At 63.9% G+C, this 115,343-nt stretch carries 88 protein-coding genes, 1 tRNA gene and 2 pseudogenes (2 of these 91 cut by a window edge); 39 read left to right on the top strand and 52 right to left on the bottom strand.

Features of this window, described 5'->3' with window-relative positions:
- Positions 1–178 carry the beginning of a DNA-3-methyladenine glycosylase gene (locus ABIA45_RS09065; RefSeq protein WP_271542187.1) on the bottom strand. The gene continues 425 nt to the left of window position 1, outside the view, so only the first 178 of its 603 coding nucleotides appear in the window; its start codon is at positions 176–178; its stop codon lies beyond the left edge, outside the window.
- A 130-nt stretch (positions 179–308) separates the two neighbouring features.
- Between ABIA45_RS09065 and lipA the strand changes: the two genes are divergently transcribed.
- From lipA to ABIA45_RS09050, 3 genes are all read left to right on the top strand, one after another.
- On the top strand, positions 309–1,265 hold the full coding sequence (gene lipA, locus ABIA45_RS09060) for a lipoyl synthase (protein ID WP_157284378.1): 957 nt from the start codon (positions 309–311) through the stop codon (positions 1,263–1,265).
- 6 nt (positions 1,266–1,271) lie between these two features.
- Positions 1,272–1,742, top strand: coding sequence for a type II toxin-antitoxin system RatA family toxin (locus tag ABIA45_RS09055; protein ID WP_157284379.1), 471 nt, complete (start codon positions 1,272–1,274; stop codon positions 1,740–1,742).
- Positions 1,743–2,029: 287 nt separating this feature from the next.
- Positions 2,030–2,812 carry a mechanosensitive ion channel family protein gene (locus tag ABIA45_RS09050; protein ID WP_225112864.1) on the top strand — a complete coding sequence of 261 codons (783 nt, stop codon included), beginning with the start codon at positions 2,030–2,032 and terminating at the stop codon, positions 2,810–2,812.
- Between the two features lie 6 nt (positions 2,813–2,818).
- On the opposite strand, the gene ABIA45_RS09045 is transcribed toward ABIA45_RS09050, so the two are convergent.
- Complete coding sequence (locus tag ABIA45_RS09045; protein ID WP_271542188.1) at positions 2,819–3,427, bottom strand: CinA family protein; 609 nt, start codon at positions 3,425–3,427, stop codon at positions 2,819–2,821.
- Positions 3,428–3,430: 3 nt separating this feature from the next.
- The gene (locus ABIA45_RS09040) at positions 3,431–4,612 is read right to left on the bottom strand and encodes a bifunctional 2-C-methyl-D-erythritol 4-phosphate cytidylyltransferase/2-C-methyl-D-erythritol 2,4-cyclodiphosphate synthase (RefSeq protein ID WP_404651767.1); all 1,182 of its coding nucleotides are present in this window, start codon (positions 4,610–4,612) and stop codon (positions 3,431–3,433) included.
- Positions 4,613–4,886: 274 nt separating this feature from the next.
- On the opposite strand from ABIA45_RS09040, the gene dusB reads away from it, so the two are divergent.
- The 3 genes from dusB to ntrC are packed head-to-tail and all read left to right on the top strand — an operon-like array spanning position 4,887 to position 8,512.
- Complete coding sequence (dusB, locus tag ABIA45_RS09035; RefSeq protein ID WP_271542190.1) at positions 4,887–5,888, top strand: tRNA dihydrouridine synthase DusB; 1,002 nt, start codon at positions 4,887–4,889, stop codon at positions 5,886–5,888.
- Positions 5,885–7,060 carry a nitrogen regulation protein NR(II) gene (locus tag ABIA45_RS09030; protein ID WP_404651765.1) on the top strand — a complete coding sequence of 392 codons (1,176 nt, stop codon included), beginning with the start codon at positions 5,885–5,887 and terminating at the stop codon, positions 7,058–7,060. The genes dusB and ABIA45_RS09030 overlap by 4 nt, the downstream gene beginning before the upstream one ends.
- Before the next feature lie 9 nt (positions 7,061–7,069).
- Positions 7,070–8,512: a nitrogen regulation protein NR(I) gene (gene ntrC, locus ABIA45_RS09025; protein ID WP_404651763.1), complete on the top strand. Its 1,443-nt coding sequence runs from the start codon at positions 7,070–7,072 to the stop codon at positions 8,510–8,512.
- A gap of 166 nt (positions 8,513–8,678) precedes the next feature.
- Here the strand turns inward: ntrC and ABIA45_RS09020 are convergent, their stop codons facing one another.
- On the bottom strand, positions 8,679–8,825 hold the full coding sequence (locus ABIA45_RS09020) for a hypothetical protein (protein WP_167361662.1): 147 nt from the start codon (positions 8,823–8,825) through the stop codon (positions 8,679–8,681).
- Positions 8,826–8,998: 173 nt separating this feature from the next.
- Between ABIA45_RS09020 and ABIA45_RS09015 the strand changes: the two genes are divergently transcribed.
- The 4 genes from ABIA45_RS09015 to hflX all read left to right on the top strand — a co-directional run bounded on the left by ABIA45_RS09015 (position 8,999) and on the right by hflX (position 14,687).
- On the top strand, positions 8,999–11,407 hold the full coding sequence (locus ABIA45_RS09015; protein ID WP_271542191.1) for a PAS domain-containing sensor histidine kinase: 2,409 nt from the start codon (positions 8,999–9,001) through the stop codon (positions 11,405–11,407).
- A 17-nt stretch (positions 11,408–11,424) separates the two neighbouring features.
- Complete coding sequence (locus ABIA45_RS09010; RefSeq protein ID WP_036039494.1) at positions 11,425–12,795, top strand: sigma-54 dependent transcriptional regulator; 1,371 nt, start codon at positions 11,425–11,427, stop codon at positions 12,793–12,795.
- A 249-nt stretch (positions 12,796–13,044) separates the two neighbouring features.
- Positions 13,045–13,293: an RNA chaperone Hfq gene (gene hfq, locus ABIA45_RS09005; RefSeq protein WP_007591126.1), complete on the top strand. Its 249-nt coding sequence runs from the start codon at positions 13,045–13,047 to the stop codon at positions 13,291–13,293.
- An 11-nt stretch (positions 13,294–13,304) separates the two neighbouring features.
- Positions 13,305–14,687 carry a GTPase HflX gene (gene hflX / locus ABIA45_RS09000; protein ID WP_404651762.1) on the top strand — a complete coding sequence of 461 codons (1,383 nt, stop codon included), beginning with the start codon at positions 13,305–13,307 and terminating at the stop codon, positions 14,685–14,687.
- Positions 14,688–14,779: 92 nt separating this feature from the next.
- Here the strand turns inward: hflX and mazG are convergent, their stop codons facing one another.
- Positions 14,780–15,625 carry a nucleoside triphosphate pyrophosphohydrolase gene (gene mazG / locus ABIA45_RS08995; protein WP_275501992.1) on the bottom strand — a complete coding sequence of 282 codons (846 nt, stop codon included), beginning with the start codon at positions 15,623–15,625 and terminating at the stop codon, positions 14,780–14,782.
- A 127-nt stretch (positions 15,626–15,752) separates the two neighbouring features.
- On the opposite strand from mazG, the gene queC reads away from it, so the two are divergent.
- A complete protein-coding gene (gene queC, locus ABIA45_RS08990) occupies positions 15,753–16,466 on the top strand; it encodes a 7-cyano-7-deazaguanine synthase QueC (protein ID WP_404541134.1) in 714 nt (237 codons plus the stop codon).
- Positions 16,467–16,577: 111 nt separating this feature from the next.
- Here queC and ABIA45_RS08985 read toward each other — a convergent pair whose 3' ends face one another.
- Genes ABIA45_RS08985 through nthA form a run of 3 tightly spaced genes read right to left on the bottom strand, consistent with a single transcriptional unit; the run spans position 16,578 to position 18,243 of the window.
- Positions 16,578–16,955, bottom strand: coding sequence for a nitrile hydratase accessory protein (locus tag ABIA45_RS08985; RefSeq protein WP_036028031.1), 378 nt, complete (start codon positions 16,953–16,955; stop codon positions 16,578–16,580).
- Positions 16,955–17,614: a nitrile hydratase subunit beta gene (gene nthB / locus ABIA45_RS08980; RefSeq protein ID WP_275509875.1), complete on the bottom strand. Its 660-nt coding sequence runs from the start codon at positions 17,612–17,614 to the stop codon at positions 16,955–16,957. Before nthB ends, ABIA45_RS08985 begins: the two co-directional genes overlap by 1 nt.
- On the bottom strand, positions 17,611–18,243 hold the full coding sequence (nthA, locus tag ABIA45_RS08975) for a nitrile hydratase subunit alpha (RefSeq protein WP_404651760.1): 633 nt from the start codon (positions 18,241–18,243) through the stop codon (positions 17,611–17,613). Before nthA ends, nthB begins: the two co-directional genes overlap by 4 nt.
- A 118-nt stretch (positions 18,244–18,361) precedes the next feature.
- Here nthA and ABIA45_RS08970 point away from each other — a divergent pair, with 118 nt between their 5' ends.
- The 3 genes from ABIA45_RS08970 (at position 18,362) to ABIA45_RS08960 (ending at position 21,188) form a co-directional block, all read left to right on the top strand.
- Positions 18,362–19,168: an enoyl-CoA hydratase/isomerase family protein gene (locus tag ABIA45_RS08970; protein ID WP_271542196.1), complete on the top strand. Its 807-nt coding sequence runs from the start codon at positions 18,362–18,364 to the stop codon at positions 19,166–19,168.
- Between the two features lie 228 nt (positions 19,169–19,396).
- The gene (locus tag ABIA45_RS08965) at positions 19,397–20,530 is read left to right on the top strand and encodes a methionine ABC transporter ATP-binding protein (protein ID WP_404541128.1); all 1,134 of its coding nucleotides are present in this window, start codon (positions 19,397–19,399) and stop codon (positions 20,528–20,530) included.
- Complete coding sequence (locus ABIA45_RS08960; protein ID WP_404651757.1) at positions 20,520–21,188, top strand: methionine ABC transporter permease; 669 nt, start codon at positions 20,520–20,522, stop codon at positions 21,186–21,188. Before ABIA45_RS08965 ends, ABIA45_RS08960 begins: the two co-directional genes overlap by 11 nt.
- A gap of 6 nt (positions 21,189–21,194) precedes the next feature.
- Here ABIA45_RS08960 and ABIA45_RS08955 read toward each other — a convergent pair whose 3' ends face one another.
- Positions 21,195–22,184: a helix-turn-helix domain-containing protein gene (locus ABIA45_RS08955; RefSeq protein ID WP_404541126.1), complete on the bottom strand. Its 990-nt coding sequence runs from the start codon at positions 22,182–22,184 to the stop codon at positions 21,195–21,197.
- Positions 22,185–22,366: 182 nt separating this feature from the next.
- Here ABIA45_RS08955 and ABIA45_RS08950 point away from each other — a divergent pair, with 182 nt between their 5' ends.
- The 3 genes from ABIA45_RS08950 (at position 22,367) to ABIA45_RS08940 (ending at position 28,130) form a co-directional block, all read left to right on the top strand.
- Complete coding sequence (locus ABIA45_RS08950; RefSeq protein WP_404651755.1) at positions 22,367–23,557, top strand: serine hydrolase domain-containing protein; 1,191 nt, start codon at positions 22,367–22,369, stop codon at positions 23,555–23,557.
- 15 nt (positions 23,558–23,572) lie between these two features.
- The gene (locus ABIA45_RS08945; protein ID WP_404651753.1) at positions 23,573–25,561 is read left to right on the top strand and encodes a primary-amine oxidase; all 1,989 of its coding nucleotides are present in this window, start codon (positions 23,573–23,575) and stop codon (positions 25,559–25,561) included.
- A 328-nt stretch (positions 25,562–25,889) separates the two neighbouring features.
- Complete coding sequence (locus tag ABIA45_RS08940; protein WP_404651751.1) at positions 25,890–28,130, top strand: TonB-dependent siderophore receptor; 2,241 nt, start codon at positions 25,890–25,892, stop codon at positions 28,128–28,130.
- A 51-nt stretch (positions 28,131–28,181) separates the two neighbouring features.
- Here ABIA45_RS08940 and ABIA45_RS08935 read toward each other — a convergent pair whose 3' ends face one another.
- From ABIA45_RS08935 to ABIA45_RS08915, 5 genes are all read right to left on the bottom strand, one after another.
- Positions 28,182–29,633, bottom strand: a complete 1,452-nt coding sequence (locus ABIA45_RS08935) for an aldehyde dehydrogenase (RefSeq protein WP_404651749.1) — start codon at positions 29,631–29,633, stop codon at positions 28,182–28,184.
- Positions 29,634–29,668: 35 nt separating this feature from the next.
- Entirely contained in the window at positions 29,669–30,400 is a 732-nt protein-coding gene (locus tag ABIA45_RS08930) for an ABC transporter ATP-binding protein (protein WP_404651748.1), read from the bottom strand.
- A complete protein-coding gene (locus ABIA45_RS08925) occupies positions 30,393–32,063 on the bottom strand; it encodes an ATP-binding cassette domain-containing protein (RefSeq protein WP_404651746.1) in 1,671 nt (556 codons plus the stop codon). The genes ABIA45_RS08930 and ABIA45_RS08925 overlap by 8 nt, the downstream gene beginning before the upstream one ends.
- Positions 32,060–32,935, bottom strand: coding sequence for a branched-chain amino acid ABC transporter permease (locus ABIA45_RS08920; protein WP_404651744.1), 876 nt, complete (start codon positions 32,933–32,935; stop codon positions 32,060–32,062). Before ABIA45_RS08920 ends, ABIA45_RS08925 begins: the two co-directional genes overlap by 4 nt.
- A 63-nt stretch (positions 32,936–32,998) precedes the next feature.
- Entirely contained in the window at positions 32,999–34,213 is a 1,215-nt protein-coding gene (locus ABIA45_RS08915) for an amino acid ABC transporter substrate-binding protein (RefSeq protein WP_404651742.1), read from the bottom strand.
- A 255-nt stretch (positions 34,214–34,468) separates the two neighbouring features.
- Between ABIA45_RS08915 and ABIA45_RS08910 the strand changes: the two genes are divergently transcribed.
- The 4 genes from ABIA45_RS08910 to ABIA45_RS08895 all read left to right on the top strand — a co-directional run bounded on the left by ABIA45_RS08910 (position 34,469) and on the right by ABIA45_RS08895 (position 41,124).
- Positions 34,469–35,344 (top strand): helix-turn-helix domain-containing protein, encoded by an 876-nt coding sequence (locus ABIA45_RS08910; protein WP_404651741.1) that lies wholly within the window; start codon positions 34,469–34,471, stop codon positions 35,342–35,344.
- 212 nt (positions 35,345–35,556) lie between these two features.
- Positions 35,557–36,849, top strand: a complete 1,293-nt coding sequence (fsrB, locus tag ABIA45_RS08905; RefSeq protein WP_157284415.1) for a siderophore utilization protein FsrB — start codon at positions 35,557–35,559, stop codon at positions 36,847–36,849.
- A gap of 88 nt (positions 36,850–36,937) precedes the next feature.
- Positions 36,938–37,765 carry a hypothetical protein gene (locus ABIA45_RS08900; RefSeq protein ID WP_404651739.1) on the top strand — a complete coding sequence of 276 codons (828 nt, stop codon included), beginning with the start codon at positions 36,938–36,940 and terminating at the stop codon, positions 37,763–37,765.
- A gap of 269 nt (positions 37,766–38,034) precedes the next feature.
- Positions 38,035–41,124: an ATP-binding protein gene (locus ABIA45_RS08895; protein WP_404655633.1), complete on the top strand. Its 3,090-nt coding sequence runs from the start codon at positions 38,035–38,037 to the stop codon at positions 41,122–41,124.
- 23 nt (positions 41,125–41,147) lie between these two features.
- Here ABIA45_RS08895 and ABIA45_RS08890 read toward each other — a convergent pair whose 3' ends face one another.
- The gene (locus tag ABIA45_RS08890; RefSeq protein ID WP_404651738.1) at positions 41,148–43,466 is read right to left on the bottom strand and encodes a hypothetical protein; all 2,319 of its coding nucleotides are present in this window, start codon (positions 43,464–43,466) and stop codon (positions 41,148–41,150) included.
- On the opposite strand from ABIA45_RS08890, the gene ABIA45_RS08885 reads away from it, so the two are divergent.
- Entirely contained in the window at positions 43,422–43,955 is a 534-nt protein-coding gene (locus ABIA45_RS08885; protein ID WP_404651736.1) for a hypothetical protein, read from the top strand. The genes ABIA45_RS08890 and ABIA45_RS08885 overlap by 45 nt on opposite strands.
- Before the next feature lie 133 nt (positions 43,956–44,088).
- On the opposite strand, the gene ABIA45_RS08880 is transcribed toward ABIA45_RS08885, so the two are convergent.
- Complete coding sequence (locus ABIA45_RS08880; protein WP_404651735.1) at positions 44,089–45,000, bottom strand: hypothetical protein; 912 nt, start codon at positions 44,998–45,000, stop codon at positions 44,089–44,091.
- A gap of 563 nt (positions 45,001–45,563) precedes the next feature.
- Between ABIA45_RS08880 and ABIA45_RS08875 the strand changes: the two genes are divergently transcribed.
- From ABIA45_RS08875 to ABIA45_RS08855, 5 genes are all read left to right on the top strand, one after another.
- Positions 45,564–48,755: an efflux RND transporter permease subunit gene (locus ABIA45_RS08875; protein ID WP_404651734.1), complete on the top strand. Its 3,192-nt coding sequence runs from the start codon at positions 45,564–45,566 to the stop codon at positions 48,753–48,755.
- Positions 48,752–50,008 carry an efflux RND transporter periplasmic adaptor subunit gene (locus tag ABIA45_RS08870; RefSeq protein ID WP_271542211.1) on the top strand — a complete coding sequence of 419 codons (1,257 nt, stop codon included), beginning with the start codon at positions 48,752–48,754 and terminating at the stop codon, positions 50,006–50,008. The genes ABIA45_RS08875 and ABIA45_RS08870 overlap by 4 nt, the downstream gene beginning before the upstream one ends.
- Before the next feature lie 409 nt (positions 50,009–50,417).
- Positions 50,418–51,449 carry a TRAP transporter substrate-binding protein gene (locus tag ABIA45_RS08865; RefSeq protein ID WP_404651733.1) on the top strand — a complete coding sequence of 344 codons (1,032 nt, stop codon included), beginning with the start codon at positions 50,418–50,420 and terminating at the stop codon, positions 51,447–51,449.
- Between the two features lie 30 nt (positions 51,450–51,479).
- Positions 51,480–53,369 carry a TRAP transporter large permease subunit gene (locus ABIA45_RS08860; protein ID WP_404651731.1) on the top strand — a complete coding sequence of 630 codons (1,890 nt, stop codon included), beginning with the start codon at positions 51,480–51,482 and terminating at the stop codon, positions 53,367–53,369.
- 21 nt (positions 53,370–53,390) lie between these two features.
- Positions 53,391–55,040, top strand: coding sequence for an acyl-CoA synthetase (locus ABIA45_RS08855; protein ID WP_404651730.1), 1,650 nt, complete (start codon positions 53,391–53,393; stop codon positions 55,038–55,040).
- 54 nt (positions 55,041–55,094) lie between these two features.
- Here ABIA45_RS08855 and ABIA45_RS08850 read toward each other — a convergent pair whose 3' ends face one another.
- The 9 genes from ABIA45_RS08850 to ABIA45_RS08810 all read right to left on the bottom strand — a co-directional run bounded on the left by ABIA45_RS08850 (position 55,095) and on the right by ABIA45_RS08810 (position 64,831).
- Complete coding sequence (locus ABIA45_RS08850; RefSeq protein WP_404541101.1) at positions 55,095–56,072, bottom strand: TRAP transporter substrate-binding protein; 978 nt, start codon at positions 56,070–56,072, stop codon at positions 55,095–55,097.
- Between the two features lie 39 nt (positions 56,073–56,111).
- Positions 56,112–57,425 carry a TRAP transporter large permease gene (locus ABIA45_RS08845; protein WP_157284434.1) on the bottom strand — a complete coding sequence of 438 codons (1,314 nt, stop codon included), beginning with the start codon at positions 57,423–57,425 and terminating at the stop codon, positions 56,112–56,114.
- A gap of 2 nt (positions 57,426–57,427) precedes the next feature.
- Positions 57,428–58,021, bottom strand: coding sequence for a TRAP transporter small permease (locus ABIA45_RS08840; RefSeq protein ID WP_271542215.1), 594 nt, complete (start codon positions 58,019–58,021; stop codon positions 57,428–57,430).
- Between the two features lie 161 nt (positions 58,022–58,182).
- Positions 58,183–58,980: an MBL fold metallo-hydrolase gene (locus tag ABIA45_RS08835; protein ID WP_157284438.1), complete on the bottom strand. Its 798-nt coding sequence runs from the start codon at positions 58,978–58,980 to the stop codon at positions 58,183–58,185.
- A 13-nt stretch (positions 58,981–58,993) separates the two neighbouring features.
- Positions 58,994–59,770, bottom strand: a complete 777-nt coding sequence (locus tag ABIA45_RS08830) for a TatD family hydrolase (RefSeq protein WP_271542216.1) — start codon at positions 59,768–59,770, stop codon at positions 58,994–58,996.
- Positions 59,771–59,783: 13 nt separating this feature from the next.
- Complete coding sequence (gene metG / locus ABIA45_RS08825; protein WP_271542217.1) at positions 59,784–61,727, bottom strand: methionine--tRNA ligase; 1,944 nt, start codon at positions 61,725–61,727, stop codon at positions 59,784–59,786.
- Between the two features lie 109 nt (positions 61,728–61,836).
- On the bottom strand, positions 61,837–62,883 hold the full coding sequence (locus tag ABIA45_RS08820) for a DNA polymerase III subunit delta' (RefSeq protein WP_404651729.1): 1,047 nt from the start codon (positions 62,881–62,883) through the stop codon (positions 61,837–61,839).
- A complete protein-coding gene (tmk, locus tag ABIA45_RS08815) occupies positions 62,880–63,566 on the bottom strand; it encodes a dTMP kinase (RefSeq protein WP_271542218.1) in 687 nt (228 codons plus the stop codon). Before tmk ends, ABIA45_RS08820 begins: the two co-directional genes overlap by 4 nt.
- 2 nt (positions 63,567–63,568) lie before the next feature.
- Positions 63,569–64,831 (bottom strand): D-alanyl-D-alanine carboxypeptidase family protein, encoded by a 1,263-nt coding sequence (locus ABIA45_RS08810; RefSeq protein WP_271542219.1) that lies wholly within the window; start codon positions 64,829–64,831, stop codon positions 63,569–63,571.
- A 154-nt stretch (positions 64,832–64,985) separates the two neighbouring features.
- On the opposite strand from ABIA45_RS08810, the gene ABIA45_RS08805 reads away from it, so the two are divergent.
- Positions 64,986–65,939 carry an alpha/beta fold hydrolase gene (locus ABIA45_RS08805; RefSeq protein WP_271542220.1) on the top strand — a complete coding sequence of 318 codons (954 nt, stop codon included), beginning with the start codon at positions 64,986–64,988 and terminating at the stop codon, positions 65,937–65,939.
- On the opposite strand, the gene ABIA45_RS08800 is transcribed toward ABIA45_RS08805, so the two are convergent.
- Positions 65,936–66,871 carry a septal ring lytic transglycosylase RlpA family protein gene (locus ABIA45_RS08800; protein WP_271542221.1) on the bottom strand — a complete coding sequence of 312 codons (936 nt, stop codon included), beginning with the start codon at positions 66,869–66,871 and terminating at the stop codon, positions 65,936–65,938. The genes ABIA45_RS08805 and ABIA45_RS08800 overlap by 4 nt on opposite strands.
- 792 nt (positions 66,872–67,663) lie before the next feature.
- Here ABIA45_RS08800 and ABIA45_RS08795 point away from each other — a divergent pair.
- Positions 67,664–67,792, top strand: coding sequence for a hypothetical protein (locus tag ABIA45_RS08795; RefSeq protein ID WP_260347296.1), 129 nt, complete (start codon positions 67,664–67,666; stop codon positions 67,790–67,792).
- Positions 67,793–67,825: 33 nt separating this feature from the next.
- Here ABIA45_RS08795 and ABIA45_RS08790 read toward each other — a convergent pair whose 3' ends face one another.
- The 7 genes from ABIA45_RS08790 to ABIA45_RS08760 form a co-directional block, all read right to left on the bottom strand.
- Positions 67,826–68,116, bottom strand: a complete 291-nt coding sequence (locus ABIA45_RS08790; protein WP_036031443.1) for a hypothetical protein — start codon at positions 68,114–68,116, stop codon at positions 67,826–67,828.
- Positions 68,117–68,222: 106 nt separating this feature from the next.
- A complete protein-coding gene (locus tag ABIA45_RS08785; protein WP_198399782.1) occupies positions 68,223–68,543 on the bottom strand; it encodes a DUF1476 domain-containing protein in 321 nt (106 codons plus the stop codon).
- A gap of 224 nt (positions 68,544–68,767) precedes the next feature.
- Positions 68,768–68,959 (bottom strand): hypothetical protein, encoded by a 192-nt coding sequence (locus ABIA45_RS08780; RefSeq protein WP_025036310.1) that lies wholly within the window; start codon positions 68,957–68,959, stop codon positions 68,768–68,770.
- Positions 68,960–69,192: 233 nt separating this feature from the next.
- Complete coding sequence (locus ABIA45_RS08775; protein WP_128261649.1) at positions 69,193–69,879, bottom strand: endonuclease/exonuclease/phosphatase family protein; 687 nt, start codon at positions 69,877–69,879, stop codon at positions 69,193–69,195.
- Positions 69,879–70,103: a hypothetical protein gene (locus ABIA45_RS08770; RefSeq protein WP_404651728.1), complete on the bottom strand. Its 225-nt coding sequence runs from the start codon at positions 70,101–70,103 to the stop codon at positions 69,879–69,881. Before ABIA45_RS08770 ends, ABIA45_RS08775 begins: the two co-directional genes overlap by 1 nt.
- Entirely contained in the window at positions 70,072–71,913 is a 1,842-nt protein-coding gene (locus tag ABIA45_RS08765) for a phospholipase D-like domain-containing protein (RefSeq protein ID WP_404651727.1), read from the bottom strand. The genes ABIA45_RS08770 and ABIA45_RS08765 overlap by 32 nt, the downstream gene beginning before the upstream one ends.
- 192 nt (positions 71,914–72,105) lie before the next feature.
- Positions 72,106–72,402 carry a hypothetical protein gene (locus tag ABIA45_RS08760; protein WP_035999192.1) on the bottom strand — a complete coding sequence of 99 codons (297 nt, stop codon included), beginning with the start codon at positions 72,400–72,402 and terminating at the stop codon, positions 72,106–72,108.
- Between the two features lie 397 nt (positions 72,403–72,799).
- Here ABIA45_RS08760 and ABIA45_RS08755 point away from each other — a divergent pair, with 397 nt between their 5' ends.
- A complete protein-coding gene (locus ABIA45_RS08755) occupies positions 72,800–73,408 on the top strand; it encodes a hypothetical protein (protein WP_404651726.1) in 609 nt (202 codons plus the stop codon).
- A 2,762-nt stretch (positions 73,409–76,170) separates the two neighbouring features.
- On the opposite strand, the gene ABIA45_RS08750 is transcribed toward ABIA45_RS08755, so the two are convergent.
- The 8 genes and pseudogenes from ABIA45_RS08750 to ABIA45_RS08715 all read right to left on the bottom strand — a co-directional run bounded on the left by ABIA45_RS08750 (position 76,171) and on the right by ABIA45_RS08715 (position 94,273).
- Complete coding sequence (locus ABIA45_RS08750; protein WP_370157857.1) at positions 76,171–77,496, bottom strand: HlyD family type I secretion periplasmic adaptor subunit; 1,326 nt, start codon at positions 77,494–77,496, stop codon at positions 76,171–76,173.
- Between the two features lie 37 nt (positions 77,497–77,533).
- Positions 77,534–79,993: a calcium-binding protein gene (locus ABIA45_RS08745; protein WP_404651725.1), complete on the bottom strand. Its 2,460-nt coding sequence runs from the start codon at positions 79,991–79,993 to the stop codon at positions 77,534–77,536.
- A pseudogene (locus tag ABIA45_RS08740) lies at positions 79,990–81,757 on the bottom strand (type I secretion system permease/ATPase). The gene ABIA45_RS08745 and the pseudogene ABIA45_RS08740 overlap by 4 nt, the downstream one beginning before the upstream one ends.
- An 82-nt stretch (positions 81,758–81,839) precedes the next feature.
- Positions 81,840–90,161, bottom strand: coding sequence for a peroxidase family protein (locus ABIA45_RS08735; RefSeq protein WP_404651724.1), 8,322 nt, complete (start codon positions 90,159–90,161; stop codon positions 81,840–81,842).
- A 521-nt stretch (positions 90,162–90,682) separates the two neighbouring features.
- The gene (locus tag ABIA45_RS08730; protein ID WP_370157853.1) at positions 90,683–90,997 is read right to left on the bottom strand and encodes a hypothetical protein; all 315 of its coding nucleotides are present in this window, start codon (positions 90,995–90,997) and stop codon (positions 90,683–90,685) included.
- 14 nt (positions 90,998–91,011) lie between these two features.
- A complete protein-coding gene (locus ABIA45_RS08725) occupies positions 91,012–91,677 on the bottom strand; it encodes a response regulator transcription factor (RefSeq protein WP_271542231.1) in 666 nt (221 codons plus the stop codon).
- An 825-nt stretch (positions 91,678–92,502) separates the two neighbouring features.
- The gene (locus ABIA45_RS08720) at positions 92,503–93,402 is read right to left on the bottom strand and encodes a tetratricopeptide repeat protein (RefSeq protein WP_271542232.1); all 900 of its coding nucleotides are present in this window, start codon (positions 93,400–93,402) and stop codon (positions 92,503–92,505) included.
- A gap of 721 nt (positions 93,403–94,123) precedes the next feature.
- Positions 94,124–94,273 (bottom strand): hypothetical protein, encoded by a 150-nt coding sequence (locus tag ABIA45_RS08715; protein WP_333919497.1) that lies wholly within the window; start codon positions 94,271–94,273, stop codon positions 94,124–94,126.
- Between the two features lie 202 nt (positions 94,274–94,475).
- Here ABIA45_RS08715 and ABIA45_RS08710 point away from each other — a divergent pair, with 202 nt between their 5' ends.
- The 7 genes from ABIA45_RS08710 (at position 94,476) to ABIA45_RS08680 (ending at position 99,937) form a co-directional block, all read left to right on the top strand.
- On the top strand, positions 94,476–94,838 hold the full coding sequence (locus ABIA45_RS08710) for a hypothetical protein (RefSeq protein WP_271542233.1): 363 nt from the start codon (positions 94,476–94,478) through the stop codon (positions 94,836–94,838).
- Between the two features lie 402 nt (positions 94,839–95,240).
- Positions 95,241–95,582 (top strand): helix-turn-helix transcriptional regulator, encoded by a 342-nt coding sequence (locus tag ABIA45_RS08705; RefSeq protein WP_404651722.1) that lies wholly within the window; start codon positions 95,241–95,243, stop codon positions 95,580–95,582.
- Positions 95,583–96,101: 519 nt separating this feature from the next.
- Positions 96,102–96,677 (top strand): DUF1376 domain-containing protein, encoded by a 576-nt coding sequence (locus ABIA45_RS08700; RefSeq protein ID WP_404651720.1) that lies wholly within the window; start codon positions 96,102–96,104, stop codon positions 96,675–96,677.
- A gap of 11 nt (positions 96,678–96,688) precedes the next feature.
- Entirely contained in the window at positions 96,689–97,051 is a 363-nt protein-coding gene (locus ABIA45_RS08695) for a hypothetical protein (RefSeq protein ID WP_404651718.1), read from the top strand.
- Positions 97,052–97,193: 142 nt separating this feature from the next.
- Positions 97,194–97,814: a hypothetical protein gene (locus tag ABIA45_RS08690; RefSeq protein ID WP_271542235.1), complete on the top strand. Its 621-nt coding sequence runs from the start codon at positions 97,194–97,196 to the stop codon at positions 97,812–97,814.
- A gap of 134 nt (positions 97,815–97,948) precedes the next feature.
- Positions 97,949–98,707, top strand: a complete 759-nt coding sequence (locus ABIA45_RS08685) for a hypothetical protein (RefSeq protein WP_404651716.1) — start codon at positions 97,949–97,951, stop codon at positions 98,705–98,707.
- A 729-nt stretch (positions 98,708–99,436) separates the two neighbouring features.
- Entirely contained in the window at positions 99,437–99,937 is a 501-nt protein-coding gene (locus ABIA45_RS08680; protein WP_271542237.1) for a GrpB family protein, read from the top strand.
- A gap of 189 nt (positions 99,938–100,126) precedes the next feature.
- Here ABIA45_RS08680 and ABIA45_RS08675 read toward each other — a convergent pair whose 3' ends face one another.
- Together ABIA45_RS08675 and ABIA45_RS08670 are read right to left on the bottom strand one after the other, a co-directional pair.
- Positions 100,127–100,606: a GNAT family N-acetyltransferase gene (locus ABIA45_RS08675; RefSeq protein ID WP_271542238.1), complete on the bottom strand. Its 480-nt coding sequence runs from the start codon at positions 100,604–100,606 to the stop codon at positions 100,127–100,129.
- A 381-nt stretch (positions 100,607–100,987) separates the two neighbouring features.
- Complete coding sequence (locus ABIA45_RS08670; RefSeq protein WP_404651715.1) at positions 100,988–102,364, bottom strand: FAD-dependent oxidoreductase; 1,377 nt, start codon at positions 102,362–102,364, stop codon at positions 100,988–100,990.
- Between the two features lie 1,031 nt (positions 102,365–103,395).
- Here ABIA45_RS08670 and ABIA45_RS08665 point away from each other — a divergent pair.
- Entirely contained in the window at positions 103,396–103,575 is a 180-nt protein-coding gene (locus tag ABIA45_RS08665; RefSeq protein WP_404651713.1) for a hypothetical protein, read from the top strand.
- Between the two features lie 193 nt (positions 103,576–103,768).
- The gene (locus ABIA45_RS08660) at positions 103,769–103,936 is read left to right on the top strand and encodes a hypothetical protein (RefSeq protein ID WP_404651712.1); all 168 of its coding nucleotides are present in this window, start codon (positions 103,769–103,771) and stop codon (positions 103,934–103,936) included.
- A 376-nt stretch (positions 103,937–104,312) separates the two neighbouring features.
- Here ABIA45_RS08660 and ABIA45_RS08655 read toward each other — a convergent pair whose 3' ends face one another.
- The 9 genes and pseudogenes from ABIA45_RS08655 to ABIA45_RS08615 all read right to left on the bottom strand — a co-directional run.
- Positions 104,313–107,528: an alpha/beta fold hydrolase gene (locus ABIA45_RS08655; RefSeq protein ID WP_271542242.1), complete on the bottom strand. Its 3,216-nt coding sequence runs from the start codon at positions 107,526–107,528 to the stop codon at positions 104,313–104,315.
- A 316-nt stretch (positions 107,529–107,844) separates the two neighbouring features.
- Positions 107,845–109,074, bottom strand: a complete 1,230-nt coding sequence (locus ABIA45_RS08650; RefSeq protein WP_370157850.1) for a tyrosine-type recombinase/integrase — start codon at positions 109,072–109,074, stop codon at positions 107,845–107,847.
- Between the two features lie 161 nt (positions 109,075–109,235).
- Positions 109,236–109,325, bottom strand: a tRNA-Ser gene (locus ABIA45_RS08645).
- A 256-nt stretch (positions 109,326–109,581) separates the two neighbouring features.
- The gene (locus ABIA45_RS08640; protein WP_036028057.1) at positions 109,582–109,905 is read right to left on the bottom strand and encodes a hypothetical protein; all 324 of its coding nucleotides are present in this window, start codon (positions 109,903–109,905) and stop codon (positions 109,582–109,584) included.
- 313 nt (positions 109,906–110,218) lie between these two features.
- Complete coding sequence (locus ABIA45_RS08635; RefSeq protein ID WP_036028058.1) at positions 110,219–110,536, bottom strand: hypothetical protein; 318 nt, start codon at positions 110,534–110,536, stop codon at positions 110,219–110,221.
- Positions 110,537–110,928: 392 nt separating this feature from the next.
- Positions 110,929–112,779 carry a dihydroxy-acid dehydratase gene (gene ilvD, locus ABIA45_RS08630; RefSeq protein WP_404651710.1) on the bottom strand — a complete coding sequence of 617 codons (1,851 nt, stop codon included), beginning with the start codon at positions 112,777–112,779 and terminating at the stop codon, positions 110,929–110,931.
- Between the two features lie 253 nt (positions 112,780–113,032).
- A pseudogene (locus tag ABIA45_RS08625) lies at positions 113,033–113,896 on the bottom strand (ABC transporter permease).
- Positions 113,893–114,822 (bottom strand): ABC transporter permease, encoded by a 930-nt coding sequence (locus ABIA45_RS08620; RefSeq protein ID WP_271542252.1) that lies wholly within the window; start codon positions 114,820–114,822, stop codon positions 113,893–113,895. The pseudogene ABIA45_RS08625 and the gene ABIA45_RS08620 overlap by 4 nt, the downstream one beginning before the upstream one ends.
- Positions 114,822–115,343: the 3' portion of an ABC transporter ATP-binding protein gene (locus ABIA45_RS08615; protein WP_271542254.1), read on the bottom strand. It continues 465 nt past the right edge of the window; 522 of the gene's 987 nt are visible here — the last part of the coding sequence; its start codon lies beyond the right edge, outside the window — the gene reads right to left on this strand; it ends in the stop codon at positions 114,822–114,824. The genes ABIA45_RS08620 and ABIA45_RS08615 overlap by 1 nt, the downstream gene beginning before the upstream one ends.

Below are 115,343 nucleotides of genomic sequence, written 5' to 3'. Positions count from 1 at the left end.
GCGCCGCCGGGTCGGTATGGTGATAGGCCTCGACCTCGACGATGATCCCGCCGACGCCGTCGACGAGCATGGTGGCGCCGATCAGGTCGGGCGCGACCTCATGGACGCTGCGGCCGAAAAAGGTCCGCTTCAGCTGCTTGCCGAGCCGTGGTGTGGAAGGTTTCGAGATTGGAGCCATTCGAGGAGAGAATCATCTGAGATCAGAGCAGGATATTGCCCATATCTGCCATGTTCCCTGAAGCGGGGCGAGCCGGGTTGCGATGCCAGGCCAGACCGACTAGGTAGGACCTGAACAGACCGGACACCCCATGGTCGTTATTGTCGATACCATCTCGAACCCGCTGCGCCCGCGCCACCCCGAAAAGGTGAACCGGCCCGATTCCGCCTCGCCGCCGAAGCCGGACTGGATCCGCGTGCGCGCGCCGAACACCCGCGGCTATGCCGACACCCGCAACATCGTGCGCGCCAACGGCCTGCACACGGTGTGCGAGGAGGCGGGCTGCCCGAACATCGGCGAGTGCTGGGACAAGAAGCACGCGACCTTCATGATCATGGGTGACACCTGCACCCGGGCCTGCGCCTTCTGCAACGTCAAGACCGGCCTGCCGAATGCACTGGATGCGGCCGAGCCGCAGAACGTCGCCGAGGCCGTGGCGAAGCTGGGCCTCGCCCACGTCGTCATCACCTCGGTCGATCGCGACGACCTCACTGACGGCGGCGCCGAGCATTTCGCAGAGACCATCCGCGCCATCAGGGCCGCGTGCCCCTCGACCACGATCGAGATCCTGACGCCCGACTTCCTGCGCAAGGAGGGGGCGCTGGAAATCGTCGTCGCGGCCAAGCCCGACGTGTTCAACCACAATCTGGAGACGGTGCCGTCGCGCTATCTCACGGTGCGGCCCGGCGCGCGCTACTTCCATTCGATCCGGCTGCTGCAGCGGGTTAAGGAGCTCGACCCCACCATCTTCACCAAGTCCGGCATCATGGTCGGCCTCGGCGAGGAGCGCCACGAGGTGCTCCAGGTGATGGACGATCTGCGCTCGGCCGACGTCGACTTCCTGACCATCGGGCAATACCTGCAGCCGACCCGCAAGCATCACGCGGTGATGCGCTACGTGCCGCCGGACGAGTTCGGTTCCTACGAGAAGGTCGCCTACACCAAGGGCTTTCTGATGGTGTCGGCGAGCCCGCTCACCCGTTCCTCGCATCATGCCGGCGAGGACTTTGCGAGACTGCAGGCCGCGCGGGCCGCGATTGCCCGTTGAACCGATATGCCCCGTTTTTCGAGCAAGCGCCGTGTCAATCACAGCGCATCCGAGATGTTCGATCTGGTCGCCGACGTCGAGCGCTACCCGGAATTCGTGCCGCTGTGCAGCGCGCTGAAGGTGCGGCAGCGGATGGCCAAGCCCGACGGCACCGAGGTGCTGGTTGCCGACATGACGGTGTCGTTCAAGCTGATCAAGGAAACCTTCACCAGCCGGGTGACGCTCGACCGCGCCAATCTGAAGATCCTGGTCGAATATCTGCAAGGTCCGTTCAGCAATCTGGAAAACCGCTGGACGTTCGAGCCTAAAGGCGAGGGCGTCTGCGACGTCGGTTTCTTCCTGTCTTACGAATTCAAGAGCCGCATGCTGGCGATGCTGATGGGCTCGATGTTCGACGCCGCCTTCGCGCGGTTCTCCGCCGCGTTCGAGAAACGGGCGGACGCGATCTACGGGCGGCCGAAGCTGGCCTCGACGTAGGTAACTCTCATGTCCCGGACGCGTTGCAACGCCCTTAGCGTTGCTGCGCAGAGCCGGGACCCACAGCGACAGACTCTCACTCGATAGATGGGCCCCGGCTCTGCAGCGCACCGCTGAAGGAGCGCTGCGCTGCGTCCGGGGCACGAGATCTTTCTCAATCCACTGACGGTGATCCTGGGGTGTCGCTTCGCTCACCCGGGCTAGGCGACTGCGTTCCGCCTCCGCCGTCGCGGGGATCATTTCGCATCGCGGCGCGTTCTCAACCGACTGACCGGGTTGGAGCCGCCATGACCATCAACTTCGACACGTTGAAAGCATCGCTCGTCCTGTACGGCCTGAACGCGATCTACGCGGTCCTGCTGCTCGCGGTCGGCTGGTATCTGTCCGGCGCGATGCAACGCTTCGTCACGCGCGTCCTCAGCGTCACGCATCGCGTCGACCCGCTGGTGACGCTGTTCGTAGGCAGCCTTGCGCGTTATGGCGTGCTCGCGGTCGTCGGCATCGCCGTGCTGCAGCTGTTCGGCATCCAGACGGCGAGCCTCGTTGCCGTGCTGGGTGCGACCTCGCTCGCCATTGGTCTTGCCTTGCAGGGCACGCTGTCCAATCTCGCCGCCGGCGTGATGCTGCTCTTGTTCCGGCCATTTCATATCGGCGACGATGTCGAGGTCGCCGGCAAGGCGGGCAAGGTGAGGTCGCTGTCGCTATTCATGACCGAGCTGGTCGCGCCCGACAATACGCAGATCCTGCTGCCGAACGGACAGGTCTGGGGCGCGGCCATCATCAACCACAGCGCCTATCCTGGCACGGGCGAGATCAAGGTGACGTTTCCGGTCCCCGCCGGCGCCGCTCCGGCGCTGGCCGATCGCATCCTGAAGGAGCTTCGCAAGGATTCCCGCATCGACGATCAGGCGCAACCTGCCGTCTCCGTCAGCAAGGTCCTCGATGTCGCCAATCCCGCCGCGCCGATCCTGGAATTGACGGTTAGCGCCAAGGCGAAACCGTCTGAAGCTGGCGCGGTCAAGCAGTGCGTGCTCGATCATGCGAGCGCGCTGCTTGCCACGGCCGCCTGAGACGATTTATCCCCGCGGCGGACGCGGCGGCCTGCGTTTCACCACATGCCGGCGCGGCGAGCGGGTCACACGCGGGCGAAGGCGGCTTGCGGCGGCACGCTGCGGCTTGGCCGCGACTTGCGGGCCGCGGGCCAGATCCATCAGCATGCGCAAAGCCTCGACCACGGAACGGGCGCGCACCGCGCTGCGGCCGATGGCGCCGAAACGGTGCTCGCGGTGGATGATGCGGCCGTCGCGCGCGGCGGCGGCGAAGTGCACGAGACCGACCGGCTTGCCGGGCGTGGCGCCGCCCGGGCCGGCGATGCCGGTGATGGCGACGGCGAGATCGACATCGGCGCGCTCAAGCGCACCGATTGCCATTGCGGTCGCGGTCTCCTTGCTCACGGCACCGAAATTGGCCAGCGTGCTCGCCTCGACGCCAAGCATCGCGCGCTTGGCCTCGTTGGAATAGGTGACGAAGCCTCGGTCAATGACGTCGGACGAGCCGGGAATGTCGGTCAGTGCGCCCGCAACCAGGCCGCCGGTGCAGGATTCAGCGGTCGCGATCGTCAGCTTGCGCATCCGGCACAGATCGAGCAGCGAGCGGGAGAGGGCGCGTGCGTCGCTGCCGCCCATGGCCTAGACGCCCCAGGGAAGGCGGATGGTGGCGCTCGCGGTCGCCGCGATGCCTTCCTCGCGGCCGGTGAAGCCGAGCCGCTCGCTGGTGGTCGCCTTCACTGCGATGCGCGAGATGTCGACGCCGGAGATCTCGGCGATGCGCGCGCGCATGGTGTCGCGCAACGGGCCGATCTTCGGCCGCTCGCAGATCAGCGTCACCTCGAGGTTGGCGACGCGGCCGCCGCGCGCTGCGACGCGCTCGATGGCATATTTCAGGAACTGGTCGGAGGAGGCGCCCTTCCACTTCGCATCGCTCGGCGGGAAGTGCGAGCCGATGTCGCCGTCGGCGAGAGCGCCGAGAATGGCGTCGACCAGCGCATGCAGGCCGACATCGCCGTCGGAATGAGCCAGGAAACCCTTGGTGTGCGGCACGCGCAAGCCGCAGATCATGACATGGTCGCCTTCGCCGAAGGCGTGCACGTCGTAGCCGGTGCCGCTCCTGATGTCGCCGAGCTGGGCGGCCAGACGCGCTTCCTCGCGCACGAAATCCTCGGGAGTTGTGAGCTTCATGTTGGCAACATCGCCTTCAAAGGTTGCAACCGTCAATCCCGACCATTCGGCAATCGCGGCATCGTCGGTGAAATCCGAGCGTCCATCCCTTGCCGCGCGACGATGCGCCTCGAGGATGACGTCGAAACGAAAGGATTGCGGCGTCTGTGCGATCCGCAAGGAAGCGCGGTCCGGCGTGGCCTCGACGTTGCCGCTTTCGCCGGTGACCTTGATGGTGTCGGTGACGGCGACGGTGGGGATCGCAGCGCCGGCGCGGCTCGCCGCCTCGATCGCGCGCGAGATCACGCCTTCCGAGACGAAGGGGCGCGCGGCGTCGTGGATCAGCACGATGTCCGGATTGTGCTTGGCCAGCGCTTCGAGGCCGGCGAGCACCGAAGCCTGCCGCGTCGCGCCGCCATTGGTCGGTGGCTCGTGCCTGAGCCCTGCGACCGCTGCGGTGAACATGGCGCTGTCGTCGGGGTTCACCACCGGCTGCACCGCGAACACCTCAGCGTGACGGCTGAAGGCTTCCATGGCGCGGCGGATCACGGGCACGCCACCGATCTCGCGATATTGCTTCGGCCCACCGGCGCCGGCACGCAGTCCACGCCCGGCTGCGACGAGGACGACCGCGGTGCGCTGTGATTTCGCCATAGGACTCAAATACTCAGTTGCCAATAAGAGCAGGGGTGATTTGCCGGCATGCCTCTAGCACGGCAGGCCCGCAAAAAAAGGGGGTTTCCCCGGATTGTGGGAAACAGCATTTTGCTGCACTGCACTTGAAAGATCTACAGAACTGTCTAAACTGTAGGCATGACGCTTGACTGCACAAGAATTGTGCGCAAGATAGATCATGGCAGGCGCGATGAGGCCCTGCCCAGTCAACGGGACCCCTGTGACCGGCTCGGCAGTATCAGGCTCTAAGCCGTTGAAAATAGGCGATATTGAAGTCGCCACCCCGGTCTTCCTGGCGCCGATGTCGGGTGTGACTGACTCGCCCGTCCGCCGGCTGGCCGCCGAGCTTGGGGCTGGTCTCGTCGTGTCCGAAATGACCGCGAGCGATGAGCTCGTCAATGGACACCGGATGTCCCGGTTGCGCTGCGAAGCCACCGGCATCGGCCCGCATGTGGTCCAACTCGCCGGCTGCGAGACGCATTGGATGGCCGAAGGCGCCCGGATCGCCGAAGCGGAAGGCGCCGATATCATCGACATCAACATGGGCTGTCCCGCCCGCCACGTCACCGGCGGCCAGTCCGGCTCGGCCTTGATGCGCGACCTCGACCATGCCGTCAGCCTGATCGAAGCGACGATCGCGGCGGTGAAGGTGCCGGTGACGCTGAAGATGCGCCTCGGCTGGGACGACCGCAGCCGCAACGCGCCCGAGCTGGCGCGGCGCGCGGAGGCCGCCGGGGTCAAGCTCGTCACCGTGCACGGCCGCACCCGCTGCCAGTTCTACAAGGGGGAGGCCGATTGGGATGCGATCCGCGCCGTGCGCGAGGCCATCTCGATTCCGCTCGTCGTCAACGGCGACATCACCTCCTACGAGAAGGCGCTGGCGGCATTGGACGCCTCGGGCGCCGACGCCGTGATGATCGGCCGCGGCGCGCAGGGCCAGCCCTGGCTGCCGGGCCAGATCGGCCGCCGCCTGCAGGGCGGAGCCGAGGAAGCCGTACCCTCGCTCCAGACGCAGCTGCATTATGTCCGCACACTCTATGACGGCGTTTGTGCGCTCTATGGCCTGCGCATCGGGCTGAGGCACGCCCGCAAGCATCTGGGTTGGGCGCTCGACGTCGCAGCGCAGGCGAGCCGTGCGCCGGCCGAGAAGCTGAAATCCTGGCGGCAGAAGATCCTGGTCTCGGAGGATCCGCGCCTCGTTCACGTTTCACTGCAAGACGCCTTCGACGACTTCGCATGGAGCGCTGCTGCATGAGTTCAGCCGCTGAACATCGTCGGCCGCTTCAGTCCGACAGCGACGCAATCCTGGATGCCTTGCCCAACCCCGTGCTCATGATCGGGCCCGACGGCAAGATCGTCGCCGCCAACATCGCCACCGAAGCCTTCTTCGAGATCTCGACGCAATTCCTGAAGCGGCAGTCGCTGAAGGAGCTGGTGCCGTTTGGAAGCCCTCTGGTGGCGCTGATCGACCAGGTGCGTTCCTCGAACGCGCCGGTCAACGAATACAAGGTCGATCTCGGCACGCCACGCATGGGCGGCGACCGCCAGGTCGACCTGCACGTGGCTCCACTCACCGAGCGGCCCGGCCATATCGTCGTGATGCTGCAGGAGCGCACCATCGCGGACAAGATGGATCGGCAGCTCACCCATCGCAGCGCCGCGCGCTCGGTGATAGCGCTAGCAGCAATGCTCGCTCATGAAATCAAGAATCCGCTTTCGGGCATTCGCGGCGCAGCGCAGCTGCTCGAGCAGCAGGCCTCGTCCGAGGACCGCATGCTGACGCGGCTGATCTGCGACGAGGCCGATCGCATCGTGACGCTGGTCGACCGCATGGAGGTGTTCGGCGACGAGCGCCCCGTGGTGCGCGGTCCCGTCAACATCCATTCGGTGCTCGACCACGTGAAGCGGCTGGCGCAGTCGGGCTTTGCCCGCAACATCCGTTTCATCGAGGACTACGACCCCTCGCTGCCGCCGGTCCTGGCGAACCAGGACCAGCTGATCCAGGTGTTCCTCAATCTCGTGAAGAACGCTGCCGAAGCGCTGATCGACGTGCCCGACGCCGAGATCCAGCTCACCACCGCGTTCCGCCCCGGCGTGCGCCTGTCAGTCCCCGGTCAAAAATCCCGGGTATCCCTTCCGCTCGAATTCTGCGTGAAGGACAACGGACCCGGCGTGCCCGACGATCTTCTGCCCAACCTGTTCGATCCCTTCGTGACCACCAAGCAGACCGGCTCGGGTCTCGGCCTTGCGCTGGTCGCCAAGATCGTCGGCGATCACGGGGGCATCATCGAATGCGAATCTCAGCCGCGCAAGACCACCTTCCGCGTGCTGATGCCGATGTATTCCACATCGGTCAAACACGCCGATCAAAGCAGTCGCGACGGCTCTGCCGGGAAGTCGTCGCCTGCGTCACAGGGGGCAAAATGAGGATCAACAATGCCCGCAGGTAGCATTCTCGTAGCCGATGACGATACCGCCATCCGCACCGTTCTCAATCAGGCACTTTCCCGCGCCGGGTACGAAGTACGGCTGACCGGCAATGCCGCAACGCTATGGCGCTGGGTCAGCCAGGGCGAGGGCGATCTCGTCATCACCGACGTGGTGATGCCCGACGAAAACGCGTTCGACCTGTTGCCGCGGATCAAGAAGATGCGGCCGAACCTGCCCGTCATCGTCATGAGCGCGCAGAACACTTTCATGACGGCGATCCGTGCCTCCGAGCGTGGGGCCTACGAATATCTGCCGAAGCCGTTCGACCTCAAGGAGCTGATCGCGATCGTCGGCCGCGCGCTCGCCGAGCCGAAGGAGCGGACCTCGACGCCGGATGAGGACGCCGAGATGGAGGCGATCCCGCTGGTCGGCCGCTCGCCGGCGATGCAGGAAATCTACCGCGTGCTGGCGCGCCTGATGCAGACCGACCTCACCGTGATGATCACGGGCGAGTCCGGAACCGGCAAGGAGCTGGTGGCGCGCGCGCTGCACGATTACGGCAAGCGCCGCAACGGCCCCTTCGTCGCGGTCAACATGGCGGCGATCCCGCGCGATCTCATCGAGTCCGAATTGTTCGGCCACGAGCGCGGTGCCTTCACCGGCGCCAACACCCGCGCCTCCGGCCGGTTCGAGCAGGCCGAAGGCGGCACGCTGTTCCTGGATGAGATCGGCGACATGCCGATGGAGGCGCAGACCCGCCTGCTGCGTGTGTTGCAGCAGGGCGAATACACCACGGTTGGCGGCCGCACCCCGATCAAGACCGACGTGCGCATCGTCGCGGCCTCCAACAAGGACCTGCGCGTGCTGATTCAGCAGGGCCTGTTCCGCGAAGACCTGTTCTTCCGCCTCAACGTCGTTCCGCTGCGGCTGCCGCCGTTGCGCGAGCGCATCGAGGACCTGCCGGATCTCGTGCGGCACTTCTTCACGTTGGCCGAGAAGGACGGCTTGCCGCCCAAGAAGCTCGACACGCTGGCGCTGGATCGGCTGAAGCAGCACCGCTGGCCCGGCAACGTGCGCGAGCTCGAGAACCTCGCCCGGCGCCTCGCCGCCCTCTATCCGCAGGACGTGATCACGTCGTCCGTCATCGACGGCGAGCTCGCACCGCCCTCGGTCAGCCCGGGGGCTGCGGTCCAGCAGGGCGTCGACAATCTCGGCGGCGCCGTGGAGGCGTATCTGTCCTCGCACTTCCAGGGCTTTCCGAACGGCGTGCCGCCGCCCGGCCTCTATCACCGTATCCTCAAGGAGATCGAGGTGCCGCTGCTCACGGCCGCGCTCGCCGCCACCCGTGGCAACCAGATCCGCGCCGCGGACCTGCTCGGCCTCAACCGCAACACGCTGCGGAAGAAGATCCGGGATCTCGACATCCAGGTGTATCGGAGCGGGGGCTAGTCTCTCGACGCGGCCGGTGGCTCAGCTCCCCCTACCAAGGCAGAGCTGAGCCTGTCCGGATCGCGCTGGCCGTTGTGGCTGACGCGGTGAGCACAAGTCCTGACGGGACTCTAATGTTCCGCCCGCACATTCAAATTGGTCGTCGGCCGCAGCGCGGCCATTGCGCCTATCTGACCAGTCCGCCGGATGCTGGCACCACGCTCGCGACATTCAGCGGCGGCTGCTGAAGGCCGAGGCCGTTGACCAGGAGGTCGGCGGCCACGATCAGCAGCAGAACGGCCGAAACCATCGTCGCGAGAAAGATCCTATCCATGCGGATTAAGCCGGGACGGCGGGAATCCGTTCCGCCCAGGCGGCATGTGCCTGTGGATTGCGCGGGTCCTCCAGGGCGATCACGCCGCGGAATTGTCGCAATTCGGCAACAATGTGGTACGAATACATCAGTATCCGCCCGTCCGCGGACCCGTTTTCAGCATCATTGCCGGAATGACCAGCGCAGATACCTCGGCCGCACACTTTGACACGGCCACAGCGGAAGAGCCCCGGCGTTGGTCGGTGCGACGCTGGCTGGCACCCTTTGCCGTCGCGCTGGCGCTGTTGTCGGCCTTCCTGACCTTCCTGGTCCTGACGGGTCTGAGCACGATCGAGCCGACGCCCGCGGTGGTCCGCACATTCTATCTGATCAATGCCGCCACGATCCTGCTGCTGGTCGGGATCATCATCCGGGAACTCTGGCAGCTGATCCTGGCGCGGCGGCGGGGCAGGGCGGCGGCGCGTCTCCACGTCCAGATCGTCAGCCTGTTCTCGATCGTGGCGGTGCTGCCGGCGGTGCTGGTCGCCGTCGTCGCCAACGTCACCATCGAGCGCGGCCTCGACCGGCTGTTCTCCGGGCCGACCAAGGAGGTGATCCAGAACTCGCTGACGATCGCGCGGGCCTATATGCAGGACCATGCCCAGCTGATCCGCGGCGACATTCTCGGCATGGCCAACGACATCGCCCATGCCCGGCCGCTCTATGACCAGGACCGCCGCTCGTTCCGCGAGATGCTGACGGCGAGCGCCGCGTCGCGCAACCTGCCGGGCGCGATGATCATCGACAAGAACACCAACATCCTGGAATCCGCCGACACCGGCATGCGGCTCGCTTATTCGCCGCCCGCGCCGGACTTTCTCAGCAACGTCAACGAGAACGAGCCCGAGATCGCGGTCCTTCCCGATGCGAGCTTCGTTGCCGCGGTGATCCGCCTGCGCGCCTTCAACGACACCTTCCTCTATGTCGCCAGGCCGCTTGATCCGAATGTCGTCAATCAGCTCAAGCAGACCGAGGTCAGCGTCGCCGAATACGCCCAGATCGAGTCGCGCAGGCTCGGTATCCAGGTCGCCTTCGCGCTGATGTTCGCGGTGATCGCGCTGACCATCCTCATGGCTTCGGTGCTGATCGGTCTCAACTTCGCCAACTCGCTGGTCTCGCCGATCCGGCGGCTGATGAACGCGGCACATACAGTTTCGACCGGCGACCTGCACGTCCAGGTGCCCGTGCACCAGTCGGAGGGCGATCTCGCCCAGCTGGGCGAGACCTTCAACAAGATGACGCAGGAATTGCGCAGCCAGCGCGACGAGCTGGTCAATGCCAGCGACCTCATCGACAGCCGCCGCCGCTTCATCGAGGCGGTGCTGTCGTCCGCGAGCGCCGGCATCATCGGCGTCGATGCGTCCGGCAGCGTCGGCATCCTCAACCGCTCCGCAGAGAAACTGATCGGGCACTCCGAAGCCGAGACGCTCGGCCATCCGCTCTCCGACGTGCTGCCCGAGCTCGACGAGATGATGAAGACGGCGCGGGAAGGAACCCAGCGGCTGGTGCAGGGCCAGATCACGATCACCCGCGACGGCACCGAGCGCAACCTGTCGGTCCGCGTCAGCGCCGAGAAGAACCAGCCGCATGACAGCTACATCATCACGCTCGACGACATCACCGAGCTGGTCTCGGCGCAGCGTACCTCGGCCTGGGGCGACGTGGCGCGCCGCATCGCGCATGAGATCAAGAACCCGCTGACGCCGATCCAGCTCTCGGCCGAGCGCATCCGCCGCAAGTTCGGCAAGGACATCACCGAGACCAAGGACAAGCAGATCTTCGACCAGTGCACCGACACCATCGTCCGCCAGGTCGACGATATCAGGCGCATGGTCGACGAGTTCTCGCGCTTTGCGCGGATGCCGAAGCCCGTGATGGAAGGCGAGGACGTCGCCGACACGGTGCGCCAGGCCGTGTTCCTGATGAAGGTCGCCCATCCCGAAATCGACATCGAGGCCGAGTTCAAGCAGGATCCGCTGCGCGCCCAGTTCGACCGGCGCCTGATCTCGCAGGCTGTCACCAACATCGTCAAGAACGCCACCGAGGCGATCGAGCAGGTCCCGCCCGAGGAGCTCGGCAAGGGGCGTATCGACGTCGTGGTGTCGCGCGAGGGCGACGACGTGCTGATCGACGTCATCGACAACGGCATCGGCCTGCCCAAGGTCGCGCGCTCGCGTCTGCTCGAGCCCTACGTTACCACGCGTGCCAAGGGCACCGGGCTGGGGCTTGCGATCGTCGGGCGCGTGCTGGAAGACCATGGCGGGCGGATCGAGCTGAAGGACGCCTCGGACTTCCGTGCCGGCCAGCGCGGCGCCTGGATGCGCATGCGCTTTGCCGTGTCGGGGCAACCCGCGAAGTCCGCGAGAACGGAGCAAGTGCCGGCGGTCAACGGCGCGACCGGGACAACCTCCAAGCCCGACATCACGCAAACGGCGACGGAATCCATCGAGACCCAGGCAACAAAAGAGCCGGCCGCCGGAACCAAAGAGCCGGCTGAAAAGACCAATGATTCAACCAAAATCGAAGCCTCAACAGGCAGCTGACAAGACAGGCGCGATCCATGGCAAGTGAAATTCTGATTGTCGATGACGAGGCCGATATTCGCGATCTCGTTGCGGGCATTCTCGAAGACGAGGGGTTCGTCACCAGGACCGCACGTGACAGCGACACGGCGCTCGCCGAGATTGCCAATCGTCGGCCGCATCTGGTGTTTCTCGACATCTGGCTGCAAGGCTCCAAGCTCGACGGCCTGCAGCTCCTGGAGCAGGTCAAGAAGGACAATGCCGATCTGCCCGTCGTGATGATCTCCGGCCACGGCAACATCGAGACCGCGGTCGCCGCGATCAAGCGCGGCGCCTATGACTTCATCGAGAAGCCGTTCAAGGCCGACCGCCTCATCCTGGTCGCGACCAGAGCGCTGGAGAACTCGCGGCTCAAGCGCGAGGTCAAGGAGCTGAAGCAGCTCGCCCCGAGCGCCAGCCAGCTCGTCGGCCGCTCGCCCAGCATGAACCAGCTGCGCCAGACCATCGAGCGGGCGGCCAAGGCCAACAGCCGTATTCTGATCGTCGGCCCCGCCGGCGCCGGCAAGGAGCTGACCGCGCGCACGCTGCATACCGCTTCGGGCCGCGCCGACGGTCCGTTCGTCGTCATCAACGCCGCCGCGATCACGCCCGAGCGAATGGAGCATGAGCTGTTCGGCGTCGAGCAGTCCAACGGCGAGCAGCCGCGAAAGCCCGGCGCGCTCGAAGAGGCGCATGGCGGCACGCTGTTCATCGACGAGATCGCGGACATGCCGCGCGAGACCCAGAACAAGATCCTGCGCGTGCTGGTGGAGCAGTCGTTCCAGCGCGTCGGCGGCACCGCCAAGGTGCAGGTCGACGTGCGCATCATCTCATCGACCGCACGCAATCTCGAAGAGGAGATCGCGGCCGGCCGTTTCCGCGAGGACCTCTACCACCGGCTCTCGGTGGTGCCGATCCGCGTGCCCGCACTGTCGGAGCGGCGCGAGGACATTCCGGAACTGATCGACTATTTCATGGAGCAGATCTCGGCCGGCAGCGGCCTGCCCAAGCGCCAGATCGGTCAGGACGCGATGGCGGTGCTGCAATCGCATGTCTGGCCCGGCAATGTGCGCCAGCTCCGCAACAACGTCGAAAGAGTCATGATTCTGGCGGCCGGAGGGCCGGAGGTCATCATCACGGCCGACATGCTGCCGCAGGATGTCGGCTCGATGGTGCCGGCGATGCCGACCAGCAACAATGGCGAGCACATCATGGGCCTGCCGCTGCGCGAAGCCCGCGAGGTGTTCGAGCGCGACTATTTGATTGCACAGATCAGCCGTTTCTCAGGAAATATTTCTCGAACGGCCGAGTTCGTTGGCATGGAACGCTCGGCCTTGCACCGGAAGTTGAAAGCACTCGGCGTCGGCTAATGCTGCGACGCTGCGGCGGCATCTCGGGAATAGGCAAAGAAAATCATCGATTTCCGTAGTTTTTCGGGGCAATAGGGCCACGCCTGCCGCTTGAAGCGGCTTGCCTAATATCCCGACCTGTCCTCTAATCCAACCGCTGTTCCTTCCGAGGGGGATCTCATGAAGGACGGCAACCGGAGGAGGCCCCGAACTCCACAAAGAGGGCCGCATCCGGCGCAATAAAAAGAAACTCAAAGCGAGAAAAAAACAATGGCGGCAGACCGCGCACAAAACCTACAGGACACCTTCCTTAATCACGTTCGCAAAACCAAGACGCCACTGACGATCTTTCTGGTCAACGGAGTGAAGCTCCAGGGCATCGTGACCTGGTTCGACAATTTCTGTTTGCTGCTTCGGCGCGACGGTCATTCGCAGCTGGTCTACAAGCATGCGATCTCGACCATCATGCCGGGCGCTCCGATTCAGTTGTTCGAAGGCGGCGAGGACCAGCCGGCTTGAGAGTGACCTGATTGGAACCCCGGAATTTCGACGGGGATGCCGACCGTCCGCGGTCGGCAGGGGCTACGCAGACGGGGCGGGTGCTTGTCATCGGCCCCTACTTGCGCGTGCGCGCGGGCAGCGCCGACGTGCAATCGGTGACTCATGCTCTGCGAGATACCGAGGCCCGGCTCGATGAAGCCGCGGGCCTCGCGCGGGCGATCGATCTCGTCATTGCCGACGCCATCGTCGCGCCGGTCAGCCAGATCCGCCCCGCGACCTATATCGGCAAGGGCAAGGTCGAGGAGATCGCCGGGCTGATCAAGACCCTCGAGGTCGAGCTCGTGGTGATGGATTGCGCATTGTCGCCGATCCAGCAGCGCAATCTCGAAAAGGAATGGCACGCCAAGGTGCTCGACCGCACCGGGCTCATTGTCGAAATCTTCGGCCGCCGCGCTAAGACCCGGGAAGGCTCGCTGCAGGTCGAGCTTGCGCATCTCAACTACCAGCGCTCGCGCCTGGTGCGCTCCTGGACCCATCTCGAACGCCAGCGCGGTGGTTTCGGCTTCATGGGCGGTCCCGGCGAGACCCAGATCGAGGCCGACCGCCGCCTGATCCAGGAGCGCATCTCCAAGCTGGAGAGCGAGCTGAAAAAGGTGCAGGCGACGCGGCGTCTGCATCGCGCCGGCCGTCAACGCGTGCCGTATCGTGTCGTCGCGCTGGTCGGCTACACCAATGCCGGCAAGTCGACGCTGTTCAATCGCCTGACCCGCGCCGACGTGCAGGCGGCCGACATGCTGTTCGCAACGCTCGATCCGACCTTGCGGGCGCTCAACCTGCCGCATGGCGGCAAGGCGATGCTCTCGGACACCGTCGGCTTCATCTCCAACCTGCCGACGCAGCTCGTCGCCGCCTTCCGCGCCACGCTGGAAGAGGTGCTGGAAGCGGACGTCATCCTGCATGTTCGCGACATCTCGCATGAAGACGCCGAGGCGCAGCAGAGCGACGTCGACGCGGTGCTGCGCCAGCTCGGCATCAACCCGGATGATAGCGGCCGCATCATCGAGGTCTGGAACAAGATCGACCGTTTCGACCCCGAGCAACGCGAAGAGCTGCTCAACATCGCGGCGCGCAGGCCGGAGGATCATCCGGCAATGCTGGTCTCGGCCGTGTCGGGCGAGGGCGTCGATGCTCTGCTCGCCGCGATCGAGCAGCGGCTCGCCGCCAAGCGCACCACGCTCGATCTCTCCATCGACGCCGCCGACGGCGCCGGCATCAGCTGGCTGCACCGCAATGCCGAGGTGCTGTCGAAGGAGTTGCACGACGGCCGCTTCGACATGACCGTGCGGGTGGACGAGACCAAGCGGGATATCGTGGTGAACAGGTTCGACGCGGTGCCGCATCTGCCGGCGTAACCGAGCCTCACTTCGTAGCCCGGATGGAGCGTTAGCGAAATCCGGGATGTCACAGCGCAAAGCGATCCGGATTACGCTTCGCACCATCCGGGCTACGAGCTTCGCGCTTGTGACACCGGCTTCTCATCGCCCTTCGCCGCATTCCACAGCGCGTCCATCTCCGCCAGCGACGCCTGCTCCAGCGTCCGGCCCTGCGCCTCTAGTGCCCGCTCGATATAGGCAAAGCGCCGCTCGAATTTTGCATTCGTCGCGCGGAGCGCAGCCTCCGGATCAGCATCGACATGGCGGGCGAGGTTGACGAGGGCGAACATCAGGTCGCCGGTCTCTTCCGCAATCTCCTGCTTGTCGTTGCGGTCCAATGCTGCCTCGATCTCGTCGACCTCCTCGCGTATCTTGTGCAGGACCGCGCGCGGGTCGTTCCAGTCGAAGCCGACGGTGGAGGCCTTGCGCTGCAGCTCCATCGCGCGGGTCAAAGCGGGCTGGCCGGCCTTCACGCCCGACAGCAGCGACTTGTGCGTCGGCGCCTGTTCCGGCGGCCGGCGCGCGGCGCGCTCGGCCTTTTCCTCGGCCTTGATGCGGTCCCAGACTTCCTTGACATGGGAGGAGGCGAGATTGCCGTCCTTGTCGGCGAAGACGTGGGGATGGCGGCGGATCATCTTGCGGGTGATGGCCAGGACCACATCACCAAAATTGAACGCGTTCTGCTCGGAAGCCATCTGGGCGTGGAACACCACCTGGAGCAGGAGATCGCCAAGCTCCTCTCTGAGATCGTCGAGATCGCCGCGGGTGATGGCGTCGACCACCTCATAGGCTTCCTCGATCGTGTACGGCGCGATCGTCGAAAAATCCTGCTCGAGGTCCCAGGGGCAGCCGGTCACCGGCGTGCGCAGCGCCGCCATGATCTCGATCAGGCGGGAAATGTCGCGGGAAGGGGTCATTGCCGGGCAGTCTCCTGGGATCCAGAGCCTTATGCCAAAAGCGGGCCCCCGATCCCAGCGCAAGGCGGCGGAACTGGCCGATTTCCACCGATTGGCGGGCAAGTCGCGCGATGCTAAAGCGCGGGCCATGAGTGATGCATTTTCCTCACAAACCGCGCTGGTGCTGTTCTCCGGCGGCCAGGATTCCACCACCTGCCTCGCCTGGGCGCTGAGCCGCTTCGCGCGCGTGGAGACGCTGGGGTTCGACTACGGCCAGCGCCACGCCATCGAGCTTGCCTGCCGCGACCGCCTGCTCGACGGCATCAAGGCCCTGCGCGCCGATTGGGCTGCAAGGCTCGGCGAGAGCCACACGCTGTCGATCCCGACGCTGGCGGCGGTGTCCGAGACGGCGCTGACCCGCGACGTCGCGATCGCGATGGGCGCGGACGGCCTGCCGAACACCTTCGTGCCGGGCCGCAACCTCGTGTTCCTGACCTTCGCCGCGGCGCTGGCCTACCGGCGCGGCATCAGCCACATCGTCGGCGGCATGTGCGAGACCGATTATTCCGGCTATCCCGATTGCCGTGACGAGACCGTCCGCGCCATGCAGGCCGCGCTCTCGCTCGGCATGGCCAAGCAGTTCGAGCTGCACACGCCCTTGATGTGGATCGACAAGGCCGCGACCTGGAAGCTGGCGCACGACCTTGGCGGCGACGGGCTGGTCGATTTGATCCGCGAGCAGTCGCACACCTGCTATCTCGGCGAACGCGGCGCGCTGCACGAATGGGGTCATGGCTGCGGCGAGTGCCCCGCGTGCAGTTTGCGGGCGAAGGGGTGGAACGAGTACGTGGCGGGACGGTAGGCTCGCTCTGTCGTTATTGCGAGGAGCCCTTGCGACGAAGCAATCCAGACTGTCACCGCGGAGGGATTCTGGATTGCTTCGCTGCGCTCGCAATGACGACGGAGCGATCAGCTAGCCAAAATCCTCTGGCCTGAGCTCGATCGGCTTGCCGTGTGGCGTGCGATCCGCGGCGTGGTCCCACGCATTCCGATAGCGGTGCAGCGTCTCCATCGACGCGACGCCCTTGCGGGCGACGAGGCCCTCCAGCGTGGCGAGCCAGTGCAGATAGTAGGTCTCGCCGGTATCGGGGTCGCCGGCGGCCTGGGCGCGCTTGATCTCGTCGGCGAGTGCTGCGGCCCATTCCGGCCAGGTGAATACGCCGCGCTCGTGCAGGCTCAAGGCCATCGCGAAGGCATGCGCCTCCCAGGGCGCACGGAACACCGGGCCGTCGTCGTCGCACGGAATGCTCGGGATCGCCGCCGTCGCGGCGGCCGCAAGCGCGCTGCTCATCACGCCGGCTCCAGATAGGGCTCGAACGCGTCGATCGAGACCTTCAGCGTGGGATCGCCGTCCTCGCCCCAGAGATCGCGGCCCTCGAACACCACGGTATAGAGCCATTGCGGGTTCTCGCCGCGCTCCATCGCCGCCGTATCCGGAAAGACGTGGCAGCCGTGGTTCAGCTCGACCACGCCGATATGGCCGCGCACATAGCGCGGCAGCCGCGTGTGCGTGGCAGGGTGAATATTCCTGGCGCGGACGCGATCGCCGATGTTGAATTTCGCCGGAGCCGGGGCAGGGCGGCCGAACTTGCCGCGCACCATCACGCGCTCGACATTGGCGCGGTCGAACTTGCCGTGCTTGAGCGCCTTTGCAGGCTGCATCGCATGGCCGGCGGCGACCTCCTCGCGGGTGAGATAGCCTTTGTCGATCAGCATCTCCTCGAGCCCGAGAAACCATTTCTTGTAATAGGAGCTCGACAGGTAAACATGCGGCGGCAAGGTCTCGCGATAGAAGCGCGAGGTGTCGATGTTGAAGGCGCCGGCCGCGCCCATCGCGCGCACCATGGCCAGCACGCGCGACTCCCATTCCTCGTGAAACATCGGCTCGTTCGGCTCGGGCTCGACCTTGCCGAACCCGTCCATGCCGCCCATGTCGTGCACGCCGTTCACGACGGTGCTCCCGGCGTCCTGGGGAAACCGGTGCCGATCATGGAATCGCGCGTCACGAGGTCGGCGAGCTGCTCCTCGCTCCAGCCTTCCGTGCCCGCGGGGCGCATCGGCAGCACCAGGAAGCGCGTCTCGGCCGTGGAATCCCACACCCGGATCTCGATGTCCTTGGGCAGCGCGACCCCGAAATCGGCGAGCACGCCGCGCGGATCCTTTACCGCGCGCGAGCGGTAGGGCGCGGCCTTGTACCAGACCGGCGGCAGCCCGAGCATTTCCCAGGGGTAACAAGAGCACAGTGTGCACACGACCATGTTGTGCCGCTCGGGCGTGTTCTCGACCACGACGAGATGATCGCCGACGCGGCTGACATGGCCGAGCGTGCCGATGGCCTTGGAGCCGTCCTGCAGCAGCGCCGTCTTGAACGCCGGATCGGTCCAGGCCTTTGCAACGACGCGCGCGCCATTGTGCGGGCCGATCTTGGTCTCATAGGCCTGGATGATGGCATCGAGCGCGGCCGGCTCGACATAGCCTTTTTCGGTCAGGATCGTCTCGAGCGCGCGCACGCGCAGCTCGGTCTCGGACAGCTCGGAATGATCGTGATCGTGGTGATGATGGTCGTGTTCTTGGCTCATGCCGCGGAAGATAGGCGCAATGGCTAGGGGCTGTCGAGGGCTCGTTGCAGCGCAGTCCTGGCACGTATGCGTGAGGGCACTTGTACGCTAGCATCCCGCAAACAGCGTGGAGATGATGGTGACCGATTACGTGAAGATCGAGAAGGGTCTCGGACCGGAGGGCCGGATCGCGGTCGTGCGCTTCGACCGTGGCGACGGCATCAACGCGCTCTCGCCGGAGGCGCTGCGCCAACTCACGGCGGCCGCGCGCAGCTTCGAGGACGATGCAGCGACCTCGGTCGTCGTGCTGACCGGCAGCTCGGGCGCCTTCAGCGCCGGCTTCGATCTCAAGGACGCCGAGGGACGCTCGCGCAAGGAGATGGACCTCGGCGCGCTGCGGCGGCACCTCAAGCTCGGGCCGCGCCTCACCCAAGCCTGGCAGGACATGGAGCAGATCACGATCGCCGCGATCGAAGGCTTTTGCGTCGGCGGCGGCGTCGCCCTCGCGGTGGCGCTCGATTTCCGGGTGATGGGGCGCGATGCGCATCTGCGCGTGCCCGAGATCGGGCTCGGCATGAATATGAGCTGGCAGGGCATCCCGCGCATGCTGCATCTGATCGGGCCGGCCCGCACCAAGCAGGCAGTGATCCTGGCCGACCAGCGCATCAGCGCGGACGAGGCCTATGAATGGGGGCTCGTCGAGCAGGTGGCGGATCCCGGCCATGCCTTCGATGCCGCCATGGAGCTTGCCCGCAAGGTTGCCGCGCAACCGCCGCTGTCCGTCGCCATGACCAAGCTGACCGTCAACCGGCTCGCGCATGCGCTGGACGATCTTGCAAGCCACATGGATGTCGATCAGTTCGCGCTCGCCAGCCTCAGCGAAGACCACAAGGAAGGCGTGGAGGCGTTCCTGACGCGCCGCAAGCCGCGGTTCCGGGGTCGGTGATCACAGCGCCGATATTCGGCGGATAAATCTTCCTCGTCAGGAGACGATCGGGAGAATTTCGTCCACGTCCTTCCAAATATCTGAGATTGCAAGGAAGGCCAGAAAGAGCGAAGGTGCGTGCTGCGGTGCAGCGCGCTCGATTGAGCCCTCGTCGCCATTTTCACCACGTCGCAGAGACGCGACCGGTTCCCATGTGCCCTGGGCATGCGGGTGACCGAGCTATCGTGCATGAAGGCCGTCTCCATGAATGCCCACCAATCGCTCGCGATCGGACGACCGATCGAAACGCTCGAAGCGATTTCACCCGCGCCCGCCGAGCCGGACGCGATGGTCCGTTTCGCCGGCATCTCCAAGACCTATCCGGCCTATCGCGGCAAGCCCGGCGTCAACGCGCTGCAAGACATCGACTTCGCCATTCCGCGCGGCTCCATCACCGGCGTGATCGGCCGCTCTGGCGCCGGCAAGTCGAGCCTGGTCCGGCTGATCAACGGCCTGGAGAAACCGACCACGGGCCGTGTGATCGTCGACGGCCGCGATATCTCGGCGCTGACCGGCCGCGAGCTTCGATTGGCGCAGCGCTCGATCGGCATGATCTTCCAGCACTTCAATCTGCTGTCCTCGCGAACCGCCGCCGACAACATCGCGCTGCCGCTCGAGATCGCCGGCTGGACCAAGACCGACATCAAGGCCCGCGTCGCCGAGCTGCTCGCGCTGGTCGGCATCGCCGACAAGCACGACCGCTATCCTTCCGAACTGTCCGGCGGCCAGAAGCAGCGCGTCGGCATCGCCCGCGCGCTGGCGACGCGGCCAAGCGTGCTGCTGTCGGACGAGGCGACCTCGGCACTCGATCCGCAGACCACGCGCGCGATCCTCGATCTGCTTGCGAACATCAACCGCGAGCTCGGCGTGACCATCGTGCTGATTACCCACGAGATGTCCGTGGTGCGCCAGCTCGCCAAGGAGGTGGTGGTGCTGGACGCCGGCCGCGTGGTCGAGAGTGGCCATGTCGCCGATATCTTCACGCAGCCAAGACATCCGATCACGCAGTCCTTCCTGGCGGAGGTGATCGGCGACAGCCTGCCGGTGTCGCTGGCGAGCCGGATCGTTTCGGAGCGGCCTGCCGGCGGGCAGGCCGTGATCCGGATCCAGGTGCGCGGGGCAGGGGCCGGCGACACCGTGGTGGCGCGGCTCGCGCGTGAGCTAGCGCTCGACGTGTCGCTGCTGTCGGCGCGCATCGACGAGATCGGCGGCCAGCACGTGGGCTCGCTGACGCTCGGCATTCCCGTCGGCGAGGACGCGGTGACGCTCGCCTGGCTCTCTCAATATCAACTCTCGGCGGAGCGTCTCGGCTATGTCGCCTGAACTCATCAACCTGATCGTCCAGGCTACCTTCGAAAGCCTGTACATGGTCGGCATCGCGGCGCTGCTCGGCACCGCCTTCGGCCTGCCGCTCGGCGTGTTCCTGGCCACCAGCCGCAAAGGCGAGCTGTTCGCGGCGCCCATCGTCAATCGCGTGCTCGGCATCGTCGTCAATGCGACACGCTCGACGCCCTTCATCATCCTCGTCGTCGCCATCATCCCGTTCACGCGCCTCGTTGCCGGCACCTCGATCGGCTCGACGGCCGCTATCGTGCCGCTAACGATCGCTTCGACGCCGTTCATCGCGCGGCTCGTCGAGGCTGCGATCCGCGAGGTCGACGGCGGCCTGATCGAGACCGCGTCCTCGTTCGGCGCTTCACCGCTCCAGATCGTGCTCAAGGTCCTGATCCCGGAGGCGCTGCCGGGACTGCTGCTGGCGCTGACGCTCGCGGTGGTCAGCCTACTCGGCTATTCCGCCATGGTCGGCGCAGTCGGCGGCGGCGGCCTTGGCGATCTCGGCATCCGCTACGGCTACCAGCGCTTCATGCCGGAGATGATGCTGGCCGTCGTGGTCGTGCTGATCGCACTGGTGCAGATCGTCGTCCAGAGCGCCGGCGATTACCTGGCGCGCCGGGTCAATCGCCGGTTGCGGCATCGCTGAATCCGATCAGGCGGCACACCTCGCGCGACGCAGCGTCTGCGAGGGCAGCTCGCCGAAGTGGCGCTTGTAGTCGAGCGAGAACTGGCTGAAGTGCCAGAAGCCGTGCTGCACCGCGACGTCGTAGACCGAGGTCTCGTTGCCGCCGGCGCCCTTGAGATCGCGCCGCACACGGTTCAGCCGCATCGCGCGCCAATAGTGCATCGGGCTCGTACCCAAAACCTCCTGGAAGCAATAGCCGAGCTTGCGCGGGCTGGCGCCGACGGCCTTGCAGACCTCCAGCAGCGAGAGCGAGCGATCGCCCCTGCCATGCATCAGCTCGCGGGCACGATCCACGGTTCGCTTCCGAGCCGCCGCGCTGCGGCCGGGATCGCTCGGGCGTGCGGTCGGCAGCATGTCCATGATCTCGACGAGGAGGGCGTCTTCCAGGGCCAGCCGCGCCGCCGGATCGTTGAACGTTGCCGGAGCGGTCGTGATCGTCGCTTGAATGGCGGCCAGATGCGCCCGCAGCCGCGCGACCGGCGCTTCCGCCATTTCGATCATCTGCAGCCGGTGCCAGGCGGTGCGCGGCAGCTCGATGTCGAGCCGGGCGGCGAGCTCTGCGATCAACACCGTGCTGGCAACGACGCCGCGCAGCTCGAAGGCTTTCGGCGTACACATGTCGATCTCGGCGTCGATGCTGGCGAGGACGCGGGCGCCGCTGGCACCGGTCCCGTTGAAGCTGAGCTCGCTGTCGCCGTGCCATGGCAGGCCGATGCCAAAACTGTCGGCGCCAAGCTGGCCATATTGACGGACCTGCTGGCTGGTGATCTCGCGGAACACCTCCAGCCGGGGCAAGGAGAGTTGCGTGAAGCTGCCCCGGAACGCGCCGGCGCTGATCTGGTCGTAGCTCAGCCGCCAGCGGCCGAGGCTTGCGCAATGCTCATCGACATCCGTGCTGTTCGCCTGGAGCAGGCTGGCAGCCGAGTCCTGAATCGGAAGAGTTGCCCTTAAGGCCATGGCAATACGTCGAAATCCTTGAGCCCAGCACTGAGCAGGAACCGCGCCAGACTGGCACGGCCATAGACGCTGTCCAGCAAAATATTGCCGGATCTCGATAACGCCTGAGAGCGCCGCGGTGCAGGCTTACGTCCTGCCGTTCCGACATCGCAGCCGGAACGGCGCTTCGCGGAGAGATCGAGATGCGACCGACCGATGTCATGCGCGGCATCCCGCCCGCACCCGAGGCTCAGGTGACGCGCGCCAATTGGCGCAGCTTTCCCGCGATCCGCTGGGGTTTTACCCACACCCGCGAAGTGCTGCCGACCGCAGAGATCCGCCGCTCCGCCCGGCCGACGCCGATGAGAAGCGCCCCGCGCGAACTGGCAAAGCTCGGCTTCACCGGGCCTGATGGCAAAGCGACCACGATCGAATGTGCGCTGCGCGAAACGTTTGCCGACACGCTCCTCGTGATGCATCAGGGCACGCTGATCCATGAATGGTACGGTGACGGCATGAGCGCGACCACGCCGCATCTGATCTGCTCGATCAGCAAGGCGATCGCTGGCACGCTCGGCGGCGTGCTGGCCGCGCGCGGCCTGGTCGATCCAGAGGCGAGGGTGCTGCGCTACGTGCCGGAGCTGGAGACATCGGTCTACGCCGGCTGCACCGTCCGCAACCTGCTCGACATGGCCGTCGCTATCAAGTTCGAGGAGGATTACGAGGACCCCGCCGGCGACCTCGCGCGCTATCGGTTCTCCTCGGGTTGGGACGTGCCGCCGCCGGGCGTCGAGCCCAGCCATCAGCGCGCTTATCTGACGACGCTGCGCGGCAGCGGCAAACCGCACGGCAAGGTGTTCCACTACGTCTCGCCCAATACCGAGGTGCTCGGCTGGGTGTATGAACGCGCCTGCGGGATGCCCTACCATCTCATTCTCTCCGAGTTTCTCTGGCAGCCCCTGGGCGCGGAGGAGGACGGCTCTCTCACACTCGATAGCCACGGCATGGGCCGCATTGCCGGCGGCATCTCGGTCACGGCGCGCGATCTCGTCCGCTTCGGCGAGATGATCCGCTGCCGCGGCGTCGTCGAGGGCCGGCAGGTGGTGCCGGGCTGGTGGATCGACGACATCCGCGAGAACGGTGATCCCAAGGCGTGGGCCGATGGCGACCTCGCCGAGTTCTTCCCGGGTGCGCGCTACCGCAGCAAATGGTTCACCATCGATCCTTCGCGCAACGCGCTCACCGCGATCGGCATTCACGGCCAGCACCTCTATGTCGACCTCGACTCCGACACCGTCATCGTCAAGCTCGCAACACAGCCCAAGGCAATGGACGTGCCGATCGACCAGCGCTGGTTTGCTGCCTTCCGCGCCATCACCGCACATCTCGCCTGATATTTGGACGTCCTCATGCTTGAAACCGCCAAAGCCCAACCGCGAGCGCAGACCGCGACACCGCATCCGCTCGATCCGCTGACGGCCGACGAGATCACCGCGGCTTGCGCTTTGGTGCGGGCGGCGGCCACCTCGGCGGCGAACTGCCGTTTCCCGACGGTGCGGCTGGAGGAGCCCACGAAGCAGGAGTTGGCCGCAGGCGAGGTGGAGCGCCGCGCCTTCGCGTTGACGCTCGACGTCGCCACGGGCGAGGCGATCGAGCATATCGTTGACCTCGGCCGCGGCGAGATCGTCGGCCGCAAGGTCGTGCCGAACCGCGAGGCGCCCTATGGGCAGCCGCCGGTGATGCTGGAAGAGTTCTTCAAGTGCGATGCCGTGGTGAAGGCCGATCCCGCTTGGCGGGCGGCGATGGTTCGGCGCGGGCTGACCGACAACGACATCGAGCTGGTCCAGGTCGATCCGTTCTCCTCCGGATTCTTCGACAAGGAGTTCGAGCGCGGCGCCCGCATTGTGCGGGCCGTCAGCTATTTTCGCGAGCATCTCCAGGACAACGGCTACGCCCATCCGATCGAGGGCGTGGTCGCAGTGGTCGACCTCATCGGGGGCAAGGTCATCGAGCTCACGGATGAAGATCCCATCGTGCCGATTCCGCGCAAGAAGCGGAACTACGGCGCACATGAGGTGCCAAACGCGCGCACCGACATCAAGCCGCTGCATATCGAGCAGCCGGAAGGGCCGAGCTTCAAGGTCGACGGCTGGAAAGTCGACTGGCAGAAATGGAGCTTCCGCGTCGGCTTCACGCCGCGCGAGGGCCTCGTGCTGCATCAGCTCGCCTACCAGGACGGCGCGCGCAAGCGGTCGCTGATCCACCGCGCCAGCGTCACCGAGATGGTGGTGCCTTATGCCGATCCGACCGCGAACCATTTCTGGAAGTCGGCCTTCGATGCCGGCGAATACGGGCTCGGCATGCTCGCCAACGCGCTGGAGCTGGGCTGCGACTGTCTCGGCAACATCCATTATTTCGACGTGCCCGCAGCCGACAGCAAGGGCGAGCCCTTCGTCATGCAGAACGCGATCTGCATGCATGAGGAGGATTACGGGATTGCCTGGAAGCACTACGAGTTCCGCAACGGCCTGTTCGAGGTGCGGAGATCCCGGCGGCTCGTGATCTCGTTCTTCGCCACCGTCGGCAATTACGATTACGGCTTCTACTGGTATCTCTATCAGGACGGCACGATTCAGCTGGAGACGAAACTCACTGGCATCATCCAGACCGCCGCGGTCCAGTTGGGCGAAAAGTACCGATGGGGTGGCATGGTCGACGATAATCTCGGCGGCCCCACGCACCAGCACTTCTTCAACGTCCGCCTGCATATGGATCTCGACGGCGGCGGTAACACGGTGACGGAGCACGAGTTCGTGCCGCGGCCCTGGGGCGATGACAATCCGCACGGCAACGTGTTCGACACCACCACGCGCGTGCTGTCGCGCGAGCGCGACGCCGCGGCGGTCGCCAATGGCGAGACCGGCCGGTTCTGGAAGATCAGTAATCCGAACGAGACCAACTCGGTCGGCGGTGCACCGGCCTACAAGCTCGTCATCAATCCGAGCCCCTTGATGCTGGCGCAGGAGGGCAGCTATGTGCGCAAGCGCGGCGGCTTTGCCACCAAGCATGTCTGGGTGACTGCATTCGATCCGGCCGAGAAATACGCCAGCGGCGACTATCCCAACGTTCACGCCGGCGGTGACGGCCTGCCGCGCTATGCCGCGCAGAATCGCAACATCGAGAATGCCGACATCGTGGTGTGGCACTCTTTCGGCCACACCCATGTCTGCAAGCCCGAAGACTTTCCGATCATGCCGGTGGAATATGCCGGCTTCGTGTTGAAGCCAACCGGATTCTTTTCGGCGAATGCGGCTGGCGACCTCCCGCCGGACCGCAACAGCCGCAGCGTGCTGGCTGGCGAGAAGAGCACGACCTGTTGTCACGCGGACCGGACGTGACCTTCATCCGCTCGCACCCCTGGCTTTGGTCGCAACGCTGATTGCGCGACGCGCGCCGTCGCATCCGGTCGGGCTCCTAGCACACTGACAGAATCATTTTAGAGGGATTCCAATCCCAAAGAAGCAGCGCGCATGAGCGCATGCCTCGCAGGTGCTGTGCACACGTCTGGAGAAATTCTAACGCTGTTCCTATCGCACTCCGAAACCGCCCGAGTTAGGGCGGGTCATCAAGAACGATACCGGCAAAGCCGGCAGTGCGTGGGGCTCAACAGACGTGACCGATTTCCAACCTTCTTCGCGTAAGAACACGCGCCGCCGACAGATTCAGATGCTCTTCCTTGGCGCGGCCAGCACATTCGCCCTCGCCGCGCCCTTCGGCTCTGCCCAGGCCCAGACGCAGATTCCTCCGGTCACCGTCGAAGCGCCGGCGCAGCGCGCTCGTCCGGCGGCAATTGCGTCGTCGCGAAGGGCGGCGGCGACACGTACTGCACGCGCCAACCGCAGCGCCCCGGTGCAGCAGGCTGCGCCACCTCAGTCGGCAGCATCGAACGGTGCAACGGGCGAGCGCGCCAATGGCCCGGTACGCGGCTTCGTCGCGACGCGCAGCGGCACCGCCACCAAGACCGATACGCCCTTGATCGAAACGCCGCAGTCGGTGTCGGTCATCACCACCGATCAGATCAGAAACCAGGGCGCGGTCTCGATCGGCGAAGCCTTGCGCTACACCGCCGGCGTCAGCGGCGACGTCAATGGCGGCTCGGACACGCGCTTCGGCGGCCTCCAGATCCGCGGCTTCGACATGACGATGCCGGGCCTCTTCGTCGACGGCCTGCGCATTCCCTCCAGCAACTACGTACACTTCAATGGCCTCGAGCCCTATGGGGCCGAGCGCATCGAGGTGCTCAAGGGTCCGTCCTCCGCGATGTATGGCGGCAGCGGCACCGGCGGCGTTCTCAACTACGTGACCAAGCTGCCGACGGCGCAGCAGTTCGGCGAGGTCTCGATCTCCGGCGGCAGCTTCAACCGCTATCAGGGCCAGTTCGACATCGGCGGCCCCGCCAACAAGGAAGGGACGGTGCTGTGGCGCCTGACCGGCGTCGTGCGTGACGGACAGACCCAGGTGGACTTCAGCAAGGACAACCGAGTCTTCATCGCGCCCGCGGTGACGTTCAAGCCGAACGAGGACACCACCATCACCCTGCTCGCCAACTATCAGCGGGACCGGGCAGGGTGGGGCCTTCAGTTCCTGCCGGCGTCGGGCACGGTGTGGCAGAACAACGGCCGCACCATCCCGGTCTCGTTCTTCGCGGGCGTGCCGGGCTTCGACGCGTTCAACACCGAGATCGCAACCGTCGGCTACCAGCTCGCGCACAATTTCACCGACAACATCACGTTCCGGCAAAATCTGCGCTACGCCTATCAGCACAACGAGGAGAAGGTGTTTTACGGCGGCGGCTATACCAACGAAGCCGCAGGGCAGCTCGCGCGCTATGGCAGCTACAGCAACACCTACATCAACTCATTCGCCGTGGACAACCAGCTCCAGGGCAAGTTCACCACCGGCATTTTCAGCCACACCACGTTGGTCGGCGTCGACTACCGCAACACGTCCTTCCGCGACACCGCCTTCAGCGTCACGACCTCATCCGCCGAGATCAACGTCTTCAGCCCGAACTACAGCTACGACTACGCCATTGGCGCCATCTACGACAACACGGGGGTCAAGCAGTCTCAGGTCGGCGTCTATGCGCAGGATCAGATCAAGCTCGGCCGGCTCTCGTTCCAGCTCGGCGGCCGCCAGGATTTCGTGACGACGCAGGTCGACAACGGTATCGCCAACACGACGGCCGCGAAGGACGCCTCGGCCTTCACCGGCCGAGCCGCCGTGATGTACAATTTCGACAACGGCATCGCGCCTTATTTCAGCTACTCGGAATCGTTCCTGCCGCTGCTCGCGACCGGCTTTGGCGGACAGATGCTCAATCCCGAGACCGGCGTCCAATACGAGGTCGGCGTCAAGTACCAGCCGGTCGGCTGGAACGCGCTGTTCACCTTCGCCGCCTTCGACCTGACGCGCGACAACGTCGCCGTGTACGTGCCCGCGGCCACCTTTTACGAACAGATCGGGCAGGTGAAGTCGCGCGGCATCGAGCTCGAAGGCACGATGTCGCTCGCCGATGGCTGGAACCTGCGCGCCGCCTATGCCTATGTCGACGCCATGGTCACGCAGGATCCGGTGAATGTCGGCAAGGCGCCAACTACGGTGCCGCTCAACCGCGCTTCGCTGTGGAGCGACTATACGCTGCAGAACGGGCCGCTCGCGGGCCTGCAATTCGGCGGCGGCATCCGCTATGTCGGCGCGACCTGGGGCGACGAGGCCAACACGTTCAAGGTGGGATCGTCGACCGTTCTCGACGCGCTGCTGGCCTACAACAGGGACAATTGGCGCCTGGCACTGAACGTCACCAATCTCGCCGACACCCGCTATGTCGCCGCATGCTACAGCATGTCGGGCTGCTTCTACGCGGAAGGGCGGAAAGCCATCGCCAGGCTGACCTACCGCTGGTGAGCACAATCCGAGGGACGGTCCGGCCTTGGAGGCCGGACCTGCATCCGCCGATCAGAACGGATAGTGCCGGGGCCCGGTCTGCAGGGTGATCCAGCGCAACTCGGTGAACTCGTCGATTGCGGCCTTGCCGCCGAAGCGGCCATAGCCTGACGCCTTGGTGCCGCCGAACGGCATCTGGGGCTCGTCATGCACGGTCGGGGCGTTGACGTGGCAGATGCCGGCCTCGATCCGCCTGGCAACGCCGAGCGCACGGGCGATGTCGCGGCCGAACACGGCCGAGGAGAGGCCGTATTCGGTGTCGTTGGCCACGCGCACGGCTTCGTCGATCCCGCTCACGCGCACCACGGTCACGACCGGACCAAAGCTCTCCTCGCCATAGATACGCATCGCCGGCGTGATATGATCGACGATGGTGGCGGGCATGATGGTGCCGCTGCCGTGGCCGCCGGCAGCAAGCACGGCGCCCTTGGCGACGGCATCGTCGATCAGGCCCCGGACGCGCTCGCAGGCGGCGTCACTGACCAGCGAGCCGAGCACGACATTGCCCTTGCGGGGATCGCCGAAGGGAAGGCTCCTGGCCTTGGCGGCGAACTTGGCGATGAAGGCGTCCGCCACCTTGTCGTCGACCACGATCCGCTCGGTCGACATGCAGATCTGCCCCTGGTTCATGAAGGCTCCGAACGCTGCCGCATTCACGGCAGCGTCGAGATCGGCATCGTCGAGGATCACGAGCGGGGCCTTGCCGCCAAGCTCCAGCAGCGCGCGCTTTAGGTGCTTTGCGCATGCGAGTGCGATGAGGCGGCCGACGCGGGTCGAGCCGGTGAAATTGACGCGGCGGATCGCAGGATGGGCGATCAGCGCCTCGACCACCGCCTGCGCATCCTCGGGCGCGTTGGTCACGACATTGACGACGCCGTCACCGAGGCCGGCCTCCGCCAGGCAGCTTCCGATCAGACGATGCACGCCCGGGCTCATCTCGGACGCCTTCAGCACCACGGTATTGCCGCAGGCGAGCGGCATCGCGACCGATCGCACGCCGAGGATCACGGGAGCGTTCCAGGGCGCGATGCCGAGCACCACGCCGACCGGCTGGCGAAACGCCATGGCGAGGTTGTCGGGCTTGTCGGTCGGAATGACTTCGCCGGATATCTGCGTCGTCATCGCCGCGGCTTCGCGCAGCATGCCTTCGGCCAGGTGCACGTTGAATCCGGCCCAGCCCGCGGTGGCGCCGGTTTCGGCGACCATCAGCGCGGTGAATTCCGCGGCCCGGCGTGCGAGGATGTCGGCGGCCGCATTGAGCCGCTTGCGGCGCTCGGACGGACCGAGCTGTGACCAGGCCGGGAAGGCGGCGGCCGCAGCGTCCGCGGCCCGCATCGCGTCGTCGATCGAGGCCGCCGCCACGATGGTCGCGACGTCGCCGGAGATCGGGTTGTGGCGCTGGAAGGTGCGTTGATTACTTGCCGACTGGTCCTTGCCGCCGATGAGAAGGTCGATCGCGTTCATGAAGCACTCCAAAGGTTGCAGGCGGGGTTGAGTGATTATCTTGGGGACGGGGCCACGCGCGCCTTGCCGAGATAGGCGCGCTGGACCTCCGGATCGTTCTTCATCGCACTGGCCGGCCCGCTGCCGGCGTTGCGGCCGGACTCGATCAGGTAGACGCGATCGGCGATGTCGAGGCTTGCCCGCGCATTCTGCTCGACCAGCAGCACGCTGAGGCCGCTGCTACGGATCTCCGCCAACGCGCGGAAGACCTCGCGGCTGAGCAGGGGCGACAGGCCGAGCGAGGGCTCATCGAGCAGGAGCAGCAGCGGGTTCGACATCAGCGCCCGGCCGATCGCCACCATCTGCTGCTCGCCGCCGCTCATGGTGCGAACGGCCTGGGCCATGCGCTCGGCAAGGCGCGGGAACAGTCGCTGGATCCTCGCGAGCCGGTCTGCCTCGCCTGCGCGGGCGCGGGCGGGGTAGGCGCCGAGCTGCAGATTCTCGGCAACCGTCAGATCGCCGAACACGCCACGGCCTTCGGGCACCAGCGCGATGCCGCGCTCCACGATCAGATGGGCGGGCAGTTCGCCAATGTGATGTCCCTCGAACCGGATCGTTGCGCCCGGCGCGGGCTTGACCAGACCGGCGATGCTCTTGAGCAAGGTGGACTTGCCGGCGCCGTTGGCGCCGAGGATCGCGACGATCTCGCCTTGCCCGATAGCAAGCGCAATGTCGGCGAGAGCCTGGTGCTTGCCATAGAAGTGGGAGAGGGCGGCGACCTCAAGCATCGTCGCCTCCGAGATAGGCGGCAACGACTTTTGGATCGGACAACACGGCCTCCGGCGCGCCGCGCGCGATCACGCTGCCGGCATTCATGACGATGCAATGGCTGCACAGCGCTCGGATCGCATCCATGACATGCTCGACCATGATGATGGTGAGGCCGCGATCGCGCAATTTCGCGATCAGCGCGATGCCGGTCTCGAGCTCGCTCGGATTGAGACCCGCCAGCCATTCGTCGAGCAGCACAAGGCGCGGCTGCAGCGCCAGCGCGCGGGCAAGCTCGAGCCGCTTCTGGTCGATATAGGTCAGCTCGCTCGCGGGCGCTTCCTGCAGCTTGCCGAGCCCGACGAGATCCAGCAGCTCGCTTGCCGTTGCGCCCGAGCCGTTCGAGGTCGAGAACAGCCGCGCCGCCGCAACGTTTTCGGCCACCGTCAGGTCCGGCATCACGCGCACCAGCTGGAACGTGCGCGCAAGGCCAAGGCGCGCGATCTGGTGCGCGCGCATACCGTTGAGGACGATGCCGCCCAGCCGGATCGTGCCCGAGGAGGGCCGCAGCGCCCCGGACAGCGTATTCAGCAGCGTCGTCTTGCCGGATCCGTTCGGGCCGATGATGCCGATGATCTCGCCCGTGGTGACCGTGAAGCTGACACCGTCGACGGCGCGCAATCCGCTGAACGATTTGCTGACGCCGTCGACCGCGAGCAGCGGTGCATCGCCCGCGCGGGCGGGCGCGGTGGCAGGACCGCCGGCCGGAACGCGCCAGCGGCTCACCCCGAACAGGCCGACCACGCCGTTCGGCAACACCATCACGATGAACACGAAGATGACGCCGAGCACGATGCTAAAATGGTTGGGCAGCGTCGCGGTCAGCACCTCGAACAGCAGGACCAGGGGAATGACGCCCAGCACAGGCCCGAACAGCGAGCCCGCGCCGCCCAGCAGGGCCATGATCACGACCTGGAACGAGATGGTTGGATTGAACGCAATGGCCGGATCGATATAGGTCCAGCGTGGCGCCATGACCGCGCCGGTCACCGCCATGAAGGTCGCGCTCAGAATGAAGACGCCGAGCTTGATCCGCGTGGCATCGATGCCGGAATGGCTCGCCGCGGTCTCGTCGGCGCCGATGGCGCGCAGGGCCAGCCCATAGCGCGAGCACCCGAGCATCCAGCCCACCAGGAAGACGACCGCGGTCAAGCCCAGCAGCTGCCAGTAGAGAACGTCCTGCGTCACAGCGCTGAAGAGATAGCGGCCGACCGACTTGTGGATGTTGACCTCGTACCAGATCACGAGCTGCCGGATCAGCTCGGCCAGGCCGAAGGAGAAAATCACGAAATAGATTCCGGACAGCCGCAGCGTCGAAAGCCCGGTGATTGCGGCGGTGAGTGCGCCCACGCCGGCTGCGGCCAGCAGCACGACCGGCCAGGGCATGGTCTCGCCGAGCACCGCAGCCGTGTAAGCGCCGAGCCCGAAGAACGCGACCGTGGCAAGCGAGATGTAGCGCGTCGGGCCCGAGAACATCGCCCACGCGGTCGCCAGGATCGTGAAATAGAGCACGCTGATGCCGAGCGCGAGATAATAGCCGTTGGCATAGAGCGGATAGGTGACGAGGCAGGCGGCGAGGGCGAGGCCGGCGCACCACAGCAGAATCCGGACGGGCCCCGTCATGACGCCGCCCTGCCGAACAGGCCGGTCGGCTTGATCACGAGCACGCCGAGAAACAGGGCGTAAGTAGCAGCCAGCGTCAGGCCGGGATCGACCAGCCGCGCCACCGCGGTCTCGACCACACCAAGCAGCAGTCCGGCGACCAGCGCACCGATGACGTTGCCGACACCGCCCATGATGACGACGACCAGTGCCTTCATCGTGAAGACCACGCCCATCGCGGGATTGAAGGTGAGGAACATGCTGATCAGCACGCCGCCGACGGCGACGAGGCCGCCGCCAAAGGCAAACGCCAGCCCCGACAGGGCCGCGACGTCGATGCCGACGAGACGCGCGGCGTTGGCATCGACTGCGATGGCGCGTACCGCAGTGCCGATCCTGGTGCGGGTGAGGGCGAGATAGACGGCGCCGCCGACCAGCGCCGCGAACAGCAGCGCGACAAGCCGATTGACGGCAAGCGTCGAGCCCATGATCGTCAGCGGAATGGAGAGATAGCTATAGCTGTAGTACTGGCCGCCAAAGGCGACCAGCATGGCGCCCTGGATCACGAACAGCACGCCGAAGGTGACGAGGATGCTGTCGATCTCCTGCGCGCCCCGGTCCTTGCCGCGCCGCATCAGCCGTTCCAGCAGGAAGCGATACAGCAGCCAGTTCAGCACCATCGCGACCGGGACCGCCAGCAGCAGCGCCGCGAGCGGGCTCAGCCCAAGGCCGCTATAGAGCGAGAACGCGCCGAAGGCGGCCGCGACCAGCGACTCTCCATAGGAGAGGTTCATGATCCGCGCCACGCCATATTGCAGCGTCAGCCCGAGCGCGATCAGCGCGTACATGCCGCCGAGCACGAGGCCCGGCAGGATGATGTCGACAAGCAACATGAAGCGGCGCCCCCTTGAGCGGACGGCAGGCAGGCCTCGCCGACGCAAGGCCTGCCAACCAGCCTACTGCCACTGCGGCTTGGGCACGACCGCGGCACGCGCGCCCGGCAGCGAGGTCGGTGCGAGGGCGTAGAACTCGCCGTTCTGCCACTGCCCGACGCTCCAGACCTCCTGAAGCAGCCCGTCCTTCAGCTTGACCTTGCCGATGATGGTCTCGAACGTGCCCGCACGGATTTCCGCCGCGACAGCGGCGCGATCGAGCTTGCCGACCTTTTCGATGGCCTGCTGGAGCACCTGCAGGCTCGCATAGGTGATCGAGCTCGCCCAACGATCCGGTTCCTTGCCGGTGGCGGCCTTGTGGCGCGCCAGATACTCCTTCAGCTGCGGAGACTCGGCATTCCAACCGCCGATGCCCATCACGCCGTCGCTGTTGGCGGCAAACTTGCCCTTGTAAAGCGGGAACGCGGTGCCGACGCCGACGTAGAAAACCTTCGGGTTGAACTTCAACAGCTGCGCCTGCTCGGTCAGCGCGATCGTATCCGGCGGATAGCTGAAGGCGACGAACGCATCCGGGTTCGACGCGATCGCATCCTTCAACAGAGGCTGGAGATCCTGCGTGCCCATCGGATAGGTCTTGTCATAGCCGAGCTTGAAGCCGTGCTTCTTGAAGGCCTCGCGGCCCGCGGCGGACAGCTCGATGCCGAACTGGTCGGCGATGCTGACCATCGCGATGTTCGCCCCGATCTTGCCTTCGCTCTTCAGCTTGCCGAGCAGATCGGCGAGCCCCTCGGATATCTGGGCCGACGTCCCGAGCCAGAACGTCGCGTTCGACCAGCGCTTGGCAAGCTCCGGCGCCTTGTCGGTCACCGACGTGACCGCGAGGTGAGGGTAGCCCAGACGGTTCAGAGTCGGGCCGACCGCGAGATTGAGACCCGTGCCCCACGGCGAAAGAATGAAATCGACCTTGTCCTGGTTGGCGAGGCGCTCGATCGCCTTGACGGCTTCTTCCGAGCTGCTGCGGTCGTCATATTCGACCACCTCGATCGGCAGCTTCTTGTCGCCGAGCTTGATGCCGCCGGCGGCATTCACGTCCTTCACCCACAGCTCATAATTGGGCAGGGTGGTGATGCCGGCGCCGCCGGCATAAGGACCGGTCTTGGAAATGGCGTAGCCGATCCGGATCTTCTCCTGCGCGTCGGCCGAGGACGTCCCCAGCGTTCCGGCCAGAGCCGCAAGGCCAGCGACGCGCAGCAACGTTCGACGGTTCGCTGAAAACATATCGTGTCTCCCTCCTGTTGCACTCAAGCGATGGTCGGCATCGCAGTGAGTGGTCGTTTCCTCTTGATCCCGACTTTCTCTAGGGCGGCATCATTGAGCCGGCCGCCACCGGGACTTGACCTAGCAAGCATCCCAAGCTTTGCTCGCACAATGGACAAATCCGGTGAAAGATTGGACGTTTCTGGCCTTGATGGCCAAGTGCGTCGAGGCGTCGCGGGCTCAGATCCGGCAACGGCAACCGTCCCGAGTGGGGCTGTGCCTGTGGGCGCCGAGCTGATCGCGGCGCATTACGTCGCGCGGCGATGGACGCTGATCTCGAAAGCGGCCCGTCCGTTCATTCATCTGCTCTGCCTTCCCGGCGGCGGGACCGCTGAGATCGGTCAGGCCGGCAGCACCATGCGGACGGTCGGACCCGCGCTGGTCTGGCTCCCGGCAGGATCCGCCGACTATCTGGAGGTGTCGGCAGGCACGACGGCGCAGCTGCTGCAATTGCGCGCCGGTATCTGGCATCGCTATCTCCCGCCGTCGGCGGAGGCGGCCTATCTCGCGCTCGAAGGCGCAGGCGGCATCCTGGCGTTGCAGGTCGAGGCCGATCTCGCGGCCACGATCGCGCGTTCGATCGCGGCGATCGCCGCCGAGATCGCCTCGCCCGCACGCAGCGGTGCAGCATCGATCATGTCGGCGGAGCTGACGCTGTGCGTGCTGCGATTCTGGCGCCTGTTCGCTGGCGACGGCAACCGCAACGAGGAGAGCAGCAGCACCGAGATCCTGAGCCGGTTCCGCAGGTTGCTCGAGGAGCGCTATCAACAGCACCTGCGCGTCAGCGATTACGCGAGGCTACTCGGCACCACGCCGGATCGCCTGCACGCACTCTGCAGCCGCGAGCTGAAGCGCTCGCCGAGCGAGCTGATTCAGCAGCGCCTGGTCAGGGAAGCGGCGGCGCGGCTGGAGGCGGGAACCATCGCCGTCAAGCAGATCGCATTCGCGCTGGGCTTCACGGACACCGCCTATTTCAGCCGCTTTTTCCGCAAGCACACCGGCGAGGCACCGGGCGTATGGCGTCGGCGCGTTGCGGCACGCGCGAGAGCGGGGCGATCGAGACCGACGCTGAATTTTGCCGATTGGCCGTAACGCACGCGGCTGCGCGAACAGCCGATCACGCATGGACGCTTTGTCGCGCAGCTTATTGGCCAGTCTCGACAAATTCTAATGTCGGACCTCTCGCACTGCAACGGTCGGTGCGTTAGGCCGAAGGCCCACCGGCTGAACAGCCGGCGGCGAGTCCAATCGAAAAGCGGTCCGGCAAATGAGGGGCCGGGTCCAGTGGGAATGAGATCTGAGCGATGAGAGCGATATTCGGCAAACTGCATCGCTGGGCGGGACTGCTGACGGCCGCCTTCCTGTTCTTCTCCGGCATCACCGGCGCGATCATCTCCTGGGATCACGAGCTCGACGACGTCCTCAACAGCCACCTGTTCGACGTCTCGACGAAGGGCCCGGCCATTCCCTCGCTCGAGCTTGCCAAGATGATCGAGCAGCGCGATCCGCGTGCGCGCGTCGTCTATCTCTTCATGACGCCGGAGGAGGGGCACTCGCTGTGGTTCTTCGTCATGCCGCGGATCGACCCCGCGACCGGCAAGCGTTACCCGCTCGACTACAATCAGGTCTTCCTCGATCCCAACACCGGTGCGGAGCTCGGCCGGCGCTATTGGGGCGCGGTGTGGCCCGTCACGCGCGAAAACTTCGTCTCGTTTCTCTACAAGCTGCACTACACGATGCACATCCCGGAATTCTGGGGCAGCGACCGCTGGGGCATGCGCGTGCTCGGCATCATTGCTATCATCTGGACCATCGATTGCTTCGTCGGCTTCTACCTGACGCTGCCCTCGCGCCGGCGCGCCAAGGCCGCGCGGGCGCCCGAAGTCGCGCGCCAGCTCGAGCGCGGCTTCTGGGCGCGCTGGGCGCCGGCCTGGACTATCAAGACCTCGGGCAGCGCCTACCGGATCAATTTCGACATCCACCGCGCCTTCAGCCTGTGGACCTGGGGCGTGCTGTTCATCATCGCCTTCACCGCGTTTTCGCTGAACCTCTATTTCGAGGTGTTCTCGCCGCTGATGAAGATGGTGTCGAACTACACCCCGACACCCTATGAGCAGCGGCCCTATCGCGATCTCGATAATCCGATCGAGCCCAAAATGACGTTCGCCGAGATTGCTGCCCGCGCGGCCGCCGACGGCAAGGCGCGAGGCTGGACCACCCCGGTCGGCGCGCTCAGCTACGGCCCGGCCCATGGCGTCTATGCCGCCGCCTTCTTCCATCCCGGCGACGATCACGGCGCCGGCGGCGTGGGCCCGGCGCAGCTCTATTACGACAGCGAGGACGGCCGCCCCATTGGCGAGCGGCTGCCCTGGGTCGGTACCGCCGCCGACATCTTCGTGCAGGCCCAGTTTCCGCTGCATTCGGGCCGCATCGTCGGACTGTTCGGGCGCATCCTGATCTCGGTGATGGGCCTCGTGGTCGCCGCGCTCTCTGTCACCGGCGTCGTGATCTGGTGGCGCAAGCGCCGCGCCCGCGTTCGCGTGCGCGAGACGGCAGCCCTGCGGCTGAACCGGGAGCAACTGACGCCGGCAGAGTAGGGCACCCGCGTTCCGCCAATGGATGAACCTTGGCACGCGGCGTCGGCACAAAGATGGGAGATCGCTCTCCAGTCTTCCCGGAATCGCAATGAGATTGCCTGCCTTGCTCTGCCTGCTCGTCCTGGCCGCGCCCGCCGGGGCGGCCGCGCCCGAGCAGCATTATCTCGACCTGCGCGACCGCTACATCGCAAAATTCTCGAACGCCAAGGAGAGCGACGAGATCTACAAGCAGCACGATGCGGCCCTGAAGGAGCTGGCCGGCGTGCTGCGCGGCCTGGTCGGTCCGGTCGCGATCAAGGGACTCCGGGCCGAGGGCAAGTCGAACGTCGATACGCTGTTCAAGGACGACATCGGCTTCGGCCATCTCGACGGGCTGAGCTTCGCATCCGAAGGCGACAAGATGCAGGCTGTTGTGACCACGACCGGGCTGCTCAAGCACTGGCTTGGCGAGCATCGCGAGGACGGCATGCCTCAGGACAGTGGCGCCGCGTTGAAATCCGACCGCTTCTATTATTACGCCATCCAGGACGCCGCCTTCGCGATCTACGCGGAGCTGCCGATCACCAAGCCGGCCAAGGCGAGCGTCGCAGCCGCTGTGCTCGGCGTGCGCGGCAATGGCGGCCTCAAGGGCCCGCCGGACGAAATCGACGTCGTCGCGATCCAGGGCGACAAGGTCTATTTCCTCGCGGCAAGGGAGGCCGTGAAGACCGCCCCGATCGCGACCTGCGAGAAGGTCTGGAAGCAGATGATGGCCAAGCCCATCGACAAGAAAGACCCGCGCGGCGAGATGGCCCGCGAGGACAAGGCAATGACCGCCTTCACGGCGTGCTTCGCCAAGGAAGCCCCGAGCGAGAGCTGGTATGCGGCCGCCGTCAAAAAGGCGCAGAGCCAGCTGGAGCGGCTGCCGCTTCCCTAGGAACGGCAGCTCGATATCCTCCGGCTTGATTCTCCGCCTCGGCCTGCGCAGGCGATGCGCCGTCCGGCAACCAGCAAGACATGAGCTTTTTGAATAGGTTAGGCCAATGCGGTTGTCCTGATCGTCATATTCGGCGGATGCAATCCCCGCGAGCTTCCACTTGCGGGTTGGGCGAGTTACTATGGCCTTTTGCGATACTTGCTGCATCCGGTCTGGCACCCGCTGGAGACCGTTCTTGCGGTTCGTCAACGAGTTGGCTGCGATTGACGATGATTACGCAGACCCGCGACCCCAGAGGCGAACGTCATCGATTGACGGTGCTGTTCTCCGACCTTGTCGGATCAACCGCCCTGGGCCGGGATGTCGAGTCCGAGCACCTTTCCGAACTCCTCAGCCAGTTGCGGCAGATCTGGCATCGCGCGGTGGCGAAGCACGGTGGTCGTATCATCCGCACGCAGGGAGACGGTGCCCTCGCCATTTTCGGCTATCCCCAATCCGGCGAAGACGACGGCCGTCGTGCTGCGGAAGCAGCGCTCGATATTCACGAATGGGTTGGAGAGCTGCGCCACGATGGCGTATCGCCGGCGCTGATGCCGCTTCGAATGCATTCGGGTATCCATGCCGGCACCGTGCTCCTGACCCAAGGCGACATCGAGTCCGGCCGGTATGACCTGATCGGCGATGTCGTGAACACGGCAGCGCACCTGTCGCGCCACGCCGGTCCGGATCAGATCCTGGCCAGCCTCGATGCCCTTGGGCCGCATGCCAACTTCTTCGAGCTCGCCGCCCACCTCCCGGCGGCTTCGGGAATGCCGCCGGCGAGGCTGGTGTTGGGTCGAAGCACGGCGACCCGGCGCTTCGAGGCAACCTCGCGCCGCGGCCTGACGCCCTTCATCGGCCGCAACGAGATATTCGGCTTCCTGACACGCTTTCTGAGCGAAGCACCTGCGCAGGCGCAACGCTGCGCGGTGGTCGTCGGCGGACCCGGACTCGGCAAGACGCGCCTTCTGGAAGAAGTGCTGGGGCACGTCGGCACCGAGCGCATCAGGCTGCTGCGAGGCAGTTGCGAGAGTTACGTCGGTGCAGAGGTCCTGCAACCATTCCTGCAGATGCTGCGCGCTGCACTGGGAATTCGAGCGGACGCCTCCCTCGTCGAGGCAAAGGAGACGGCGCGCGCGGCTCTGGAGCCCTGGGCGGCCCAACTCGGTCCGAACGCAGAATCGATTCTCGCACTGGCGTCGGCCGGCGCCGATGCGCGCGGCGGCCGCATCACCGTCGATGGCGTCGTCGGCGATCTGCTCGGGTTCTTCACCGGACTGTCGGCACATGGCCCGCTGGTGCTGGTGATCGACGACTGGCAATGGTCTGATGACGCGAGCCGCCAATTGCTGCAGGCTTTGCTGGAATTGCCCAACGGACCTCGCGTCATCCTCGCCAGCCGGCCGCGCGAGGACGGCACCGAATGGATTTCCGGCGCGCCGCACCTGTTTCTCGAACCGTTTCAGGGGCCGGAAACCGACTTTGCCGTACGACGCTGGGTCCCGCAGGCCGACCCCTTCCTGGTAGCCCGCATCCATGCCTATGCGGGCGGGGTGCCGTTGTTCATCGAAGAGCTCTGCCATTCCATCGCCGCCAACGATCCGGCCTCGTTCGAAGCGCGCAGCAAACAGGGCTGGATCGCAACCCTGGTCGCTTCGCGCCTGGCACGTCTGCCGCCCGATGAGGCGAAGGTGGTGCGCGCCGCGGCCGTCATCGGCAACACCGTGCCGCACGGGCTGCTGGTTTCGGCCTGCGGCACCGAACCCGACCCGGCCATCGTGCGGGCATTGGCGGATGCGGACTTTCTCTTTGCCGATCCAGCGGGCGGCGTCCTTCGCTTCAAGCACGGCATCACGCGCGATGCGGTCTACGACACCATTGGCCTGCACGAGCGTCAGGCATTGCACAAGCGGATCGAAGACACCCTGCTGGCGCGGTCCGAGCAGGCTGATCGCGAAGATGCGATGGAAGCTCTGGCCTACCATTCGCAAGGCGCAGGTCATTGGGAAAGCGCAGCCCATTATGCCGAACGTGCCGGCGACAAGGCCATGGCTGCATTTGCGCTCGATCGTGCCAGCGCGCAGTACCAGGTTGCGATGCAGGCGCTGGATCGCGTGCCCAATCGCTCGCGCGAGCAATCGCTGCGCTGGTGCTTGCTGGCCAACAAGCTGGGTATGGCCAACATCTTCGACCCGCTGTCGCTGACCGACGACACCTCTGTGTTCGAACGCGCGGTTGCGATCGCGTCCTCCCTCGGCGAGACCGCCGCGATGGCCAGCGCCTATGAATGGCTCGGCTGGATGTGCTACGGGTTCGGCCGCTTCCGCGAAGCCGTGACGCACACGCGGACGGCACTGGAATTGGCGCGCAAGCTCGAAGATCGTCGCCTGATCGCTCAGATCGAAGCGACGCTCGGTCAGATTCTTGCTGCAAGCTGTCAGTACGACGAAGCCATCGCCCTGATCGACGCCGCCATTTCGACCAAGCAGCAACGCAGCCGGCGGCATGGTGCGATATCCTTCGGAGCCGCCTATGCGCTATCGTGCAAGGGCGGTGTCCTTGCGGATCGCGGCGATTTCGAGGACGCCCACGCCTGTTTCGGCGAAGCCATGGCTCTGGTCGGAGGCTCGACCCATCCGGTCGTCAATTCCGTGCGCAACTGGATCGCAGTCGCGCTGATCTGGCAGGGTCGCTGGCAGGAGGCGGAGCAGCTTGCCGTGGAAGGGGCGCGCATCGCCGAGAACACGCGCAGCCTGCTGCTTCTGGCGGATTGCCGGGCCGCCTCGGGATTTGCCCGCTGGTCGGCAACCGGCGACGCCGAGGGCCTGCTGCAGTTGCGCAACGCCGCCGAATGGATGGAGCGGCGCAACTTTCAATTCTACACGTCGGTTCAATACAGCTGGCTCGTCGAGGCGGCGACGGCCGAAGGCGATGTCGAGACGGCGCGACGGTATGCCGCCCATGTCCTGCGGCGCGCACGCGAAAGCGAGCGACTGGGCGAAGCGGCGGCGTGCCGCGCGCTGGCGAAGCTCGCAGCTTTGCGCCAGGATCTTCGCCTCAGCGAGCGCTGGTTGCGCCGGGCCGAAACCTCCGCAGGGTGGCGCGGGTCGCTGCGCGATGCGGCCCTGAATCTTTTCCTGCGGGGCGAGCTCCTCGCAGGGCAGGGCCGGGGGGAGGCGGCTCGCCAGACCATGATGGAAGCCGCGGAGAAACTGCGCGCCCTCGGCATGCACTGGCATGCGGAGCAGACGATCAGGCGCATCGCCGGCATACCCGTCATCCACGCCAACGATCAGCTCGCTCGGCATTGTGCCGTCTGATCGCTGCGCACCTGCCCACGGCTCTAGGGTAGCGGTGGGCTCGGCGCCGGGACTCTTCCGTCCATCGTCAGGCTCATTGGAATGGGGCCGGTCCGCAAGGGTAGCTCCGTCTCCACCAGTGCGCTGAAGAAACCCAGCATCACCGCCAGTGCCGGGTCTGCTCCGGGACATGAATGCGTGGGATGCCCCGCGACCCTGCGGTTGCCGCCGAAAGCGTGGTAGATGTCCTGACGGCCTTCGGCGAGACTTTGCTGGGTGGCGGAGACCGCGCCGGCGACGATGACGTCTCCGGGCCTGACCTCGACACCTCCGATGGTCTGCGAAACGACGGCCGTCCGCCAGATCAGTTCGGGCACCGCGCGAAGTTGCATCGCGGGGATGAAGTCGTCTCTCAGCCGGTTGAGAGCGTCCATATAGTTCTTTGCCTTCGTGCCGGCATAGCGAGCGCGCAACGCCCATAGCGTTCCTTCGCGCAGCCATTCGTTCAATATTCGTCGCAGGTTGCCGTCAACGGTCGGAATGAATCCCATCATGGCGCCGGCGACCGTGCGCGCCACGAACGGAATGTCGCCGGTGCCCCGCGGCGAGTTATAGACTGCCTTCGTCACTGGCGCGTTTGTCGGCCCGAACTGCGTCAGGAAATTTTCCATGGCACGGCGTGCAGCGTCGCCATGTGCCGCGCCGATCGCCTCCACTGTCGCGTTCGGGTGCGGCTGGAAGATGTAGCGCGAAGGCGACAGGAAATGCCCGGGATAGCCGGGCGGCTCGCCCGGCGTCCAATCCCAGCGATAGCCGACGCGGCGGAAATGGCCCCCGTCTTCGCTCAACCCGAACCACGCTTCGCAGAAGGCGGCGAGCAGCGGATCCACCAATTCGTGCACGTCGACGGTCAGCTCCCAGCTCGCTTCGCCGTCGCTGGCGGCATAGTCGATCGTCTGCTTGACCATGAAGCCCAGCACCTTCTGTGTGACCGCGCGCGCCAGCTCGAATGCGGCGGGTTGGTCGAGGGCCATGATCGCGGCATTGCAGGCCTCGGATTCCTGCTCGTAGACTTGGTCTGGCTGCCCGGCGTCGCGGCCAAGATAGAGGATGCCGAACGACCGCAGCATGCGGGGAAGATAGCCCGTGATGGTCAGCTTGGTGTCGGAGTCGGCGAACACCTTGTAGACCATGTCGCGGTCGGCCACCAAGACCCCGAAGGGCGTGCGAAGCGCGCCGCCGTGGCGCTCGCGGATCGCAGCCCAGATCGAGGCGTTGACGAAATGCGAGGCTGAATCCGGATCTTCGAGCGCTGTCTTCCACGCGGCCATCGCCGCGGCTTCGCCCTGCTGGCGCTCGATCAGGCGCAGACGCGCGATCTCTTTTTCCCCCTGATCCGCGCACCACGTCACCGCCGGTTGGTACCCCTGGCTCGCCGCCCATTGCTTTAGATCGGCAAGCGCCTTCTTCGATGGCGCAAAGAAATATGCTCCCCATTCCAGACGGACGAACGGACGAGGTTCGTCGTGGAGCCGGTCCGAGCCGTCCAGTGCCACACGAATGGTTTGGCCTCCATGCTCGAAACGGAAATGCCGGAGCCGGCCAGGCTCGGCGACGCCGAGGAAGGGATCGCTGACCCCCGAGGACGCACCCGAGCTGTTGCCGCCAGAGAGCCAGCTCTGCACCACCTCGAACTGCTCGCCGAGGCTGGCATTGTAGGCCATGAAAACCAGACCGCGCTCTGGCTGCTGGCCGGATTTGGCGGCTTGCGGGTCGACGGGCGGACCGTAGGACATGCCGCGCCTGACGATCCGTGGGGGCCGGGCGCCGGCATCCGCCTTGGTGATCGACACGCGCGGATTGGCGCGCCGTATGTGCGCGTGAAACGGACACGATTGGGCCTGCGGGTCGGCGTCGTAGTTGAAGTCGTTGCTCTGCGCGCATGGCGGCGGAGTTGGGGTGAGGGGCTGGCCGGCCTGGGGATGGCCCGTCGGCCAGCGTCCCATCATCTTGGCCATCAGAGTCTCGCGCGTCAGGGCAGGTGCGTCCGGTGCGGCCGTCTCGGCTGCCTGTCGCGTCGCGCGGGCGAGGACTTCGTCGAGCTGCTCGACGTCCTGTCGCAGCTTACGCAGTGCCATAAAGCTGCCGTCGCGGAGCATTGCGTGAGCACGGTTGGTCGCGTTGCCGAACGGTGCCGTCTCGTCGGCGAGGTTCGGGTAGCCGCACAGAATTTCGCCGAGATGCACCTGATTGGAGTAGTATCTGCCGGCCTGGCACTCACGCAGCACCGGGTCTGAACCGCCGTCGGCGAACCCGAAATGGTCCTGCATGTCACCGGATCGTTTATCGCGCTGGCGCTGCATCCACTGGATCGAAAGGGGCTTGATGCCTGCATCGACCTCGACCAGACGCTTCATTTCGGCCATCAACGCCTGTCTCGCATCCGCCGTCGGCTGCGCGTCCTTGGACAGCAACAGGCGGAGCTGGAGGACGGCATGGACCGAGCTCATGCTGATCCGCGGCGCCGGGTCGCCGTCGGGCAGGTCCGGCGCGTCGATCCCGAGCGCCCAATTGCTGGCGGGAAGGCGCCAACGGTTCGGATGATTCCAGCGCACATCGCCGAGCAGGCCGGCGCGCCTTTCCATGCCTTGCACGAACTCTTCCGGCAGACTGCGCACCTCTTTGTCGGACAGGCCAGCCTGACGCAGTCCCTCGACCGTGAATGCGATGTTGGTGACGATCTGCCCCGGCGTCAGAACGTCGGCTTCGGAAGTCACCTGGAGGACGTCGAGAAACGCGGCAAGTGCGGCCGGATTGGCGAACTGCAACAGCAGCAGGCAGCCGTGATCTGAATTGTAGGCGGTCAGAATTCCGCCTTGCACGTTGCCGGGATCCTGCAACGGCGGTTCGGCCGGCGGGGCGAGGGGCAGGTTGCGCCGTACCGGCGCCACATCGGGCGGGGTCATCAACCAGCGCAGGGCCTCTTCATAGCGCCGGCGAGCGCGCTTGACGCCTTCCGCGTAGGTGTGGGTCGTTGATCATGGTGACGAATTCGGGCAGCAGCTCGTGGCCGGCCCGATGCAGAAGCACCCCGTCATGCGTGCCCGGCGGATAGAAGTCGGCCAGACGGTAGAGTCCCGCCAGTGCGCGGATGCCGTGGCGAAACGGAGGCCGGGCGGCAGCTTCGATGCTGAGCGGTTTGCTGAAGCCGGCATTGGTCGGATCGACGCCGACCTGGCCGTCGACCTCGAATATCGAGTGTCGCGCGATGTCTTCCGGCGAGGGAATCCTGATCCGCGTGACGATCTTGTCGGCGCCGGCGCCAGAGGCGCGCCGATAGACTCGCTCCTCCATCCGGAGGAAGCGCGTGTCATCCACGGTCAGGTCGGGGGTGGCATAGAGGAAATAGGCTTCGGTCTGCTTGCTCTTGAGCCAGATACCCCAGTTTTCGTACGTGTTCTCGTATCCGAGCACATAACCATCGGTATTGCAGAAGATGAGGTCGAGCAGCCGGGCGGCCTTCTGCCATATGACACGGACATAGGCTTCCCAGGACCCGTCGAACGTCGCGGTCAGAAGCACATAGTCCACGCCGTCAACGGATTCGTCCTCGGGTTCGAGCACGGCGATGCCCACCGAGTGGATCCGCCCGACGCGGTCAACGGAATCGGTCAGCACGCGGGCGAGCTCGTATTCATACGCGTTGGCGCGTCCGCCATTCAGCGCCCGCAGCACGTATTTGACGCGGGTCTTGTACGTGGTTGCATCGAGGGACGGCACGAACCCCTTCTTGATCGGAGCCATCACCCTGAAATCGGACGTGCCGGCCATGCTGCCGGTCTTGATGGTCAAATCACGACGCATGTTTTTGGCTCCCCCGGGTCGCACGCGGCTCAAAGCGCCTTCGCGCCAGGACCGGCCGGCACCCAAAACGTGTTTCGTTATGCAACTTATTTGGGGAATAGTGCGGCTCGCGGCCGCTCGATTGTATGAACTGGCACACACTTTCCGAACTTTCCACTGCGGCATGCGGGCGGAAGATGCGCCGGAGCACGCAATCAGCCAGGACTGAGCTACCACGGCTTTGAGCTCGGGCAGGGGCGATATCGGCTTCGGCCATCTCGACGGACTGAGCTGGGCCTCGCGACATAGCTCGCATGGTCTTGAGATTCAAAACGAGGGCGCTCACCGATTTGTGGTCGAATCCCGCCGATCATTGCCGTGAATTAACACCACACCGCATTCACTTCTGATCTGCTGTTGCCATGTTTGCTCACGACTGCAATTCCGGACGCCCGAAGCCGGGAGTGTGAGCGGGGTTCATCGTTGACCCTCGAGACCAAGAACCATCCAGGAGCGCACGAGGTGGCCGCACCGGCAACACGCCGCGTGCCACGCGTCAACGCTGATCTGGACAGCCGTGGTGGCCGCAACAGGCTGCGACGCGCGAGGAGTGCTCGATGGGTATCGTTCGTTTCGCCTTGCGATTTCCCCACACCTTCTACGTGGTCGCCGCGCTGATCCTGTTCCTCGGCGCAGTCACCCTATTCGCGATGCCGACCGACATCTTTCCGGATATCGACATCCCGGTCGTGACCGTGATCTGGAGTTATACCGGCCTCAGTACGCCGGAAATGGAGCAACGCGTCACCACCTACAGCCAGTACTCGATCAGTTCGAACGTCAACGGTATCAGGAACATCGAGGCACAGACCATGGCTGGCCTGTCGGTGCAGAAGATCTACTTCCAACCCGACGTCAATCTCGACCTCGCGATTTCGCAGATCGTCTCCGCCACCAACGCCATCCGCGCGCTGATGCCGCCCGGCATCCAGGCGCCGGTCGTCGTTCAGTTCAACGCCTCGAGCGTGCCCGTGCTCCAGGTCAGTCTGAGCTCCGATACGCTCAGCGAGCAGCAGCTCTACGACTACGGCATCTATCGCATACGTCAGCAACTGGCGCCCATTCCGGGCATCACGCTGCCGACGCCATCGGGCGGAAAATACCGCCAGATCATGGTCGATCTCGATCCAGCCAAGCTGGTCGCCAAGGGGCTGACGCCCCTCGACGTCGTCAATGCGGTCAACGCCCAGAACCTGACGTTGCCGGCTGGAACGGCAAAGATGGGGGACAAGCAATATGTCGTCCGGACGAACGCGACGCCTCCATCGATCAAGGACCTGAACAACATCCCGATCAAAGTCGTCAACGGCGCCACAATCTTTGTCAGGGACGTCGGGCAGGTTCACGACGGCTGGCTAGTGCAGCAGAATGTCGTGCGCCAGAACGGCCGCCGTTCCGTGCTGCTCAGCATCATCAAGAACGGCAACGCCTCGACGCTCAGCGTGGTCAACGCGGTTCACAAGGCGCTCGAAGCCGCGCGCGCCGCCGCGCCTCCGGGCATGCGTATCGACGAGCTGTTCGATCAGTCGGTGTTCGTCAAGCAATCGGTGGAAGGCGTGCTGCGCGAGGGCGCTATCGCAGCCGCGCTGACAGCACTGATGATCCTGCTGTTCCTTGGATCATGGCGATCGACGCTCGTGGTGATGATCTCGATTCCGCTATCGATCCTCACATCGCTGATCGTGCTCCACTTCCTCGGGGAGACCTTGAACACGATGACGCTGGGAGGACTGGCGCTCGCCGTCGGTATCCTGGTCGACGATTCCACGGTCACGATCGAGAATACCCATCGCCTGCTCACGGAGGAGGGACAGCCTCTGTCGCAGGCCACGCTGCACGGCGCGGCCGGCATCGCCATACCCACGCTCGTCTCGACCCTGGCGATCAGCTGCGTCTTCACGTCGGTCGTCTTCCTGGAAGGACCGGCCAAATATCTGTTCACGCCGCTGGGCCTTGCGGTGGTCTTCGCGATGCTGGCGTCATACGGGTTGTCGCGGACATTGACGCCGATCATCATCGGTCTCCTGCTCAAGGGCGAGCGCCACGGCGAAACCGGCGCTGAACCACGCGGTCCCTTCGCGCGCTTTCATGCGGCCTTCGAGCGACATTTCGAGGCGATGCGCCATGCCTATTCGCATATCCTGACCGGATTGATCGAGCATCGCTTCATCATTCCTGCGGGCATGGTCGCCGTTCTGGCACTGGGCCTCGTGCTGTTCCCCATGGTCGGCCGCGATTTCTTCCCGGTCATCGACGGGGGACAGATCCAGCTCCATGTGCGCGCGCCGGCCGGAAGCCGGATCGAGAATACCGAGGCGATCTTTCAACGGGTCGAGGACAAGATCCGCGAGATCGTTCCGGAGAGGGATCGCGCGCTGATCGTGGACAATATCGGCCTGCCGGCGCGCTCCTATAATCTGGCGTTCAGCGACGGTTCGACTATCGGCGTCAATGATGGTGTCATCCTGGTTTCGCTGAGGGAAGGCCACCGGCCAACGGCCGACTACGTGCGCAAGCTGCGCGAAGTCCTGCCGGCTGCATTTCCGGAAGACACTTTTTACTTCCAGGCAGCCGACATCGTCACCCAGATCCTCAATTTCGGGCTGCCGGCCCAGATCGACGTGCGAACCGTGGGCTACGACAAGGCAAACAACCTGAAGGTCGCCACCGAGCTGCGCCGGCGTCTCGCCGCGATCCCGGGAATCGCCGACGTCCATCTCCAGCAGGAGGTCAACGCACCGGCCTTTTACGCGAATATCGACCGCACCCGCGCTGCGCAGCTGGGGCTCAATGCCGACACGATCGCAAGCAACCTCAACGTCAGCCTGAGCTCTTCGGAGCAGGTCATGCCGAATTTCTGGACCGACCCTACCTCCGGCATTCCCTATTACTTGGCCGTGCAGACGCCCGAGCGGCAGATCGCATCGCTCAACGATCTCGCCAACACGCCGGTATCGACCTCGCTGGCGTCACTGCAGACTGACACGCCCATTCCCGGCTTGCTTGGCAACGTCGCCACATTCCAGCGCGGCACGATCCCGACCAACGCCAACCAGGCCAATGTGCAGCCGGTCTACGAGGTCTATGCCAGTGTCCAGGACCGCGATCTCGGCAGCGTGGCGAGCGACATCGCCAAGGTAACGGCCGATCTTCAGAAGCAGCTCAAGCCCGGCAACACGATCCAGGTCACCGGCCAGATCCAGAGCATGAACAGTGCCTTCATCAACCTCGGCACAGGACTGCTGTTCGCCGCCGTGCTCGTCTACCTGCTCATGGTCGTGAATTACCAGAATTTCGGCGATCCCTTGGTCGTCATTCTGGCCTTGCCGGCCACGCTCTGCGGCATCCTGACCATGCTGTTCATGACCAGCACGACACTCAATGTGCCCTCGCTGATGGGAGCGATCATGGCGGTCGGCGTCGCCTCGGCGAACTCGATCCTGCTCGTGACCTTTGCCCGCGAGCAGCAGCTCGCAGGCAAGACCGCCTTTGAAGCCGCGGTCGAGGCCGGCCATACCCGAATCCGGCCGGTTCTGATGACCGCGGCCGCGATGATCGTCGGCATGATCCCGATGGCGATCGGCGCCGCCGGCGAGGAACAGAACGCCGCGCTGGCCCGCGCCGTCATCGGGGGGCTGCTGTTCGCAACGCCGACCACGCTGCTGGTCGTGCCTTACCTCTTCGCGGTTCTTCGCAAGGGCAATGACGGGAAGACACACCACGGGGTATTCGACGAGGTGCTGGAATGAACTTCAACAGACCAATCGAACCCGAGCGCCTGGCCGAACCTGGTCAGAACCAGGACGTCACACCTCGAGGGCAGACTCGTCGGGGAGGGCGCCTCGCCGGCTTTAGCCTGATCCTCATTTCCGGCGCGCTGCTGGCGGCGGGGGCCTGGCGCCAATATGCCGAGCACCGCCAGGTCCTAGCGACAGCCGAGCAGCAACGAGATTTTGTTCCGCAAGTCCGTGTGGCCGCCGTCGAGCCCGCCGATCAAGTCGAGGTCGTCGAGCTGCCGGCCACGACCTCCGCATTTGCGAGTGCCAACATCTTCGCCCGCGCCAGCGGTTATATCGCCATTCGCGCCGTCGATATCGGCGACCACGTCAAGGCAGGGCAGCTGCTCGCCGAGATCAATGCCCCCGAGCTCGATCACCAGATCGCCCAAGCGGAGGCGACACTCGCCCAGCTCAATTGGTCGTACCAGCAGGCGCAGGCCAACCGGGAACTCGCCAAGGTGACCTGGGACCGCGATCGGCCGCTGGTCGACAAGGGATGGGTGACCGCGCAGCAGGGCACTATCGACGAGCAGACACTGAAGGCCCAGGAGGCGGCGGTATCGGTGGCGCAGGCGAACATCACGGCCGAGCAGGCGCAGTTGCAGGTGCTCCGCCAGCAGAAGCTGTATCAGCGCGTAGTGGCTCCGTTCGACGGCGTCATCACCCAGCGCAATGTCGACGTCGGCAGCCTGGTCCAGGCCGATGCCACCTCGGGCACGTTCATGTTCACGCTCCAGCAGGGCAGCGTCATCCGTACCCAGGTGTTCGTGCCGCAGGACGCCGCATTCAACCTCAGGCCTGGCATTGCCGCGATCGTCCACGTACCCGAGATCCCGGACCGGACCTTTCCCGGGACGGTGACCCGGATAGCGGATGCACTCCAGCCCGGCTCGCGGACGCTGCTGACGGAGGTCGATATCCCGAATCCCGATGCGGCGCTCACGTCGGGGATCTACTGCACCGTGGAACTTCGTATCCCACGCCGGACGCCAAGCTTCCAAATTTCGGCTGACGCGGTGATCTTCAATGCCAAAGGAATGCAAGTCGCCGTGGTCGCGAATGGAATCGTGCATTTCAGGACGATCCACGTGCTGCGCGATCTCGGCCGTCAGCTCGAAGTCGACAGCGGGGTCGAGCGCGGGGATCACATCATTCTCAATCCGTCGGTGGACCTTGCCGACGGAGCCAAGGTGCAAATCCGGACGACGAGCGCCGCTTCATAGGTCGGCTAGGCCGGATCGACCGGCAGAAGGTGAGTAGTGGTTCGAGGCACGGCGCGGCCGGACCAGTCTGGACCCGCGTATCCGTGATTCGCATAAGGTATATTATGGAATATCTTTATGTACAATCAGATCAGTTATTTAGGCGCAATTGCTGACATCCGACCTTCGCCAAAACCTGTACCTCCGTCTGCGCGTCGGCCGTCGTCTTAGCTCTTGACGTCTACTGTGCATGGGGTTGTTTTTCAGGTTTTGAATCGGGGTCGAGGTCTGCGAAAGCCGATATTGTCGTGACCTTGTCCGGCTGCAATAAGCGAGGCATCCGTGAGATCGCAGATGACCTTAAGGCCGACCGTCCGTATAGGTTTGCATCTCAGAACAACAACAACAAACCTTCCGAGGAAGCAGACTCATGGTCCTGTCCACGCGCTTTTCCCGACGCACGCTTCTCAAGGCCTCCGCCGCGACCGCAGTCCTGGGCGGCCTCGGTGCGCCCCATGTGGCGCGCGCCCAGAGCGCCGAGTTCACTTACAAGTACGCCAATAACTTGCCCGACACACATCCGCTCAACGTCCGTGCCAAGGAGATGGCGGCGGCGATCAAGACCGAGACCGGCGGCAAGTTCGACCTGCAGATCTTCCCGAACAACCAGCTCGGCTCAGACACCGACATGCTGAGCCAGATCCGCTCCGGCGGCGTCGAGTTCTTCACGCTGTCCGGCCTGATCCTGTCGACCCTGGTGCCAGCGGCGTCCATCAACGGCATCGGCTTCGCGTTCCCGGACTATGACACGGTCTGGAAGGCCATGGACGGCGATCTCGGTGCGCATGTCCGCGCCGAGATCAAGAAGGCCGGGCTCGAGGTCATGGAGAAGATCTGGGACAACGGCTTCCGCCAGACCACGTCGTCGAGCAAGCCGATCACCGGGCCTGACGACCTCAAGGGCTTCAAGATCCGCGTGCCGGTGTCGCCGCTGTGGACCTCGATGTTCAAGGCGTTCGATGCCGCGCCGGCCTCGATCAATTTCAGCGAGGTTTATTCCGCACTCCAGACCAGGATCGTCGAGGGTCAGGAGAACCCGCTGGCCATCATCTCGACCGGCAAGCTCTACGAGGTGCAGAAGTACTGCTCGCTGACCAACCACATGTGGGACGGGTTCTGGTTCCTGGCCAACCGCAGAGCCTGGGAAAAGCTGCCGCAGGACGTGCGCACCATCGTCGCCAAGAACATCAATGCCGCCGCCGTCAAGGAGCGTGAGGATACCGCCAAGCTGAACGCCAACCTGCAGCAGGAGCTCGCGGGCAAGGGCCTGGCCTTCAACCAGCCGGCCATCGCGCCGTTCCGCGACAAGCTGCGCTCCGCCGGCTTCTATGCCGAATGGAAGGGCAAATATGGCGATCAGGCCTGGGAGCTTCTGGAGAAGGCCGTCGGCAAGCTGTCGTAGCGCGTTGGGGCCGTCGAGGTCGGTATCAGGATGGCTCACGTCGAGATCGAGGTGACCGAAGTGGTGGGCGAGGTGACGTTGCAGTCCCCTCGCCGACCTTCGCTGCTGGCCTCAGTCGAGCGCGTGCTCGGCCTCATGGTCGAAATCCCCACGGCGATCCTGGTGGTCGCCGAGATCGTGATCCTGTTTGCCGGCGTGGTTGCACGCTATGGCCTGCACCGGCCGCTGATCTGGTCGGACGAACTCGCCTCGATCCTGTTCCTGTGGCTCGCCATGCTGGGCGCGGCGGTTGCGTTCCGCCGCTCCGAGCACATGCGCATGACGGCGATCGTCGCGAGCGCCAGGCCGGCTATGCGGGCCTATCTCGATCTGGTCGCGACCTCCGCGGCCCTGGCGTTCCTGATCCTGATCGTCTGGCCGGCCTGCGACTACGCCTATGAAGAAAGCTACATCACGACGCCGGCGCTGCAGATCTCCAATATGTGGCGCGCCGCCGCGCTGCCGGCCGGCATTGGCCTGATGGCGGCCTTTGCCCTGCTGCGACTCGTGCGCGCCGCCGACCACCGAATGGTTGCGGCTGCCGTGCTCTCGGTTGCGTTCGTGATCGGCCTGTTCTGGCTGGCCGAGCCATTGCTGCGGCCGCTCGGCAATCTCAACCTCATCATCTTCTTCGTCGGCGTCGCCGGCTTCTGCGTGTTTGCCGGGGTTCCCATTGCGTTCGGCTTTGGTCTTGCGATCTACGGCTATCTCGCGCTGACCACGCGCACGCCGGTCATGGTGCTGATCGGGCGGATGGACGAGGGCATGAGCCACCTCATCCTGCTTTCCGTGCCGCTGTTCGTGTTCTTGGGGTTGCTGATCGAGATGACCGGCATGGCGCGGGCCATGGTGGCGTTCCTGGCAAGCCTGCTCGGCCACATCAGGGGCGGCCTGCATTACGTGCTGGTCGGCGCCATGTACCTCGTCTCCGGCATCTCCGGCGCCAAGGCGGCCGACATGGCGGCAGTCGCGCCCGTGCTGTTCCCGGAGATGAAAGAGCGCGGCGCCAAGCCCGGCGATCTCGTCGCGCTGCTTGCTGCCACCGGCGCCCAGACCGAGACCATCCCGCCCAGCCTTGTGCTGATCACGATCGGCTCGGTCACGGGCGTCTCGATCGCCGCCCTCTTCACCGGCGGCCTCCTGCCCGGCGTCGTGCTCGCCGTCACGCTCTGCATGCTGGTGTGGTGGCGCTACCGCCACGAGGACATGAGCCACGTCCGCCGCGCGACGGCATCCGAGATCGGCAAGACCTTCGTCGTCGCCCTGCCCGCGCTCGCGCTGCCCTTCGTGATCCGCTATGCCGTTGTCGAGGGCATCGCGACCGCCACCGAAGTCTCCACCATCGGCATCGTCTATGGCGCCCTCGTCGGCCTCCTGATCTACCGCCGCTTCGACTGGCGGCGGCTGTTTCCGATGCTGGTCGAGACCGCCGCGCTGTCGGGTGCGATCCTCCTGATCATCGGCACGGCGACCGGCATGGCCTGGGGCCTGACCCAATCCGGCTTCTCGCGCTCGCTGGCTGCGGCCATGACGGGATTGCCGGGCGGCGCTGCGACCTTCATCGCCGTATCGATCCTGGCCTTCGTCGTTCTCGGCAGCGTGCTGGAGGGCATCCCGGCGATCGTGCTGTTCGGACCGCTGCTGTTTCCGATCGCCCGCGCCGTCGGCGTGCACGAGGTGCACTACGCCATGGTGATCATTCTCGCCATGGGTATCGGGCTATTCGCCCCGCCCTTCGGCGTCGGTTATTATGCCGCCTGCGCCATCGGGCGCGTCGATCCGGCCGAAGGCATCAGGCCGATCTGGGGCTATCTGCTGGCGCTGCTGGTGGGATTGATCATCGTCGCGATCTTCCCCTGGATTTCGATTGGATTTCTTTGATGCGGTTTAAGGAGGGTGTCGATGAGTGAGCGACAGAATCCGTACAATATCGGCCTCGACAAGACGCAAGCCAATTATGTCCCGCTGAGCCCGCTGAGCTTCCTCGCGCGCAGCGCCGCGGTCTATCCCGATCACGTCAGCACGGTCTATGAAGGCCGCAGCTTCACCTGGGCGCAGACCTATGAGCGCTGCAAGCGCTTTGCCTCCTGGCTTTCGAGCAAGGGCATCGGTGTCGGCGACACCGTCGCGGCGATGCTGCCCAACATTCCCGCGATGAACGAGGCGCACTTCGCGGTGCCCATGACCGGCGCCGTGCTCAACGCGCTCAACATCCGTCTCGATGCGCCTTCGATCGCGTTCCAGCTCGATCATGGCGGCGCGAAAATCATCCTGGTCGATCCGGAGTTTTCAGGCGTCATCACTGCGGCCCTGGCGCAGATGACCGGCCCCAAGCCGCTGGTGGTCGACGTCGACGATGCATCGTTCAAGGGCGGCACGCGCATCGGCGAGATCGAATACGAGACAGCCGTCGCCGAAGGCGATCCAGGCTTCGCGCCGATCACGCCGAGCGATGAATGGAACGCGATTGCGCTGAGCTACACCTCGGGCACGACGGGCAATCCCAAGGGCGTCGTCACCCATCATCGCGGCGCCTATCTGAACGCCGTCAGCAACATCCTCGCCGGCAATCTCGGCCAGCATCCGGTCTATCTCTGGACGCTGCCGATGTTCCACTGCAACGGCTGGTGCTTTCCCTGGACCATTGCGGCGGCCGCCGGCATCAATGTCTGCCTGCGCAAGGTCGAGCCGACTAGGATCTTCGAGCTGATCAACAGCCACGGCGTCACCCATATGTGCGGCGCGCCGATCGTCTACAACACGCTGATCAACGCGCCCGATGCACCAAAGGGCGATGCGGCCCGCCGCGTCGTCGGCCTGATCGCCGGCGCCGCGCCGCCGGTCGCGGTGCTGGAAGGCGCCGAAAGCATCGGCATCAAGCTGACACATGTCTATGGCCTGACCGAGGTCTACGGCCCCGCCTCGGTCTGCGCCGAGCAGCCGGGCTGGGATGACCTGCCCGCCGCCGAGCGCGCGCGCATGAAGCGCCGGCAGGGCGTGCCCTACCCGCTCCAGGAAGCCGTCACCGTGATCAACCCGCAAACGATGCAGCAGGTGCCGCGCGACGGCGAGACCATCGGCGAGGTTATGTTCCGCGGCAACATCGTGATGAAAGGCTACCTGAAGAACGAGAAGGCGACGAAGGAAGCTTTCGAAGGCGGCTGGTTTCATACCGGCGATCTCGGCGTGCTCGACGAGCACGGCTACGTCATCATCAAGGACCGCTCCAAGGACATCATCATCTCCGGCGGCGAGAACATTTCCTCGGTCGAGGTCGAGGACATCCTATACAAGCACCCGGCCGTGCTGTTCGCGGCCGTGGTGGCAAAGCCCGATGCGAAATGGGGTGAAGTGCCCTGCGCCTTCGTCGAACTGAAAGAGGGCGCCAGTGCCAGCGAGGCGGATATCATCGCCTTCTGCCGCAGCCAGATGTCCGGCTTCAAGACGCCGAAGGCGGTCGTGTTCGGGCCGATCCCGAAGACGTCCACGGGCAAGATCCAAAAGTTCCTGCTGCGCAACGAAGTCGGCTCAGTGAAGGCGATCTCGGCCTGACCAGCGGCCAAAGAAGCTTCCGCCCGCCTGCGGCGGGCGGAAGCTCTCTCATCCTCACATCTTCTTGTAGGCGTCGAGCACCGCCTGACCGTCGGCGCCGGCCTTCTTGAGCCAGTCGGCCGTGAGCTGGTCGCCGATCTTCTGGAAGCCGGCCTTCAGTGCCGGGCTCGGCGGCTCGACAGTCATGCCTTTGGCCTTCAGCTGACCGAGGTACCAATTGGCCTTCTCTTCCCAAGCCTTCCAGCCGCGCGTCTCCGCGGTGGCGGCGGCCTTCAGGATGGCTTCCTGGGTCGGCTTGTCGAGCGCCTCGAACGCAGCCTTGTTGACGAAGGTGTAGTTCTTCGGAATCCAGGCCTGCACGTCATAGAAGTATTTGAGCGACTCCCACGCCTTCGAATCGTAGCCGGTGCCGCCCGACGACATGAAGGAGTTCACCACGCCGGTCGCCAACGCCTGTGGCAGTTCCGCGGCCTGGATCGTGACCGATTGCGCGCCGACCAGTTCGCCGATCCGCGCGGTCCCGACATTGTAGGCGCGCCACTTCAGACCCTTCATGTCCTCGATCGTGGCCAGCGGCTTGTTGACGTAGACGCCCTGCGGTGCCCACGGCACCACGAACAGCAGCTTGAGACCTTGCGCGTCGAGCTTCTTGGCGATCGCAGGCTTGGAGGCCTGATACAGCTTCGCCGCCTCGGGGAAGCTGGTCGCGAGGAACGGCACGACGTCGACGCCGAAGATCGGGTCTTCGTTCTCGTGGATCGACAGCAGCACCTCACCCATCTGCGCCTGCCCGGTCACCACGGCGCGCTTGATGTCGGGCGCCTTGAACAGCGAGGCGCCCGGATGAACCGTGATCAGGAGCTTGCCCGAGGTGGCGGCTTCGACGTCCTTGGCGAACGCCACCAGGTTTTCGGAGTGCGGATTGTCCGCAGGATACGCTGCCGGCAGATTCCATTTGCTCTGAGCCAAGGCAGGTGTCGCGGCCAGCACAACGCCGGCAATCAAGGATGCGTGGAATAAACGAGACATCATCGGGCTTCTCCTCACAGTCGATCTAGAGAACGGGTACGCTCAGTCTGGGAAAGCGAGCTTCGGCAGGAACAACACGATCTGCGGATACTCCGTGATGATGAACACCGCAGCGAGCAAAAGCACGAAGAACGGGAATGCTGCCCGCGCGACCGTGAACGTATCGCGGCCGCTCATGTTCTGGAGCACAAACAGGTTGAACCCGACCGGCGGCGTGATCTGCGCCATCTCGACATGGATGATCAGATAGACACCGAACCAGACCAGGTCGAGGCCGGCCTGTCTGACCATGGGCAGCACGATCACCGCCGTCAGAACGATCATCGAGATGCCGTCGATCAGGCAACCCAGGATGATGTACATGATGCTCAGATACAGCGCCAGCATGCTCGGCGTGAGGTGCTGCCCCTGGACCCAGGTGGCGAGCGCGGCCGGAATGCCCGTATAGGCCATCGCAGCCGTGGTGTAGGCCGCGCCTGCAAGGATCAGCATGATCATGCAGGTCAGGCGCGTCGCGCTCATGATGCTCTCGAGGAAGTTCTTGCGCGTGAGCGTGCCGCTCCACCACGCCAGCAGCAGCGCGCCGGAAACGCCCCAGGCCGCGCACTCCGTCGCCGTCGCAAAACCGAGAACGAGCGACAGGAACACCGCCAGGATCAGCAGCAGACAGGGCGCGAGCTTGGCTGACTCCCGCAACTTCTGTCGAAACGGCATCGGCGGATCGCGCGGCGGGACCTTGTTGGGATTGAGCAGCGACCAGATGATGATGTAGCCGGAATAGAGCGCGATCACGAGCAATCCCGGCAGGAAGCCGCCGAGAAACACTTGAAGCACGGAGACGTTCGCCGTGACGGCATAGACCACCATCGGAATCGACGGCGGGATCAGCAGGCCGAGCGTGCCCGAGCCCGCCAGCGATCCGAGGCTCAGGCCCTTGTCGTAGCCGCGCTTGTCGAGCTCCGGCAGCGCGATCTTGCCGATCGTCGCGCAGGTCGCCGCCGACGAGCCGGATACCGCCGCGAAAATGCCGCAGCCGATCACGTTCACATGTGTCAGCCGTCCCGGCAGCCACTGCACCCAGGGCGACAGGCCGCGGAACATTTCCTCCGACAATTTGGTACGGAAGAGAATCTCTCCCATCCAGATGAACAACGGTAGCGCCGCCAGCGTCCACGATGAGCTCGCGCTCCAGGTGGTGGTCGCAAGTACGGTGCCGAGCGGCAGGCTCGTGGTGAGCGCCATCGCCACGAAGCCGACCAGTCCCAGCGAGACCGCGATCCAGACGCCGCTTCCCAGCAGCAGGATCATGACGCCGAGCAGGATGAAGGACAGCTCGATCATGCCGAGATTGGCCATGGTCAGCCTCCACCGCCCTGCGAGATGCGCTCAACGAACTCTTCCGGAGTCTCGTCGGGCGAGCCCTTCTCGTAGCTCGGACGGTTGCCGCCGATGACGTTGACCATCTCGTCGATCAGCGCGATCGAGAGGATCACGAGGCCGCCGGCGAAGCCGAGCTGGGGCATCCAGAGCGGAAGCGCGACCACGCCCTGCGCCACGTCGTTGAAGCGCCAGGAATCGTAGGTCATCTGCACCGCATGACGGGTGAAGTAGAGGATGAAGGCGGCGGCAATGCCGAGCGCCACGACCTCCGCGATCTGCTTGGTCCGCCCGTGCAGACGTTCCAGCAGCAGGCCGACGCGGATCATCTCTCCGCGCTTGAAGGTGTGAGCGAGACCAAGGAACGCCATCGCCGCCATGCACCAAGACGCAAAATCATCGCCGGCGGGAATGTTGAGCGCAAACTGGCGCCCGACCGACATCACCATCATGATTGCGAAGATCGCGACCAGGAAGACGCCCGCGGCATAGCCCGCGCCGAGATAAAGGAGGTCCAGAGCGCGTCGCACCGCTCCTTGAGTCGCTACATCGTTCTCTGCCAACGCAATCCCCATCCTCACACGCGGCGATTCGACCGACCGATTGCACTGGGTTGTGCCGGTTCCGTTTTGAGTATCGCCCTGCCCAGCGCCTGTCTTTCAGACGTTAGATCAACATGATGGGGCCGACGCAAGCAAGGTCTATGCCGGCTGGCCGCAGAATTTCCACCGCGGGTTTAGTGCGTCTCCAGCCGCAGCCCATCATAGGCTGGCACCACGCCAGGGGGCAGCGACTGCCGGATGACCTCGTAATCGACGTCGGCGGTCATGTTGGTGATGACCGCGCGCTTCGGCTTGAAGCGCTCGATCCAGGACAGCGCATCGTTGATGCTGAAATGACTGACATGGCTGGTGTAGCGCAGGCCGTCGACGATCCAGAGATCGAGATCTTCCAGCGCCCCCCAGCTCTCGCGCGGGATGTCGTTGAGGTCTGGCGTATAGGCCGCATCCCCGATGCGGTAACCGAGGGCGGGAATGTTGCCGTGCTGCACCAGAAAGGCGGTCATCGTCACCGCGCCGCCCTTCCCCAGAATGGTCTGGCTTTCTCCCGCCTCGATCGAATGCCGCGTCAGGATCGGCGGATAATCGCTGCCCTCGGGCGAGATGAAGCAATAGGAGAACCGCGACAGGATGTCCTTGGCGGTCGACTGGTTGAAATAGGTCGGAATGCGCCGGCGCATGTGCATGACGACCGAGCGCAGGTCATCCATGCCGTGGGTCTGGTCGGCATGTTCGTGGGTGAGGAACACCGCGTCGATGTGGTCGACATTGGTCGAGAGCAATTGTTCGCGCAGGTCCGGCGAGGTGTCGATCACGATGCGTGTCGTGCCGTGCTCGGACGTCCGTTCGACCAACAGCGAGCAGCGGCGACGGCGGTTCTTGGGATTGCTGGGATCGCAGGCGCCCCAGCCGAGCGCCGGGCGCGGCACGCCGGCGGAGGAGCCGCAGCCCAGGATCGTCAGCGTCAGCGTCATGTGGCTCCCAGTCTCAAGCTTTCACCTTCGAGAACAGGCGGAAGAAGTTTTCGCTGGTCTGACGCGAGATCTCGTCAAGGGACACGCCGCGCGTCTCGGCGAGCACTTTTGCGACCTCGACCACGTAGGCCGGCTCGTTGCGCTTGCCCCGAAATTTGCCGGGCGCAAGATAGGGCGAGTCTGTTTCAACCAGGATACGATCGGGCGGCAGTTCGGCTGCGATCGCGCGTAAGGCCTCCGATTTCTTGAAGGTCAGGATTCCCGTGAAGCCGATATAGAGCCCGAGCGACACCGCCTTCAGTGCCAGCTCGCGCCCGCCCGTGTAACAATGGAGCACGGCGCGAAACGATCCCTTTGCGGCCTCCTCTTCCAGGATGCGCGCGCAGTCCTCGTCGGCCTCGCGGGTATGGATCACCAGCGGCAGGCCGGTGGTGCGGGCGGCGGCGATGTGGGCGCGAAAGCCCCTCGCCTGCGCCTCCGGCGAGCCGTTGTCGTAGAAATAATCGAGCCCGGCCTCGCCGAGCGCGACGACCTTGGGATGCTGGGTCAGCCCAATCAGCTCGTCCGGCGCGATGCCGTCCTCCTCGTCCGCATGATGCGGATGGGTGCCGACCGAGCAATAGACGTCGTCATAGCGCTCCGCGATGGCGAGCAGGTCCTTTAGCCGCCGGACCCGCGTCGAGATCGTGACCATGCGGACGATACCGGCGGCTCGCGCCCGCGACACGATCCCGTCGAGATCTTCCGCAAAGTCCGGAAAATCCAGATGGCAATGACTGTCGACCAGCATCGTGCGAACGCCTTCAGGCCGCCGGCTCGACGTAGCGCGGGAACGCCGGCATCGGCGCCGGCAGCGTCGAACCGGGCGCGATGCGCTTCGCGCCGCCGAGCATGTTAAAATTGCGCTCGGCTTCGGGGATGCCGAGGCTGTCGAGCAGCTTGCCGGAGGCGGTCGGCATCGCGGGCTGAGCCAGGATCGCGATCTGGCGCACGACTTCGGCGGTGACGTAGAGCACCGTCTTCTGCCTGGCCGGATCCGTCTTGGCGAGCGCCCACGGCGCTTCACCCGCAAAATAGCGGTTGGCCTCCGCGACCACGGCCCAGACGGTGTTGAGCCATTGATGAATCTGCTGCGTCGCCATGGCTTCACGCGAGGCCGCGATCATGCCGTCAGCCATCCCCAGGATCGCCTTGTCGTTGTCGCTGAACTCGCCGGGCTCGGGCAGCACGCCGCCGAGCTGTTTTGCGATCATCGACAGCGAGCGCTGCGCGAGATTGCCGAGATCGTTGGCGAGATCGGCGTTGATGCGCGCGACGATAGCCTCGTGGTTGTAATTGCCGTCCTGGCCGAACGGCACCTCGCGCAGGAAGAAGTAGCGCAACTGGTCGACGCCGTACTGGTCGGCGAGGTTGAAGGGATCGACAGTGTTGCCGACCGACTTCGACATCTTCTCGCCCCTGTTGAACAGGAAGCCGTGGGCATAGACCCGCTTCGGCAGCGGGATGCCCGCCGACAAAAGGAAGGCCGGCCAATACACCGCATGGAAGCGGATGATGTCCTTGCCGATGACGTGCACGTCGGCCGGCCAATAGCGCCAATTCCTGTCGCTCTCTTCGGGGAAACCGACGCCGGTAATGTAGTTGGTCAGCGCATCGACCCAGACATACATCACGTGCTCTTCGTCGCCGGGCACCTTCACGCCCCAATCGAACGTGGTGCGCGAGATCGAAAGATCGCGCAGGCCGCCCTTGACGAAGCTCACGACCTCGTTCTTGCGGGAATCCGGCCCGATGAAATCGGGCTGATCCGCATAGAGCTTGAGCAGCTTGTCCTGATACGCCGACAAGCGGAAGAAATAGCTCTTCTCCTCCACCCATTCCACAGGCGTGCCCTGCGGCCCCAAGCGCACGCCGTCATCGTTCACGCGCGTCTCGTCCTCGGCGTAATAGGCCTCGTCACGGACCGAGTACCAGCCCGAATAGGTGTCGGCGTAGATGTCGCCATTCGCTTCCATGCGGCGCCAGATCTCCTGGCTGGAGCGGTGATGCTGCTCCTCGGTGGTGCGGATGAAGCGGTCGAACGACACGTCTAGGCGCTCGTCCATCTCCTTGAAGCGGCCGGCATTGCGCGTCGCGAGCGCAGCGGTGGACATGCCTTCGCTCGCCGCCGTCTGAATCATCTTCTGTCCGTGCTCGTCGGTGCCGGTCAAAAAGAACACATCCTTGCCGTCGAGCCGCGCAAAGCGCGCCAGCGCGTCGGTCGCGATCGCCTCATAGGCATGACCGATATGCGGGCTGCCGTTGGGATAGGCGATCGCGGTCGTGATGTAGAACACGTTGTCGCGCGGGGCGACCACCGCAGGCGCGGCAGCTTGCGGAGAAGCGACGGGCTTCGGCGCGCGCGGGGCCTTGGACTTCGGCGCCTTTGGCTTCACAGGCGCGACGGGAGTCGGTGCGGCGGTCACGGCAGGCGCAACCGCCCTTTTCGCGGCCTTCTTCGCCGGAGCCTTGGCCGGCTTTGTGGCAGCCTGCTTCACCGCCTTCTTGGCGACGACCTGCTTCTTTGCGGCCTTCTTTGCGGCGCCCTTCTTCACGCTCTTCTTGACGGCAGCCTTCTTGGTCTTCTTGACCTTCTTGGCAGCTTTGGCCGCGCGCGCCTTGGCCTTTTTCGCCGCTTTCTTGACGGCCTTCTTCGCAGCCTTCTTGCCGCTCTTGCGTTTGACGGATTTCTTAGCTCGCGTTGCCACCACGAATTCCTTTACCGGCTTCTCGAATTTTGGAAACGGCTCGGCGTTCCGTTATTGTTTTGCGCATGATCTTTTCGGAAAACCGCTGCGCACTTTTCCGGATCATGCTTTAGCGCGTTGCGTCCGCCAGCCAGCCGAACACCGAGAAAACCAAGGGCTTTCGCTCCAGATTGTAGGTTTCGGTGTCGCGCGCGGCGCGGACGATCTTTTCCCATACCTCAGCTAGCCGCGCAAGGCGCGGCAGGTTCTGGTTGGCATTGGCCTCATCCGCATGCAGGCGCTCCGCAATCCAGCGGTCGATGCCGTCGATGAAGGCCGCAAGCGCCACGCGGTCGCTGGTGCCGAGCGAATCGCCGAGCGTGTGCAATTCGCGCGGATCGACCTGCGGCAGGCGCGCGAGCAGCGCCGCCGTGCGCTGCTGAAGCTTCAGGGCCTCGCCACCGAGCAACGTCAGCGTCCGTGCGACGCTGCCCTCGGAGGCCTCGGCCGCCTCGCGCAGCGCGGCATCGTTCGGATCGAGCTCAGCCGCCGAAGCGGCGGCGCCGATCACATCGTTCGTGGCGAGCGGCCGCAGGCGCAGCTTGCGGCAGCGCGACTGGATCGTGGCGAGCACCCGCGCGGGCGCGTGGCTCACCAGCAGGAACATCGATTGTTGCGGCGGCTCCTCGAGAATCTTCAGAAGCGCGTTGGCCGCGTTCGGATTGAGCTCGTCGACGGTGTCGACGATGCAGACGCGCCAGCCTTCGGCCGCGGCGGTCGAGCCGAAAAAACCGATCGTCTCGCGCGTCTCGTCCACGGTGATCACGGTGCGCATCACGCCGCGCTCGTTGGCGGTGCGCTCGAGCGTCAGCAGGCCGCCATGCGAGCCGGCCGCCACCTGCCGCGCCACGGCGTCGTCGTGATCGATCGCAAGGCTTTCGGCGCGCTGCACGGCCGGCGCCAGCGGCTGCGCATGGGTGAGCACGAAGCGCGCCATGCGATAGGCCAGCGTCGCCTTGCCGATCCCCTGTGGCCCGCCGATCAGCCAGGCATGCGGAATGCGTCCGCTGCGATAGGCATCAAGCAGCGCGGCCTCCGCCTCGCGATGGCCGAACAACTGCGACGTCTCGCGCGGATGCGGTATGGCGGTTTCGCGCTCGGCCTGACGCGGGCTCATACCGACACCACTGACGCAGGCGTTGGCAGCAGGCGCTCACGCAGTGCCGTCCAGACGCGCGCGGCGACCGTGTCCGGATCGGAATTGGCGTCGATCAGCACGCAGCGCGCGGGATCCTCCGCCGCGATCTTGCGATAGGCTTCGCGGAGGTCCTGGTGGAAGCTGAGCTTCTCGGCCTCGAACCTGTCGGGCGTGCCGCTGCCGCGGCGCGCGGCGGCACGTTGCAGGCCGATCTCGACCGGCAAATCGAGGATGATGGTGAGGTCCGGCTTGAGGTCGCCGATCGTCACCCTTTGCATCGCGTTGATCAGGCCATCGGGCACCTGGCCGAGGCTGCCCTGATACGCCCGCGTCGAGTCCGCGAAGCGGTCGCACAGCACCCAGACGCCCTGGCTCAGCGCCGGCTGGATCACGGTGCGGACATGGTCATCGCGTGCGGCGGCAAACAGCAGCGTCTCGGCCTCGGGGCCGAGCAGCTTGCCCATGCCCGACAGCACCAGATGACGCATGATTTCAGCGCCCGGCGAGCCGCCCGGCTCCCGCGTCACGCGGATGCGCAGCTTTGCCGCCTTGAGGCGGTCGGCGAGCTTCTTGATCTGGGTCGACTTGCCCGTGCCCTCGCCGCCTTCAAAGGTGATGAAGCGTCCCCGTCCGGACGGTCGCTGTGCAGCGCTCTCACTCATGATCAGAGCTTCTCGGCGCCTGCGCGGAACATGCCGATCACGAGCTCGCTGGCGCCGTCGATCGCGCGGCGCATGGTCGAGCCGGTGCCGATCGCCTCCGCGGCATAGACCGGCGTCTCGACCGCTATGTTGCCGCTGCGCCAGACCCTGACCACGCCGACCCGCTGGCCGGCCTCGATCGGCGCGCGCACCGGGCCACTATAGACGATGCGCGCAATCAGCTTGTCGCTGCCGTTCTTGTGCACCATCACCTTCACAGGTGTCTTGGCGATGAGCTTGACCGACCGGCTCTCGCCGCCGAACACCTTGGCATATCCGACGGGCTGCTCGGCTGCGATCAGGGTGCGGGTCTCGAAATTGCGAAAACCCCATTCCAGCATCTTCTTGGCTTCCGTGGCGCGGTCCTCGGGATCGTCAAGTCCGTTGACGACGACGATCAGCCGCGTGCCGTTCTGCACGGCGGAGCCGACCATGCCGTAGCCGCCTTCTTTGGTGTAGCCGGTCTTCAGGCCGTCAGCGCCCTCCATCGAATTGAGCAGCGGATTGCGGTTTTGCTGACGGATCTTGTTCCAGGTGAACTCCTTCTCGCCGAACAGTTTGTAGAATTCGGGGAAGTCCAGGATGATGTGCCGGGCAAGCATGCCGAGCTCGCGCACCGTCATCTTGTTGCCGGGATCGGGCAGACCGCTGGAATTGGCGAAGGTCGACCTGGTCATGCCAAGCTCGCGGGCGCGCTTGGTCATAAAGTCGGCGGCAAAGATCCGCTCATTGCCCGCCATGGCTTCGGCCAGCGCGATGCAGGCGTCGTTGCCGCTCTGGATGATCGCGCCGCGCAGGAGATCGTCGACCGAGACCTTGCTGTTGATGGCGGCGAACATGGTCGAGCCGCCCGAGGGGGCCCCGCCTCTGCGCCAGGCATTCTCGCTGATCCGATACTCGTCATTCAGCTTGATGTCGCCCTTCTTGATGGCATTGAAGACGACCTCGGCGGTCATCAGCTTCATCATGCTCGAAGGCGCGCGCAGCTCGTCGGCGTTCTTCTCGAACAGCACGCTGCCCGAGGAGGCTTCGATCAGGATCGCGGTCGGGGCATCGCCGTCGAAGCCGGCATCTTCCGCTTTCTTGCCGCCCTGGACGCTCTGGTTGGCCGCATGGAGCGCCCCGCCCCATCCGATGGCCGCCGCCAAAACAGTCGCGATCAGCCCGCGCGCCAGCGTTCCGGCGGTGAGCCGGTTGCGACGAAGCAAAGGAAGACGAAGTGTCATGGCGAAGCCCTGAGAGAGGCGTTCTAACAGCTGGAACAGATGCGAACAACACGCGGTTGGACGCTTGTCGCCGAGATTGCACGATTCTCGCCGCGCTCCTATCGTGACGCCTCATGTTTTTCGACCAAACCCCTGAAACAAGGCGGAAAAGCGAATGCCAACAACCCGGATGATCAAGGCCAACGGGATCGAGCTTTTCGTCCGCGAAGCCGGCCAGGGACCGCTGGTCGTACTGTGTCATGGCTGGCCGGAGCTGTCCTATTCCTGGCGCCACCAGATCCTGCCGCTCGCCGAAGCCGGGTTTCACGTCGTCGCCCCCGATATGCGCGGCTATGGCCAGAGCGCGGCGCCGCTCGACGCGAACGCCTACTCGATCTTCGACACGGTCGGCGACGTGGTCGGCCTGGTCCAGGCCCTCGGCGAGACCAAGGCGATGGTGGTCGGCCATGATTGGGGTGCACCGGTCGCCTGGCACGCGGCGCTGTTCCGGCCGGACATCTTCACGGCGGTCGCGGGCCTGAGCGTGCCGCCGCCGTTCCGGGGCCGCGGCAAGCCGCTCGACCTGCTGCGCCAGGGCGGCGTCACCAACTTCTACTGGCAGTATTTCCAGACGCCCGGCGTCGCCGAGGCCGAGCTCGAGCGTGACGTCGCACGCACCATGCGCATCGTCCTCGGCGGGCGGGGCCTCGCCGATCCCACCGCGGCCATGTTCGTGCAGGAGGGCAAGGGCTTTCTCGGCCACGCCGGCGCTGACGAGCCGCTGCCTGGCTGGCTCAGCGAGGCAGACCTGGCCTATTTCACCGAGGCCTTCCGCAAGTCCGGCTTCCGCGGCGGGCTGAACTGGTATCGCAACATCGACCGCAATTGGGAGCTGACCGCGCCCTGGCAGGACGCGCAGATTCACCAGCCTTCCCTCTTCATCGCAGGCTCGAAGGACGCCGTCATCACCGGCCTGATCGGGGCCAAGCGGGTCAACGAGCTCGAGCGCGTGCTGCCCAATCTGAAGCGCAAGCTGATCATCGAGGGCGCCGGCCATTGGGTGCAGCAGGAGCGGCCCGACGAGGTGAATGCAGCGCTGCTGGCGTTCCTGAAGGAGAGCGCGGGCTAGTACAGGCCGCGGCCGCTGAGGATGCTGCGGGCTTCGGCCGCGCCGTCCGAGGCATAACCGACGGAGGGAGCAGTCTCGCTCGCGTAGCGGCCGTCCTCGCCATAGGACACCGCGCGGGTGTTCTGGAGCGCCCGGCCCCGGCTGCGGCTCGAAGCCGACATTTCCGAGGTAGCATTGAGCGAAGCCATATCGGCCGAGGTACTGCCGAGATTGTATGGCCGCCCCTCCGGCATCGGGACCTCGCCGCGAATGGCACCGCGGGTCGAGGACGGCAGCTCCGGCACAAACGGCTTGGCCGAGGCGACCCGGACCATCGAGGGCGACGGCGCCGGGACGCCGGTCCGCAGGGTCGCCAGAAGCTGACGGTCGTCGGAGCCTTCGAGCGGCGCCCGGCCGACATATTCGACCCGGACCTTGGCAACGCCGTTCCCTTTGAATTCAAGGAGTTCGGCGGCCTTGTTCGAGACATCGATGAGGCGGTTGCCGTGATAGGGCCCGCGGTCATTGACGCGGACGATCAGCGACTTGCCGTTCGAGACGTTGGTCACCCGCGCATAAGACGGCATCGGCAGGGTCGGATGCGCGGCGGTCAGCGAGGTCATATCGAACACCTCGCCATTGGCGGTCAGGCGGCCGTGGAAACTGTCGCCGTACCAGGAGGCCATGCCCTCAGCTCGGTAGTTGACGTCCTCCTCCGGCACGTAAGTCCGGCCCGCCACGACATAGGGCTTGCCGACGCGGTAGGTGCCGCCGCCCTTCGGGACCGGATCGCCAAAGGCCACCACCCGCGGGCTCGAGGACACGCCGTATTTCGGATCGACCCGGCTGGCGAACTTGTTCGAGGAGGCGCAATTGGCGAGCACAAGGCAGGTCGCGACCGCCGCAACACCGCGCGCGGCTCGCAAAACCGAATCTGACCGACGGATCCCCATGCGCCCCAAATACCACTTCGCCGGAGGCGTACCCAACCCGCTTTGGCTACGGGGAGCGCTGTCCGGTCATCTCATCCGAGGCGGCCCACCACCGTCTCGGAGGCGGTAACGATAACGCAACCCGAACGCGGCGGAAATGGGGAGCCCACGGCGATCACGCCGGGATGGTAAACGAGACGTTCGCATTTTTCCGTTGTTCTACGGGGCGATGGCCCCCGCACTGTGCCAGTGCCGGACAGTCTGTTGCGCCAAATCCTCACTCCACCCCCATTGTCGCGGCGCTCACCGAAATTCTTTTGACTGTGCAAGGCCGCCCGCGTTCTCTCGGATGCGAGGGCAGGATTTGGAATTTAACGATGATCGAGACGGTTTCGGCACTGATGGGTCTGGTAAGCGCGGGGATCTTCCTGGCCCATGCGTTCGAGGGTTACCGCACGAGGGCCTGAAGGCACTCGCGCGGACGGCAAGCATCACCTCTTTCACAGCGGCGCGTTCGGACGGTCTTGGTCGATCCACTCGCGCATCGAACACGAGAGCGGCAGGTGTCCCATGCGTAATCATGACCTCGTATCCGATGGCTTCCTGGCCTTGACCGCCGGCGGCTTGGTGCTGCTCTGCTCGAGTCTCGTCGCGTTGGCGTTTGCCTGAACCGCACGTCCTCCTGTCCAACACGGGTTCTCTCCATTGCGGCGCAGCAGGCGCGGCTGTCCCCGCTCCCATTCAGTTGATTGAATTATTGCGTTCGGCGCCTCGACCAATTGCAAGAGGCCATCACCAACGAGGGTGACGCAAATGCTTGCCGAGAAGTTCTTCCTGGTCTTGGAATCCCTGATCCGCGGCAACCGCACCTATCCGGATGGAAGCCCCCGGGTCATCAGCACCTCCCCGCATGTGCCGGTCAGGCTGCCGTCAGCGAAATAGCCGGCGGGTCCGCCAGCCGCCGAAACCCGCCGCTCAGCGCAGGCCCAACAGCGAGCGGCGGTAGAAGCCGCCGCGGGCCTCGTTCTGGCAGACGAAGCTGCCGTCGAAGCCCTGGCCGTAGCGCTTCTGACCCTTGCGGTAATAAACGCCCTTGCCGAAGTCGAGCCAAACCACCTTGTCGCGCGGGCAATGACGCTGGGCCTGCGCCTCGTAGCGAAACGGCGTCAGCGGCGTCGCCGAGACCTCGGCGCCACCTGCAGCGACCAGCATGGCGCCGGCGCATGCGATTGCGCCGGACCATTTGCCAAAGCTGCCCCGTGACATGCCCCCACCTCCCGCTCGCCGCCGTCTCCGGCGGCTGGCACGGTAGCACGAAACGGCACAGCCCGCGGAAGGCAGCAAGCGCGCCGAATGAACGCGGCAGCGGGTGTCATTGCCGATCCGCTTCGAGCTGCGCCAGCGCCTGGTGCAGACATTCCTGAAGCCTCTGCGCGACCTGCTCGCGCGCGATCCCCTTGCCTGCGAGATCGCCCGCCACCTTGCCGACCACATCGTCCATCGTCCGGCTATCCAGATGGTCTGTCACCAGCGCAGCCGCGTAGCTTGCAGCGGCATCGCCACTGAGCCCGAGCTGGCCCGCGGCCCAAAGCCCGAGCAGCTTGTTGGACCGCGCCGTGGCCTTGAACATCAATTCCTCGTCGTGGGCGAATTTGGCTTCAAAGCCCCGCTCGCGCTTGTCGAACGTGGTCATGGTCAGCTCCATTCTGCGTCGCTGATGAGGATCGGACTTGTCGGGAGCGAACGTCTCCGTGGTTCAGGTCAGTTTTGGATCATCAGAAGCTTCCTCCCGGAAGCGAAGCTCCGTCAAGCCTGCCGATGGGAAGCAGACCCCCAAGCGACATTGGCGGCCGACAATCAAATGCAGGCCGCCAGCAGATGCGATTTTTTGGAAATTGCGCGGCTAAGCGCGTTCGCTCAGCCCTTCGCCGCCGCCGCTTCGCGCGCCAGCCGCTCGGCCTTGAGCCGTTCCTTGTTGGCGTAGAACGCCTTCTGCGCCGCTTCGTGGTCGCGCATGGCCTTCTCGGCCTCCACCCGGCGAGCCGCATCGCGGGCGTGGCGCTGTTCGGGGGTCAGGGGTTTGCGTCGGAAGGAAAGGTCTTCAGTCATGGCGAGATAACGCGGCGGTGCGAGAAAAGTTCCGCATGGTCCCGTGAGGAGCCGGGTGCCGACACGAGACTTACGAAAATAACCCCATGCACAGTAGCCAAGTCTTTCTGACTCAAAGCCTTTTCCAGAGAGCACGAGGCGGCTGCGCAGTCGGGCAAAAAAGTCGCCTTCCCCACCTTCGGAAACTCCTCAATCCCTGCCTGCCCCCCCAAGATAGCAGGCCTGCGAGCAGATCAGCTGCCCGCGGCGATCTCGATGTCTGCAATCACGGGCAGATGGTCGGAATAGGCCGTCGCCGCTTCGTCGGTCCAAGCTCTCCCGATCCGACTGTCACCGGTTGCATAGATCCGGTCGAGCCGCATCAAGGGCAAGCGTGATGGGAAGGTTCGCAATCGCGTACGGTTGGGACAGACCTGCGCGAGCACGCGCCGCACAGATCGGACCCAGAACCAGTCATTGAAATCACCGAGGACCACGGTTCTCGCCGGTTTCACCAGGCTCACCAGGGACTGCGCCTGGGCATGGCGCTCATGGATACTCAAACCGAGATGCGTGGCCACGACGCGGACGTCACCGGCAGGCGTCAGCAAGTCGGTGGCGATCGCCCGGCGTGGCTCCCGCTCTCGATAGGAAACGTCCACGATTTCAGGCACGCTGCAGAACGGAAAGCGGCTCAGCAGCATCTGGCCATAGTCACCATCTTCGGTGACGATCGACTTGGCGTGCACGCGGTGATCTCCGATCACGCTTGCCAACTTCCCAAATGGGTCGTCCGATCGCGACCGCGAGTCGACCTCCTGCAGTGCGACGACATCAGGGGCCCATTTGCGCAGGATGGAGCAGACGCCTTCCAGGTCGAATTTCGGATTGAGATTGAACGTGCCGTGCACATTCCAGGTCATGAAACGCACGGCCGCCATCAGCGCCTCCCGGCGAGCCATGTCGTCATGAATTGCGCGCCGGCGCAGACCCCGAGCCAGCCGAGGAACGCCAGTACCAGCAGCAACATGTTGCTCCAAGACGCATTTCTGGCGAGCTCGGCAATCTGCGAGCCGAGAACCGCCATGGCCAGGATTCCGGGCGTGCTGCCCAGCAGAGTTCCCACCATGAAGTCACGAAGAGGCAGCGTGCTCGCACCTGCCACGACGTTCACCACCGAGAACGGTGCTATTGGGAAGCATCCGGATGACGACAACCGCCAGGATGCCCTTCCCGACCACGCGTTCCTGGATGCGCGCGGCACGTCGACCCAGCAGACGCTGAAGCCGTTCCCGGCCGAGGAAGCGGCCGATCGCAAACAGGATCAGAGCGCTGAGCAGGACGCCCGCCATTGCGGTCGCGAACCCCAGCCACGGCCCGAGTGCGGCGGCCGTTGCCGCAATGAGGACGAGAACCGGAAAGACGACGAGCCCGCCAAGGACGAAGGCTGCGATCGCCAATGGCGGCCCCCAGATGGACTGCGAATAGGCAGACAGAAGCGCCGAAAGATGACCTGCATCGGCGAGATCGCTCAAGGACGTGTACGACCAGGCCAGCGCCAGCCCGAAAAGCGCCACGGCTATCGCAACGATCCCGATGATGGTTTTCGTCGTCCACATGCGAGATGCCGCGCGCTCCAGATGAAGGGGCAGCTCAGGGTCCGCCACAGGCTGAACCAAGCTGGCCAGCGTGCTGGTTAGAACCGAAGACTCGACTTTCCGCAACGTCTTGGCGCCACGAGATGTGGAGACGTCGTCCAGCAGTGCGAACAGCCGATGCTCGTTTTCGCCAATGGCCTGTTCGTCGAGACCGCAGAAATGCGCGATCAGGCGACGGCGGACCGAGGCGATGAAATCCCGATGCTCCTCGGATTCAGCTTCGAAAATGAGGTCGCATTCGCTGTCGGCGCCCATGGACCGATTATTCAGATTGGCCGAGCCGATCCGCAGGATCCGGTCATCGACCACCATGAGCTTGCTGTGCACCATCACGGCAGCTTCCTTATTTCCGCTGCGGGAGACCGGATGGACGAAGCGGATGCGATCGGCCACTCCGGCCGAGCTGAAGCAGTCGATGAAAGCGCCGCGGCCGTTCTGCATGGCCTGGGACTCAAGCCACGAGGAATGCAGTTTCGGAGCGACGACCAGAACCCGAAGCGACGGCACGCGACACATCTGCTCCGCCAATTCGTGCGCCATCCTGGTCGCGCTGGTGAACTGATTTTCGATGTACACGAAGCTCGTTGCCGAGCGGATCGCCGCAATGAAGGAGCGTTCGACCTCCCTGATGGTCGAGCCTGCCGGACAGACCACCTCGGTCCTGGCGATCCCGACCGGCAAATGCTCGGCATCGACAGGCACGTTCGCCGGCCAGCATCCGTTGTTCGACGCGCGCCGCTCATCGGCCTGTTGGCCTGCCGCACGCCAGCGTTGCTCGACGAGGGCGAACAGCTGCTCCGCGGCATCCCCGTCGACCAGGCACTGAACATCGTGAAACGGCGGGTACGGCTTGCGCTGAGGATCGCAGCGCAAGGCGTTGTCGGCGCGGTGGTCGCTCGTATCCCAGCGCCTGATCGTCAGATCAAGGCCGCCGACGAACGCCAGTGAACCGTCGACACAGACGATCTTCTGGTGTTGCGCCGAACCAAACGGAAGCGTGGCGTCCAGATGAAACCGGACGCGGCCATCGGTGTCGGCAGTGAATTTCGCCGCGGAATTCCACTCCCTCTCGGAAGCGTAAAACGAGACGAAGTCCCAGACGAGAATGTTGATGCGCAAGGCGGGCCGGCGCTGCACCAAGGCGCGCAGGAACGGACCAAGCTCCTCAGGCAGGCCATCATCGGCACGTCCGGAATCTCCGACCAGCCGCGTCCTGCTATGGATATCCCAGCCGACGATGTAGACGAGATCCTGCGCCTGTAGCAGGGCCTCCCGCAGGGCTGCGAAATAGGCCGCGGCATCGTTCAGAACCGCCACGCGCCGCGCCCTGCACCGCCGCCAGACGGTGTCGCCGGGAGTGAGTGTCGATGCGCTCTGAAGCAGGTGGACCTCGCAATTCGCGTTTGCGTCTAAACGCGCTGGAGGCTCAAGGGGTTCCACGCGATCAACGGCTGCGGTTCGATGCGAATACCGAATGTCCGGCGTCCTCTGTGCCCGTCGCACAAGTCGTCATTTGGTGCGGACAAACTTCGCGCCGGCGCTCCTCAACACATCGACAATTTTCTCAGGGGCATCGCCGTGAAAATCGACGGAAACCTCGATCAGGCCTTCCAGCTTCTGCCGCCCCTCCGGTGTGGGCGCTGTCTTGACGTCAGGACCTGCCGCGCGTGTTCCCACCGTGTTCGCAGCGCCGGCAGGCTGGACGAAGACGTCGCCTCGCGGCACGCCGCATTCCTGCACGACATGCTCAACCGCAAGCTCGGCGCCCCGGCGCGTGTCGAATTCTCCAATGATGGTGCTTTCCAAAGGCTGCTCTCCATGTGGTCGAGAGTGCGAACAACAGGCGAGCTGGAGCCAAGTTCCTGAAATTACCGGCACCGTCTCGAAGCTAAATGACCGTTTGAAGCCGCCGTCTCAGAACCGAACTACTCCGAGCAGGAAGAGCAGCGCCACCGTGACCAGGCCGGAGATCAGCAGCGAGCCGAGACATCCCAGCCGGTTCGAGAAAAAGAAGAACATGCGTTGCCCGCTGTGAAGCTTGCTGTCGGGCTAATCTCTCACATTCGATAGCGTTCCTGACGCAAGTCCGTGCATCCCTTGGCTCGAGCGCGCTGCGCTTTCGTCCACGGTGTCATTGAGACAGGTCAACACAGGCAAGCCGAAGCTCTGGAATTCTGATCGCGACAACGCAACGGAGGCGGCCATGCCACAGCAGAGCAGCATGCATTTCCTTCTCAATTGGGCCAAGGAGCGGATCGACGAGATGGACGCCGCGTTGGCGTCGTTCGAGGTCAAGGCCGGCCAGGCCAAGGCTGAGTCCAAGGTCAAGACCGATCAGCTCCTCGCCGATCTGACCCAGCGCCGCGACGAGTTTCAGGCACTGCTCAAGGCCAAGGCGCAGGCGGGTGAAGCGGCCTGGGCCGACGCCAAGGCCGATCTGGAGCGGCAATGGAATGGATTCGAAGCCCAGGTGAAGACCTATTTCGAAGACGCTGGCAAGCAGCTCGAGCAACAGCAGGTCACGTTCAAGGGCATTGCGGCAGCACAGGCCAAGGCCTGGCGCGAAGCCGCAGACAAGTTCCGCGAGGCCGCGGGCAAGGTTGCCACAGCCCGCGCCGCGGACGTCGAAGCCGCGCTCCAGCAGTTGAAGTCCGACGCCTCCGAGGCGGAAGCACGTCTGCAGAAGTTGAAGCAGGCGGGCAGCGATTCCTGGTCTGTGATGAGCGCCGCACTCGCCGAGTCCCGCAAGGCCTTCGATCAAGCCAATCAGGCCGCGTGGAACGCGCCGAAGGGTAGTGATACCAAGAGCTGAATTGAGAGAGGCGGCCCCGCATCGGCCGGGGGGCATGATGATGCAGGGCCGCCGGACGGCTCCTGCCCCGTGAAACCGAGACCGTCGCCGGTGCAACAAGCCACCTGCCGAGAGGACGTTCCCGCCCTCTTCTCAATGTCTTCAGCTGTGACCCAATTCCCACACACAGCCTGCGTCGTCGAACGGGTCGCAGGCGCCGCTCTGGTGCGACGGCCGCGACCTGCGCCGCGGTGGTCGGCACGATTGGCGCGGCACTGCAAGAGCCAGCTTGGAGGCTAGTTCAGCGTGACCGTCGGGACGCCCGCGGATCGGGGCGATCCCATTAATTGGAAGACTTGTGCTCCCGGTTGAGCAGCTCCAATCGCCGTTCGAGCTCTTCCTTTTTGGCTACGAGTCGCGCGGCCAGGATGTCATTGACGACCGTGTGGAGTCGCCACAGCTCCTCGAGAGACATGCTCTCAAACGGCTTCCGTTCCATGAATCCCCCGACTCACGAATCGCCCATAGCTTGAGGATAGGAGGGGCAGATGGCAACTCGGGGACTGGTTGCGCGGAAAGTTACCTACACCTAACGGCGCCGACATGGTTTATCGGGAGCCGAACGAGCCGGCCTCGTCCGCGAACGGCGCAGCCGCTTGCGCAAGGATCGATGGCGGGAGTTTTCAAGCGCCACGATCATCCCGCCATCATGTGGTTAATTTTGTCCACGCCTTCGAGGCGGGCGCTTCGGCGTGCTTCTTGCCAAGCAGATCTCCCAAGCAAGGAGGCGTGCACCAATGGCACAACGAGGCCGCATTCTTACACACCGGAGCCCCGATCTGAAGCAGATCGCCCGCGAGTTGGTGAGACTCCTCGACGCCCTCGAGGAGCTTGATGTCCTGAGAGAAAAGGTCCGGCTTGCCGAGGCCGCACGGGTGTTACATTAGCGCGCCTCTGCTTTCGAAATTGAAGCGCGCGACGACTCCCGAGCCCGCGGTCCGCCGGCAATACAATGGCGGAAGGGGTGTCTTGTCAACTCTATTGATTGTGCACGCTTTTCTGCGCAGGTGCGAATAAATACTACGGTGTTTTCAACGGTTGAGTCGGCACTACCGAAACCGTAGTTTTTGTCCCAGAGGTGGGCCCCTTCCCTGGCCAAAACGGGTGACGTGCAATTTTGCTGTCTCTCTACGGCAAAGTGCGTGAAAGAGCGGATTGCTGAGCCCTTCGATCCGCCCTCTCCTTCTATTTGAGACCGTGAGACAATCGCCAGTCGTGAACCGACCGGCTAGCGTCCACCGTTAGATTCTCAAGCACGACGGGCCCTCTCACACGTGCCTATGCAGTCCCCAGAACGCAATAAGGAGAAGGGCCACGGCTCCAATTCCCAGTAGCATGAGAATAGCTTCCAGCATGACGAATCAAGCTCCGCCCGTGCCCAGGCTACACTCCGGTGGGGAATTGTCATCAAAGGCTGAGCCGCGCGCGCAGATCGAAGGTTCTGCAAGTTGGCACGCGCGTTCAAATCGCGTGCCGGGCGGCTCCCTTTCGCGATCCCGACATAGCGTGCTCGAAGATGAGCGCACCGAGCATCGCATTAGCCACTCGTCGTGAGCTTTAACGTCCAGAAGACCGGTGCAGAGTGAGAGACCTTGCGAGACGGAAACTGAAGGCCGAGATGGATCGCGCTGAGCGAAAATTTAGATAGGAGATTGCTTTATGACTATCGTCGCAGAGTGGAATTCGGCGAACCGACGCCGATGATCAGCGGGCCTGAGTTGGTCTTCGGGCGCTTTGCGGGCGCGCGTCGCGAGCTCATGAAGCCGTCGAAACTGCTGGCAGCAATATCTCATCCGTTGTCAGTGGATATTCGAAGTCAGGATATCGGGGTAAGCCGCGGCCCATCTTCGTAGCTACTCACCGTAGCTATTTGTGCGACGTTCCCGTTGATCTAAAGAAATCGATGTCTTTTCAGTATCCTGTCGTTGTTGGTGTGGAGGAGCGGATGTCGTCCGACTGCTGATATCGCGGTAGCACTGCTCATCTCCTTGGCGCCGGACAAGCCGACTGCAAGTCGATGTCGCCGATAGCGAAAGCCGCTCTACGATGCGCGTCGGAGGAGACGGCTAAGCAGCTCCAGTCGTCGTTCCAACCGGTCCTTCTTCGCCAGAAGCCTAGCGGCGAGGATATTGTTGACGAGCCTGTGGAGTTGCCACAGCTCTTCAAGCGGCATGCTCTTGAATGGCTTCTGTTCCATGAATCCCCCTGACTCACAGGGCCATAGCTTGGAGTGAACAGACGGGCCCGGTAATCGGACGCCGGTTGAGCGCGAAGGCTTTCTACACCTCGTCCGATTCCTCTCCACCGAGCCAAACTCGCCTGAACAGGAAGGGCGCGCTTAGGCTCAAAGATGATGAGCTTTCGTTAGACTGCTTCGGTTGCAACCGAACTGTTTCAATCAGGGATGGGAAGCGGCCCAGCCCCGAGGCAACGCCCGTATTCGGAGCTTAGGCGCAAGTCGGATGAAAGATCCACCGGCTCGTTCGCACCCCGTGCTCAGATGGCGCATAGCTACAGAACAGGATGCGACGCGACTTCCATGACGGCCATGATGCAGTGAGCTGCTTTCCGCGCGGTGACACCCGCCTATGGATCCGAATACCCCCAGAACTCAAGCCCTGCTCCGCCATATCGCCCTGAGACAGCCTCGCCATCCCTCGGATCGTGCAAGAAGAGACCACCAAACCCGATGATCTTCGGCTCGCTCTTGTCAATATCGGCTGTCAGCGTTCGCGGAAGGCACGATTCATCTGATCAGTGAATGGTTTCGCCAGATACGAGGCGGCGGTTCTCTCCAGGGTCGAAACAAATACCTCGGCTGGCATGCCGGGCACCAGCTTCATGCCATTTAGTTGAACTACCGCATCCTCGGTCGGAAGCAGGTGAACGTGCGCGATGTAGTGCTCTTGGCCGTTGGAGGGATCGCGGGCCGAGGCCGGCGACACCATCGCGACCCTGCCCTTGAGTTCCGGCGTGGTGGTGCGGTTGAAGGCGGAGAGGCGGATGCGCGCCGGCTGTCCAACTCTGACTTGGTCGATATCCGCAGGCGAGATCCGGATCTCGAACTTGAGGTCGGCGTCCTCTGGCACCACAGTGGCGATCTTGGCCGCCGGCGTGATGACGCCGCCGACGGTGTAAGCGAACAATTCATTGATATACCCCGACGCCGGAGAGCGTATCTCGGTGCGGGACAGGCGGTCCTCGACAGCGAGCTTGCGTTCCTGGAGTTCGGCGATGCGTGCCTCCACCGTGCGAAGATCCTTCTGGGCCTCGGTCGAAGCGTTCTGGTCCACGGCGATGATTTGCACACGGATTTCGCTGGTCCGCACCCTGGCGCGGGCGATGCTCGCCTGGATCTCGCCCTGCTCACCCATGATGCGCGCATAGTCACGCTGGGAAGTGTAGACACGCTGATACTCGACGATCTTGCGGTCGAACAATGACTGCAGCTTCTCGCGTTCGGCGCCGACAAGCCTGCCTTCCTCCTCCTTGGCGGCAAGGCGGGCTTCCATGCCTCTAATTTCTTCGCCTGTCTGGGCGATGCTGAGCTCGAGCTGCTCCTTCTGGCTGTCGCGCGCAGTCTTGTTACCGGTGAATAGCCTCGTCTCGCCGTGGATCACCGCCCCGGCAGTCGATGGAAACAGCGTGTGCATGTCCGAGGGGAATTCGATCGACGGCAAGTTGTCGCGCTCGGCCACCAAACGGGCGCGGCGTCCGAGCGCCTCGACCATCTGCGCACGCACGATCAGATGCTCGGCCTTGATCTGGACGTCGTCCAAGGTCGCCAGCACCTGACCTTCCCGCACCTGGTCGCCCTGGCGCACCGCCAAAGACTTGACGATGCCGCCATCGCGATGCTGCACCTCCTTGAGGTTCTGGTCGACCTTCACGGTACCGGCCGCGACCACAGCGCCTTCCAGCATCGCCCAGGCCGCCCAGCCGCCGCACCCGGCCACCAGCAACGCAGTCAGCACAAGACCAGCCAGAATGCGCGGCCACAGTCGCAGCGGCCGTTGGCGGACCGCGTCCCGCCGCGGGACCGGCTGCACGAATTCGGATGCATCGACGTGCTTCATGGTTTCGCTCTCAGAAGTGGAGTGGAGTGAATTGTAGATTGTGGTGGCCCGCGACCTCGATGGTCATGACGTCCTCGTCATCGCTGCGCGCGACGTCGATCGCGGTGTATTTGCTATCGGCGAGTTCCTCAAAACGGAAGCGCACGGACCGGTTTTGCTGGCTGCCATCCTTTTCGTCGAGGTAGATTTGCTCGAACAAGTCGGCGACCTTTTCCTCGGCATCGTCGCCGTCCTTGATGGTGATCTGATAGGTAGCCGCCACGATTTTGTCGCCGACGGTGAAGTCGGTGATCTTCTTCACGGTGTTCAGTTCCGAAACTCCGTCGTCGTCGCACTGGAACGTGAAGCAGTCGTCACCTGCGCCGCCGGTCAAAACCACCGGTCCATTTCCGGCGTAAATCATGTCGTTGCCCGAGCCTGCGATGATCTCCTCGAAGCCGTTGATCAGATCCTTGCCGATTTCGACCCCTTGCGCGGTGCCATTGCGCAGGTCAATGGTGACGGTAATCGTGGTCTCCGAATAGTCTAGGACGTCGTTGCCCGAATTGCCCTCGTATTGGTCGTCGACGCCGTCGGCGGACGCCAGCACGACGTCGTCGCCGCAACCGCCCTCGACCTTGTCCGAGCCCGCGCCGTCGGCGATGGTGTCGTTGCCGGCGCCGCCTACCAGCACGTCGTCCCCGGCGCCGCCGGTCAACCCATCATCGCTCGCACCGCCGATGACGATCTCGAGTTCGACAATGTGGTCCGCGCCGATACCCGCGCCGGAGGCCCGCTGCGCGGCGAGATTGACGGTTACGGCGGAGGTAGCCGAAGCATAGCTCAACGTATCCGTCCCGGCTCCGCCCTTCAGCGTGTCGTTGCCCGCGCCGCCGGTCACGACGTCGTCGCCACCGCCACCGTCGATCGAAGCCGCGGTCGCCCCGGCCGTCAGTTCGTCGTTCGCCCCGCCGCCGATGACGGCCTCGATGTCCGAAATCACATCGTTGCCGATGTCGGCGCCAAAGGCCCGGCCCGCGGCGAGATTCACGGTCATGGGTGAGCTCGCTGCTGAATAGTCCAGCATGTCGTTGCCCGTCCCGCCGCTGAAGTTGTCGTCCGCGGCGTCTGCCGACGCCAGCAGATGGTCGTCGCCATCACCGCCGTGAACTTGGTCAGGGCCCGCCCCGTCGGACAGGATGTCGTTACCTGCACCGCCCGCTATTCGGTCCGCGCCGCCGCCGCCATCGAGGGTGTCATTGCCGGCGCCGCCGTCGAGAGTGTCGTTCCCGGCTCCGGACAACAGGATGTCGCGGCCTGCGCCGCCATCGAGATGGTCGTTGCCGGCCTCACCGATCAAAGTGTCGTCGCCGTCCTCGCCGAACAAGCGGTCGTTGCCGGCGCCACCGAACACCACGTCGTCACCAGCGCCCGCAAATACGATATCGTTGCCGTCGCCGGCATAGACCACATCGTGGCCAGCGCCCGCCAAAATATGGTCGTCGCCGGCGCCGCCCGAGATGCGGTCGTCGCCACCTCTGGCGTCGATGTTGTCGGCGCCGCCGAGCGCCACAATGGTTTCGGCGCATTGGGTGCCGAGTAGGTTTTCGTCCGCATCGGTTCCTGTGATCGGCAGCGCCTCGACGACGTTGAAGTAGGCCGTCTGCATTACGACGTGGGTGCCGTCGCTGATCGCATAAGTCAGCTTGACCTCACCGAGCATGCCTTGGTCGCGGTCGAATTCCCAGCCGTCCTCGGCCGGGGTGAGCGTGCCGGAGGACGAATAGATGCCGACCACGGTTAGGGTGTCGCCGTCCGGGTCGATGGTGCCGGCCAAGAGCGCCGCTAGCGATATCGCCAGCCCGTTGCAAGCCACGGCGTCAGGAAGGTGCACGGCGCCCGAGACGCGCGGAGCGCGGTTGCGGTGATCGGGTGACGGAGGCTCGCGCTCAGCGCGCGGATTTGGGCGCCTGTCGTCGCCCCCTCCGCCACCCCCACCGCCACCGCCAGCTCCTCCTACAGAAGGGTTCTCCTGGCGCGGCAGCGGTCGGTTGTCATTGGCGATCTTCGGGCTTTCACCCGACCCTCTTTCCAGCATGGGTCTATCAGTGCGAGCCCGAGCACTGAAATCGGTTGCTCCGGACGAGCCGGGTTGCTCGTCGGTAGGGGCCGAGATCCTGACCTTGTCGCTTCGCCCGGACGCTTCGGCGGGCGCGGGCTCCTCTCCAGGTCCCGGCTCCTCGGCGGTCGCCAGCGCTTCCTCCCTCAAGGTCCCCTCCTCGGCGCCCGAGCCGCGGGGCTGGCCGCGGGCCTCGCCGGCGTCCAGCGTCGCGGGCAGGAAGCTCTTGAGATAGGCCGAGAACGAGCCAACGATCAGCAGGAAGATCAGCGGCACGAAGCGGCGGCCGCGATCCTCCTTCTCCTGATAGTCCTCATGACCAGGCACGGCCGCCTTGATACTCTGCCGGGTGGCCTGGACGTTGATTGTCATGCAGGTCTCCGGATCTTCGGCTCGGGCATTTTGGGATCAGGAAGCATGTCGGCCGGCGCCGTCGGCGCAGGCTGCAGGGCCGGGGTCATGATGTCCTGCTTCTTGCCGAAGGCGATCATGCGGCCGGCCTGGACGATGGCGACGAGATCGACCGCCACCAGCGCGCTCGGCCGGTGCGCGATCACAATCGCAATGCCGCCGCGGGCACGGATGCCCTCGATGGCCGCGGTCAGCGCCGCTTCGCCCTCGCCGTCGAGGTTCGAGTTCGGCTCGTCCATCACTACCACGAAGGGGGCGCCATAGAGCGCTCGCGCCAGCGCGATGCGTTGGCGTTGCCCGGCAGAGAGCGCGCTGCCCTGCGGCCCCAACCTCGTCCGGTAACCTTCCGGCATCTTGACGATCATTTCGTGAACGCCTGCGGACTTGGCGGCCTCGATCACTTTACGGTAGTCGGGATCGGGTTGGAGACGACAGATGTTCTCCTCTATGGTGGCGTCCATCAGGGCGACCTCCTGGGGGAGGTAGCCGATGTGTCTGCCGAGGTCTTCCTCGCGCCACTGGGTGAGGTCGGCGCCGTCGAGCCGGACGCTGCCGCGCACCGTTGGCCAGATGCCAGTCAGCGCCCTCACCAGCGTAGTCTTGCCGCCGGCGCTGGGGCCGATGATGCCGAGGGCCTGTCCAGCCTCGAGTTCGAAGCCGACCTCGCTCAGCACCACCTGACCGGATCCCGGGACGGCGATGGTGATCTTTTCGACGGAGAGGCGTGCAACCGGGTCGGGCAGCTGCATCGGCTCGTCGGCAGCGGCGAGTGCGATTACAGTGTCGCGCAGGCGATGATAAGCCATACGCGCAGCGATGAAGGCTTTCCAATTGCCAATTGCCAGATCGACGGGCGCCAGCGCGCGGGCAGAAGCGACCGAGACGGCGATGATGGCGCCGGCCGAAAGCTCCCCCTTGATGGCGAGGTAGGCGCCGAGCCCGAGCAGAGCCGACTGCAGTATCATGCGGAGCACGCGCGAGATCGCAGCGAAGGTACCGGTGATGTCGTTGGCCCGGGTCTGCAAGTCGAGATGCTCGGCATTTGCCTCGTTGAAGCGGCCGACGGCGCGGCCGGCGAAGCCCATCGCCTTGAGGACTTCGGCGTTGCGGGCGTTGCAGTCCGCGATGCCGTTGCGTTCCATCGCCGCCTTGCGGGCGGCCAGGATGAGGCGCCGAGTCATGACCTCGCTGACGACGGTCAGCACGACGAGAACCAGAGCGCCGGCGAAAGTGAGTGCGCCGAGCAGCGGATGGAGGAAGTAGATGAAGGCGAGGTAAATCGGCATCCACGGTAGGTCGAACAGCGCCGAAGGGCCCTGGCTGCCGAGAAAACCGCGTACGGTGTCGACGTCGCGCCCGCGCTCCAGCGCTTCGGAAGTAGAGAACCCGAAGCGCGGCATGTCGATGGCAGCGGTGCGCCAGGGGCGCGATGTTGCGGTCGATCCGGGCACCGACCCGCACCAGCACCTGGGAGCGGACGACGTCGAATCCGCCCTGACACAGATAGAGCCCAATCGCGAGCGCCGACAGCACCAGCAGGGTCGGAATGCTGCCGCTGGTCAGAGCGCGATCGTAGATTTGCATCATGTAGACGGAGCCGGTGAGCGCCAGCACGTTGATCATGCCGGAGATTACGAAGAGGAACAGGACAATGCCGCGGAAACCGCGCGTCAGTTCGGCCAGGCGCCGCCGCTTGGCGGGGGTAAGCTCTTTTGACTTCGGCATTTGACAGGAGCCATGTGGTACGAGGGAGCTGACACGGGCAGGAACGGGATGCAGCGCGCCTCCCGTTCCGACGACTCGTGGGCTAGAGCGTGACGTTGGAGCCGAGGTTCTGGTGGCCCGCGATCTCGATCTTGAAGTCAGCGGCGGCGTTGCCGTCGACATTGCCCTGGACGACGGTAAATTCCTGGCCGTCGCGCGTCTCGAAGGTCACGGCGAGCTGCCCCGCCGCGGTGAAGGCGGCGTCCGAAACCAGCGTAAAGCTCTGGTTGCCGTCTGCGGCGTAGTTCGCATCGATGCCGCTGAGGTCGATCCGGTCGCCCGGCTCGAAGTCGACGATGGTGTCGCCCTTCGCCGCTTCCACCGAGTTGAAGCGGAAGGTGTCGTCCCCGAGTCCTCCTTTCATCACGTTGACGCCGGTGCCGGCGACGATGACGTCGTTGCCGGAGCCCGTCGTGACGTTCTCGATGCCCCATAGCGTGTCATTGCCGGTCTGGGAGCTCGAGGCGCTACCGTTCATCAGAGGTCCGGAGCTCAGATTGACGGTGACGGCTACACTCGCCGCCGACATGTCCAGCGTATCGTTGCCGGAGCCGCCGGTGCCTTCGTCGCCGAAATAGGCGTCGTTGCCGTCTCCGATCTCGGTCACGATCAGGTCGTTGCCAGCACCGCCGAACACCGTATCGTCGCCCTTGCCGGCATTGATCAGGTCGTTGCCCTCCTCGCCGAAGATGCGGTCCGCTCCGTCATCACCGTAGACGATGTCTGCATCCGACCCGGCCAACACGTGGTCGTCGCCCGCGCCGGCGGAGATCACGTCGCGGCCGCTGCCTGCGTTGACAAAGTCGGCACCCTCGCCTGCCACGATCGCATCTGCCCCGGCACCTCCGATGGCGATGTCATCTCCGGCGAAGGCGACGATGTTGTCGTCGGCCGCGGTGCCGACGAGCGTGTCGGTCTGCGCGGTCCCGGTCCGGACTACACCGGTTGCCGTGGTCTCCTCGTCGTCGCCATCATCGTGCGGCGTTTCGTTCTCGTCTTCGTCTTCGTCCGGTTCGTCTGTCCGGAACTGGGAGGGCACGACGCCGGTGAAGGTGACCGAATGGGTCCCGTTCGAGATGGTTCGGGTGCCATTCTGGTTCTCGACCAAGTGGTAGGTCGTGAGATCCGCTCCTTCCGGAAGCTCGATCACATCTTCGGCCTGCAGGGCGCCTATGATGGTATCGTTGCCGCCGTTGGACTTGAACACGATGCGATGGGCCGAAGTCAGGGCCGAGATGTCGATCGTGTCGTCACCTTCCTCACCATCGATGGTGATGGTGTTGAGGCGCAGGCTGGTGCCGGAGAAGTCGCCGATCACCTGGATCGTGTCGCCGCCTGCGCTGCCGCTGCCGACGGGTTCCGAGTTGTTGATTCGGATCTCCTCGATCTCGCGCAACTCGGCGATGACCGAATTGGCAAAATCGGTATTCGCGCCGCGCGTGACGACAATCTCCGTGGCCCCATTGAGGTTGGCCCCGATGTTGCCGGGCAGCGCATCCCAGGCGGCACGGGTGTAGATGCGGTAGGTCTCCGCGACGGCGGCGTTGCCGGTGATCACGAAGGTATCGCCCAGAGCTCCCTCGGCTCCGCCGTTGACGATATCGCGACCGTCGGAGTTGGTCAGCGACGTCGCGGTCGCGGTGTTGGCGTTCCAGTTGAAAGTGTCGTCGCCATCATCGCCATTCAGCGTGTCGTTGCCGGTGCCGCCATTCACGATGTCGCTTCCACCACCGGCATTGACCGAATCGTTGCCAGCAAGGGCATTGATCGTATCGGCATTGACGGTCCCGTTCAGCGGGACGTTGTTGCCTGCCGTTCCGTTGATCGTCGAGGCCGGCGTCGTCGCCAGGGTGAAATCGTTGATGTCGATGGAGGCGTTGCCGATGCCATTGATCGTGATCGTGCCTTGGATCGGCGAGGCCGCACCGCCCTCCCTGATCGTGAGCACGGTGTTGCCACCGGACGCGCTCTCGAAGACACGGGTGGCAAAATTGGCCGCCGTGACTCCAAGACCCGAGAGATCGATCTTGTCCTGGGTGGCCGCGGTGCCCCCGTCTGCATCGAAGCTGCTGATGGTATCGTTGCCGAAGCCGCTCGCGTTGTAGACGATCGTGTTGAAGCCGGTGCCGACATCGATGAGGTCGTTGCCTTCGCCACCTATGATCACGTCGTTGTTGTCGCCGCCGGACAGGGTATCGTTGCCGGTACCGCCGTCGAGCAGATCGTTGCCGCCGTTGCCCGTCAGGACGTCGAGACCGCCGCCACCGAACAATTGATTGGTGGCGTTGTTTCCGACGATCGTGTTGTCGAGAGCGTTGCCGGTTCCGTTGATCGTATTGCCTCCGACCAGGTTCATATTCTCGACGTTGGTGCCAAGAGTGTAGCTGATGGACGAGTCGACCCGATCGATTCCGCCCGAACCCGCGGCGATCTCATTGACCACGTCGCCGGCATCATCAACGACGTAGATATCGTTGTCGGCGCCGCCCGCCATGGCGTCGCCCCCGGCACCGCCATTGAGCGTGTCGGTGCCGATGCCGCCGTTCAGCGTATCGCCATCGTCGCCGCCGTTCAGCGTATCGTTGCCGTCGCCGCCGAGCAGGCTGTCGGCGCCGAGCCCGCCGGTCAGCGTGTCGTTGCCCAGAAGTCCGCTCAGGGTGTCGGCGAGGTCGCCGCCGGTGATGACGTTGTTGAGATCGTTGCCGGTACCGACGAACGGATCGGCATCAATGCCCGTGTATGCCAGGTTCTCCACGTTGGCGACCGCTTCGATCGACAACACGGCCATTTCGGTCTCGATCGTGTCGGTGCCCTGGTTCAAGGCTTCGACCACGACGTCTGCGATATCGTCGACGACGTAGGTGTCGTTGCCGTTCAGGCCGATCATCACGTCCGCATCGAGCCCGCCGTCGAGAAGGTCGCCATCACCGGCTCCCGAACCGCCGACCAGAAGGTCTTCGCCAGCTCCGCCTTGCAGCTCGTTGTCGCCGGTGCCGCCGAAGATCAGGTCGTTTCCGCTGCCGCCGATGATCTCGTCGTTGGTAAGGTTCTCGCCGGCGACGAAGTTGTTAGCCGTAGATGCCGCGAGGTTGATCGTGCGGCTGAAACCGGTCGGATCGGCACGGTTGACGATGTAGTCCTCGAAACCGAGCAGATAGCCATTGTAGGTGGCGCCGGTGAAGTTGATGCTCTCGATGCCCCGCTGCGGATTGCCACCGTCGAAGTGATTGATGGCGGTCACCGTCTGTCCGTTCACGGCGACGACAAGGTCGCCATTGGCCGTGCCGGTATCATTGTCTGCGGCATTCAGCGTCGTGAGCGCAACCGGGAGGTCCTCTGTGCTGCCCGTCTGGATCACGAGCCGATCGGCCGAACCGCCGTTGTCGAGTTCGGTGATCGTGTCGTTCCCGTCGCCCAGGCGGACGTTGTAGGTGTCGTTGCCGAGGCCGCCGTTGAGCGCATCGTTACCGAGACCGCCGTCGAGTGCATCATTGCCGTCGCCGCCGTTGAGCGTGTCGGTTCCGTCGCCGCCAATCAGGATGTCGTTGCCACCAAGACCATTGAGCACGTCGTTTCCGCCGAGCCCCACGACCAGGTCGTTGCCGTCGTTGCCCACGGGGGCGCCCGGGTTGGTGCCATTGAGAGCCGGATCGTTGCCCGGCGTTCCCATGATGATGTTAAATGACTCGCCGCCCGCGAACTCGACCCGCTCGATGCCGCGCAGCTTGTCGGATCCGTCGCCATCCGCGACGGTGTGTGTCACCTGTATGGTGCCGTCGGCATTGCCGGCGAAGATGTATTCGCTGGCAGCGCCCGAGAACACCGCGGTATCGGTGTCGACGACCGCGTCGCCCGTAGCCAGGATCTCGCGCACGATCACGAGCTGACCCGGATTGTACGTGCCGGCAAACATGGCGGCAGCGAGCGTCGTCATGCTGCTGTGCGAGTCGACTTCAGGGCCGGTTCCGTCCGAGTTTTGACGGACGCTGATCCGGACGTTCAGCCACTTGTCGCCATCGATGATGTCATCGCCCGCGCGGCCCGTGATCCTGTCGCTGCCGTCGCCACCGAGGATTATGTCACCCGCGGAGTAGGACGTAACGCCGGTCCCCAGGACTGCATCGAGGCCGTTGATCAGCGCAAGGCTCTCGGCCGTGACTGTGCTGCCGGTGTAGCCTTCCGAACCGCCGAGAGATGACGGCAGACGATCGGCGGCCAGGGTATCGGCGCCGGTGAGGATATCGTTGAACCTCGAGCCCGACACGCCTTCGACCGACTCGTAGGCGTCGAGCGTGCCGTTCACGGGCGGGTTGGGGAACTCATCAAACACGATACCGCGCGTCAGGTCCGCGTCGACGCCGAAGGTGTTGTCCTTGTACGTCACCCAGTCCCAACCCGACATACCGGCCAGCTTTCCACGGCCGGGACTGCCAACCATGACGTCGTCGCCGCCCTCGGCGATGAACTCGTCGAAACCGCCATCACCGAGGAACACATCGTGTCCGACGACGCCATCGCGCGCAAAGAGCTCGTCGAAATTGTCGCCCGGCGCGCCGTCGAAAGTGCCGGTCTCGATCCAGTCGTTGCCCTCATTGCCCAGAAGGCGTTCGGCGTTCTTGTTTCCATATATGAAGTCATCGCCTTCACCGCCGAACACCTCGCCGCCGGCGTCGTTGCCCAAGAAGACAAAGTCCTTGCCGGCACCGCCGAGGACGAGATCTAGCCCCGGTCCCGAGTTGATGACGTCGTTGCCGGCGCCGCCCTTGATGTTGTCGTCGCCGCCGAGATCCTTGATGATGTCGTCGCCGTCGCCGCCATTGTGGACGTCGTTGCCGGCGCCACCCTCAAGGAAGTCGTTGCCGGCATCGCCATGGAGCGTGTCGTCACCTTCGCTTGCGATAAGGATATCGTTTCCGGCAGTGCCGCCGAGCACGACGTGCTGATCGCCCGTGTATCGTAGGTAGTTGGTATCCGCACCCGGCGTGGCCGGATTGTTGCGGATGACCAACGGAGTGAGGATTCCGCCGCCAACCGGATCGTTGCCGAGATTGTCGGCACTCTCATCGACTCCAACGGTCAGCGGATCATCCGCCAGGATGCCATCCGCACCGGCCGTCTCACCTAGTCCCGGATTGTATTGCTTGGTTCGGTCGATCTCGAGAATCAGGCCGGGGACCGAGAACACGTCCGATGGCAGATGGGTGGCGTCCGTGTTGCGCATGATCATGGCGGCGAAGGAGTTCGCCTCCATCTCCCCGAACAGATGCAGGCCGTCGAGCCGCTGCAAGTAGTAGAAGCGGTCGCCGTTCTGAAGCTGCTCCAGCGACACCTCGAAAACGAAGTTGAAGGTTGAACCCAGCATGCCGCCGAACGGCAAGATCTTTTCGGCGAGGCCGCCGATCCAAAGATCGACATTCTCCAGGCCCCCCAGGGCGTTGTCGACCCCGTAGGCACCGATGCCGTTGAGGAAGTCCTCGGCATCCGCGGGAACCAACAGGCCGCCGACCGATTGCCCGGTGATGATGGTCAGCGCCGCGTCACGCTTGCCCTCGATGGTCGTCTGGCCGGTGATCAGCGCGTGGTTTCCGTACGCCGCGATGAAGTTGATGATCGACGCCTCGTGCTTGAGGTTGGCAGCGAACTCAACCCAGCTCTCGTAGGGCTTGAGCTCGGCCGCGCTGTTGGTCACCTCGTAGAACTCGCGCCGCGCGGCGTTGAGCGACGGCACGCCGGTATCGCGGCCACGCGCCAGATTGATGGTGGCGAGATCGAGCGGCAGGCCGAGCAGGTTGTTGCGCAACGCACTGGTCACGAACTCGTCGATCTCGTTGCCGACCTGGCGGGTCATACCCCGGATGATCGCGCCGGCCGCGACTTCGTCGGTGACGCCGTGCGCGGTACCGCCCACTTCGTCGAACTCGAATGGATTAAGGAAGCCCTCGATAAGGCCGATATGGCCGGCGTTGAACGACGGATCGAACCGGTCAATCGTCTCGGTCAGCATCGAGTGACCGAAGCGGTAGACGACGTGAGCGAACTCGGCGACAATCGACGGATTGATCGTGACGTCGTAGCCGTCGGGAACAACAAACGGGTTGATCTGGGGCTGAACCTTGCGTGCGAATTCCTCGAACACGAGATGCTGGTACTGCATTTCGGTGCCGAACTTGGCGGCTTGGAACAGTCGTTCCCCGTTCCATTCCAAGTCGCTGACGCCGTCACCGATCACGGCACCTGGCACCAGCCATTCCTGGATGAACGCGTTATCGCCGGTGGCCAGAATGACCGCCTTGGTGTGCTCCACCAAGCGGTTGTGCTCGGCGTGGAAGACATGATGGACCGCGGTCAGGCCGATGTTCTCGTTCACACGGCCGTCGCCCGCGATGAAATGCGCGTCGAGCAGCTCGTTGTCATATGCGCCGGGATCTGCCGGTTGATTTCCTGGATTGCCGAGCCCGATCTCGATGTCGCCATCCGCCAGGCCGGTCGGAACTGCATCGTGAGCGATGTCAGCGAGGAAAGCGTGGCCAATGCGGATGGCACCGGCAATGCCGACAGGAGCATCCGGCGTCCCGGAAATCGTCACATCGTCGGCGGTATTCGGGATGCCATCTGGGCCAATGCCGATGATGACCTGCGGTGTGCCATTCGCTCCGGGGATGAAGTTGCCGTACTGGTCGGTTCTCAGCAGGGGCACATTGCCGACGTCGGAGTCGGTCAGGATGATCCCCAGCATATCGCGAGCCTGAGCCTTTAGCTCGCCCCAGGTCGCCATGCCGCCGTTGGCGCCTTCGATCAGCCTGCCGGTAGCGACCGGCTCTCCATCCGCGTTCAGCACGTATTGCCGCAGGAACACCTGATGCGAAGAATGGGAGGTGTAGGTCTGGTTCTGATCGACAAACGATGTCGTCGTGTTGATGGGTCTAACATCGTCTGCCGTACCCATGATGCCATCGGCTCCGGGCGTAACGGTCGCGCGAGTCAGCACCATGAAGTTGGTGTGGCTGCCCGGTACATACAGCGGATCGTCGGGCTGCAGGGGAATGTAGACAGTACCGCTGCCACCCTTCCCCACCAGGTCGAGGCCGTGGTCGAAGAATTGGCCGAACAGAGTGAACCACGAGTTGAAGGATGCTGACAGGCCGCCGTCCGGCGCGATGTTGGGCAGGCTGATGTTCTCGCCGTCGAATTCGATGCCGAATTCAGCCAGGGTTGTTGCCAGTCCTGCGATAGCCGCCGCTGCCGCCGCGTCTGCCGCATCGCTGGCGGCTTCGGCTGTCGCCTCGTTTGCCACTGCCGTCGCCAGCGCGTCGTTGGCGGCTGTCAGAGCGGCAAGAGCTTCCGCGACAGCATCGGGATCAACCAACGCAGTCAGATCGGCCGTGAGACTCTCGGCAGGCGCAACATTCTCATCCGCCAACGTCGCCGCAGCAGCGATCGTTGCAAAATGCGGTGCTGCAGACTGACCTTCGACCAACGCTCCCCGGGTCGCCACCAACTGCGAGTGCAACGTCAGCGCGTTCGTCTGGACGGCCTGCGCGTCGGCGAATTCGGCATGGCCCACAGATAGCCCAGTCACAACGGCGGCGGCAGCGTTGGAGGCGGCGAGCGCCGCTGTGACTGCGGCCTCGACCGCGGCGATGTCCGCAGCGCTGATGTTGCCACCGACGAACAGTGCAATCGCGGCCGCTTCTGTCGCAGCATCGGCGGCCGCGGCCGCATCGTCGGACGTGGCGGCCAGCGCTGCGACAGCCGCGCCGTTATTCGCAAGGGCAGCGTCATAGGCGGCCTGCGCCGCAACCTGAGTTGCCGTTGCCGCCGCGACGGCTGCCTCGGCGGCAAGCTCGGCAGCCTGTGCAGCGGTAGCGGCAGCGGTTGTCGTGATGATCAGCTCGGCTGCGTTCTGGACAATCACCAGGTCCGCAAACGGATCTGCCGAACCGGCGCGCTCAAGCGCCGTCACGATCGCCGCTGGATTGTTCAGCGTCTGGTCGACGATAAGGTTGGAGATCGTACGGATGCTGCCGTCGACGACAAAGGAGTTCGGATCGTTGGAGGGCGCGTAGGTCGACTGAGTCGGGATCGGGGGCATTCCTCCCGGGCCGTCGAAGTCCAACGGCGTGCCGCTCGCCGGCCGGAAGTCCGTCCCGAGCCCTTCGGGGAATTGGATGTCAGCAGCACCCCACCGCTCCTGCCCCGGCAGCAGATTGTTGTAGGTGCCATCAACCGTACGAAGACCCAAAGAGAGGTTGTAAGCCGGCACAAGCCCACCAACGCCAAACAGCGGCTGACCGCTCGCGTGCGCCTCAGAAATCTTGATCTGCTCCAGGATGAATTCCAGATCGCTCTTGATGTAGGAAACCATGACGCGCTCCCGATGTTGGGCACAGACGCCGCCTAAAGGAGTGAGGTGTCCTGAAGGTGCAGCCGTGAACTCTTGAGCAACTTTGAGGCTTGGAAGCCGTGTGCGGAATGGAGGAAGGTCCGACCGCATTTCAGACAAAGGTCGGAATGATCTTCAGACCTTGGTCCGAAGGAAGAGACTGGCCACAGCCTATTTGAAGTTTAAAAACCTTCAGCGCTATAAAACCCTTCGGCGCTATAGGTGGCTTCTGCGCCAAGCCTTGGCGGGGGGAACCGGTCTCATATAGCTGAAGTGTGCGCATGGGCCGCGGAGCGGCAAGAGCGTCCCGGGTAAATGTCAGGACGAGCACCTCGCAAACTCGGCTCATCCAGTGGGTAGAGGGTGGGATGAACTGTTTTCGATGCGAACGCCACCTTGCGATGATACAGGTCCCGAAGTCGGATATTCGTGGTCACCGCGTCGGCTATCCCCAACATGCGGCAAGCTTTCTGCTGCTACCAACCAGAGGCGCGAGCTCCTGCCTAGGAGTCCATCGGCCTTGAATTGCTGTGGTTCAATGAGCCTGCTGCCAACTTCTTGGCCATGCTCGACGCAAAGAGCGCACTGACAGATCTTCTCGACGCTTCTTCGTTCTGTCCCGTGAACAGCATCCATGCATGAACCAACATGGCTTGTGCAAGGACCTGGTCGGAGACGCCCTTGTTTCGCGCTTGAGTTTTGGCGAGCTGGATGAACTCACGTGCCCAGAACAAATGCTCTCTCGTTGAGCCATTTCGTTTGGTTGTTTCGTTTTCTTGCTTGATCATTGGGATCATTCCGAAGTTGATCGGCAGCATCGATGTGGAGTTTCTCAATTGAGCGTGTGCGCGCCGAAATTGGAATCTTGCATCTTCTGAGCGGCGACAACGACCTCCAAGCGATTGCGAGCATTCATCTTTTGCATGAGGATCGTCATATAATGTTTCACCGTTTTATCGCTCAGCTTAAGGCGCGCTGCGATTTCCTTGTTCGTATTGCCACGGACCAGAAGCTTGACGATTTGCTCTTCACGGATGGTAAGGTTGATGATGGCTGCAGCCTTCCGCCGAAGCGTTTCATCCCGCAACCCCGCAATGACTTGGCTGGCAAAGCTCCGGGTGATGTAGTTTTCACCCCGTGCAACGGCTTGGATGGCTTCGATCAGCTCGCAGGACTGACCTGCCTTCAAGACGAATCCAACAGCGCCTGCGTCAAGCGCTCGAATCGCACTTGCAACCCCGACCACTCCTGTGAAGGCCACAACTTTTACGGTAGGCACGCTGCTGACTACGTTGGTGATTGCCTCGAAAGCATTGCCTGGCATACCGACCTCAACAATCAAAATGTCAGGTCTGCAGTCAGTCGCGAGTTGGAGAATATCGGGGACGGCCGATCCGGTTCCCAGCAGCTCCAAGTCGGCGTTGCGGCCAATGACGCTGACAAGCGCTTCTTGTGTAATCGGATGATGATCAACGATGGCCACCGAAATGCGACGCATCAACCCCCTCCATTTAAAAGCGAGATAAATATTAAAACAATCGCAGAGATAAATGATTTTAAATAGAATGTAAACGGTCCGGTACCGGCATCTTCATTATCTCTTCCTCCATGCCCACGGATTCGCCCTATCTCGCAAGTGCGTAAAAACTGCGAAGACTTGGCCCGGTTGATGACGTGAACACTACGGCGGAAGGATCTTTGCAATTGTGTCGGTCCCCTGGCGCGATGCCGAGACTGCATCGGGTAAACGGGGCCTCTGATTGCTCTCAGCTAGGCGGACTTTCTCTCTCAGCCTCTCTAGGTTCTCCATTGCTTTAAGCAATCTCACCAGATCGGAGACCATATGTGCCAAAGTGGGCTTGCGCGGCTTTGGAACTCGAGATTTCTGCTTCATCGCGAAACGGCTCCCTGCCAGACCGACGGAGATGTGGCTTGATCCGCAAGGACCGTGCCAACGCAAGCCGACCGATTCACGCAGAGAGGGGCTGTAGGCGGCGCGAGGTTATCGGGTGGGTGAACTCAGCGCACGGCACGTCGTGCAAACAGAAGAGGATACTTCCCATGCTACCCATGAAGCCCATGATCGTCGTGGCGGCATTGAGAGTGCCAAAGCAAAATGCGCCGATTCGTAGCTCCTCACCGTAGCTCCCCGGAACACTTCAAGCTCGCTTTCGAAAGACTGGCGAATAACCAATGGCTTGGCTGTAGTAGTTTGGAGGAGTGGATATCCTCTAACTGTCGATAATGGGGGATTACTGCAGGCCAGTACCCAGATAGCGGCTGCCGCCTAGCGACCTATACGAGACTGCCGCCCGCCAAGCCATCAGGTCAATCGTTTTACAATTGCCTGGGCGTGGTGGAGTTGCGCCGAGCAGAACGCGACGAGTTGTGCATCGCCGCTGGCGCGGGCAGTTGCGAGAGCGAGCTCGATCTGAGAGCACGCTGTCTGGGCCGTTTGCAGATCGCGGGTTCGCTCGGCAAGCCGCATCTGTCCGACACTTAGACCAACGGTGCTGCTAGCCCAACCAACCGGCTCGCGCTCCCGTGTTGTTTCTGTAAGTGCGGCACGGTAGGCTGCGACCGCCTCCTCGAGCCGGGCGGTGCCGCTCTCTCGCTCGCCCAGCGACTGGAGTGCGGTGCCGAGGCAGTGATGGATCAGGGCCCACTCGAATGGGAAACGCTCGCGGGTTTTTTCGCTAAGTGCCGCGCGATAGGCGATTGCCGCCTCCTCGAGTCGGATGGTGCTACTCTCGCGCTCGCCCAGCGTCTGGAGCGCCTTGCCGAGGTTATACTGGATCTTGGCCCAATCGAGCGGCAGGCGCTCGCGTGTTCTCTCGCTAAGAGCCGCGCGATAGGCGGCCACCGCCTCCTCAAGGCGGGCGGTGCCTCTCTCTCGCGCGCCCAGCGTGTGGAGCGCGTTGCCGAGGTTGTTCTGGGTCGCTGCCCAATCGAGCGGCACGCGTTCTCGGGTTCTTTCGCTAAGCGCCGCGCGATAGGCGGCCACCGCCTCCTCGAGCCGCGCGATATCACTCTCACGCTCGCCTAGCTGGTGGAGCGCATCGCCGAGGTTGCTCTGGGTCATGGCCCAATGGAGCGGCACGCGCTCTCGGGTTCTTTCGGAAAGCGCTGAACGAAGGGCGACTACCGCCTCCTCAAGTCGGGCGGTGCCGCTCTCTCGCTCGCCCAGCGTTGCGAGCGCTTTGCCGAGGTTGTTCTGGGTCATAGCCCAATCGAGCGGGACGCGCTCTTACCCGCTTCCGACAGCTCCAGCACCTTCTGCACGTCCTCTGCGTCTTCGCTCTTGAGATCGGTACAGACGCAGCGGGCCCCTCCGTCTTCGTCAACTCGAGTTTCGCCTCGAATGCCAGGGCATCCTCCCCGAACACCCCGCGCGCTTTGGTCACGTGCGCCTCGAAGTTACCCCTTTGCCGAGATCGTAGTCTTTCCGGGTGCTTGAGCTGGATTATCGTGTCGAGCACGTCCTCCCGCTTGGACGTGCCCCGCGCATTGCCGCCTCGGCCGGCGTGGCGCGAGACCGCTTCGACCGGGCGGACCGTCCCACCCTCGGCCAATACGATCATCCCGTGTGCGTCGTCGCCTTCAACACGACCGATGGCTGGTGACGGGAAGCTTCCGAGGACGTCTTTCGCGAGCTGGCTCCCACGGAAGGAAGTCAGCGAGCCGGTGCAGGAGTTCATCGAGCGGTTCTCGGTCACCCTCGCCGGGCGTCCACGCGTAGCTACCGACCGTAGCAACGCAAAATACATGCGCCACGGTCCTCTAAAAGTGCTTTTAGGTCAGATCAAAAACTCTCCTAGTATGGAGGAGCCCCGTTCCGTCGCTCAAGCGTCTGCCATTGTAACGTCGGGCCAAACGGCGAGCCGGTGACCTGCCTTGGAAGGCGAAGGATCTGGGACGATCTCTCTTGTCTCCAGCTTCCCCCTTCACTTGCGGGGACGACGTCCAGCCCTGAGTGGCCGAGGCGGAGCCTCGCCCTTTTGCGGCACAACAAACAAGTCTGAGATGGAGGCTTCCAACGCCGACGCTAGCTTTTCAAGGACAGCGACTGTGGGGTTTTCAAGGGCTCGTTCCAAGCGGCTAACATAAGTGCGGTCAATCCCCGCATCGCCGCCAGCGCCTCTTGCGAAAGGCCCCGATCAACACGCAGTCGCCGAATGTTTCTTGCCACCAACGCCTGCGCCCGCATTGGCGCAAGGGAACATTCCGTGGTCTATGAAACCACGGACAATAGTGCTACAATTAAGGGACCTATGCGCTTGCTGAGGCAAATCGCCGATGCCAAACCTCGTTGATGTAGCTCTCCTGCTTCTGACTAGCACACCGATTGTCCTTGCCATCGTTCATTTTTACTTGCGTCTTGTTAAGCCAGAGATTGCCGAGGCTCCGGACATCCCAGCAGATTGGTTCAGGCTAATTGATCGCGCGGCCAGCTTAGCTGCGTGGAGCGTAAGCGGCTTTTGCCTTTTCAAGGGCCTAGACGCATGGTTTTGGTGGTTGCCGACGTCAGAATACAAGATGAGCGTATTGATAATTATATCTATGTTTGCGTCCCTCTTTTTGCTCCTCGGCATTGGCCGAGTGGGCACCCGCCTGCGCGCACAAGCTCGGCATGATTTTTTGTCAAGAACAGCAGAATAGACCAATGCGAATGAGTGTTCATGCTGACTTAAAGGCTCTATTCAGTACCGGGACGAAGCCACGATATTATCGCAACTACGAACTTACCTTTGAGAATGGGCAACCAACGTTCATTCTCTCGGAGATTGATGTTGCACTTGAAGAAGCTATTCGACGATGGTGCGGCGAAGAACCAGAATCTTAGCTGTTGAGGCACGGCAACGGGCTTGTCGTCCTTTTCGGACCCCTCGCCCCATGCACCAGGCGATAAGACCCGCCCTCGGCGCCTGTAGACTGAACACCGCGTCGAGTCGGAGTGCCGGGATTTCGGAAAATGCCTGTTTATAGAATTTCCATAACAGCCGAAGTATCTTGAAGAAACATCAGGTAACTGTATAAGTCGAAAACGTTAGGGCAGCAGACATGCGCCCCAGGGACGCCCTCGGCAAGCCGATGGGCGTTTTCTTTTACCAGCCAAATCCCCAACCAATCCGAACCAAGCCCGCCAGATGTCTCATCTCGCGGGCATTTTCATTGGAGAAGCACGTGGCCAACGAGCGCTATCTCACGACGAAGGAAGCTGCAGCTCACATCAAGTCATCGACTTCGACACTTTCCAAGCGACGTCTGACCGGCGACGGCCCTGCCTTCGTCCGAATTGGTCGCGCCGTGCGATATCGACAGGCAGATCTCGACGCCTGGATGGAGGCGTCTACTGCTTTGCGCTCAACACAGCGCAGGTCAGGCGGAAGAGCAAAGTATTGATGAAAGCCCACCGCTTCACAGCGCTGAGGCTGTGAAGCGTGAAATCGCCCACTGTGAAGCCTTCAACTGCGAAGCTGTGAAGATGCCGGATCCCTTTGTCACCTGCGCGACTTCCCATGTTGACATCGTCCGTCTACGGGACAGTGAACGTGTCGGTAACAGCCACGGGCGACGAGTTACTTGCACTGGTTCTGCTGGGTGCGCCGCCTGGCATCAGGGTGCCGGCGTCGTCGCTGCCTAACGCGAGGTTGGCCGCCTAAGGACGCGACGTGGAGAGCGGGCTGGCAGTGCGCGCGTTAGCGCTCGACGGCTTCGTCGAATGCAGCGATGGGCAGCTCTATCACCCCGTAATCAGCGGATTCTGCCCTCAAAACCGACACCAAACGGCCTGGAAACGCAAGCGGACCGTCGCCAACGCTGCGGCCGCCGTCTCCCTGAGCTCCGCCCGCTTCACAGCGCCGACGTCTGTGAAGTGTGAAAGCCGTTGTGAAGCCCTCAACTCAACTGTGAAGCTGTGAAATGCCTGATCCCTTCGTCCCCACTGATCTCGACCTCCGCGACTTCCCCAACATGCCGTTGGACGTCGTGCGGCTGCGCGACAGTGACCTCTCCGTGACCGCGACAGGCGATGAGTTTCGTTCGGCCATCCTGCTTTGGTGCGCCGCCTGGCATCAGGTGCCGGCCTCGTCGCTGCCTGATGACGATCGCCTGCTCGCGCGCTTCGCCGGCTTCGGGCGCGACCTGAAGGGCTGGAAGGCGGTGCGTGAGGCGGCGCTGCACGGCTTCATCAAGTGCAGCGATGGGCGGCTCTATCACCCTGTCATCGGCGATATGGCGCTGATGGCGGACGAGAAACGCCGCGGCAACAGCCGTAGGACGGCTGCGGCGACCGCGGCAGCGGGGGAGGCCCGGAGGACGTTACGGCTCAAAGCAGAGCACCGTAACGGTGTCCGTGACGGATCGAATGTGCAGGACGTTACGGTTCCTAAGAGAAGTGAAGTGAAGGGAAGTGAAGAGAATGTTGCTCCTAACGGAGCAACAGCTGCTCCGCGACGCCGAGCAAGTCGATCTTCAAGCCCGAGGACCACGTTCTGACCGAGCGCATCATGCTCGCCCAGGGCCTCGACATGCACGACCCTCGCGTGATCGGCTCGACCAACTTCGTCGCGAAGTGGCGCAAGGCCGGGTGGAGCCCGGACGTGATCGTGAACACGATCGAGCGCGTCATGGCCGGTCGCACCGAGGCGCCCGGCTCGCTGAAGTATTTCGAGAAGGCGATCGCCGATGCGCACGCCGAGATCGCCCGTCCCGTGCCCCAGGGTACCACCGGCCCTCCCAAGCGCGTTCGTAGGACCGCAGGCGATATCTTTTTCGAACTCGACGCTGAACTGAGAGGACAGACCAATGCAGCCGATTCCGTTCCCAACGAGGACTACTCCGCTGGTCCCGGTATCATCCTGGACGCATGACGCCGCGATCGATCGGCTTGTGCGCCATGTTGAAAGCTCCGCGCTGGAGTTGGTGCAGGGGCGCGCAACGCTGACGCGCGCGCTGACCCCCGCTGAGAAGGATTGCTTCGACACCAGAGTCGCCGCGATTCAGAAATCCCTCATGCCAGCCAACGGCGAGGCCGACATGAAGCGGATCGCACGGGCTCTGAGCGCTGCGCTGATGGGCTACCCTCGTTCGGACACCGACAAGCTGGTGCGCGACTACACGCGCCTGCTGGCCGTCCTGCCGCCATGGGCGGTCGAGCAAGCGTGCGACGACATCCGCCGCGGTGCCGCACCGAGCATCAATCCGACCTATCCGCCATCGGCGCCGGAGATCCACAAACTCGCCGAAGAGAAGTTGAACGAGGCGAAAAGGGAGCGCAATCGGTTGACGCTGCTGATCGGCGCGACGGTCAAGGGCAGCACCGCACAACCATCGGAAGATGCCAGGAAGCGCATCGAGCTCAAGCGGATGGAATTTCACGAGCAGATGGATGCCGCTGGCCGCGACCGCGCCCAAGAGGAAATGGACAAGGCCGCCCGGCTCGAGGCCGAGAAGCGCAAGGCCGACCGCGAGGAGCACACTCGCCGCATGGAGTACGTCCTGCAGGGCTACGAGCCGCCGACAAACAAGGACGGCATGACCATCACGATGTCGCTGGCGATGGCCACGGGCATGAAGCTGACCAAGCGTGCGCCCGCTCCGCCGCCGAAGTGCGAGTTTTCACCCGAGGACTAGCCACGGATCACCTCACCACCAACTATCTAGGGCGGATGTAAAGGAACAGGGAAATGGCATCTACAAGGAAACCTTACGACCCAAGCGCACGCCGCGTGGCTGAGCGCAAGGCAAACGGCGCTAAGCCTCACGGCGTGGCACCGACTGCTTTCTTTCGCATCAAGGAATACGGCCCGCGCCTCGGCGTCGATCCGCGGTTAACAACCGTCCTCGGCCGCATGGGCATGTTCAAGGAGCTGTCCGATGCCGAGGTCGATGCAGGTTTTCGCATCGCTGAGGTCTACGGCCGCTACGAGTGGCTGAAGGGGCTTCCACGCCGAAGCGCGGCATCGCCGTCCTATGAGCACGGATTCGGCACGAAGGAAATCCATCTCGATCGGCTGACGCAGGACGAGCTCAAGCGCCACAACAAAGCCGTGCGGCGCGCCCAGAAGGCGTTCGATCAGATGCTCGGCTGTATCGGTAGCCAGCATGCGCTCATCGAGCGCGTCTGCGTGCTCAACCAGGAGCCCGGCCCAATCCACAAGAGCAAGCTCGCGGCTGTGCTGCACAAGGTCGCGATCCAAATGGGCCTGATCGTCGATACCGGCACCAAGCCCAAGCCGAAAGTGCCGACCAAGGATGACGGCGCACTACTCGCCGAGGCTGCCGTCGACGCGCTGGTGCAATGGTTCGGCGACCGCAATAGCAAGCCAACGCATTTCAGCCTAGTCAACAATTCGGACTGGAAGGCATCGCGCGGCATCACTGGTTCGGACGGTCGCTATCACCACACCATCGTCGTCCCGCTGCGAGACCTGACCGCCGAACAGATGGACGGCAAGCTCCGTCTCGCCTGTGCCGTTGCCGGAATGCTCGAAACTACTGGCGCGGAAACAGGAGACGCCACGTGAGGAGCCCGCTCCTGGATTTATCAGCTCTCTCTGAGCGAGGTCGTCTCATGCCCGCGTACCGCATCGCGCTCGCCGCCTATGTTCGCGCAAAGGCTCTGTACCCACATTGCGAAGCGCAGACACGCACTCTTCCTCTCGACCAGAAAGGCTCCAATCATGATAGCGACTTCCGACAGTGCTCCCGGGCTCCCGGTTCAGACGCGACCGGCGCTCGTCGCCACCGTCCAAGAAACCATGAGGGTATTGAGAATTGGACGCGCAAAAACTTATGAGCTCTTGAATGAAGGGGTACTGGAAAGCTATCTGGAAGGCTCGTCTCGCAAGATCACGTGGCGCAGCATTGAGGCGTATGTCGAGCGGCGACTCCGCGAGGAAACCGCGCGTCGCCAAGAACGCACTCGCGGGTTGAGGGCCGAATGAATATGCAAGATCGTAAGATCGGTTCACTTGGCAGAGCTCTGGTGTGAAACCTAGACCAGCGGATACTCCCTCCTCCAAATCGCCTTGATAGCGTTCGTTCTTTTGCGGCTCAGATTCATAGCTACGGTTGAAAACTACGATCTCGGGCGCCCTGCAGCGTCCCGCACCCAGTAAGTGCCGGGATGTCGGCTTTTCCAGCCAGAAGCGGACTAAGTTCTGAGAAAGCCGGGATGCCCGATTCTGACCCGGAGCGGAAGTCAACCGGCGGCGGTCTTTTCGTAGGTCTGCATCTCGGCTAGGATTTGGCGCATGCCGCTCACCAGCCCAATACGGCACTATGATCCGAGGTGGCCGCAAGAATATGCGAAGGAGGAAGCGCGCCTGCGACCTGTCTTCGGATCGGCTCTGGTGGAAATCCATCACGTTGGAAGCACCGCGGTGCCCGAATTAGCCGCGAAAGGCGAAATCGACATACTTGCGGTGATCACTCTCGCCGGAGCGATAAAAGATTGGACGCAATCGCTTGAAGAGTTGGGCTATCGACGCGGAGGTGATCTGTCGGACGGCCATCATTTCTTCAAACGCGATGTGGCCGGTCTCCGGGCGCACAAACTTCATATCTGTCGGGAAGGCCACGCGCAGATCGATAGAATGTTGCTTTTTCGAGAGCACCTGCGAGAGCACCCAGTGGATCGGATGAGATACCAAGAACTAAAGCTTAAGCTGGAACGGGACAATACTGGCGGCATTCAAGAGTACCTCGCCGCTAAAGAGCCATTCATCAGCAAAATTCTCTCTGGCCTCGCTTGATCCGCTGCAATCCTCGATCTGAATTGCACCGTAGTGCGGCGAGCCGTCAAACTCATACTTGACGACGTACCTGATGCGCGCGACCGACTTCTTCTTGGCTATTCGCAGGTTCTCCTCACATCGTCCTATTTCATAACAGTCAACTCGCCCTATGTCGCCTAAGGGGCCCGAAGCGGAAGTCGCTAGCCGTTAAGTTGGATTCTTGATGAGCACCTTCAACATAGGGTAGCCAGAGCTAGTACCAAAGTTGCCGACCGGCTGGCCATCGGTCGTGTAGCCGTTCGATTTATAGAATTGAAGGGCGGTTTCAGTGCTCGTGAGGATGCACCGCGTATTGCCTCGCTCTAGTGCCCTCTCTTCGAGCGCCCGAAGCAAGGCACGGCTGACGCCTTGAAATCTCACATCTGGGCAAACGTAATTCAGAGTAATTTGGCCTGCGTCAGTGACCGAGCCCACGGCAAGAACTTTGCCTTCATCCGTGGCGACGAGCAACGAATTACCGGGCTGCTTTATCCAAGCGGAGAAAATCTCGGGAGTCTTGTTTCTCAACCAACGCTCCAAGATGCCCCTATCATTTTTATGATCAGCCTCGCACAGTTCTGCGATCGACCGCCTCATCACAAGGCAAGCAGCTTCTGCGTCCTCAATCTTGGCATCCCGAATTTCCATTCGACAATTATGTACAGAATCATGAGGGTGCAACCATAAGATGCGATGGCGGTTCGACCGCTTTTGGCCCATCTGCGAAGTTGCGCCCTGTCTGACGGGAGTCCGCTCATCGTGGCAGAGCGGACCAGATTTTCTCAACCTGAGTTCTTCGCATTTCGACCCACTTACGAGATGGGCCACTCGCCTTCCCGGGTGGCGCACCAAGACCGCCCAGCTCGGGATGGATGCGTACTTCGCTGCCGCCGCCACGCAGTTGCAAACGCGCTTACGCAACCTACCGGGACCGCACCGCACATTGAGATTGAGTACTAACGCCTCGCGATGCTGCCTGTGGGCGCGCGACTGAACAAAGGTGTCGATTGCGACATGTCGCCACCGTGGCTAGGCGGCTTGGCGCCCCTGACCAAGGTCGGGATGCTGCATGTCCCGACTTCCAATCCACACTTTCAGCGCGTTCGCTGGGCTTAGCAACGCGGTCGGCTGTTGCATAAGGTTGGCGACTTCCAGGAACCTGGTTGCCAGCGCGCCGTCACGTTGTGCCGCTCGGTAAAACTTCGATATGTACCAGTTGACAAAGCGCACCTGCGCCGTCCGCTTGCCCTCAACGCGCGGGTTTTGCAAATCACTGCCCACGGCGATTTGCCAGGGAGTTTCGATGACCCGACTGGCCATCTGGAAGAAGCGGCGAGCAATCCCTTGTTTTCCTTTTGCCAGGCACTCGCGCAAGGCCAGCGATTCCACACAAGCTACCGTCATTCCCTGACCATAGACCGGATCGAAGCTGCACAAGGCATCGCCATACACCAGATAGCCTTCCGGAAAGTGAGTCAGTTTCTCGTAGTGACGTCGTGTGTTCGAAACAAACTTGTATGGCGTGAGCGGAGTAAGCGGCTCCGCATTCCGGATCACGTTGAATATTTCCGGCTTTTGCAAGCCACGTGCAAACTCAAGGAAACCAGCATCATCCAGTGGTGCTTGATCGTCCATGTAACCGCCTAATGTCACGGTCCAACGTTCGCGCTCCTGTGGCAGAAGGGCACCGAAGCGAAAATCAGGCAAGCACGCCCCCATAAGAACGAATTTCCTGCCATGCAGGTAATTCTCCATATGTTCGGGCTTGAGACGACAGAAGCGGGTGACATAGCCGAGATTGACAGTGACCTGCTCCTCCGGCGGTTTTGCGAAACCAAACGCATTGAGCCATGTGGGGCTTGATGACCCGCGACCACTCGCATCAACGACGAGATCGGCTTCCAGGCTTTCCTTGTCGCCTGAGCCATTTTCTGACTGGACGCGAACACCGGTCACGCGGCCGGAGGGGAGATCAAACACCGGCTCCACCACGTCACGACGCTCCTGCACCCGAATGTTGGGTAGTTGAAGGAGCCGCCGTCGCACGAAGCCTTCCAGCGTCGGTCGGCTCACCCCGAGCCCAACCATCTTGCTGGGGGCATTGTGAAGATAGACGCCGTAATTGAACCAAAGCCCATCGTTGACGATGTCCGCAGGTACCGCTCCCTGAGCGATTATTTCCTCAGTAAATCCGGGAAACGACTGCTCGAGTACCTCGCGCCCGCGGGCAAGCAATCCGTGCGTATGCCGTCCTTGCGGTACGCCTTTGCGCGCATCAGCCGCATCCGGAAACGAGTCACGCTCAAGTATGGTTACTTCGTCGAAATGATCCGCCAAAGCGCGTGCGGCTAAAAGACCGCCCATTCCCGCGCCCACCACAACCGCGTGCTTGCCAACGTGTACCATCGACCCCTCCCGGCATTTACTTAACTGCAGGACGAAGCAGGACACTCGTTGAACATTCGCCGGTACTACGCCCGGTGCAATATCATCGCGCCTTTCGGCACCAGTCGCAAGGCTGCTCGAGAACGTGTTTCGGTTCTTTGATACCGCCTGGCCAGGGTTCGCGATTGAGGGAACTCCGCAGAGCTGAACGTCTAGCCGAGGACAGTTGAGGCGCTACCGACCTCGAAGCTGTTGCAGGCCAAATGAGGTAATCGAATGAGGGTTCACTTTTCCCCATGAGTCCGAAAATGGCCCATCGGCGAAGTGGAGACGCCTTTCAATGTGGTGCGCTTGGTGGCGTCGAGCGGACTGACTTTGCTCACTTTGAGCACTTCGCATTCTGACGCATTGCGGACCTCATCGACAGTTCTCATGATTTGCCTTGGCGGGTGTCCAAGTTCGCCATTCAGCCAAAGCGGATGTGGGATAGACGACTTGTCCATTAAAGAGATGCGGGCCCATCTAGAACTGCTCCGCGTGCAAATGGCCGAATGCGAGCGCCTTCAACAGGCAGCAAGGAGCCAGCTCAAGCGCGACGTCTATGCGCGGGCGCTCACTCGTTACAAGGCAATCGCAAGAGAGCTGGAACAAGCAATAGCATGCCTGCCGGACTTTAGGACCCCTGCGTCGGCCGCAAAGGCAACATGAGGAAGAGTAAGGCCGCCTCGGTTGCCTCTTCGTCCCCTCGTTGACGACTGCCGCTTCCGGACCTTGACCGAACAATGCTGAGACCATCGTATTGTCGGCTATCGGCGGCAGACCGGACGCGGCGCCGTGCTCACTTCGACCGCTGCTTTTGACCCTAAACGGACTCTGGATGTGCGGCCGGCGATTCATGATCAGTTCTGCGTTGCTTAAGTGTTCTCATGCCCTCAGGGGGCGCTGGCCTGTTTCCGACGCTAGTGGCCTAAGTTGAAAACGGGTGTGGCCCAACTTGACTTTTCACCCGCTTGGCGCCGGGTATAATCGTTCCAATAAAGGGAACGACTACGATGGACTACCGCGCTTACATCATGAGCGAGGACGGGCATATCAGCGGGGTTCATGAGTTCGAATGCGCTGACGACGAGGGGGCCAAGGCCAAGGCCGCCCAGATGCTCGACGGGCACGACTTAGAAGTGTGGCAGCGTGAACGGCGCGTTGCGATTTTGAAGCGCCATACCCGACAGTAGGGCCGCCTCAATTGGCAAGAGCATGAGCAATTTTGCTCAGATCACACGATGCGGATATGCAATCCGTTGGGCACCGGGGTTTTGCAAACCCACCCGGGGCTGGGAAGCCGCTGCCCGCGACGCAGATTAAGCGGGCGGCCTTGTCCGCGCAACCGTGGGCGGCGATTGTGCACAACCGACCGGAGAGCCTGTAATGATTAGCGCCATTGAGCGTCGGAAGGCCGCCAAAGCCCTCAAGATTGAAGCTGGCGTCATCGGTATCCCCAAAGAAAGTCGCCCTGCTCACCAACATCGCCCACAGCTTGCGAGCCATTTAGAAATGCTCGATGACCATGAACGGGAAAGCAAGCGAGGAGAGTAAGGCCGCCTCACTTTGCGGCCGCTTTCATGTCGTCGATGTGGTCCATGTCGCCTATTGCCCCATCAGCGAAGTCGCGGCACCTCGTTGAGGTCCGCTTATCGAGGCGAGGCAGACTAGATTTGCTCAGGTTGAGTTCTTCGCATTTTGACTCAATTGAGACATCTGCTGCGCTTCGGTGACGTTTGATTGACGCTAGTGCTACACGGCAATCTCGGTCCTCGCCGCCAGCAGGGCTCGCGCCCGGAGGTCCACTATGAGTGTCAAGCGCGTCGGTCTCGATCTCGCCGCATCGATCCTTAAGTTCCGGGATGAACTCTGCTGGCCAAACCGCCCTCAGCCGACGCTTGGGCCGCAGCCAGCTGCCCTGACTTTTTGTTCACGCTGCCAGCGATCCTTGAGACGTTCTTTCCGCGCGTCCCGTGCGAATGAAATTGCGAAGCACATCGCAAAACTCGTCCGTGGCCGAGAACATCGGATTGTGCCCCTTGCCGTCGAAGACATAGAGCTGCGCGTCCGGGATGCGGGACGCGATAAATTCGCTCGCGGCGCTGGTGACCAGCTGGTCTTCTCGGCCGTGCGCGACGAGCGTCGGAACAGCGATCGATTCGAGCAGCGGCGCAATGTCCATGCCCGGATCCGGATCGTAGAAGCTGAGGATCGTCTCGGTCGGCAACCTGCACATGCGCTCGATGGCCATCCGCCGCAAATCTTCGGCATCTGGCTCGCTGTAGACGTACCGAGTTTGCAAGCGGATCAATTCCTCAACGTCGCCCCGAGCGTAGGCGTCCTTACGATGAGCCATGTAATCCGGGTTAAACACCGGGCGCCCATCCGGTAGCGCTCCCATCATCGGCGTGCCCACCGTCATCATCTTTCCGACGAGTTCCCGGTGCGCATGGGCGAGCTGGATAAGCAGGTTGGAGCCGCGCGAGATGCCGACGCCGATGATTGGGACGGCACCGGCGGCCTTGATGATCGCGCGGAGGTCCTCCATGTGTTGGAGCGTCGAGTAAGGACGCATCAGAGGTGATGATCGTCCGGCGCCGCGGCAGTCAACCGTGATGACACAGAATTCTTGGCGAAGCTGCTCGAGAATCGGTTCAAAGGTCGACAGCCCGTAGACAATGGGATTGATGAATACGATCGTCGGCTCGCCGCTGCCGTGCTCATAGAAGACGAGACGCGCGCCGTCCCGCTCCGCGTACCGGGCGCGGTGAACGCAGTTGCGCGCGCGGTCGCGGTCGGCATCGGTCTCGCCGAGCGCCATGGCGCGCTCGTAGTAGTCGTTCGCTCTGTCGAGATCGTCCTCGACGCCGGCCAAGTCACCCAGCATCAGGAGGCACTCGCGCTCGGTGCCTCGATCGGCCGATGCTGCACTGTCTCGAGGACGCGCCGTGAGCTGCAGGCACGTTTCAAGTTGGGAGACCGCCTCTTTGACGGCATGCCGCGCTTTTGCCAACCGACCGGCGGCCAGAAGATAAATTGCCCCTTGGTCGAGCAGGCCGCCTTCGACGAAATGATGGGCGACGATCTCGGGCTGGCCCGCCGCGATCTCCGGCCGCAACTGCTCGATCGCTTGCGCGATATGCGCATGCAGTTGCTGACGCGGTGATTTAAGCAAGGTGGCGTAGGCCGCGTCGCGGACGAGCGCGTGCTTGAAGCTGTACGTATGATGCGGCGGCATCCCACGTCGTTGGATGAGCCCCGCGCGACACAGTTGATCGAGCACCGCCGTCAGCTGCAGCTCCGGGTATCCCGCGATCGCGCCGACGACCTCCTCGTCGAACTCCCGGCCGATGCAAGCAGCGATCTGCGCCACCTCGCGTGCCGGAGCCAAGCGATCGAGGCGCGCCATGAGCGACTCCTGCAGCGTCGCCGGAATGGCCAGCGGCGGAAGTGGGCCGACGAGCTCGAGATGACCATCGCCGGCCGTTGTCTTCCAGATCACGGATTCGAGGACCGCTTTCGTCAATTCCTCGACGAACAGCGGCACGCCCTCGGTGCGGGAGAGGATGGCTTCGATGACGATGGGCGGAAGCTGCCGTCCGCCCGCTGCTCTCTGGATAAGCGCTCGGGATGCTGGCCGCCCCAAGCGATTGAGGCTGAGGAATGTGACATGCGGGAAATTCGTCCAAGGCGTCGGCACGTCAGGCCGCAAAGTGGCGACGAGAAGTATCGGCAGAACCCGGATCCTATCCACCATCCGCTCGAAAAGCTCCGCCGACGTCGGGTCGAGCCAATGCGCGTCCTCAAGGACCAGGAGCATCGGCCGCTGGTGTGAGAGCCCCTCCATTTGCGCCAGGAGAATGCCAAAGACCCGCGCCTTTTTCTCCTGCGGTGTCCCGCCGCGCGCCGCGTAGCGTCCATTGAGCGGCAGCCCCATCAGCTCGGCGAGCAGCGGCGTCGCGTCCTCCCCTAACCCGCCCGCTTTGTCGAGGAGCTGCTCCAGCTTCTCGAGCTTCAATGAGGGTGCATCCTCACGCAGGTACCCTGCCGCCCGTTGGAGCTGGACGCTCACCGGCCAGAGCGCGCTGTCCACATGATGGGGCGAGCAGGAATATCCGATCCGGAACCGAGGTTCGTGGCGGAGACACTCACGCAGCGCGAGGACAATCCGAGACTTGCCGATGCCAGCTTCGCCAGACAACAGTACGACCTGACCTTCGCCGCCTTTGGCCATCTCCCAGCGATCGAGAAGGAGAGCGAGTTCGTGTTCGCGGCCGATCAATGGACCTACCTCGGCTCGTCGCAGGGCCTCGAACCGACCTTCGGCCGCCGCTTCCCCAACAACGCGGAACGCCGGTTCCGAGGCTTTGATCCCTCGCATCTGTTGCGGGCCCAGGTCGGTGAGCGCGAACCAGCTGCCAAGAAGGCGCCGCGTGCTCTCGGAGATCACCACAGCTCCGGGCTCCGCGAACTGCTGCAGACGCGCGGCGAGGTTCGGCGTGGCGCCGACAATCCCTTCTTCCTGGGCAGCCCCTTCCCCCATAACGTCGCCAACCACGACCAGGCCGGTTGCGATACCGACGCGCGCGGAAAGAGTACGGCCCGCTCGATTCTCTAGCCGCTCTACGGCTTCCACGACTGCAAGCCCGGTGCGCACCGCACGTTCGGCCTCGTCCTCATGCGCCTGCGGCCAGCCGAAATAAACCAGCACGCCGTCACCCATGAGCTTGGCAATGTATCCCTCGAAGCGGGCCACCTCCGCCGCAACCGCTTGGTGGTAGGCCGCAAGGATCTCACTCATGTCCTCGGGGTCGAGGCGCTCCGAAAGGGCAGTCGAACCGACGAGGTCGGCGAACATGACCGTCAGATGACGGCGCTCGGCGTGCCGCGTTTTCATCAATGGTCGTGAACTACCGGCTTCCTTTGGCGGAGGCCCGCGATCATCCTCCAGGTCCTTGCCAAGCGTCGGGGAAAGGGCGGCGATCGCCGAGAGGAGCTTCTTGCGGTGGCCCAACGATGTGATGCCGAGTTCACGCAGATCGTCTGCGGTCAAGCTGGGCAGGGTCTCCGCGTCTACGTCGTTGTCGCGAAACACGCTCTCGTACTGATACAACCCGAGGCGGCGCAGCCAATCCGTTATGTCCACATCGACCTCCCACAGGAGAGCGTCGGTCCTTGGTCGCAAGGAAGTCTACCGCAGCCTGCGACAGCACACCATCCCCGGTCCCGCCAGCTGGCAAAAGATTAGACTAGCTGCGGTCGGCGCCGGCTCGAGTTGCCGACGCAATCCCAGTCATCATCTTGCCCGACATGCCCCACTGGGGAGCCGCGCCTAATGTCGGCTGCTGGGCCCTGAGCCGACCTTTTGCCGAGCGCGTCGCCATGTCAGCTTCTTGGGGCAGACCGTACACTTTAAGATTGGACGCAACCAACGCTTTTGACCCTCAGTGTCTGCTCGACGCCTACCCTGTCCTCCGGTCATCCAATTGGGTGACATTGGCGCCGCTCAGGAATACGGCCCAATCCTTCATTAGCCCCCGGCGCTTTTCGAGCTTATGACCTCGTTGATAGGCTGCGGTGGTCTCGCTCTTGTATTTGTGGGCCAGTGCAGCTTCGCGTACGCCATCCGGGTAGTCGGTGCATTCCTCAGCCCAGGTTGCGAAGGTAGATCGGAATCCGTGCACCGTCACATGTCCGTAGCCGAGTCGATCAAGTACCGCGAGCATCGCGTTTTCGGAGAATGCCCCGCTGTCCGGATTGGTGAAGATCAGTTCGCCTTGGCGGCCGTTTCGCATCTCGTCGAGGACCGCCAACGCGGGATCCGTCAAAGGAACGTAGTGGTCCTGGTCCATCTTCATTCGTTCGCCGGGGATTTTCCAAGTCGAGCCTGACCGATCGATCTCAGACCACCGCGCTTCGACCGCCTCGTTCGTGCGGCAGGCCGTGAAGATGAGGAATCGGAGCATGGCGGCAGCTGTTCCGGGTGCACCGGCAAGGAGCTTCATGAACGCCGGCGCCTCAGTGTACGGCAAGGCCGGATGATGACGGACGACCCGCTTGGGGCGCTTTGGTAGCTTTTCGCGCAACTGCCTCGTAAGCTCGGCCGGATTGCGGAAGTCTGGATCGTCGATGTCAACGTTCTTCGCAATGATCGTTTCGATCCGGCCGCGAACCCGGTTTGCAGTCTCGCGCTTCTCCACCCAGATCGGCTTGAGCAGATCGTGAATGTGGCTCGGCTTGATCTCCGGGATGGTCAGCTTGCCGATTGTGGGATAGGCGTAACGCTTGAGGGACGATGGCCACTGATCGCGATGCTTCTCGCTCCAGGTCGACCAATTCGTCCGGATGTAGGCTTCCGCGCATTCCTCGAACGTTGGCAACACAACCTGGGCCTCGACGGCTTTCGCTTCTTCACGCGCCTTTCGCCTCTCCTGCACTATGTCCACGCCGGCCGTGCTGCGATCGCCTTTCACGCGCAGCCTCGCCGCATCCCGTGCCAGCCGTGCATCTTTTAGCGACACTTCCTTCAAGGAGCCCAGGCCGTGCCAGCGCTCTTTGCCGTCTTTCCAATATCTGTATGACCAGCTCTTCGACGTTGGTCCGGTGATGATCAAGTAGAGCCCATCACCATCGGCGTATTTACCGGGCTTGCTTTGGCGCTCTACGTCGAGCGGTTTGAGCCTTCCAGCCATTGTTCCTCCAGGAAAACCGTCCTCCGAACCCACGGGCTAATGCTACGGTCAGTGCCCCGATTAGGGGGAACACCGGCGAACTGCAAAGTACAGCTCTTCGGCGCAAGTCACTGATTTTGCTGTGGAGTTCGAACGACTGCGAACAGTGGAGAACAATATACTGGCGGAAGGGGTGGGATTCGAACCCACGGTACCCTTGCGGGCACGCCGGTTTTCAAGACCGGTGCCTTAAACCACTCGGCCACCCTTCCAAAGCTGGAAGATCAGGCACTTAGCGAATGGCCGCCTTGGACGCAAGGCGACCAAAGTTAGTTTTCGGCTCATCTTGGCCAAATCGTGTGGTCACGCCTTGAGGAAGCTTGCAGCGAGCGTAGTCAACGCTGCCGAGACTGCCGGCGTGATCGCAATCGTCAGGCTGGCGCCGCGAGCAACCGGCCGCTGGACCCCCGCCAAAAGCAAACGGCGCCCGATGGGGAGCGTCGCTCGAAGCCTGCTCTCAACGTGGTGTCAGTAGCCGCAGGACGCGCAGTTCATCTGCACCGGGGCGTAATAGGAATACCCCGGCGAGACCATCTCGACTCGCTGCCGGGTGGCGTATTGCGGCGGGATGCGCTCGTACTGGACGCTCGGCGGCGCGACCATCACGGTCTGCGGCACCATCACGGTGCGATACTGCGCCGGCGTGCGGTGCGCGACCACGGAGCCGGGCGAGACCATCACGGTCTCGTCGACGGTGCGGTATTGCGGCGGCACATATTGTTGCTGGTAGCAGGTCGTGCACGGCGGCGGCGTGTAGCAATTGTAGCAGCCGGCGGAGGCCGCGCCCGTCATGGAAATGGCGGCGACGGCCGTTGAGAAAACGACAGCGAGAGTACGAGACATTGCGGTGGTGCCCCAGTTGCCCGAAACGGATCTGCGAAGGTCGCGGGAGTATACGGCGCAAAACCTTGCCTTGCCGAACTTCGTCGAGGCATCCTTAATGCGAACGATCGATCGCGGCGGAGCGGTAAGAACTCATTGACCACGCGCATTAACGCGCGGGATGTTTGCGGGGGGGCGCATGACAGCGAGTCCGCGATCGGACATCGCCGCGGTACTCGTTCGAGCATAATTTGCAGTTCATCCGCGTTCCATGTTCGACCTTTCAACGCCTCGCTGCTCTTTCCAGAAACTCCAACAGCGAGGGATCGGTCTCCTCGAGTTCGACGAAGCGGCGGCGCAGCTCATCGGCGATTTCGGCGGTGGCATCGCGCGACCATCCCTCCGCGGTATTGAAGGCCACAATACGTGCGGGATGGAGATATTGCCCTTCGGCGAGATGTCTGAGCAGGGTCGCGCGATTGGCGTCCTCCTCGGCCGTCTCGCACCAAGCCCGGCCCAGGCGGCGGCCGAAATCATCGAGCACAAGATAGACGTCCCGGTCTGTCGTGATTTGCGGCACGAGTGATGGAGAATGACTCATGGCTAACTCCGCTATTGGCAATCCGGACCTTTGCGGACGAATCTCGATACGGCGACCGCCTCGGCTGGATTCGGAAAAAATGGATTTCGACGATTTTTCTTAGGATGGCACGATTAAATAAAAATAAAAACACAATTAATAAAAATTAAATAGCAAAATGTGGACAATGCACTAAGTTGATGATGCCTGGCGGGCGAGCCCGCACGTCGGGTGCCCACTGAGCAAACGGCTCCCGCTCCCCACCCCAACCAGCCCCACGCCCTAGGGAGGCGGGGGCCGTTCTTTCCCGATCTCCGTTCCGGCTACTTCCTGCAACGGCGCATCCGGGTGGTCGCACGGAGCCGCGAGGCGTTCCGAAGATCGCCGATCCAGGCCAGTGGCGCCGATGCCGCCTACTTCGGACGCCGCTTGACCTCGCGCACCGCACCACGCGCGGCACTGGTGGTGAGCGCGGCGTAAGCCTGCAGCGCGGTCGAGACGTTGCGCTTGCGGCCTTGCGCCTGCCAGGCGGCATCGCCCTTCGCCTCCTCCGCGGCGCGGCGCTTGGCGAGCTCCTCGTCGGAGACCTCGAGGCTGATGCTGCGGTTCGGGATGTCAATGGCGATGATGTCGCCCGTCCGCACCAGACCGATATTGCCGCCTTCGGCGGCCTCTGGCGACAGATGGCCGATCGACAGGCCGGAGGAGCCGCCGGAGAAGCGGCCGTCGGTGACGAGCGCACAGGCTTTGCCGAGGCCCATCGATTTCAGATAGCTGGTCGGATACAGCATCTCCTGCATGCCGGGGCCGCCGCGCGGGCCTTCATAGATGATGACCACGACCTCGCCGGCGACGACCTTGCCGCCCAGGATGCCGTCGACGGCCGCGTCCTGGCTCTCGAACACGCGCGCGGGGCCGGAGAATTTCAGGATCGAGGCATCGACACCGGCGGTCTTCACGATGCAGCCGTCCTGCGCGAGGTTGCCGTAGAGCACGGCGAGGCCGCCGTCCTTGCTGAAGGCGTGCGCGAGATCGCGCACCACGCCCTTCTCGCGGTCGGCGTCGAGCTCGTCGTAGCGGCGCTCCTGGCTGAAGGCGACTTGCGTCGGGATGCCGCCGGGCGAAGCGCGATAGAAGGTGCGCACCGCTTCGCTCTTGGTGCGCTTGATGTCCCAGCGCTCCAGCGCCTCGTTCATAGTCGGCGCGTGCACGGTCGAGACCGAAGTGTCGATCAGCCCGGCGCGGTCGAGCTCGCCGAGGATGCCCATGATGCCGCCGGCACGGTGCACGTCCTCGACATGCACGTCGGCGACGGAAGGCGCGACCTTGCAGAGCACGGGCACGCGGCGCGACAGCCGGTCGATGTCCTTCATGGTGAAGGCGACCTGCCCCTCATGGGCGGCGGCCAAGAGATGCAGCACGGTGTTGGTCGAGCCGCCCATCGCGATGTCGAGCGTCATCGCGTTTTCGAACGCCTTGAAATTCGCGATGTTGCGCGGCAGCACGGAGGCATCGTCCTGCTCGTAATAGCGGCGGACCAGGTCGACGATGGTGTGACCGGCCTCGACGAACAGGCGCTTGCGGTCGGCATGGGTTGCGACCACCGAGCCGTTGCCGGGCAGCGCCAGGCCCAGCGCCTCGGTCAGGCAGTTCATGGAATTGGCCGTGAACATGCCCGAGCAGGAGCCGCAGGTCGGGCACGCCGAGCGCTCGATCACCTTGACGTCCTCGTCGCTGACCTTGCTATCGGCCGCGGCCACCATGGCATCGATGAGGTCGACGGCCTTGGTCTTGCCGGCCAGCTTGACCTTGCCGGCCTCCATCGGCCCGCCCGAGACGAACACGGCGGGGATGTTGAGCCTGAGCGCGGCCATCAGCATGCCGGGCGTGATCTTGTCGCAGTTGGAGATGCAGACGAGGCCATCGGCGCAATGCGCGTTGGCCATGTATTCGACGCTGTCGGCGATCAGCTCGCGCGACGGCAGGCTGTAGAGCATGCCGTCATGGCCCATGGCGATGCCATCGTCGACCGCGATGGTGTTGAACTCCTTGGCGACGCCGCCGGCCTGCTCGATCTCGCGTGCCACGAGCTGGCCGAGGTCCTTCAGATGGACGTGGCCGGGCACGAACTGGGTGAAGGAGTTGACCACCGCGATGATTGGCTTGCCGAAATCGGCGTCCTTCATGCCCGTCGCGCGCCAGAGACCGCGGGCGCCCGCCATGTTGCGGCCGTGGGTGGTGGTGCGGGAGCGATAGGCTGGCATGGCGGTTTCCGTCCTCGGGTTTGCGTCGGCCGGGGCGGGAAAATGTGGAGCCACCTCAGGCCTTTCCGGCCGGATAGCGCACGGGGGCAGCCCGCGCAACGGGAACTTGGGTCGGACAGGGCTCCCCTGCTCTCGGCGCGGGGGGCATAGGCGATCTCAGCCGTCATGCCCGGGCTTGTCCCGGGCATCCACGTTCTTGGTTCTGCGCGGCAAAGACGTGGATGGCCGGGACAAGCCCGGCCATGACGAGCATTTATTGCAGCGTCGGATCAAGCCGATCGCGCAGCCAGTCGCCTATGACCGAGACCGCCAGCGTGGTGACCACGATGGTCGTCGCCGGCGCCAGCATGATCCAGGGCGCCCGGGTCAGATATTCGCGGCCATAGCCGACCATGTTGCCGAGGCTGGTCATCGGCGGCTGCACGCCAAGGCCGAGGAAGGACAGACCTGACTCCATCAGGATCACCTCGGGGAACACCAGGGTCGTCGAGACGATCAGGGTCGAGGCGATGTTGGGCAGGATGTGGCGGAGATAGATCCGCGACGGCGTCGCCCCCAACTGGCGGACGGCGGCGGCCTAGCCTTGCGCATTGGCGGAGATGGCAAGGCCCCGCGCGATGCGGGCGTAGCGCTCCCAGCCGAACAGGCCCATCAGCCCGACCAGGAGCGGCAACGAGTTGCCGAAGAAGGCGAGCACGGCCAGCGCCATGATCAGGAAGGGCATACTGGCCTGGAAGTCGGTCAGCATCAGCACGAGCTGCTCGACGAACCCACGAAAATGCGCGGCGAGGAAGCCGAGTGTGGTCCCGACCACGGCCGAGATTGCGGTCGCGCCGAACGCGATCAGGAGCGAGATGCGGATTGAGACGAGCAGCCGCGACAGCACGTCCCGGCCAAGCTCGTCGGTGCCGAGCCAATGCGCGGCATTGCCGGGCGCAGCAAGCCGGTTGCGCAGGTCGAGCTGCGTGAAGCCGTAAGGCGCGATCTTCTCCGCGAAGGCCGCGATCAGCAGCATCGCGACGATCCAACTGATCGCCAGCGCGACCGAGACCGAAATCGCCGGCAGGCTGAAGCGGCGTGAAAATGCTTTGGTATCCTTCAGCGTCGCGTCGGTCATGCATGTGCTCCCTTGCTGCGCAGGCGCGGGTCGAGGAAGCCGTAGAGGAAGTCGACGATCAAATTGGACGTCACCATGGTCATCGCGACCAGCAGCAGGATGCATTGCACGACGGCGAGATCGCGGTTGGCAACAGCGACGACGAGAAGCCGCCCTACTCCCGGCCAGGCGAACACGCTCTCGACCACGACTGCGCCTGCGATCAGCGTGCCGACCATGAAGCCGAGGATGGTCACGGTCGGGATCGCCGCGTTCGGCAGCGCGTGCGAGGTCACCACCTTGCGCCACGGCACGCCTTTTGCGGATGCGGTGCGGATATAGGGCTGGCCCAGCACCTCCAGCATGGCGCTGCGGGTGAAGCGCGCCAGCACCGCCGCGCCGCCAAGGCTGAGCGTTGCGATCGGCAGGATGGCGTGGCGCCAGCTGTCCTGCCCGCCCGAAGGGAGCCAGCCGAGCTGCACGGCGAAAACGAGCACCAGGATCAGCGCGAGCACGAAGCTCGGGACGGTGAAACCGGCGACCGCCGTCATCATCACGGCGCGGTCGATTCCCGAGCCGCGATGCAGCGCGGCGTAGATGCCGGCGGGGACGCCGAGCGCGACCTTGAAGAAGAACGCCGGCAGGGTCAGCGCCAGGGTCGCGGGGATGCGCTCCAGGACCAGCTCGATCGCGGGGCGGCCGTCGCGCATGGAGCGGCCGAGCTCGCCCTTGGCGATGGCGCCGAAATAATCGAAATACTGCGCCCAGATTGGATCATCGAGGCCCCAGGCCTTGCGGAACGCCGCGAGCACCTCCGGCGGCGCCTCCGGTCCCAGGATCATCAGCGCGGGATCGCCTGACAGCCGCAACACGACGAAGGCGAAGGTGACGACGAGCACGATCGTGAGCGCGGCGCGTCCGATCCGAATGGCGAGATAACGTCCCATCACGCGGCGTCCCGTGTCGCAGCGCCGGTGACGAGATGGCAGGCGACCTGCCTGTCGCCGCCGACGGCGGACAGCGCCGGCATCTCGCGCGCGCAGCGCGCGATGGCGCGCGGACAGCGCGGATGGAAGGCGCAGCCCGTCGGGCGCGCGGCCGGATTCGGCGGGTCGCCTGACAGCACGATGCGGCCCGCACTGCGGCGGCCCGGCGCGGGCGAGGCCGAGACCAGCGCCTGAGTGTAGGGATGCTCGGGTCGCGCAAACAGATCGTCGGCGCTGCCGATCTCGACGATGCGGCCGAGATACATTACGGCAACGACATTGCTGATCTGCCTGACGACGCGCAAATCGTGACTGATGAAGAGCAGCGTCAGCGACAGCTGCGCCTGCAGATCGCAGAGCAGGTTCACCACCTGCGCCTGGATCGAGACGTCGAGCGCGCTGACCGGCTCGTCGCAAACCAGGAAATCCGGGTTCGTGGCCAGCGCCCGCGCCAGCACGATGCGCTGACGCTGCCCGCCGGA

The organism is Bradyrhizobium sp. USDA 336, assembly GCF_044908355.1.
In the GTDB taxonomy this organism is placed as follows: domain Bacteria; phylum Pseudomonadota; class Alphaproteobacteria; order Rhizobiales; family Xanthobacteraceae; genus Bradyrhizobium; species Bradyrhizobium yuanmingense.
This window is presented reverse-complemented; position numbering and strand designations above follow the sequence as displayed.

Excerpts from the sequence above, each read along its gene's own strand:
- lipA (WP_157284378.1), top strand. The coding sequence starts at position 309 with ATGGTCGTTATTGTCGATACCATCTCGAACCCGCTGCGCCCGCGCCAC.
- ABIA45_RS09055 (WP_157284379.1), top strand. The coding sequence starts at position 1,272 with ATGCCCCGTTTTTCGAGCAAGCGCCGTGTCAATCACAGCGCATCCGAG.
- ABIA45_RS09050 (WP_225112864.1), top strand. The coding sequence starts at position 2,030 with ATGACCATCAACTTCGACACGTTGAAAGCATCGCTCGTCCTGTACGGC.
- ABIA45_RS09045 (WP_271542188.1), bottom strand. The coding sequence starts at position 3,427 with ATGGGCGGCAGCGACGCACGCGCCCTCTCCCGCTCGCTGCTCGATCTG.
- ABIA45_RS09040 (WP_404651767.1), bottom strand. The coding sequence starts at position 4,612 with ATGGCGAAATCACAGCGCACCGCGGTCGTCCTCGTCGCAGCCGGGCGT.
- ABIA45_RS09030 (WP_404651765.1), top strand. The coding sequence starts at position 5,885 with ATGAGTTCAGCCGCTGAACATCGTCGGCCGCTTCAGTCCGACAGCGAC.
- ntrC (WP_404651763.1), top strand. The coding sequence starts at position 7,070 with ATGCCCGCAGGTAGCATTCTCGTAGCCGATGACGATACCGCCATCCGC.
- ABIA45_RS09020 (WP_167361662.1), bottom strand. The coding sequence starts at position 8,825 with ATGGATAGGATCTTTCTCGCGACGATGGTTTCGGCCGTTCTGCTGCTG.
- ABIA45_RS09015 (WP_271542191.1), top strand. The coding sequence starts at position 8,999 with ATGACCAGCGCAGATACCTCGGCCGCACACTTTGACACGGCCACAGCG.
- ABIA45_RS09010 (WP_036039494.1), top strand. The coding sequence starts at position 11,425 with ATGGCAAGTGAAATTCTGATTGTCGATGACGAGGCCGATATTCGCGAT.
- hfq (WP_007591126.1), top strand. The coding sequence starts at position 13,045 with ATGGCGGCAGACCGCGCACAAAACCTACAGGACACCTTCCTTAATCAC.
- mazG (WP_275501992.1), bottom strand. The coding sequence starts at position 15,625 with ATGACCCCTTCCCGCGACATTTCCCGCCTGATCGAGATCATGGCGGCG.
- queC (WP_404541134.1), top strand. The coding sequence starts at position 15,753 with ATGAGTGATGCATTTTCCTCACAAACCGCGCTGGTGCTGTTCTCCGGC.
- ABIA45_RS08985 (WP_036028031.1), bottom strand. The coding sequence starts at position 16,955 with ATGAGCAGCGCGCTTGCGGCCGCCGCGACGGCGGCGATCCCGAGCATT.
- nthA (WP_404651760.1), bottom strand. The coding sequence starts at position 18,243 with ATGAGCCAAGAACACGACCATCATCACCACGATCACGATCATTCCGAG.
- ABIA45_RS08965 (WP_404541128.1), top strand. The coding sequence starts at position 19,397 with ATGAAGGCCGTCTCCATGAATGCCCACCAATCGCTCGCGATCGGACGA.
- ABIA45_RS08960 (WP_404651757.1), top strand. The coding sequence starts at position 20,520 with ATGTCGCCTGAACTCATCAACCTGATCGTCCAGGCTACCTTCGAAAGC.
- ABIA45_RS08955 (WP_404541126.1), bottom strand. The coding sequence starts at position 22,184 with ATGGCCTTAAGGGCAACTCTTCCGATTCAGGACTCGGCTGCCAGCCTG.
- ABIA45_RS08950 (WP_404651755.1), top strand. The coding sequence starts at position 22,367 with ATGCGACCGACCGATGTCATGCGCGGCATCCCGCCCGCACCCGAGGCT.
- ABIA45_RS08945 (WP_404651753.1), top strand. The coding sequence starts at position 23,573 with ATGCTTGAAACCGCCAAAGCCCAACCGCGAGCGCAGACCGCGACACCG.
- ABIA45_RS08940 (WP_404651751.1), top strand. The coding sequence starts at position 25,890 with ATGCTCTTCCTTGGCGCGGCCAGCACATTCGCCCTCGCCGCGCCCTTC.
- ABIA45_RS08935 (WP_404651749.1), bottom strand. The coding sequence starts at position 29,633 with ATGAACGCGATCGACCTTCTCATCGGCGGCAAGGACCAGTCGGCAAGT.
- ABIA45_RS08930 (WP_404651748.1), bottom strand. The coding sequence starts at position 30,400 with ATGCTTGAGGTCGCCGCCCTCTCCCACTTCTATGGCAAGCACCAGGCT.
- ABIA45_RS08925 (WP_404651746.1), bottom strand. The coding sequence starts at position 32,063 with ATGACGGGGCCCGTCCGGATTCTGCTGTGGTGCGCCGGCCTCGCCCTC.
- ABIA45_RS08920 (WP_404651744.1), bottom strand. The coding sequence starts at position 32,935 with ATGTTGCTTGTCGACATCATCCTGCCGGGCCTCGTGCTCGGCGGCATG.
- ABIA45_RS08915 (WP_404651742.1), bottom strand. The coding sequence starts at position 34,213 with ATGTTTTCAGCGAACCGTCGAACGTTGCTGCGCGTCGCTGGCCTTGCG.
- fsrB (WP_157284415.1), top strand. The coding sequence starts at position 35,557 with ATGAGAGCGATATTCGGCAAACTGCATCGCTGGGCGGGACTGCTGACG.
- ABIA45_RS08900 (WP_404651739.1), top strand. The coding sequence starts at position 36,938 with ATGAGATTGCCTGCCTTGCTCTGCCTGCTCGTCCTGGCCGCGCCCGCC.
- ABIA45_RS08895 (WP_404655633.1), top strand. The coding sequence starts at position 38,035 with ATGATTACGCAGACCCGCGACCCCAGAGGCGAACGTCATCGATTGACG.
- ABIA45_RS08885 (WP_404651736.1), top strand. The coding sequence starts at position 43,422 with ATGGTCCTGCATGTCACCGGATCGTTTATCGCGCTGGCGCTGCATCCA.
- ABIA45_RS08890 (WP_404651738.1), bottom strand. The coding sequence starts at position 43,466 with ATGCAGCGCCAGCGCGATAAACGATCCGGTGACATGCAGGACCATTTC.
- ABIA45_RS08875 (WP_404651734.1), top strand. The coding sequence starts at position 45,564 with ATGGGTATCGTTCGTTTCGCCTTGCGATTTCCCCACACCTTCTACGTG.
- ABIA45_RS08870 (WP_271542211.1), top strand. The coding sequence starts at position 48,752 with ATGAACTTCAACAGACCAATCGAACCCGAGCGCCTGGCCGAACCTGGT.
- ABIA45_RS08865 (WP_404651733.1), top strand. The coding sequence starts at position 50,418 with ATGGTCCTGTCCACGCGCTTTTCCCGACGCACGCTTCTCAAGGCCTCC.
- ABIA45_RS08860 (WP_404651731.1), top strand. The coding sequence starts at position 51,480 with ATGGCTCACGTCGAGATCGAGGTGACCGAAGTGGTGGGCGAGGTGACG.
- ABIA45_RS08855 (WP_404651730.1), top strand. The coding sequence starts at position 53,391 with ATGAGTGAGCGACAGAATCCGTACAATATCGGCCTCGACAAGACGCAA.
- ABIA45_RS08850 (WP_404541101.1), bottom strand. The coding sequence starts at position 56,072 with ATGATGTCTCGTTTATTCCACGCATCCTTGATTGCCGGCGTTGTGCTG.
- ABIA45_RS08845 (WP_157284434.1), bottom strand. The coding sequence starts at position 57,425 with ATGGCCAATCTCGGCATGATCGAGCTGTCCTTCATCCTGCTCGGCGTC.
- ABIA45_RS08840 (WP_271542215.1), bottom strand. The coding sequence starts at position 58,021 with ATGGGGATTGCGTTGGCAGAGAACGATGTAGCGACTCAAGGAGCGGTG.
- ABIA45_RS08835 (WP_157284438.1), bottom strand. The coding sequence starts at position 58,980 with ATGACGCTGACGCTGACGATCCTGGGCTGCGGCTCCTCCGCCGGCGTG.
- ABIA45_RS08830 (WP_271542216.1), bottom strand. The coding sequence starts at position 59,770 with ATGCTGGTCGACAGTCATTGCCATCTGGATTTTCCGGACTTTGCGGAA.
- ABIA45_RS08820 (WP_404651729.1), bottom strand. The coding sequence starts at position 62,883 with ATGAGCCCGCGTCAGGCCGAGCGCGAAACCGCCATACCGCATCCGCGC.
- tmk (WP_271542218.1), bottom strand. The coding sequence starts at position 63,566 with ATGAGTGAGAGCGCTGCACAGCGACCGTCCGGACGGGGACGCTTCATC.
- ABIA45_RS08810 (WP_271542219.1), bottom strand. The coding sequence starts at position 64,831 with ATGACACTTCGTCTTCCTTTGCTTCGTCGCAACCGGCTCACCGCCGGA.
- ABIA45_RS08805 (WP_271542220.1), top strand. The coding sequence starts at position 64,986 with ATGCCAACAACCCGGATGATCAAGGCCAACGGGATCGAGCTTTTCGTC.
- ABIA45_RS08800 (WP_271542221.1), bottom strand. The coding sequence starts at position 66,871 with ATGGGGATCCGTCGGTCAGATTCGGTTTTGCGAGCCGCGCGCGGTGTT.
- ABIA45_RS08795 (WP_260347296.1), top strand. The coding sequence starts at position 67,664 with ATGCTTGCCGAGAAGTTCTTCCTGGTCTTGGAATCCCTGATCCGCGGC.
- ABIA45_RS08790 (WP_036031443.1), bottom strand. The coding sequence starts at position 68,116 with ATGTCACGGGGCAGCTTTGGCAAATGGTCCGGCGCAATCGCATGCGCC.
- ABIA45_RS08785 (WP_198399782.1), bottom strand. The coding sequence starts at position 68,543 with ATGACCACGTTCGACAAGCGCGAGCGGGGCTTTGAAGCCAAATTCGCC.
- ABIA45_RS08780 (WP_025036310.1), bottom strand. The coding sequence starts at position 68,959 with ATGACTGAAGACCTTTCCTTCCGACGCAAACCCCTGACCCCCGAACAG.
- ABIA45_RS08775 (WP_128261649.1), bottom strand. The coding sequence starts at position 69,879 with ATGGCGGCCGTGCGTTTCATGACCTGGAATGTGCACGGCACGTTCAAT.
- ABIA45_RS08755 (WP_404651726.1), top strand. The coding sequence starts at position 72,800 with ATGCCACAGCAGAGCAGCATGCATTTCCTTCTCAATTGGGCCAAGGAG.
- ABIA45_RS08745 (WP_404651725.1), bottom strand. The coding sequence starts at position 79,993 with ATGACAATCAACGTCCAGGCCACCCGGCAGAGTATCAAGGCGGCCGTG.
- ABIA45_RS08735 (WP_404651724.1), bottom strand. The coding sequence starts at position 90,161 with ATGGTTTCCTACATCAAGAGCGATCTGGAATTCATCCTGGAGCAGATC.
- ABIA45_RS08730 (WP_370157853.1), bottom strand. The coding sequence starts at position 90,997 with ATGCTGCCGATCAACTTCGGAATGATCCCAATGATCAAGCAAGAAAAC.
- ABIA45_RS08725 (WP_271542231.1), bottom strand. The coding sequence starts at position 91,677 with ATGCGTCGCATTTCGGTGGCCATCGTTGATCATCATCCGATTACACAA.
- ABIA45_RS08720 (WP_271542232.1), bottom strand. The coding sequence starts at position 93,402 with ATGACCCAGAACAACCTCGGCAAAGCGCTCGCAACGCTGGGCGAGCGA.
- ABIA45_RS08710 (WP_271542233.1), top strand. The coding sequence starts at position 94,476 with ATGCCAAACCTCGTTGATGTAGCTCTCCTGCTTCTGACTAGCACACCG.
- ABIA45_RS08705 (WP_404651722.1), top strand. The coding sequence starts at position 95,241 with ATGCGCCCCAGGGACGCCCTCGGCAAGCCGATGGGCGTTTTCTTTTAC.
- ABIA45_RS08700 (WP_404651720.1), top strand. The coding sequence starts at position 96,102 with ATGCCTGATCCCTTCGTCCCCACTGATCTCGACCTCCGCGACTTCCCC.
- ABIA45_RS08695 (WP_404651718.1), top strand. The coding sequence starts at position 96,689 with ATGCTCGCCCAGGGCCTCGACATGCACGACCCTCGCGTGATCGGCTCG.
- ABIA45_RS08690 (WP_271542235.1), top strand. The coding sequence starts at position 97,194 with ATGCCAGCCAACGGCGAGGCCGACATGAAGCGGATCGCACGGGCTCTG.
- ABIA45_RS08680 (WP_271542237.1), top strand. The coding sequence starts at position 99,437 with ATGCCGCTCACCAGCCCAATACGGCACTATGATCCGAGGTGGCCGCAA.
- ABIA45_RS08675 (WP_271542238.1), bottom strand. The coding sequence starts at position 100,606 with ATGGAAATTCGGGATGCCAAGATTGAGGACGCAGAAGCTGCTTGCCTT.
- ABIA45_RS08670 (WP_404651715.1), bottom strand. The coding sequence starts at position 102,364 with ATGGTACACGTTGGCAAGCACGCGGTTGTGGTGGGCGCGGGAATGGGC.
- ABIA45_RS08665 (WP_404651713.1), top strand. The coding sequence starts at position 103,396 with ATGGACTACCGCGCTTACATCATGAGCGAGGACGGGCATATCAGCGGG.
- ABIA45_RS08660 (WP_404651712.1), top strand. The coding sequence starts at position 103,769 with ATGATTAGCGCCATTGAGCGTCGGAAGGCCGCCAAAGCCCTCAAGATT.
- ABIA45_RS08650 (WP_370157850.1), bottom strand. The coding sequence starts at position 109,074 with ATGGCTGGAAGGCTCAAACCGCTCGACGTAGAGCGCCAAAGCAAGCCC.
- ABIA45_RS08640 (WP_036028057.1), bottom strand. The coding sequence starts at position 109,905 with ATGACGGGCGCGGCCTCCGCCGGCTGCTACAATTGCTACACGCCGCCG.
- ABIA45_RS08635 (WP_036028058.1), bottom strand. The coding sequence starts at position 110,536 with ATGAGTCATTCTCCATCACTCGTGCCGCAAATCACGACAGACCGGGAC.
- ilvD (WP_404651710.1), bottom strand. The coding sequence starts at position 112,779 with ATGCCAGCCTATCGCTCCCGCACCACCACCCACGGCCGCAACATGGCG.
- ABIA45_RS08620 (WP_271542252.1), bottom strand. The coding sequence starts at position 114,822 with ATGGGACGTTATCTCGCCATTCGGATCGGACGCGCCGCGCTCACGATC.